The organism is Pontimicrobium aquaticum (assembly GCF_005047595.1).
GTDB lineage: Bacteria > Bacteroidota > Bacteroidia > Flavobacteriales > Flavobacteriaceae > Pontimicrobium > Pontimicrobium aquaticum.
Map to the genome: position 1 here is coordinate 1 of NZ_SUPL01000008.1, position 115,343 is coordinate 115,343.

Consider the following 115,343-nt stretch of genomic DNA (forward strand, 5'->3'; position numbering starts at 1 on the left):
TTCCTGATAGGTTGACAATACACAAAATCCAGTCAATCCTTAATCTAAACGAACAATTTTTTCTGATACGATATTCCGAAAACCGAAGTTGAATGTCAAAAAGTAACTCCGATGGCATACAACTCGTTATATAATAACTTTTATTACATTTATACGGATGAATAGATGGGATAAAACAAGTTTTCTAGTTTTGTTTATCTATTTCAATCTCAAAATCTAATAATTCTTTTGGTTCCAGATTTAAACCTTGCGAGATTTTTAATAAAGTTCTAAAAGTGATATTGGTTTTACCTTTTTCTATTTTACTAAAATCACTAGGATCGATATCACATAGAGCATCCATCTCTTCAAGAGTATAGTTTTTGTTCTCCCGCAGCTCTTTTACCTTTTTGCCGAATGTGCCCAAAAATTTATTTAATTCATCAACATTCATCGCTTAATATTTTAAGTCAAGTTGATATTTATTCAAAAAACTTCTTTGGGGATATATCCCCAATTTGTATTTTTTTCTTATATTAGCTTCCAATAACATATATTTGCGATTCTTCGTATAAAAAATATTTGAAGCTGTCGCTTTGAGTCTCTGTTAGAAAACTGGTAATTTTTGCAACGAGATGATAAGTAGATTGGCTCACGACCTAGGCGTGAGCTCTCTTATCGTTGCACGGTATACCAGTACCCCTAACAGGTAAGTTGAGTTTCACGCTTTTTTGCGTCTATACATTTTAGCATAAACTTCACTTCTCTTAGCATCGTTTTCGTTTTTTTAGAATAGCAAACATGGTTTTAAACTTTAATTAGAATGCAACACACATTTTGTAGAACAAAATTTAAAGTGCCTATTCAACAGTTTCACGAGTTGGAAGTTTCTGTGTTAGACATTCTCTTCAAGAAAAAACCAAAAGGCCCGATATAGGCATTTTTGTTATGGGATTGACGTTACACACCATTTTCGGATTACGCAATTCACTTTTTATCCCATAATCCACGATTCATCATTTTTAGGTATCCGAACCAAGGACGTATTAATAGCTTAATACAACAGTGCAATTTAGCCTTGGAGAGACTCTGTTTTGAATAGGTTGATAACTACTTTAAAACATAACAGAGTTCATCTAAGGTTAAAGAGCACACCATTAACATTTTAACTAATAAAATAAAAACTTGCCTATGATTAAACACTAAAAAACAACAAAACCTCCTAATTAACTTTTGCACGGTTCATAGGAGGCTTGTAATGATTAAACAAATTAATGTTCAACTTAATTCAAAATTATGAAAAATAATTATATAAGTAAGGGTAGGCGTCTCCTATTCTATACTTTTTGTTTTGCACTTACCCCATATTTTACAAACACCTTAAACGCCAAAAATGTTTTGGATTTGCATGTTTCTAATAAATTCAACATTCAACAGAATGAAGTTTATGGAACTATAACAGACACATCAGGAATGCCTATAGTTGGTGTTCACGTATTTTTACAAGGAACCAAACATGGTGTGGTTTCGAATATAGACGGTCAATTTACAATCAAAGCCCAAAAAGATGATATTCTCGTTTTTTCTGCAATTGGTTTTATAAGTAAAACTGTTACCGTAAATGATATTGGAGAGCTCAATATTCAACTTCTGGAAGATGTCACTCAACTCAATGCTGTTACGCTTAATGCGGGATATTATTCTGTAAAAGAAAAGGAGCGTACTGGTAATATTGCAAAAATTAGTGGTGTTACTATAGAGAAACAACCCGTGATTAATCCTATGGCGGCAATGCAGGGACATATGTCAGGTGTAAATATTGTACAAAATACAGGTGTTCCTGGAGGAGGTTATAATATCGATATTCGGGGTAAAAATTTCATAAACGGAATAACCGATCCTTTATTTATTATAGACGGCGTGCCTTTTAGCTCACAATCCTTGGGATCGGTAGATGTTTCTGGTCAGATAAATGGAGGGAATATAAGTCCTTTGAATGCCATAGATCCAGCAAGTATTGAAAGTATTGAAGTATTAAAGGATGCTGACGCTACAGCTATTTATGGGGCTAGAGCGGCAAATGGTGTGGTACTTATTACGACCAAAAGGGGTAAAGTTGGTAAAACCCAATTCAAAGCAAATTTGAGCAGCACAATTGGTCAAGTCTCTAACTTTTTGGAATTGATGAACACCGAACAGTATTTGGAAGTACGAAGAGAAGGAATTACAAATGATGGTTTTGGTCCCTTTCTGGATAATCCGGCATTCGATTTTATTTGGCCGGATATTAAATCTTGGGACAATACACGCTACACCAATTGGCAAAAGGAATTAATTGGAGGAACAGCGTATCGTAATAACGCACATTTATCGGTATCTGGAGGAAGTACCCAAACGAAGTTCTTAATTAGTGGTACATACCAAAAAGAAACAACGGTATTTCCTGGAGACGCCAATTATAAAAAGGCGTCAGTACATAATAATATAAATCATCAATCCAATGATAACCGATTTAAAATAAATTTGTCCACAATTTATACCAACGAGAAAAATTTATTACCCAGGTCAGACTTTACTAACTTGGCATATACTCTAGAGCCCAATGCACCTAGGATATATGATGATGAGGGTAATTTAAACTGGGAGGGTAATACTTGGAATAACCCTTTGGCTTCCCTTGAAGAAATTTATCAAGTAAAAATTAATACCCTAATTACTAATGCAGGAGTGTCCTATAAGGTATTTCCAAATCTGGAAATAAAAACCAATTTAGGTTTCAATACATATGATTTGGAATCCTATAGGACATTACCAAGTGTGGCTAGAAACCCAAGCCTTGGTTTTACACCTCAAAATTATTCATCCATAACTACAAACAACTCTAAAAGACAATCTTGGATTTTAGAACCACAATTGAATTGGAATAAACAATGGGATAATGCAAAACTCGAAATATTATTAGGATCAACGTTTCAAAGAGAGAATACCGAGCAATTTGTCCAAAAGGGAACTGGTTTTCCGAATAATAGTTTAATTCTTAATCTATCAGCAGCAGAAACATTAGAAGTTATAAATGATATGGATAGCGAGTATAGCTATCAAGCATTCTTCGGGCGAGTAAACTTGAATTGGAACGACAAATACATTCTTAATCTTACTGGGCGTAGAGATGGATCCTCCAGATTTGGTCCAGATAGAAAGTTTGGAAATTTTGGAGCGGTTGGAGTTGCTTGGCTTTTTTCAGAAGAGAATATTTTTAACGATAGTCCCATTTTGAGTTTTGGGAAACTACGTGGTAGTTTCGGTACTACTGGAAGTGATAATATTGGTGATTACAAATTTCTTGATACTTATAACGTCACAGGGTTTGATTATGATGGTACGACAATATTGGAACCTACGGGAATTTTTAATCCTCTCTTCGGTTGGGAAGCGAACAAAAAATTAGAAGCTGCTATAGAGCTTGGGTTTTTCAATGATCGCTTGCTCTTGAATACATCTTGGTACCAAAATCGCTCTTCAAATCAGCTTATTGGTATTCCATTGGCTGCGACAACTGGCTTTCCTGAACTAACGGGTAACTTTGATGCTACCGTCGAGAATACTGGTTTTGAGGTGGATTTACGCACCGTAAATATCAAAAAGAAGAATTTTAAATGGACTACAACATTTAACATTACAGTACCAAAAAATAAATTATTGAAATTCGACGGTCTGGAAAATTCCACATTTGCTAATAGATTTGTAATAGGAAAACCTACTACCATAGTAAAGCTCTACAACGCTCTAGGTGTAAATCCAGACACTGGAAAATATGAGTTTGAAGATTATAATAATGATGGTAGTATTAGTAGTTCAGACGACAGGCAATGGGTTGAAGATTTGGCTCCTAAATTTTATGGAGGCCTTGGAAATACTTTAAGCTATAAAAATTTAACCTTTGATTTTTTCTTTCAGTTCAAAAAACAAAAAGCATTTAATGAACTGGCTTTTAGTGCAACTCCAGGATTTAGAGGCAATGCTCCTGTACGATTACTGGATCGTTGGAAACAACCTGGAGACTCAAATCCAATTCAAATGGCCACTGGAGGATTGTCTTTTGGTGAAGACACTGATGGGCTTCAAAGAAGAAGTAATGCAGCTATATCTGATGCTTCCTTTATCAGGCTGAGAAATGTATCATTAAATTATAGAGTTCCCACAATAGACAAGGGGCTTGATATAAATGTGTATTTGCAAGGACAAAACCTGTTGACTTTTACAAAGTACAAAGGTCCAGATCCAGAACAACCTTCAAATACCAGATTACCACAGTTGCGACAAATTTCCCTTGGACTTCAAATAGGGTTTTAATTTAATACTTAAAATTATGAAATATATAGAATACACGAAAAATAAAAGAAGCTCATGGTTTACTATTTCTTTAATAAGAAATAAAATATTAATGAGGTTATCACTATGCTTATTGTTAATTGGGTTAATATCATGTTCAGATTTTGTAGAAGTTGACCCACCAAAAAATATACTGATTTCAGAAACGGTTTTTAATGACCCTGCAACGGTTGAATCTGCCTTGGCAAATGTGTACTTTCAAATGCGTGAACAAGGTATGATTTCAGGAAATTTCGGTTTAACTACCTTAATGGGCATTTATAGTGATGAGTTAGATTATTATGGTTTCGATCAGAATTCATCCGAATTATATCATCATAATGTAACTACTTCTAACCCAAATATTATGGGTTGGTGGAGTAATGCTTATAGTCTAATATACGCTGCCAATGATATTATTGATGGAGTAGAAAATTCAAACACATTAAATCTAGGCGAAAAAGAACGTTTTAAGGGGCAAGCCCTTTTTGTTCGTGCATATGTTCATAGTCTATTGGTTTCTTTATATGGGGATATTCCCTATATAACTACTACCAATTATTTAGAGAACAATTCTGTAAGTCGAGAACCTCTAAATGTTGTATTTGATAATATAATATCGGATCTTAGAAATGCTATAACGCTTTTGGAGAATACAGATGTAATAGGTGAAAAAGTATTGCCAAATGAATATGCGGTGAAAGCCTTATTGGCAAGGATATATTTATACACTGAAAACTGGGAGATGGCAGCGTCACTGTCAACAGAACTCATAGACGCCCATAATTTAGAGTCAGATTTAAATGATGTTTTTCTTAAAGAATCTAGTGAAACACTATGGCAGTTAAAGTCAGGTGATAACCCAAGAAATACTCATGAAGCCAATCAGCTAATTATTCAGTTTATACCAGGACAACAATATGCTTTAACAAATGAATTGTTAGCTGCTTTTGAACCTGGAGATTTACGTTTAGAAAATTGGACGAGCAGTACAACTAGTACAGATGGTACCATTACCTTGCACTTTGCTCATAAATACAAAGCAACTTTAGCTGAAATGGAGCCAAAGGAATATTCCATTGTTTTTCGATTAGCCGAACAATATTTAATACGTGCCGAAGCAAGAGCGAAGCTCGGTAATATTGTTGGCGCTCAACAGGACCTAAATACTATAAGGAATCGGGCAGGTTTGTCAAATACATTGGCTAACACAACTAGCGATTTGTTGGACGCAATTTTACAGGAACGACGAGTAGAATTATTTACAGAGCAAGGCCATCGCTGGTTTGATTTAAAACGAACTGATAATGCAGAATCAGTTTTAAGTTCTGTAAAGCCTAATTGGAAATCTACTGATGTGTTATTTCCAATTCCTGAGGCCGAAATAGAGATTAATCCCAATTTATTACCTCAAAATTCCGGTTACTAAATAGACATAGATACTGTGTTGGCTAATTCTCCCAACTGGGAGAATAGTCGACAAATGAATCTTCTTAAAAAATAATGCTATGAAGAATTTCATGATAATATGGTTTTTGACAATCAACGCTTTTGGGTTTTCTAAGAACTTTAATAATAAAACAACACTTAATGAGGGAGACAAAACGGAAGTATTTTTAACCTCATTTGTAAAAGATGATCAGCTCTTTTTGAATATACCGGATCAGATTTTAGAAAAACCAATGATGTTTGTGAGACATGATCAAAGTTTTGATTATAAATATTTACAGGTTGTTTGGTCGTTATCTAAAGATAAAATCTTGTTAAAAGTCCCAAGGATACAATCAAAAGCGGGGACAATAATTCCTTTGGAGAACAGTCCATCTCTTCAAGAAAATATACTGGCTGTATTTCCGATAGACAAAAAAAGCAATAGTTGGAAAAGTAACTGTATAAACATTACAAATTTAATTTTGAAAGAAGAGATACAGTGGACTCCTAGTTTTAGTGAGATCATAGTGCCGAAACTGTCTTTTATTCAAGATGTAAAGAACTTGAACAACGAGGTTATTATTAAATCGAATAGAGGTTTGGTTAGGAATAATTCTAAGGTGTCAGTGCCTGTATATTTTGGTTTTTATGCTTTGCCCCCAGTAATGGAGGCTAGGCGATTTGATTATCGTATGGGTTTTTTTAACGAAGAAAAAAGTAGCATTAGTTATGATACCAAAAATAGTATAGCAAGTATAACTAGATGGAGGTTAGAGAAAAAGTATAAAAACAAGGACGTTAGCGTACCAATTAATCCCATAACTTTTGTTATTTCCCCTAAAATTCCGAAAAAATGGAGACCCTATGTTAAGTTGGGTATAGAAGAGTGGTTGCCAGCATTTGAATCGGCAGGTTTTAAAAATGCATTAGTTGTCAAAGAAGTTGAGACATTAAATAATTGGGATAATCACAGTTTAAATAACTCAATTGTACGATGGGGAAATAATCGAAATGTTAGAGGTTCAGAAAGTAATAAAGCTTCCACTATTTCTGAATTAGTTGACCTTAGATCAGGTGAAATTTTGAAATCGGATATACTGATTCGCACTTCTTATCAAAGCCTTGCAGACGGTTACTTTATTAGATGTGCTCCATTGGATAAACGTGCTCTTGAATACCCGTTTCCAGATGATCTAATGGGGGAATTAATCCAGTCTTTGGTGGCTCATGAAGCTGGTCACGCCTTTGGTATAATGGATAACAACTATGGAGAGTACAGTTATCCTTTTGAAAAAATGAGAGACAAAGCATGGTTGGAAAATATGGGGCATACCCCGAGTATAATGACCTATGCTAGGCATAATAACATAGTCCAACCGGAGGATAGTATTCCTCCATCATTATTAATACAAAAAGTTGGTCCAACAGATTTTTATAACATTCAATGGGCCTATACATCATTTCCAAATGTAAGCTCATCTCATGAGAAGGAAATTGAATTAGAAAGAATTATAAGATTGCAAGATTCCATTACATGGTATAGATACAATAGTAGTCAAAACGAAATAATTGGGCCGGCATCCACAAATGAGGTCGTCGAGGATAATGACCCAGTAAAAAGTACCAAAATGGCATTAAAGAATTTAAAACGTGTAATTGAACTTCTTCCCAAAGTCAACGCAGACCAAAAGGACAATGCGAGATTGGAACGGCTTTATGAAGAATCCTTAGATCTATGGTATCATCATATGAGACATGTTGTTTCGCTTATAGGGGGATATGATATACACCATAAGTCTATAAGTCAAGGTGGAAGTATATATACTCCAATTGCTCTAGAGCTTCAAGAAGAAGCAATCGATTTTTTGATTTCGAGTGCGTTTAGTCCTCCAAAATGGTTGGTGAATCCAGAGTTTGCCTCAAAAATTAATTACTCAACCTATCCTGATAAGATATTGGAATATCAACAAAAGCTATTGTTGGAACTATTAAGGTCACAAAGGATGAAAAGGTTTGAGCAAATGGAAAAAACGAAGGGATATGAAGGTGTCTCAAAAAAGTATATATCACGATTTCAACTAGGGTTATTTAAAGAATTATATGATAAGGTGATAGTTGTAGATCCAAGAAAACAGGAAATTCAAAGTACTTATATCGATAAGTTGATTTGGATTATTTCAGAGGATCGAGTGAATTTTAACTCTAATAAAAAAATGCATACCTACACTGATTATTCTAGAGGAATTTTTATGAGTCAATTAATGTCTTTAAAAAAGAATATTGAAAAGAAACTGAAAAAAAACAAAGGCGAAGTATCTGTAGGGCATTGGAAATTATGTCTTAATAAATTAAAGAAGGTGTTGTAAGTATTAAGGATTCGGGAGTGTCCAACTCATTTGGACGAACTCAAAAAAATAGGAAGCTGTTGAATATTGCTTGCCTATGTTTTTAATTTTATTTTTTGAATTAGTCAGGAAAAGGTGTCTTTTATTAAGACACCTTTTTGCATTGTCCAGCCAATTGTTTATTGTCTTTCGAACAACGGGATACTCAATCCTTGATCGTCAAACACATCGAATCCGTTATATTTACATGTTATGGATCCTTGTGTTGGACAGTTGGTCCCTCCAGGAACTAACGTGGCACCTAAGATTGCGATTCGGTGTCACTTAAAAGATGTGTTCAACTGACACCGAATTAGCCCCTTTTTGTTTGACTTTTTATAATGCAAAATGATGGTATTTAAAATTAAAAACCCTGTAAATCAAATATTTACAGGGTTTTCGTATTGAGATGATACTCAAAAAGTGGAGTCGCCGAGAATCGAACTCGGGTCCAAACAAGTAACCAAAGAGCTTTCTACACGTTTAGTCTATTCTTGGGTTTTAGTCTGCAAGCTGGTAACAGACCACCTACTTACAACTTAGCTTTTAAATCTCGAAAGTGTACTAAAGCATTACACCATCTTAGTTAATATTTACGATGCCTCTATTAAGAACGCCATTAACTAAGGCTTTCTGGAGACATTTAGCTTGCACACCTTGTGTGCCGTGGCTTGAAACTTACTATAATTCAGTTATTAAGCAGCTAAAGCGTAGTTATTCTCGCCGTTTAAAAGTTTGACCTAGCCTTTAACGTGTTTCAAAGTCATTACACGACGTGCTTACTGTTTCATTAATCTCGCTGTCAAAACCAGTCGACCCCAATATTAATTACTTTTCCAAAATAGGAAAGAGTTGCGAAGTTACAAAAAAAGTTGTGCAACAGCGTAAATCCTCTTATTTTCGTGCAAAATTTATACCAATTTAGTTTATGAAGTTTGCAATCATAAAAGAGCGTAAAAATCCACCAGATAGACGTGTTGTTTTGTCTCCAGAAAAGCTCGCTGAAGCAAGAGAACAGTTTCCACAAGCTGAGTTTATTGTAGAATCTAGTGATATTCGCATTTTTCCTGATGAAGCTTATAAAGCTTTGGGTTTTGAAGTTACAGACGATGTGTCAGATTGTGATGTCATGATTGGTGTAAAAGAAGTGCCAATTGAGAATCTAATTCCGAATAAAAAGTACTTCTACTTTTCGCATACTATAAAAAAACAACCTTATAATCGTAAGTTGCTTCAAGCTATGCTTAGCAAAAATATTGAGATGTATGATCATGAAACCATTATAAAGAAAAACGGAGCACGCCTTATTGGTTTTGGTCGTTATGCAGGATTGGTCGGCGCTTACAATGGTTTTAGAGCTTTAGGGTTGAGAGATAACTTGTTTGATTTGCCAAAAGTAGAAACCCTTGCAGACCTAGATGAGGTCAAAGCAGAATTAGACAAAATAACGTTACCAAATATTAAAATACTACTAACTGGAACAGGCAAAGTAGCTCAAGGCGCAAAAGAAATTCTAGATCATTTAAAGATTAAAGAAATTAGTGATGCCTTGTATTTAACTTCTAAATTAACTGAACCTGTTTACGTTATGGCAGATGTTATGGAGTATGCCAAACGTAAAGATGGTAAAGTTGGTGACAAATACGAATTTTACAAAGATCCTTCAGATTATGAAAGTAATTTTATGCCTTATGCCAAAGAAACGGATGTTTTTATAGCAGGTCATTTTTATGGTAATAATGCACCTTATTTATTTACAAGGGATGATGCTAGGCATCCAGATTTTAATATCAATTTAGTGGCAGATATCTCATGTGATGTAGATGGACCTGTAGCCTCTACTTTAAGGGCATCTACTATAGCAGACCCTTTTTATGGCTACGATCCGCAAACTGAAAGTGAAGTAGCTTTTAACGCAAAGAATGCCATAACGGTCATGGCTGTAGATAATTTACCATGTGAATTGCCAAAGAATGCCAGTGAAGGCTTTGGAGATATGTTTTTAGAACATGTGCTCTCTGCATTTTTTAATAATGATGAAAGAGGTATTTTAAAGCGAGCAAAAATTACTGAAAGAGGAAAGTTAACAGAACGATTTAAATACCTTCAGGATTATGTTGATCAGGAGTAATAGTTAATCGTTTTGAACAAAAAAGCCTATCAAAATTTGATAGGCTTTTGTAATAAAAAATTGAGAATTTATTAGATAACTTTAACGTTTACCGCGTTCATTCCTTTTTTACCTTCTTTTAGTTCAAATTCCACATTATCTCCTTGGTTAACCTCATCGATTAATCCTGAGATGTGTACAAAGTACTCTGTGCCTGAACCTTCTTCTGTAATGAAACCAAAACCTTTGGTATCATTGAAGAATTTTACTGTTCCTGTATTCACTATAAATAATTAATAATTTGTACAAAGATAATGTTAATAAATTAGCTTTTGGCTTTTTAGTACATTAATTTTTTGTAAAGTTTTCTAATTATGGTTAAATTTTTAAAGTTTCATCATGTTTTCATATAGTTATTCCTCGTTGTTATCTTCTTTATTTTCTTTACGTAGTTTAATATAACCTGTTACTAAGCGCATGCCTAATCTTGCAAAGAGTATGATGGCAATAACCATAACGATGTCAAATCCGTTCATTGCATTTTATTTAAGTATCAAATTACGGATTTTGTTTTTATGTTTGAGATAATGTATTTATTGTTTAGTAAGTTCATTGTCAATTAAACTAATAAGTTTTTCTGATAGTGTTTTCATTCCATCTAATTGACCATTCATAACCGTAAACTCATACACAGCCATAACAAAACCGTTTTTGTGTTTGATGCTTTTTAAAATATCCTCAAAATTAGCTCTTGGTAAGGTAGTATTTTCACCAGCTTCACCATTGCTAACGTCATAAGTAAACTTTTTTGTAACCGGATTTAAGTCAATCATTCTAAAAGAGGGCTCATAAAGGAGTAATTCAGAATCAAAGCGAAAATGTTCTTCTTCACCCTTCAATTCTTTATAAAGTGCATCTAAATTGAGTAAGCTGTTTTTAATGGAATCGTTTGAAATTAAAGCTAGGTTGCCAGAGTTGGTTAGCTCTAAAAAGGTGTTATTAATTTGATAGAATTTTTTCCAGGTGTATACATTTACACAGTTATTGCTAAAGTCACTAAGGACTGTTAATGGTTTGCCCTCATAATATTCTAATATAGTGTTAGCCGATTTAATTTGACTATTTCGAGTATCAATAAACGTATTTATATTAGTTATATTAAGAAGTAAGTCATTCTTAATGTTTTTAAGATAATGTAGCTCTTTAATTCTTTCTTTATTTGCCTCGTTATTGTTGTTGATTTGTAAAGCTATAAGGATGCCAATAACCACCAGAATAATTTCGCCAATGGCGTAAAGTAGGTATTTGTTTACTCTGTTTTCTTTTATCATGTTTTGGCGAATTTTACGGAAGAATTTAATCATATTTAAAACTGGAAGTATATAAATTGTTCGCCACTTCCTTGTGCGATACATAATATAAAAATCATTATAGCCCAAACAATGCCAAGAAAAACGGGTGAAGTTTTTTGAGCTACTTCTTTAACCGATGTATTTCTCATAAGCCAATGGCATAAAAATAAGATACCAACAACCGTACATACTTTAATAATGTCAAAGGTTTCTAGAATTTTGACACCATCAGTTTGCATATAAAACATAGATTTTATCATGTTCCAAGCTTTTGGAAAATCTGGTGCTCTAAAAAAGGTCCAGGTAATATTTACGCATGAAAATGTAATAAAAGCTAAGAATATTCCGTTCCATTTGGTTATCTCAAAAGGTAAATGTTTTCGTTGTAAACGCTCTAGAATTAAGTAAGTTCCATGTAAACCACCCCAAACAACAAATGTCCAAGCTGCACCATGCCATAAACCACCTAAAAGCATAGTAACCATTAAAGCAACATACATTCTTGTGATACCATGTCTGTTTCCTCCTAAAGGAATATATAAATAGTCTCTTAACCATGACGATAGTGTAATGTGCCATCTTTTCCAAAGATCAGAAAAACCTAAAGAGGCATAAGGGTACCTGAAGTTGTCTGGCAATATGATGCCTAGCATTAAAGCGATACCAATAGCACAGGTTGAATAGCCAGCAAAATCAAAAAAGATTTGTCCTGAAAAAGCAAGGGTTCCAACCCAAGCATCAATACCATGAATTAGTTGCCCTGAGTCAAATACAGTGTCACTTGTGTCAGCTAACAAACTATCAGCCATTACCACCTTTTGAAACAAGCCAAGTGTTAATAAAAATAATCCCCATAAAAACTGATTAGTTGTTGCTGTTTTTGGTTCATAAAACTGGGTAATCAATTCTTTGGCTCTTACAATTGGTCCTGCAACTAATTGCGGAAAAAATGTAACATAAAGAGCGAAATCTAAAAATGTCCTAGCTCGTTCAGTTTTCTTGTGATACATATCAATGGTATAGGACATTGTTTGGAATGTATAGAACGAAATTCCCATTGGTAGTAAAATTCCCATTGGTTTAGCTTCAAAATTCAACCCAATAGAATTTGCTATTGATACGAAATTTTCTAGTAAGAAATCACCATATTTAAAAAATGCTAAAAAACCAAGATTAATAGACATGCTTAACAAAAGCCATAACTTGCGCTTTCTTTGATTTTCTTCTATTGCAAGTCTTTTTCCAGCTGACCAATCAACTACTGTCGAAATCCATAATAATAGAATTAAAGGAGGGTTCCACATTGCATAAAACAAATAGCTCGCTAATAATAGCATACGTTTTTTGTTTGTCCAATTAAATAGTTTTGAATAATAAAGTGCTAAAACTATAACCAAAAACACTACGAAACTTAATGAATTGAATAACATAATTATTTGGTTTTAGAGTTAATAATTATTCCATCTTCTATAATAATTTTTGCCAACTCTCGCGTGAAGTATTCGGCATCTTCTTTGCTTAAATGTGATTCTTCAGGACATGTCAAATCTTTTAATTGATCATAATCTTCAAAATGATAAGATGGGACATCGCTTTGTTCAACTAGGTCATCCCAAAAATCGACTCTAGGAAACACCATATTTTCACCCATGCGATTACCACCACTTGAGGGACACCTCAATAATATGAGCTTTCCATTTCGTTCTTTAAATTTCTTAAGATCTTCTAAAAAGAAAGCCATAGTACTTTTCTTATCAGGAGGTGGAGCACTTTTACCCAAATAGCTCCAGACCTTTATAATACTATTGGCAAAAGCTGTGTCTTGAACTGTTCTTTTGGTCATAGACATGTTTCTATCTAATCTAACATCTCCAAAGGAATAAAATGGAGGCATTTGAGGGTTGCCAGTTCTGTCTCCTATTTTTACTCGTCGCAAAAGAGATTTTAGGTCAATATCATCTGACCATAATTCTTCATCGGCAGACATAAGCACTAAATTGGTTTGTAATGGTATTGATAACCAAAAGTTTGATCGATCAGCATATGTTCTGTTGTAAAAATGATCGACTTTTGTTTGTATTCTACTCCAAGGGTCAGCACCAGGATAAGTTGTTGAAAAGAACAATCCAGGTGTTACTCCAAGGATTACTGTACCATTAAAACTGGTATTATTAACCAAATCATGAAAAGACGGTAGAGGAGAAGAGCCTGGTGATGCTAATTGAATAGGTTTTTTTCCAGTAGCTTTCTCCCATTCGTCAATCTGAATGTCAAAATAAGCTCTTGAAGATCCAAATATAATCACATCATCTTTGGAAGCTGTTTCAACATTTGCCCTGTGCATTGCCCAAAGTGCTTTGTCGTCGTTTAGGTTTGGGTACTTCCCTTGGGAACGCCAATAAAGCTCCCAAGATGTTAAAGCTATTATTATTAATGTTAGGGCAATTAGAAACGATTGTTTTAACTTCATTTGGTTGGTTATTGAAGTCAATTAAGTGTCTAAAAATAGATCGAGGGTATTTTTTGAATTTAAATATACATATTTATTCTTTAATCACTCTTATACCAACATGTTTACTCGTAATCATACTGTCATCATTAGCATCGTAAAAGTCATAAGCACTATAACCATAAATACCATTTTCATAATATTCAGCAATGTTTCCTCCTAAATCATAAACAATAGCATCACCAACCTTAGTTGGTTTCTTTTTACCTACTTTTTTATAAAGAATAGTTTTTAACTCTTTACTGAGTTTCTCATTTAATATTGGGACTTCGGCTTTTGTAATATCGTAACCAGCCCAATAATTTAAGGTAAGTTCTTTAGCTCCAATTTTATGAGCTTGTTTATGCAAGCTTTTAGCCTCTTTCGTATTAGGTAATCTGTAGGTTTCTCCAGTTTTGTCTGATAACCATTTCACATAATCTTTAGCATCTTGCATACTTACTTCAGCAGGATAATTGTCTATTCCTGCTTCGTAGTTAAAACTTGGTTTAAAGGCTTTAAACTGTGCGTTAGTGACTTCAAAACGACCAATAGATGTAGAGTCTTTCTTAATGAGTAAAGTTTCTGGTATCAAAATACCATTTTTAATTTCACCAAAGAAACCATCAACACTTTTAGCTTCCTGAATTTTTAATAGTTCTGCTAAAGGGCTATCTTCTTTAAAAGCTTTATTTTCAGTAGCTAGTTTGTTGAATAAATATGAGTCAATCCACTGAATTTCCTCCTTCATTTTACGTAATTGATGCGTGATTTTTCCTAAACCATGTGGTTGACCAGGAAACCATAAAAACCTCACAGGCGTATTTCCAGATTGTTGTAGGCCTCTAAAGTATTCCCAACCTTGATCACGTGGTACTGCACGATCTTCGCTACCATGAAAAATAATGGTTGGTGTTTTTATTTTTTCAATTTCGAATAAAGGTGACTTAATAATATAGTTTTCATTGTAGAATTTTCCGTTGGTATCATCCCAAGGAGCTCCACCAAAATAGGTTTGGTCAAAACTTACACCAAAACGACAGGTACCGTAATCTGAGGTCCAATTGACATCACCAGCTCCTGGAGCAGCCACTTTAAACATGTTTGGATATCGAACAGTAAGCATGGTTGTAATAATGGCTCCATTAGACCAACCCATGGTTCCCATTTGGTTTTTGTCAATTTTACCTTCTTTATCAAGCACATCAATCGCTTTTATAATGTCTTCCATTTCTGGTTCATAATAGTTACCCTTGATGCTTTCTACAAATGATAATCCGTGATTTGATGACCCATGATAATTTGGCTTTAAAATAAACATACCTTTTTGTGATAGTAATTGTGGATAAGTACTCCAGCGATCACTAAACAAATCCAAATCTGCTCCTGCTGGACCGCCATGAATAGATAACATTAATGGATAACGTTTGCCTTCTTGATAGTTTTCTGGATAAATTAGTATTCCTGTAACTTCTTCATTGTTATAACCTTTCCAAACTATCACTTCAGATTTTGCTAGTATTTTTTTTGAAAGATTTTTGTTGAGTTTTACAAGTTCTTGTTGATTAGAGAATTTATTACCATTCAAATCAGCGACATGAAAGGTTGGTAAACGTGAAGCAGTAGAGTAGGTGTAGATTACTTTTTTGCCATCATCAGAAATTGTGATAATAGATGTGTGGTCATTTTTTTCATCTAAATCAATGTTAGATTTACTCCAGGAGTTACTGTTTTTCTTATAGTAAGCTAATCTTATATAGGCTTTATTAGCTAGGGTAACAATGGCATCATTTTCAACAACATTAAACCCTCGACCAATACCTAAATCCCACTTTAAATCTACTTTTTTATAGGTATGTGTAGCTAAGGTATAATAATAAAGTTCACTCACACCTGCGCCATTCCATTCAGGGTCAGATGCATAGGTTGACGTAAAATAAAACCCTTTGTTGTTGTCTGTAAATTGAATGTTTCCCATTGGTTGACCAAGATTATGTTTAATCTTAATTACTTTTCCAGAGTCAAGGTTTTTTAAGTAATGAAATGGGTCTTGTTGTGCATCAGCAGCATAACTTCTACTACGCTGCATACTATAAAACAACCACTTTCCATCTTTTGAAATTTGATAGCCACTTAAAGGTTTTTCGTTATTGGTGAGTCGCTTTGTTGACTTGTCTTTGATATTAAATGCATACACGTGGTTTGGTCTCCAGTTCAAAGAATCTTCAACGACAATAACATTATCTTTTTCTTCTTCAAACTTTTGTTCATAGAGTGTTTTTCCATCATGCGATTGAAACAACAAGGTGTTTTCGTTTTGCCATTGTAAATTGGAAATACCATTTTTAAACTCCTTTACTTTTTTCGCTTCTCCACCATAAATGCTTAAGCTCCAAAGCTTGTTACCTTTATCTCTTGAGGACAAAAAATAAATATGTTCACCGTCTTTTGAGAATATCGGACTGGAATCACTATCATCTCCGTTAGTAAGTTGAATAGTCCTAAAAGCATCATCTTTCTTCATATCTAAGCGTGTCAAATAAATATCAGAGATAAACTGATCTTTATCTTTTACAGGCTTACGCTTGGTCCAAACCACCATATTGTTGTTTGGCGAAAAAGATACTGAACCCATGGATTCACGGTTAATAATATCTTCTGGTGTCCATTTACTTGGTTCTGCTTTTTTATCTGTTTGTGCATTTGTTACAAAGCAGAGCAAACATATTAAAAGTATTGAAGTGATATATTTTTTCATTTTTTTAGGTATTGATTTCTAATTATTGGATTTCGCTGGTTTAGAGAATGACGGAGGTACTACTTTTTTGCTGCCTTGTTTGTTAAGCATGTCAAGAACTTCTTTTACGGCACGTTCTAATTGAGGATCTTTGCCTTTTGATAATGCCACAGCATCTTGTCTTACAGCAATATCGGGAGCTACACCTTCATTTTCAGCGACCCATTTGTTATTTATTGGGTCAAAAACAGCGTTGTCAGGAGCTGTTAAAGCACCTCCATCTATTAAACTATAATGCACTGACGATTTTACCAATCCTCCCCAAGTTGTTGATCCAATTAATAGGCCAGCGTTTTGTTGTCTAAATACCCAAGGGAAAAAGTCGCCACCCGAACCCGAAAGTTCATTAATAAGCAGTGCTTTAGGGCCTAAAATTCCTGCTGGAAGTTGCATTGCTTTCCCATTAGGAACTTCATTAGTCAACCCAGCTCTTAGCGTTCTAGTCATTAAATCTACCATGTAATCATCTAATAAACCACCACCATTAAAGCGCTCGTCAATAACTGCTCCTTCTTTATCTTGTTGAGCAAAGAAATAACGATTGAAAGACACAAACCCTGCTCCACTTGTATTTGGCACCCAAACGTAAGCTAAACGCCCATTTGAAAGTTTATCTACCAATCGTCTGTTGTCCTCAACCCAAGCACGTTGTCTCAATCCATTTTCACTTCGAATAGGCTCTACAATTTCTTTCCATGCACCATTAAATTCTGGTTTGTCATTAATGTGTAAAGTGGTTTGTTTATCTAAAGTACCATCTAACAACTGAAATGGATTATCGTTTGCTGTTAAAGGTTGTCCATTAATACCAACAATGTAATGTCCTTCTTTTATGTTTAAACCTGGTTGGTCTAATGGGCTGCTTAATCCTGGATTCCAACTCTCGGTAGTATAAATGCGCGTGATTTGCCAACGGTTACTTTTTGCTTCTAAATCAGCTCCTAAAAGTCCAACTTTAGAGGTGTCAACATCTGGATAATCACCACCAAACACAAAGCTGTGACCAACAGACAACTCACCATTTAATTGATCTAAAATATAGGTTAAATCTGCTCTATGTTTAACGTATGCTACAAGAGGTGCATAACGTTTGTAAACTTCGTTCCAATCACGTCCATGCATATTTGGATCGTAAAAATAATCACGCTCATAGCGCCAAGCTTCTTCAAACATTTGTTTCCATTCAGCAGATTTATCTAACTTCATTTGAAGATCAACTTTTACGTTTTCTCCTTTGCCTTTCGGAGCAGATGCATCTACAATTTGCCATCCTCCCATAACTTGTGCTAAAATCTTTTTTCTATCTGATGACATAGTAAATTGTCCAACACCAGACATAAATTCTTCAGCTTTATTATCATCAAGCTTATATTTTTGAACTGTTAAACCTCTACTGTTAGGAATACGTTCCATTATAAATGCTGTACCTTTTGGACCAGCTATAATATTAGAATAATTTCTGACTGGAATGTCCAAAGCTAAGGTGCGCCTTTCAATATTATCAAAGTCAATTTTTATTGTTGTATCTTCTTTTTTCTCATCAGATTTAGCCTTGCCATCTTCTTTCTTTTCTTCTTTCTTTTCGGATTCTTCTTCATCACTCTTTGGTTTAAAAGGTGAAGCATCATCGCTTTGCAAATTAATTACATAAGCAGCATATTCAGGATTTGCCGTCATAGCACTTGTATTTGCCCAACCTGAACTTAGTGCAACATCAGTACTTGCTAAGAAATAAAGATGTTCTTGGTCGGCATCCCAAGCTGGTGCAAATGCATCGGCAAAAGGATTTGTAATGGATTGTGTTTTTCCTGAATCTAAAGACCAAAGGGTCACTTGTCTAAAATTATTTGAACCTGCTTTTGAATAAGCTAACCATTTTGAATCTGGAGACCAACTTAAACCTAAGCGACCACGCTCTAGATTATTACCACCAACATCAATGGTTTTTATGGAGCCCTCTGAAACGTTAACAACTCTAATTCTAACATCATCATCAGTAAAGGCAATGTGTTTACCATCTGGAGACCAAGTAGGTTCCCATCCTAATTTTGACTCTCCTATAGAAATGCTTCTTGGAGCAGACATACCATCTTGATTGGCAATTAGTAATTCGTATCCTTTACCACTTTTATCTGAAAACCATGCTACTTCATTGCCCTTTGGAGACCAAATTGGCGTTCTGTCTGCAACGCCAGAACTCTCGGTCATATTTCTTGAATCCCCATTTTCAATTGGGACTGTAAAAATTTCACCTCTAGATTCCATAATAGCTCGCTTTCCTGTTGGCGATAATGATACAGATCTAGCAAATCTACTAACATCTTCCCATTTGGTTGCAGCCCAAGGAAAATCACCAACAACATTAATGCTAAGTTGTTTAGTTGTATTTGAGTTAATATCCAAAGTATGTAAATAACCATCACGTTCAAACACAAGCGTATTATTATGACCTGAAAGTGATTTAATATCTGAGCCTTTAAAAGTTGTTACTTGTTTTAACTGAGAGGTTTTTGTGTTAAACGACCAGATATTCATAACGAAATCTCTATCTGAAAGGAAGTAGATATTATCTCCCATCCAAATAGGTTTGATGTCAGTGGTTTTATTATTTGGTAGTAAAGTTTCTTTAGAATTATTGAGATTTAAAATAACTAATGGAGTGTTTTGACCACCTCTGTATGCACGCCATTCTTCATCCCAGCGACTCATTCTATCAATAATCATTAGCTTTCCATCTTTTGAATAAGATCCACTTGTACTCCATTGTTTAGTAATTAGTGTTGAAGGACCACCATTTACAGGAACTGTCCATAAACGATCAAAACCACTAGGAGCTGTGTCTCGACTAGAAGCATACAATATATGTTTGCCATCACTGGTCCAACCACGTACTTGTGCTCCACTTGGATGCCAAGTCAATCTTGTAGCATCACCACCTTCAACTGAAACCACGTAAACAGCATTTGTACCAAAACGGTTTGATGTGAAGGCTATCCATTTTCCATCAGGTGAAAAATATGGATGCTGTTCTACTGCTGAGGTACTTGTTAGCCTTTTTACGTTTGAACCGTTGATATTAGCTATCCAAACATCGCTTCCATAAGTAAAGGTAATTTGTGAGTCGTTAATATCTGGTTGACGTAAAAGTCTAGTGCCTTGAGCAAAACATGATATAGTAAATAATAGGATGAAAACTTTTATTAAATGCTTCATGGTAATTCTTATTAGTTATTTATAATATTTAAATATCGTTTTCAATAAACCCAACAATTACATTTACACCTCCAGTAGCAAAGTTGGATAGATCGTTAACGGTGGCCCGTCCTTCGGGAGAAGCCATAGTTTCTTGCATTTGTTCAGGGCTTGTAAAATACAGTTCAGCCATTCGATAATAATCGGCTTTTTGACCATCTGGAGTTCCTTGTAATTTAGTTATTTCAATTTTAGATACTCCTTTCATGGTTGCAGCAAGTGGTAAGTGTTTTTCTTTGTAGTACTTTTCAAAAGCTTTAGGATCCGCCGGATGTTTGTATAGAACAGTTAGTTTTTGCATGATGTTTGTTTTTTAGTTATTTTAATTTGATTAGTGTAGAAATTAATTTTTAATGATAATGGCAGGCAAGTTTAAGTCTTTAAACTGTTTGTTATATATTGCCATTTCAGTATTTATTATAGCATCACGCTCTTCTTTAAAAGTGTTCCATTGTTTCATTAAATCGTTTAGTCTTTCTTTGGAACCTTGCGTTACCTTAGGTTCGTCAACATCTATAAACCCTTTTAAATGCATTAATTGAGAATTTAATTTATTATTGAAATTGATAACATCTTGAAACGTTTTTTGCTTAGGTTGAATTAAGTTTTCTTCCCAAGTGGTAATACGTTCGACAAGGGTTTTACCTTTATCTAGTAAGTCTTTTGCTGTATCGTTATCTTTTAAAAGTTTTGCATAAATTTTAAGTTGCGATTTCGCAGAACGCATGTTATTTACAGATTCATGAATGTCTCTAATGGTGTTTTCAATTTCCAATAAAACAGTTTGTTGCTCTTTAAAATCTGCAGGGTTAGATTTTACATTTGGATTTGGTAAAATGGTCACTTCAGTTTCAGATTGACCTCCATTTTCAAGAGTTAATCGTAACGTATAATTTCCAGGTGCTACATTAGAACCTGAATAACCACCATGCACAAAAACGTTCTCAACGCCTGGTAGTTGTTCTCTTTGAAAATTCCATGTAAAACGATTGTAACCTTTTTTAGCAGGCAACATTTGTGGAGCAGAAGGGCCACCTTCCCAAGATTTGAACTCTTTGTCCTTCTTACTAGATATAGTTCTTATTACTTTTCCAGCTTCAAGAACTTCAAGTTTCAATTCTAGTGTATCAATATCTTTAGCTAAAAAATAATCAAACGTGACACCACTTTTTGGGTTTTGTCCCACACCAGGAACAAATCGACTTGTGCTTCCTCCAAATATGCGATAAGTGTCTTTTGGTTTAAAAACTTGAATAGCTGAGTTATTGCCTTTTTTGATGTTTTGAATAGCTCCTAAATCATCTAAAATCCAGAAAGAACGTCCAGCAGTTGCTACTACCAAATCATTATCCTGAATGACTAAATCATTAATGGCTACTATTGGTAAATTTAATTGATATTGTTGCCAATTAGCGCCATCATCTAGTGAAATATAAAGTCCAGTTTCAGTGCCAGCGTATAATAAACCTCTTCTTTTTTTGTCTTCTCTAACTACGCGGACGAATCCATGAGGGTCGTTAAATCCATTTACAATTTTTGTCCATGATTGTCCGTAATTATTTGTTTTAAAGACATAAGGCTTTAAGTCCATAGACTTATATCTCATAACCACTATGTAAGCAGTAGCAGGATTGTGAGGAGACACTTCAATGCTATTAATAATGCCATCAGAAATGCCTTTAGGTGTGATATTTGTCCAGTTCTGTCCTCCATCTTTTGTAATGTGAAGTAGGCCATCATCGCTTCCAGCATATAAAACACCTTGTTCGTGTGGAGATTCAACTAACGACATTAAGGTATTATAGTTTTCACCACCAGCCGCTTCATTGGTGTATGGTCCGCCACCAGGACCTTGTTTGTCTTTTTCGTTTTTAGTTAAATCTGGGCTTACCACGTTCCAACTATTACCACCATCTTGGGTTTTAAAAACCACATTTCCTGCATGGTATATAGTGCTTCTATCATGAGGAGAGCTAATGATTGGTGCATTCCAATTATAACGATATTTAAAATCTTTAGGTTGAATACTTAAGCCTAATTCAGGATATTCTTTGATTGGTTTTGAGGTGTTTGCTGAGGTTACAAAACGTTCAATAATTCCTTGATAACAGCCACCATACACATGTTCAGGATTATCAGGGTCGAATGCTAAAAAAGCGCTCTCACAACCAGCTACAGAATGCCAATCTTTCCAATCAATACCTCCATCATTAGTGCGGCTTTTAATAGAGATTGCTGAATTGTCCTGCTGCCCACCATATACATTATAAGGCACAAGGTTATCTGTAATGACACGATAGAATTGTGCTGTTGGTTGGTTTTCTTGTGTGCTCCAGCTTTTTCCTCCATTAAACGATATGTTTGCGCCTCCATCGTTAGAGTTAATCATATTGTTATTGTCATTTGGATTTATCCATAAATGGTGATTATCACCATGAGGCACAGAAATATTACTAAAACTTTTTCCGCCATCAATAGATTTTAATACAGGCGCGTTTAATACATACACTACATTTTCATTTTGAGGGTCGGCAAAAATCTCCATATAATACCAAGAACGCGTAATTGTAACACGATCTGAATTTACTTGTTTCCAAGATTTACCAGCATTATCTGAACGATACACACCAGCTTTTGTTCCTTCGGCTTCAATGACTGCAAAAACTTTTTCAGGATTTGCACGAGATACCGAAATTCCAGATTTACCAAAATCTTCTGGTAAGCCTGCTTTCATTTTATTCCATGTTGTTCCTCCATCAGTCGACTTATATAACCCAGAATCTTTTCCACCAGATTCCATCGTCCAAGGATAGCGACGATGTTGCCACATAGCAGCATAAAGAATTCGTGGATTAGTCATATCCATAGATAGGGATGATGCTCCAGTAGTTTCATTTACATAAAGAATGCGTTCCCAATTATTTCCGCCATCTGTGGTGCGATACACACCTCGCTCTGTTGAAGGACCATATTGTGCACCTTGGGCAGTGATATAAATAACATCTGGATTTGTTGGATGTATAATGACATCAGAAATATGTCTGGAATTGTCTAATCCAATATGCGTCCATGTTTTTCCAGCATCTGTTGACTTGTAAACACCATCTCCCATTGAGGTCATTACGCCTCTTGCGGCATGTTCACCCATTCCAGCAACAACTACGTTTGGGTCGCTCTCAGACACAGCAATTGCTCCAACAGTTCCAGTTTTTAAAAAACCATCAGACACATTGAGCCATGTTATACCACCATCAATAGTTTTCCAGATGCCTCCGCCTGTAGTTCCCATATAATAGGTGTTTGGTTGACCTACGACTCCTGTAGAGGTAACGCTTCGCCCACCGCGAAAGGGTCCAATATTTCGCCATTTTAAATGATGAAATTCTTTGTCATTAACAAATTCTGTAGGTTCTTTTTCTTTTTTCTTACTTCTTTGGGCTTCAGTATGTATAGGTAATAGCAAAAAACTCAGGGCGATGAGTTTTAAAGTTTTCATGTGGTTGGTTGGTTTAAAATGTTATATTCTTGTTATATTCTTAATAATTATTGGTTCTAATAGTTGTTGGTTTTTATTGGCTCCAGATTGAATTTTTAAAACAATATCCATGCCTTTGGTGACTTTACCAAAAGCAGCAAAACCTAAGCCATCATTATGACGTTTTCCACCAAAATCTAATTCAGGTTGATTGTTTATACAAATAAAAAAACTACTAGTTGCAGTATTGGCACTAGATCGTGCCATGGAGATTGTTCCGTTTTTATGAAGAATATTTGTTTTATCAGTAGTTTCTAAAACTATTGGGTTAAAAGATTTTGAATTATCTACAAAGCCACCTTGAATAACTTCAATTTTAATATCTCTTTCGGCTTCATTTTCAGGAGTGCAAACTCTAAAAAAAGTAGAGTTTTCGTAAAGGTTGTTGTCAACATACTTCATAAAATTTGTCACAGTAATAGGAGCTTTATCTGGGTAAAGCTCAATGACTATATCACCCAATGTTGTTTCAATTTTACATTGAATGTTATTTTGGGAGTTTGCATAAAACGACACTAAAAATAGCAAGTATGCTATTTTAAAGAATCTTAATGGACTATTTTTCATGTTTTTGATTTCTATAAAGATAGAAAAAGCACGACAATTTTTATAAATTACTTATATTAAGTATGCACTCTTATGTTTACTAAAAATCCTTTCTTATTTTTTTAAAGGCAATTCTAAGTTGGGCTTCAACTGTTTTTATTGATATATTAAGCCTTTTAGCTATTTCTTTTTGTTTTAAGATTTCTTGTTTGCTAAGCAATAAAATTTCTTTACAACGTTTGGGGAGTTTATCAACCAAAGCTTTTATTCGTTGCTTTTTTTGATTCAAAAGATTATCATCTACTTCAATTTGAGATATAAAACTTTCATATTTTAAATCTTCAAGTAATTTGTCATTCTTTTTTTGCTTTCTATATATGTCACAGTACTTATTATAAGCAGATTTAAACAAATAAGCTTTCAATGAAGTATTTATTGTAATGGATTCTCTTTTTATCCAAAGAGTTACAAATGTGTTTTGTACTATATCCTCAGCTTTAGATTTATCATTTGTAAACTGAGCAATATATGAATAAAGGGGTTCATAGTAGAGTTCAAATACTTTCTTAAAAGATAGGCTATCTCTATTTTGTATTTGTTTCCAAAGAACTTTATCGTTCATAATAGTTATGTAAAGAAGCTAAAAAATGTTGTTTAAAGTTTAAAAGTAAAAAAAAAAGGAATATTTATTTAAGGGTATTCTTACTTTTTTGCGTCAACTAATAAAACCAGAAAGAATTTGGAAGAACATATTATTAAATATTTAACGGGTACAATTTCAAATAAGGAACTTAACGATTTAAAGAATTGGGTACAAGCTCCTGAAAATAAGAAGTTGTTTTTAGATTTTGTAAAAACAAATCAAGAATTAGACCTAGCGTATAGTTTAATAGATACTGATTTAGCTTTTTTACAAGTCAAAAGATTAATAACAAGTAAAGAGTCTAGACCTTTTATAAGAGTTTTAAAATATGCTGCTATTATATTACTGTTTTTTAGTATTGGATTTAGTTTTTATTCATCCTTTGTTAAGGATGAAAATTTAACTAAAAATAATATTGCCTTGAGATTAGGTAATGGAGATTTAAAGGTTATTGATGAAAGAAAAGAAATCGAAATTAGAAATCATAAAGGAGATATTATTGCAAGATATGATGGAGAAGTATTGTTGTATGTTATAGGTGTTAACAAAGATTTCAAAAACACACATCATGAATTAACAGTTTCATATGGTAAGCAATTTACTGTGCAACTATCTGATGGTTCACTGGTTTTTGTCAATTCAGGCAGTAAATTAGAATTTCCAATCGCTTTAAATAATAAAGCGACACGAAATGTTTTTTTAGAAGGAGAAGCGTTTTTTGAAGTTAAAAAAAATAAATTGGCACCTTTTATCGTGCATACTAAAGACATGAATGTACAGGTTTTAGGGACAAAGTTTAATGTGTTAAGTTACCAAAATGACAAGAATACATCAGTTGTTTTAAAGGAAGGAAGTGTTGGAATAACTAAATCTTCTGAGGCTTTCAATAAAAAAAATGGTGTAGTTATTACATCTGGAGAGCAGGTTGTTTTTGAAGATGACACTTTTTTAGTAAATAAGGTTAGTGTAGAAAAGTATGTAGCATGGAAAGATGGGTATTTGTTTTTTAAAAATGACAAGTTTGAAGATATTATTAAAAAATTAGAACGGTATTACAACATTGATATAGAAAATGATTATGTAGAGCTTAACGATATTAGATTTACTGGGAGTTTTACAAAAGAACCTGTAAATGAAGTGTTGGATGTCTTCACAGAGTTATCGCCATTTAAATATCAAGTAAATGGGAATAAAGTAGTAATTAAATCAATTGTTAAGTAAAATAAAAAAATACAAGAGTATGCGAAAAGTAAAAAACTTTAATTACAAGCTGGATTTAAAAGTAGCAGTTGCTTTATTGTTTTTTGCTATAAACTTCGTAAACGCTGATAATAATTTTTTTAAAACTGAGAATGTTAAAATCAGTATAAGCCTTAATAATGAATTTGTCTCAAATGCTTTGTCTGAGATTGAGTTAATAACAAACTTTAAATTCTTTTACAAGAATGAGGACATAGATCTAGAGCGAAGAGTCACATTCAAAGCTGTTGAAGAACCTATTAACTCTGTGTTATTCAGGCTTTTTGAAGATATTGACTTGACCTTTAAGATTGTAAAAGAGAGAATTATCCTTAAGAAGGAAATACCTGTAAAAAACAACAAAATTCAAATACAGGGAAAAATAGCAGATGCAACTACAGGAGCACCAATTACCTATGCTAATATTGAGGTTTTTGGTTCCCTTATAGGGACTTCAAGCAATGAACTTGGAGAATTTATTCTGGAAGTAGATTCGTTGCCAGCTACCATCGTTTTTTCGCATTTAAATTATGAGAAAAAAACAATTGAAATTTCACAGTTTTCTACCATAAATGTACTACTGACACCATTAGTGAACAACTTAAATGAAGTTATGCTTTCTAGTGGTAAAAGAGATGATTATGCCTTTGAATTAGCCGAAAAGGCATTATCCACAATGCGAAAGCTATCTGACAAGAAGAAATACGGAAAGCATTTTATAGACAAAAATCTAAAAACGGAGATGAGTACTCCGAATTTTCAGAAATAATCTACGATGCTATCTACACTTCAGAAGGTATAGAAAAATGGGAGATTATAGAAGGAAGATACGCTTTAAAACCAGAGATGGTTAATAATAGTAATTTTACCCTTTTATCACGTATCCTAAAATCTATACAGCCCGAAACGGACTATTTGATATTTCCGTTGCGATTTAATGTAAGAAACTTTTATGATATAAAGATTATAGATATGCTTTCTTCAGCAGATGGAGATTTAGCAACGTTATGGTTTAAACCTCTAGAAAATGTCATTGCTCCAATATTGGATGCCGAAGTTGTTATAAACACAAAAACCTATGACGTCTTAAAAGTTTTAGGTACTGTAGTTAATGATCATTTAGAGTTCATAAAATTTAAAGAAAAAAATACATTTATTAAAAACTATCAGCTTTCTTATGAAATGGTTTTTAAAAAGACTTCCAATCAGGAATTATTGATTGATTATATAAAAATTGACCATTCCTTTGATTATTATAGGGATGATGCGTTTTTAACCCATGTTATATCTACTTCTGATTTAACATTTTTTGAGCAGTATAAGCCAGATAATTCAAGAAGGATTAGAAACAAGTTTTGGAGAAAAAGTGATTGGGAAGCATTAAACAAAATAGGTTATAATGAAGCTTTTTGGAGAAATAACCCTATTGTAAAACGCACACCAGTAGAAGAAGAGGTTATAACATCTTTCGAAAAAGACAATGCTTTTGAATCTATTTTTTTAAACACCAAGGAACAAATTTCGTTTATGCAAAGTAATTTACGAGGCGATCTTTTTATTGAAAATTTTGATGGATTACTTAGAAAGTATAATAATTATAACCCAGTAGAAAAGGTGTTTTTACATACCGATAAAAATGTGTTTGTTGCTGGCGAAACTGTATGGTATAAAGCTTATGTGGTTTTAGGCGAATACCACCAGTTTTCTTTAGGAAGTAAAGTGTTGCATGTAGATTTAATAGACTCAAATAATAAAATTATTCTCTCCCAAACCCATAAAATAGTGGAAGGTCATGCGCAAGGATATCTTGAATTACCTAGTAATTTGCAAACTGGAGATTACCAACTTAGAGCCTATACTAATTGGATGCGGAATTTTGATCAAGATTTCTTTTTCACAAAAAACATTAAACTATTAAATAAGGATAATGACAAAATAGAAAAATCTAATAGTCAAGAAGCTATCGATTTACAGTTCTTCCCTGAAGGAGGTTATGCAGTAAGTGGAATAAGCGGAAAAATTACTTTTAAGGCTATAGGAAGTGATGGACTTGGAAGAGATGTTAAAGGACAAATAAAGAATTCTAAAGGAAAAACGGTCTTGTCAATAAATAGTATGTATAAAGGGATGGGTTTTTTTAGCTTGAAACCTGAAGCTAATGAAACCTATACAGCTATTTTAGATGATGGTTTAAAGTTTGATTTGCCCCAAATACAAGATAAGGGCTATGTTATGGTTGTAGATAATTTAAATACTAGAAATATAAAAGTAAAGGTGCAAGCAAGTAATGAGTTACGAAACAAGCCATTTTACATTATTGGCACCATGAACAATAATAAACAATATCAAGGTAGATTTAAATTTAATACAGAGTCCGTTATTGATTTTGAAATACCAAAAAGTAAACTTGCTAGTGGTGTCTTAACATTAACCCTTTTTGATGAACAAATGCGACCTTGGTGTGAAAGAGCTATATTTATAAATAATAAAAATGAACTCACTATCGAAGCAGGGTTGAGTAAAAGTGATTTTAATAAAAGAGGCAAGTTTGAGTTAAAAGTGCATATTAAGGATTCTTACGGAGCACCGTTATCTACTAAGTTTTCTGTAGCTGTAACTGATGCTGATAAAGTTGAAAAAGATAATAAGGATGCAAATATTTTAACTCACTTATTGTTGCAGAGTGATATTAAAGGTCATGTCGAGAATTCAGGATATTACTTCAGTGATGATAAAAGATCTACAGCAGCTAAATTAGACTTAGTCATGTTAACTCATGGTTGGCGAAAATTTAACTGGGAAGAGCTTGATAAAATAGATTTTAATTCCCTTAAAGAATTTCCTTTTGAAAGAGGATATACTATTTCCGGAATTGCAACAAATATGCAAGATGTACCTTTAAAAAATAAAGCTTTGAAAATGATTGGCAAGTCTAAAGATGAATTAAAACTATATACAACAACAACAAATAATGATGGAAGTTTTAGAATAGAAAATGTTGATAATTCAGGTTCGGTTGAATTAGCATTTAACGCTTATAATACTAAGGATGAGGCTATAAATACCAAAGTAGTATTAGTAGATAAAAATAAAGAGATAGAGTTACCTGTGCCAAACTTTAAAAACCATAAAGGAGGTTCGTATAATAGCAAAGCAATGCCATTTTTTGTATATGAAGATGCTCAAATATTAGATGAAGTTCTAGTTAATGCTAAAAATAAAATCATTGAAAAACCTAAATATGCATCATCTCTTTATCATGTTGAACCCGATAATACTATATTGGCTGATAATAATAGAAACGGGAATATATTATACCATATTGCGGATGTCTCTGGTATTGATGTTGTTTTTTTGTCGAATCAAGTTGTTATAAGAGGAAACTCTTATGGGCCTTTATGGGTAATTGATGGTATGACGTTAAGAGAACCAAATGCAGATCTTAAAGTTCCAGATTATATTTATGGTATGGATATGTCTAATGTAGAACGTATAGAAATTATTAAAAGTGCTTATAAAGCTGCAGTATATGGTCCAAGTGGGAAATACGGTGTTATTGCAATTTATACTAAAACAGGGAAACTAAAACAAGATAATTCATTTACATCAAAACATTCTATTAATGGATTTTCAAAGTTTAAGGAGTTTTATTCTCCAAAATATGATGTTGACATCAACATGAGTGATTATTCAGATAATAGAACCACACTTTATTGGAACCCTTCGGTTAAAACAGATAAAGACGGTAACGCTACCATTATTTTTTATAATTCAGATATAACCAATTCTATTGAAGTTGATGTTCAGGCGTTAAGTGAATATGGAGCTCCAGGAGCTTATTTGAGTACTTTTAAAGAAAAATAAGTGGTTAGCTTACTTCTTAACCACCGATTTCTTCTTACTCAAATCAACTGTCACTTGATTTGCTAATAAGTCATCAAACGTTTCATGCTTTCTTATTAAATGCGCTTTGTTGTTATACCATAACACTTCGGCAGGTCTAAACCTTGAGTTATAATTACTAGCCATAGTAAAACAATAAGCACCTGCATTTTTAAACGCTAAAATATCGCCTTCATTTATCTCATTAATACGTCTGTTGTTTGCAAAGGTATCTGTTTCGCATATATAACCAACAACCGAGTAAAAACGTTCTCTTCCATCTGGATTAGAAATATTCATTATTTCATGTTGAGAGCCATATAACATTGGTCTAATTAAATGATTAAATCCAGAGTCAACTTGAGCAAACACAGTAGATGTTGTTTGCTTAACCACATTTACTTTTACTAAAAAGAAACCTGCTTCACTTACTAGAAACTTACCAGGTTCAAATGCTAGTGTTAATTCTTTACCATAGCTTTTACAAAATTCATTAAAGCGAGAGGTGAGTTTTTTTCCGAGTTCTTCAATATTTGTTTCAATATCTCCCTTTTTGTAAGGAACTTTAAATCCAGAGCCAAAATCAATAAATTCTAGGTTCTTAAAGTTTTTAGCTGTTTCAAATAATATTTCACTGGCATATAAAAACACATCAATATCTAATATGTCACTTCCAGTATGCATATGAATACCATTAATATGCATTTTGGTGTTTTCTACAATTCTTAAAATATGAGGGATTTGATGAATAGAAATGCCAAATTTAGAATCAATATGCCCAACTGAAATGTTTGTGTTGCCTCCAGCCATCACATGAGGATTTATTCTTATACACACAGGAATATCAGGATGTTTACTTCCAAACTGTTCTAATATCGATAAGTTATCAATATTAATCTGTACACCTAGTTTAGCAACTTCTTCAATTTCTTCAAGTGATACACCATTAGGAGTAAAAATAATGTTTTGCGCTTTAAAACCAGCAACTAAGCCTAATTGCACTTCTTGAATAGATACGGTGTCTAAACCAGACCCTAAATTCTTTAAAAATTTTAAAACCGAAATGTTAGACAAAGCTTTAGCAGCATAATTTATTTTTAAATTCTTTACATTAGTAAACGCCGAGGTTAATCGTTTATACTGCGATTCTATTTTATGTGCATCATATACATAAACAGGGCTTCCAAGCTCTTGAGCGATGTTTAATAGTTGCTCTTTTTTCATGGTGATCTTTATTATTTATGCCTCAAATATATTTTATTAGTTTCAATTATTAATATAACATCATAAAAATATTAACAATTAAACTATTTGTTAATTATTTAACATGTCTAAAATTTCTTATTCATAATACCTCCATTACTAATTAAAATATTAGTGTAATTAATAGCTATTATTTACATTTGCGCATCTTAAATTATTAAGCAAGTTATGAATTTACACGAATATCAAGGAAAAGAATTATTAAACAGTTTTGGCGTACGTATCCAGAGAGGAATTGTTGCGCAAAATGCTGATGAAGCAGTAGCAGCAGCTAAGAAATTAACTGAAGATACTGGAACCGGATGGCACGTTATTAAGGCACAAGTTCACGCAGGTGGTCGTGGAAAAGGTGGTGGTGTAAAATTAGCCAAAAGTCTTGATGATGTTAAAACTATAGCTAGTCAAATTATTGGAATGGATTTGGTAACCCCTCAAACATCTGCCGAAGGAAAGCGTGTTCACCAAGTTTTAGTAGCTGAAGATGTTTATTACCCTGGAGATTCTGAGCCAGAAGAATATTATATGTCTGTTCTTTTAAATAGAGGAAATGGACGAAATATGATTATGTACTCTACTGAAGGAGGTATGGACATTGAAACAGTTGCAGAAGAAACACCACATTTAATTTTTACAGAAGAAATTGATCCTGCTACAGGAATTTTACCATTTCAAGCACGTAAAGTTGCTTTTAATTTAGGTTTATCTGGAACAGCATTTAAGGAGATGACAAGATTTGTAACGTCATTATATACAGCCTATGTTAAATCTGATTCATCATTATTTGAAATCAACCCAGTTTTAAAAACCAGTGATGATAAAATTATGGCAGTTGATGCTAAAGTAACTTTAGATGATAATGCTTTATTTAGACATAAAGATTTAGCAGAATTACGTGATTTACGTGAAGAAAACCCAATTGAAGTTGAAGCAGGTGCATTAGGTCTAAACTATGTTGATTTAGATGGAAATGTTGGTTGTATGGTAAATGGAGCTGGATTAGCCATGGCGACTATGGACTTAATTAAACAAGCAGGTGGAGAGCCAGCAAACTTTTTAGATGTTGGTGGTACTGCAGATGCAGCTAGAGTAGAAGCAGCATTTAGAATTATTCTTAAAGATCCTAATGTTAAGGCTATCTTAATTAATATTTTTGGAGGAATTGTACGTTGTGACCGTGTTGCACAAGGTGTTATTGATGCCTATAAAAATATGGGGAACATTGAGGTGCCTATTATTGTAAGACTTCAAGGAACCAATGCAGATATAGCAAAAGAACTAATAGATAGCTCAGGGTTAGATGTGAAAAGTGCTGTTGAGTTTCAAGAAGCTGCCGACAAAGTACAAGCCGTTTTAGCTTAGTTAACATATACATATATATTTATTAAGAGTAGTGTAACACACTACTCTTTTTTGTTACATAATTTTGTAGTGTATTGAAACGCAGTATGTTAATTGAGTACTAATTAACGTTAAACATTAGTTAATAAACAAATAAATCTGTAACAATTGTTGTTTAAATACTGTCTATAAGACATCAATCAATTTTATTTAATCAATTTAAAACGAACAATTATGAGACAATTAAAAACATTACTGTTAGCTGTAACGTTAACTTTTAGCAGTGTACTTATAGCAAGTACAAATCCAGAAGACCCAACAAGTGAATTTTCAAAGATTACAGTTAATATTGAAAAGTTCCTTAAGAGTCCTAACTTTGATGTAAACCATGAAATGAAAGCAAATGTTACTTTAACATTGAACAAAAACAACGAACTGGTTGTTTTGTGTGTTGACTCTGAGGATGATAAGATGGAAGGTTTTATAAAGAGTAGGTTAAACTACAAAAAAGTAGCCGGATCATACAGTACCCTAAAAGGAAAATTTATTGTACCTGTAAGAATAACTACGAGAGGATAAATCTTTATTTGAATTAGTCAAAAAAACTCCTAAATTATATTTAGGAGTTTTTTTATGTTTTATAGGGTTACAAATTAGCTTTAAATAAGTGAAAAAAATGTAACGAATAACGAATAGTAGATTAATTTAGTATATCAGTTAATTGTTTTTAAATCTCTAAAAATCAATATTTTGTATATAAAAGACATATTAAGTCAAAAAAAACACGATAAAAAGACGTCTTTTTTTCGATGAGATACATTATATCTACGATTATAAAAGGACAATTATGCCTAATTTTATGAAATCAATAATTAATTCTCACTCAGCCATGATAAATCGTGTTGAAAAGTTAAGTTTGCTGTCCGAGATGATAGCATTCGCAAGAATTGATAATAGCTTAAAAGAAATAGAATATAATTTTTTACTTGGAGTTGCTAAGCAATTGGAAATTACGAGAGAAGATTTTGATTACCTATTAGATAATCCCGTTACACATATTCATTTAAAATCCCATAGTGAACGCATCGTTCAGTTTCACAGATTGGTGTTGTTAATGAATTTGGATGAAGAAGTTGCAGAGAAAGATCTCATAAGACTTCATAATTTTGGATTAAGAATGGGATTAGGTCACGAAGCCATTAATAGGGTTTTAGATTTAATGGAAAGTTTTCCTCATAAAATCATCCCTCCTGATTTCTTAATAGACATATTTAAAACTCAGTATAATTAAACAATACACTATAGAGCAACTATACTTTTAATTGATTCAGCTTGGTTTGATAAGCCTTAATTTCATCCCTCACTTTTGCAGCAAGCATAAAGTCTAATTCTTTTGCTGCCTGCTCCATAAGTTTGCGTTTTTCACGAATCTTTTTTTCTAGTTCTGGTTTTGTTAAATACTCACTTTCGGGTTCTGCTGCTTTTTGAGCTTCAAGTTCGTAGTAGTAAGTACTCACAGAGTTTTTGGTAAGTGCGTTATTCAGGCTTTTGTTTAAAGCTTTAGGTGTAATGTTATTGGCTGTGTTGTAAGCAATTTGCTTTTCACGACGATAATTAGTTTCGTCAATGGTTTTTTGCATGCTTTTGGTAATTTTATCGGCATACATAATAGCTTTTCCGTTAAGATGTCTTGCGGCTCTACCAACTGTTTGTGTTAACGACCTTGCCGAACGTAAAAATCCTTCTTTATCTGCGTCAAGTATTGTTACTAGAGATACTTCTGGTAAATCTAGTCCTTCACGTAATAGGTTTACGCCAACTAATACGTCGAATAAGCCTTTACGTAAGTCTTGCATAATTTCAACGCGTTCTAAAGTGTCCACATCACTATGTATATAACGTACACGAATTTGAATTCTAGCTAAATATTTAGTCAATTCTTCAGCCATACGTTTAGTAAGTGTTGTTACTAATATACGTTCATCTTTTTCAACACGTTGTTGTATTTCTTCTATTAAATCGTCTATTTGATTTAAACTCGGTCGCACTTCAATAATTGGATCTAACAATCCTGTTGGACGAATAACCTGCTCAACATACATACCATCTGTTTTTTGTAATTCATAATCGGCTGGAGTAGCACTTACGTAAATCACTTGATTCTGTAAAGCTTCAAATTCTTCAAATTTTAACGGACGGTTATCCATAGCAGCTGGTAATCTAAAACCATATTCTACTAAATTTTCTTTTCTACTTCTGTCTCCTCCATACATAGCATGTACTTGCGAAATAGTAACATGACTTTCATCTACCACCATTAAGTAATCGTCTGGAAAATAATCTAATAAACAGAAGGGTCTTGAACCAGGTTGCCTGCCATCTAAATAACGCGAATAGTTCTCAATACCAGAACAGTAACCCAACTCACGAATCATTTCTAAATCAAATTCGGTACGTTCTTTTAAGCGTTTAGCTTCTAAGTGTTTTCCAATTTCTTTAAAATAATCGTATTGCTTTACTAAATCGTCCTGAATATCCTTTATGGCATTTTGTAATACATCTGGTGAGGTAACAAACATATTGGCTGGATAAATGGTAAGCCTATCATATTTTTCGATGATTTCGTTAGTTTGAATATTGAAGGCTTCAATGTCTTCTATTTCATCACCAAAAAAATGAATTCTGAAAGCATCATCAGCATAACTTGGAAAAATATCTACTGTATCACCTTTTATTCTGAAGTTTCCATGATTGAATTCTCCTTCGGTTCTAGAGTATAAACTTTGTACTAATTGATGCAATAGTGTTGTTCTGGAAATTACTTGATCACGTTCAAGAGTGATAACATTTTTTTGAAACTCCACAGGATTACCAATACCATATAAGCAAGACACAGATGCTACTACCAACACGTCTCTTCTTCCTGAAAGCAAAGAAGAGGTAGTGCTTAATCTCATTTTTTCTATTTCCTCGTTAATAGAAAGATCTTTTTCTATATAAACTCCTGATACTGGAATGTAAGCTTCTGGTTGGTAATAGTCATAATACGACACAAAATATTCTACTGCATTATTTGGGAAGAATTGTTTGAACTCAGAATATAATTGTGCTGCAAGGGTTTTGTTATGAGCCAATACAAGCGTAGGACGTTGGACTTCCTCAACTACATTAGCAACCGTAAATGTTTTTCCTGAGCCTGTTACACCAAGGAGGGTTTGGTATTTTTCGTTAGAATTAATACCATTAGACAATTGTTTTATAGCCTCAGGTTGATCACCAGTTGGACTAAAATCTGATTCAATTTTAAAGCGCATATTACAAATCTAAAGTAATTACCTAACAAGCGCAAAATGCCCACGATATTCTTTTCCGTTAGCTAGTTTTGCCACAAACCAATAATCGCTCGAAGGTAAGAGTTTACCATTAAAAGTGCCATCCCAACCTATACTGTTATTGTCAAAAGATTTGATAAGTTTTCCGTAACGGTTAAAAATAGTAACTGTAGCACCTTGGTTAAATTGTGAATTCACGCCATACAATTGCCATGTGTCGTTAAAACCATCAGCATTTGGCGTAAAGAACTTTGGAAAACCTAATACTGAAATAACTTGTTCTACAATACCGCAACCATTTTTATCGCGAACATATATTGTATGAACCCCAGGGTTTACATTTTCAAAAAAGTTGCTATCCTGATATGGTTCAAGATTTAAGGAGTATTCATAATCGCCTTTGCCAGAAACCAAGACTGTGATTTTATTGTTTGTTGAGGCTTCTTCTATAATAATATCGTCAATTGTTGCAATGTTTGATGGCAACACAGTAATCGTTCTGGAGTTAGAACAGTTATTTTGGTTAGTAACCATGATAGTATAAGTTCCAATACTATTTACATTAATTGTAGGTGTGGTTTCACCTGTATTCCATACATAGGAGTAATTACTATTTTGCGGAATATTAATAGCACCATTATAAAGTGTTATAGTTGCTGGATAACCGTTAGGAATTTCAGGATGTACTGTGGTTACTTTAACAGGCTCTCTGGTGTTTGGTGCTACTGCAATGTTGGTGTATTGTTGTTGATTTGTAGGTCTAATTAAAAACCCAAACAAATCAGAGTATTGACAGGTATTAGGGTTGTTTTCTTGATATTCTTCTGAAGCAAAAATGTACCTAAAGCTAATTCTATCTGCTACTGCTGTAAATTCAAATTCTATAACAGTCGCATTAAGTGTGTTTTGCTCTTGAAGTTCATACTCTAAATCGGCATCACCAATCCAGTTAGGTGCATCATTATCACTTAAAGACTTATTGGGTCCTTGTACATTTGTTAGTCTTCCTGTGCTTAATACAATACCTCTTTGAAACGGAAAATTAGTTCCTGTAGCGTCAAAATAGCCATAGCTTTGGTCTGTATTGTTAAAATCACCACCAATAACGTTGGTCACTATCACATTTTCAATACAATTGCTGTCAATTAAAATATCCTCAATAAGTTGTTGAGGTGTGTAAGTAGTTGCATCTGTTTGAACATTTTGTCCAAACGTGATTCCTGAAATTATAAATAGAATAAATATGCTTAAATACTTCATCAAAACACAGTGGAAAGCAAATATAAACTTTACAAGTTAAAGTTGTGATGAAAGTAAGTTATATAAGATTTTGAGAATGGATTTATCGACGTAATGCAAAATGCCCTTTTACTTGAAACTCGACACCATTTTGTTTTACGTTAGCCACAAACCAATAATCGCTAGCAGGCATATTTAAGCCATTATAAGTACCATCCCAACCATCGGTTTCGGAGGTTAAAAAGGTCATTTGTTTGCCATATCTGTCAAAAATACTAATGGTAGTTCCTGTGAGGTGTTCCACACCAGAAATATGCCACGTGTCAAAATAACCATCATCATTTGGTGTCATAAATTTTGGTGTGTCGATAACCACAATTTCTTTTGAAATGGAAGCACAGCCATTTAAATCGATAATTGTTATGGTATGATATCCTAGTGCTACATTTTCAAACACATTTGAAGTTTGTGGTTCGCCATCATCTAGTACATACATGTAATTTCCTATACCACTAATAGTTACTGTTACATTGTTAGGGTCACTAAAGTCAATAGTTTCAGTGACTTCAATTGTTGCTTGTTCCGATTCTATAACATCAAATGCAGTAGTTGTTGTACAGCCATAAGGTGTGGTTACAGTCACCCAATATTGACCAATTTGCGATATGTCAATTTCAGACGTAGTTTCTCCTGTTGACCATAAATATGTATCTCCAGCAACAATCTCACCAGCTATGACAGTGAGCGGAAAATTATCTAAGCATATGGTTTGCTGCGGAATATCAACTACTGGTTTTCTGTGTACTGTTGTAAAAAAGGATGTGGTATCGTAGCAACCAGTGGTGTTGTTTTCAATACGAACATAGATTTCTTGACCATCCACAGCTTCATAATTTAGATTTGAAATAGCATATTCTCCATTTTGAGCATCACTACTAGTTTCATAATATGTTACAGTAAAAGTAGCAGGATTTTGTGTTCCTAATACAATTGCTGTTTGTTGAGATAAATCGAAGAACAAAGCAAAATCGTAGTCATCGTCGCACGACTCTAAATTTGGAGGCATGTTGGCTATTGGATTTGGATTTACAACTAAATTAAAAGACGATATTGCTATGCAACCAGTTATCGTATTTTCTGCTCTTACATATAAAGTTTGGTTTGACGATGTGTAATTATAGATGTTTCCTATACTATTTTGATTATTTTGCGCATCAATCATATTTAAATGATAGGTGATGGATAAGTTTGCAGTGTTGGAGAATAATAATTGAGTTGCCTCGCTTAAATTATAAGTATCAACATCATTATCACAAATTTCAATTGTAGGAACATTGTTAATGGTAGGAGGTAGGTTTACTTCTATTTCTAATGGAATAGAGACGTAGCAACCAGATATTGTGTTTTCAACTTTTACATAAACCGTTTGCGGATTAGTAATGTTGTTATACGCTTCAGGGTTAGTGATAGTATTGGTATTGGACTCTAAATTGTCTAAACTTTCAAAATATGAAATTGCAATTCCGTTACTTCTTATGTCTAATATTTCAAACTCTGACACTGTAAGATCGAAAGTTGATACACCATCATAATCAGTATCACAAGTTGTTAATGTTGTAGGCATGTTTACCGTTGGCACTTGTATCACGTTTAAACCAAATTCGGCAACAGCATGACAATAGGTGCCATTTTCAATTCTAGCATATATCTGTTGTGGATTTGTAATATTGGTATAAGTTCTATCAATCTCGTTTTGCATTGTTTCAGCATCAATCAATGATGTATAAAACGTAATGTTTAAAGTTTCGGGAATACCTTGTGATATTTCTAATGCTTTTTCATTGAGGTCAAACGTTTCGGTACCATCATTAGAGATGTCGTCACAAACAATAAAATTAGTTGGTGGGTTGAAAAGAGGTACAGCACCTACTTCAATAACAAATGACGATGTTCCATAACAACTTTGATCTGTATTATTTTCAACTCTTACATATATTGTTTGTGGACTGGAAGTGTTGGTGTAAATAGCATTTTTATCAATGATATTTGTTCTGTTAATAGCGTCTAGTTCGGTTTCAAAATAAAGCACTTGCTTGCCAGTTTGACCGTTTAAAATTTCGGCATCTTTTGTATTGAATATAAAATCAGCTCTTTGGTCACCATCAGTTTCACAATTTTGATAATTTGAAATAGCTGTAAATACAGGAAGTGTGTTTACAATTATATTGATTTCGGCAATTGCATAACAATCAGTTATATTACTTTCTACACGTGTGTAAATGGTTTCGTTAGTGGCGTTGTAAGTTGTTGTGTCTGTAATAGCATTACTATTGGTATGTAAATCGTTTAAACTATTGTGAAAACTAATGGTTAAGTCGGTAGTATTAGAAACAATACTAGGTATAATAGCATCTAAGTTTATAATAGAGTAAGCATCTTGATCGTCATCACAAATAATAATCTCTATTGGGCTATTAACTGTTGGAGCAGGAATAACATTTACATCAAAAGAAATAGTACTAAAACACCCACTTATATCATTGGTTACTCTTGCATAAAAGGTTTGGATACTTGTTGTATTTGTATAAAACTGTGGTAAAGCGTTTGAGTTGTTGTCAGCATCAGTTTGCGATAAATAATAGCGAACAGATACATCTGCAAGACCATTGTTTACAAAACTATCCAGCGAGTTTAAATCAATTGGTACAAAACCGTCATCATCAGTGTCGCAATAATCAATAGTAGCTACAGGAACCAAATTTACAGGAGGATTAACAATTAAGTTAATTTGTGATTGGTAACTGCAATTAGCATTCTCAATTTTAATAAATACTGTTTGCGGACTGTTACTAACTACATAAGGAATGCTTTGGTCTATTGGATTGACATTATTATCCATATCGTTTTGCGTTTCGTAAAACGTTATGTTTGTACTATCCAAATTGTTTACTATAGATAATCCGATAGCTTGTAAATCGAACGACTCTATACCATCGCCACTACTGTCATCACAGGTTTCAAAATCCTGTATTAATGTGCCTGTGTTTAGTAAATTGGTGTGAAGCGTAATATTTACAATTGAAAAACATCCTGTTGTATCGTCTTCTATTCTAATATAAACATTTTGGACGTTTGCCGTAATGTTTTCATAATTTGAGGCATTAGCTATAGGGTTAGTACCGTTAGTAGCATCAGCGTTTGAGGTGTGGAATGTTACGGTTACTCCAGTAAGGCCTTGTAATAAATCTGGAATAACTTCGGTAAGATCAAAAAAAGCAAATCCGTCGTCATCGCTATCACAAGCATTTAAAGGTGGTAAATTATGGTTTACAGTAGGTCTATCCATAACAATAACATCTATGGTTGTAGTTGTGGCACAATCTGTATTGGTATTGGCTACCCTTACAAATAATTGTTCCGATTGTTGGGTGTTTACATAAGGGGACGGAATGGCATTTATACCACTGTTAGCATCATTTTGTGTGTAATGATAGGTTACTACTAAGTTAGGGTTGCCCTGAGTAATCTGGTTGTCAGCTTGTGTTAAATCTATTTGTGTAGAGCCATCAGCAATAGCATCATCACATAATTTTATAGGTGTTGGATTAACAATATTTGGTAATGGGTTAACAACTAGGTTAAAGTTAGTATAGGCCATACAACCACTGTCAATATCTTCAACTCTTACAAAAATAGATTGAGGATTTGAGGTGTTTTGAATGGGATTGGTAATAGGATTCACATTGTTTTGAGCATCTATACTACTTAAATGATAAGTAATGTTATATGTTCCTGGATTGATAGCATTGCGTATTTCTGTATTTTTAGTAGTAAGATCAAAAACCTCAACACCATCTTCACTAGCATCATCACATAGTTCAAAATTCGAGATGTTTCCTATGGTTTGTTCAGAGCTTAAAGTAATTTGTACTGTGTCTTCAATAACACAGTTAGTAGTATTTAGAGGTATGGTTATCTCTACTCTATAATTTCCAGAATTGGTAACATTAAGAGTGCTATTTGTTTCGGTTGGTAATAATGTACCATTTTCATACCAAGCATATTGAGCTAAAGGGTTTTGAATGTCTCCATTAATGGTATAATTTTGAGCACAAGTATTAATATCTGGACCAAGATTTACGGTAGGGTTAAAACTATTTCCTTGAATAAATACTGCCGAATCGTAATTTTCATCATCTTGATCGGCAATGACTAATTTAATTCTATAAAGCACATTTGGTGTAATGTTAGCTGAAGCTGTTAGCACTGTTGTTCTACCATTATAATTAGTGTCTCCCATGTTATAACCATCAAAATATTGTTCGTTTTCTGGAGGACAAAAGCCTACAATTTCATCATGAACCGTGTTGGTGTTAACGGGAATATTTGTTCCGGGAATCAATGCAATGTTTGTATAAGGATTTGCTGTTCCAGCTTCCTTAATCAAAAATGCAAACCCATCGGAATAATCGCAAGGGAAGTTTCCAAAGTATTCTTCAGAGGCTAGAATGTAATTAAACTCAATTAGGTTTGATATTGATACAAAGTCAAACTCAATAGATGTTGCATTATGTGTATCGGTAATACCGAGAGCGGTTTCTAAATCAGGATCTGTTCCCCAAGTTAATTCACCTTCATTTAAAATATTGATATTGGTTGTATTTCCTGCTGAATTGGCATTTCCTGTTGAAAGCATAATACCATTCTCGAAAGGAAAGTTAGAATTAGCACGTTCAAAGTAACCAAAACTAGAAAAACCATTAACACTCCCATTTACAGATGATGATATATTGGTTATCTCTACACAGCCTTCTGCTAGATTATTTTCAATTAAAGCTTGAACAGATTGAGAATTATCAACTGAAATTCTTTGTGAATATGCTGAATTGCATAATAGCAAACATAGGAGGGAAGCTAAGTAGGTTATTCTCATTTCTAAGGTTTATTAATAGCAAAAAAAGATTTGGGTTTTTTAAGCTACTTATTGCGATTTAGATTTAGATGGTGAAAATAGAAATAAAATAGATAAAATACAAAATAATATCGATTAAATACAATATTGAATACGAAAAAGACTACAAATCAAAAATAAACTTATACTTTTACTAACGTTTTAATGTAAAGTGGCTTTTAAAAATGCGCCCATCTTGAAGTTTTACACGGAACCAATAATCACTGGATGGTAAATTTAAGCCATTAAAGGTACCATCCCAACCCTCTCCTTGTGGGCTTAGCTCTTTTAATAACTTCCCATAACGATCAAAAATGTATATAATGCTTTCGGCTTGAGAAGGATCTGTAATTCCATAAATTTGCCAAGTATCGTTATAACCATCTCCATTTGGAGTAAAGAATTTTGGAAAACCAATTACAGCAACAGTATCTTCAATAACTCCACAATTGTTTTTATCTCTAATAAAAACAGTGTGAAACCCTGGAGCAACATTTTCAAAAAGATTACTGTCTTGGTAAGGATCACCAATGTTATCTAAGGCAAATTCGTAATCGCCTTCACCAGATACCAAGACCGTAATAGTATTATTTGCTCTGGCATCAGCGACTTCAATATTTTCAATAGTTGCAATATTTGATGGCAAGACTGTAATAGTTCTTACTTTATTACAATTATTGGCATTTGTAACAGTTACGGTATAGGTTCCAGGTTCATTCACCGAAATTTCTTGAGTGGTTTCGCCAGTTGACCACAAGTATGTAAAATCACTAGGAACATTGTTTACTAGTCCAGAAGTTAGTGTAATAAGTTGCGGATAAAAATTTAAGCAATAGATGGTTTCAAACGTATCTTCAATATTTGGTAATTCAAGCACCACTAGTTCTATTTCAGAAATCCCGAAACACGCATTATCGTTTTCAACTCTAGCATAAATGGTCTGATTGTAAGGAATCGTATTTACAAAGTTGTTTCCTAATTCATTTTGTTCTAATAATGAATCTTCATAGGTTAGATAATATTTTACAGTTAGCGTGGTTGGTAAACCATTAAGAATATCGTTGTTAGCTTGTGTTAAATCAAAATTGTAAAAGCCATCTTCGTTTTCATCATCATCACATTGTGTCAATTTAGCATTATTAGCATCAGTTGCAGTAACATCTAAATAAAGTTCGGTTATTGTGTTACAACCAGTAAGGGTATTAAATACCTTAACATATACTGTTTGTGGATTGGTAATGTTGCTGTACGATGTACCATTAATATCATTTTGTTCATTTTGGGCATCTAATAATGATTCGTAAAATTTAGTCGATCTGTTTGTGGCTCCTCCAGTTAAATCGTCATTAGCTTCAGTTAGATTAAACAATGTAAATCCATCAGGATTTCCATCTTCATCGCACTGAAATAAGCTGGTTGGAAAAGCTTCTGGATTTGTAGAATATGTTACATATGCTTCGCCCTCAATAGCACAATCACCATTGTTTGGTTCTATGTATAACTCGTAATGTCCGCCTTGAGTAATGTCTAAAAAATAATCTGTATTTGGTAGCACCACTCCATCTCTAGACCAAGTATAAGTAGCTCCAAGTAAATCATCGGCTTCAAGAGTGTAATCTTCTCCTTCGCATAAATTAAGATTGGTAGTACTTACTTGGTTTCGAATAATGTCTATTTGAGTATTAAATAAAGACTGAATAAAAGGTGGCAATCCTTGTGATGAGTTGTTTGGTGCTAAACTTACAGCATTGTGTTGGTAATTACATGCAGCTCCAATATTATTTGGATTGTTTATGACACCTAAATAAGGCACTCCCTGGGAGTAGGTAGCCGATAATGCTCTATATATTTTACCATTTGGACCTAATTGCAATCCACCTCTGTAAAGTGCTCTATCGTCCACAGTAAATTTACTTGCTTGAATGTCTGCCGCATTTAAATTAAATTGTGAAAGAGCTGAACGATGATTGGCTGGATTATTACTTTCTTGAGGGTTACTTGGGTCGAAAAAATCATTTGAAGAGTGTACATATAGTAACTGGCTGTCTGGTGAAAACTCTACACCATAAGGTTTTTGTGTGGTTGTATTTAAGGTGAGCCTTTTTTGGTTGCTAACGATTCCAGTATTGGTATCGAAGTCGTATATATATAATCCATTTTGAACATTGGCACTAGCTAAAATATTTCCATCAGGTGATAGCTTTAAATACCCTCTTTTGTCATTTACATATAAGTCGTTAAAAGTAGAAACAACCGAGTTTATATTAACACCAGTATTATTAACTTCAAAAGCATGGTACGAGTTTATTGTTCCCTCACTGCCATCAGCTGTTGCAAGCGTCACAACCCAAATAGATTTTGTAATACAATCCTTAAGAACAGCCGTAATTTTTTCGGAGGAATATGCTAGTAAGTTTGTGTTTTTTCTGGTAACTCTACCTAAACCACCTGCTAGGGTCATATCTACAACAGAGTAGTTTAAGCCAAAGTCGTTACCGTCAAGGGCGTTATCAACAGTAAATATGTAATAAATGTTTTCATCGTCAGGTTTTGGTACTATGATGGCAGATTGAGTACTGGAAGAGTCTCCAAATAGCCCAGTACCATTTTGCATTACTTGGTGATTTTTATTAAATACTATTGAACCATCTGTGTAAAAAAGTAAATTCCCATCTTCATCAGAAATTGACGCAGATCCTTCATTAGTGTTTAAGGCTCCTCCACCAAGAGAACTGACTGTGCCATTTGACATATTAAAATTAACACTCGCTCCATAGCCAAAATACCAATTGGCTGCTTGATTTTGAGCACCTAAATTGAAACAAATTATAAGGGATAGGATTAATAATAGTTTTTTCATTTATAAGCTATGTAGCTCATAAATATATTATAAATCCCGTTTCTTTAATAATCTATACGATAAAAATACGAATAAAGCTGTCCAACCTATAACAATAACAATCTCATACCAATGCACTGCATAGTCATATGCTAAGCTTTCTTTATCAGGGAACTTAGACATAGCTATACGTTGAAAAGGTTGTTTTATAAGGTTATACATTGATTTTAACGGAAAGAAATTTTGAATTTTCTCAGCAATGTCAACATTGGCTTTCCAAGTAATCAATCCAAAGATTATCCATTCCAAAATAAAGTCAACAAACAAAAAGGCTAGAGCAAAAGCAGATCGTTTTGCCAGCATTCCTAAGAATAGACAAAAAGAGAAAAAACCAACTAATTTTACAAAGTAACCTAGTAAATATTCAGTCTCTGAAAGTATAATACCAATTTCATTGTAGCTAGAATAATATAATCCTATAAGTAATGATATTAGCGTTAAGAGTATGGTTGCCACCAATGAAAAGAATACAATGGTGTAAAATTTTGATAGGATAAATTCCTTTTTGCTCAACCCATCTATTAAATTCTGTTTGATGGTTTTATTGCTGTATTCGTTACCTATCATACTCACCACTACAATGGCAAAGAAAAATTTAAATTGTGCTGCAAAAAAGGTGGTTATATGCCAAATTATTGGAAAGTTGTAAATTCCTAATTCTCCCAATTCTAAAGTAAAAAAACCAAAAAAGTTGATTTTAATTGACGATAAAATAAGAACTGTAAAGGGCAATATAAATGATATAAATATGAGAATTTTACTCGTTCTGTTGAGTAATAATTTTTGTAATTCTAGTTGTAAAAGACGTACCATGATTTTTTTGATTGATTAGTTGTTGTCGGTTAATTGAAGGAATTGTTCTTCAAGGCTTTCTTTACGTTTCACTAAATGTGATAGCGTAATGCCTTTTTCGAACATTAATTTGTTAAACGTTGATGCTTCCATAGGGTTGTTTAAAAAAGCAGTAATTAACTGATCTTCTATTTTAATTTTTCCGAAGGCTTCATCGTTTTCCAGAATAGTAATTAACTCATCATGTTTGTCTGTTTTTAATTCGAAGAATCCATGGCTAGAAATCATTTCATCAACTCGACCTGAATACAATTTTTCACCTTTACGTAATACAACCACATGCGAACATACTTTTTCAACTTCATCTAAAAGGTGTGAGGCTAACAAAATGGTTGTACCATTATTAGCAATATCTTTTATGATTTGTCTAATTTGGTGTATTCCTTGAGGATCAAGACCGTTTGTAGGTTCGTCAAGAATTAAAATTTCAGGATCGTTTAATAATGCCGAAGCAATAGCCAAACGTTGTTTCATACCTAACGAATAGGTTTTAAACTTACTGTTTTTTCGATCTGTTAAACCAACAATTTCTAGTTTCTCATCTATTTTAGTAAGGTCAACGCCTTTTATTTTGCATACCAACCTAAGATTGTCGTAACCTGACATGTAAGGGTAAAAGTTAGGGTTTTCTATGATGGCTCCAACTCGTTTTAGGGCGTCGTGTGTAGTAATGTTCCCATCAAACCAATGAAAATCTCCCGATGTTTTATTTACAACATTTAAGACAACACCTAAGGTTGTAGATTTGCCGCTTCCGTTAGGTCCAAGAATGCCATAAACATTGCCTTTGTTTATTGTAAAAGAAAGATCCTTAACAGCAGTTAAGTAACCAAATTTCTTAGTAAGGTTATTAATTGTTAAAATAGATTCCAAAATGTATATGATTGATTAGTTATATACGTATGACGATAAAAGACTAAAGTTGTTACAAAGCTTTTATAATGAAATCTAAAACTTTAATTAAAAAGAAGGATTAATTCCAGTTTTCATTAAAGTCAAGGTCTTCGTAATCATCAACATTTAGGTCGTTTCCAAATTCATCAAAATTATCAGAGTCATCAACTTCAAAAGACTTTTCTGGTGCTTCGGTTGGAATTTGCCCATGTACGTACATAAGGTTTGGATAGTCCACACCTTCAGCTACTTCAACAATTTCACCAAGTTCAACTAAAAAGGTCCACATACTAAAAAAATCGTAAACATAGATAAGTTTAGTATTGTCTTTATTTACTATATCTTCTAGTAGGGTTTCATTCATGAGCTTAACAGAATTAGTTCCTTCACTCATATCGAATAATGATATTTCTTCGCCTTGATTCCACTCGTCATCACTTCTGTAAAACGAAGCCATTTCTGTACCATCGAACCCGAAAGATTGTGTGATGGTGTTATGTAAATCCTCTAAAGTATCTGTTTTTCTTATTTCGATATCTCTAAAAATATCGTCTTCAGTATCGTTGTCAAGAAGGACTCTAAATCTATAAATCATGAATTATTTATCTTGGTGCAAATTTATTTAATTTTTTTTATTTACTAAAGCGGTGTAATACAAATGTCATTGTAGTAAGCAATAAAAATGCACCTATTTGATGCGCTACACCTAACCATACTGGAACTTGTAATATTATGGTTAGCACACCTAGTAAAAATTGTAGTCCAACCATTATTAATAGAACATTAACACCATTAGCTTGATCTTTATTTAAATTTAATCTTCTGGTTTTTTTCCAAACCATAAAAATTAAAAGAACAACTACATAAGCTAGCATACGATGTATAAATTGTACACCGCTTTTACCTTCAATAAAATTTTTCAGAAAAGGTGATTGCTCGATGTAAACGGTTTCGTGTATAAATTTGCCTTCGCTCATCATTGGCCAATGATTATGGATGAAGCCAGCATCTAAACCAGCTACAAAAGCACCATAAATAATTTGTAAGATTAACACGGCAAGTACAAATCGTATAAAATTCCGCAATTTTTTTTCTACATTTTTTTTGTTTGGATAGATAATATCTAGAGCCACCCAAAATGTGTAGGCAAAGGTTATAAAGGCAGTAATTAAGTGTGCTGCCAATCTATAATGGCTTACATCTGGTCTATCAACCAAACCGCTTTTTACCATATACCATCCTAAAAAACCTTGAAAACCACCAAGTGTTAAAAGGAGAATTGCCTTTTTTATAGTTGGTTTTGTGAGTTGTTTTCTAATGAGAAAATAGCCAAAAGGAATAATGAATACTAAGCCTATAAAACGTCCGATGACACGATGCAACCATTCCCAGAAATAAATATCTTTAAAGTCCTGAAGTGTAAAGTGATTGTTAAGTTTTTGGTATTCGGGATATTGCTTATAAAGGTCGAAAGCTTCTTGCCATTCAAGGTCATTCATTGGTGGAATAGTGCCAGAAATAAGCTTGTAATTAGAAATTGATAATCCTGAATGTGTGAGTCGCGTTATACCACCAACGACCACCATTACAAAAATTAAAAAACACCCAGTTAGTAACCAGTAAAATACTTTTTTATTGTCCTTTTTCATGTGTTTTTAAACCTAGTTTAGCTCCTTCTTTGAGCATTAAATTATAAGCGGCATCAAATTCATTAGGAATATCGCCTTCTAAAATAGCTTCTTTAATAGCTTCTTTAATGACACCAATTTCTTTTGAAGGCTTTAAATTAAAAGTTTTCATTATTTCTTCACCAGAAACTGGAGGTTGAAAATTCCTTACATGGTCACGTTCTTCAACTTCTACTATTTTTTGCCTAACAATTTTAAAGTTGTTATGATACTTTTTAAAGCGTTTAGGATTTTTTGTAGTAATGTCTGCTTCGCAAAGTGTCATTAAATCATCTACATAATCACCTGCATCAAAAACCAATCTTCTTACTGCCGAATCGGTAATGCCATCTTGTGCTAATACAATAGGACGCGAACTCATTAAGACCATTTTTTGAACAAATTTCATTTTGTCATTTAATGGCATTTTTAGCCTTTTAAATAAATGATATACCATTTTTGAACCTTGAAATTCATGACCATGAAATGTCCATCCCACTTTTTTACTAAACTTTTTTGTTGGTGCTTTACCTATATCGTGTAGCAATGCAGCCCATCGAAGCCAAAGGTTGTCAGTATGCCTTGCAATATTGTCAACTACTTCTAAAGTGTGGTAAAAATTATCTTTATGTCGCTGCCCTTCTACTTCATCTATGCCTTTTAATGCTGTTAGTTCAGGTAAAATAAATTTTAGTAATCCTGTTTTTTCTAACAAAAGAAAACCTGTAGATGGTTGTTTGCTTTCTAATATTTTATGTAGTTCGGTAACTATGCGTTCTTTTGTAATGATTTTTATACGCTCATTATTTCTTGTAATAGCGTTTAGCGATCGCTTCTCTATTGTAAAACTTAATTGTGTTGCAAACCTTATGGCACGAAGCATTCGTAAAGGATCGTCGCTATAAGTGATGTCTGGATCTAAAGGTGTGCGAATTATTTTATCTTCAAGATCTGATACACCATTAAAAGGATCTAATAGTTTACCAAAATGGTTATTGTTTAAACTAAAAGCCAATGCATTGATGGTAAAATCACGACGATTTTGATCATCTTGTAAAGTACCATTTTCTACAATAGGATTTCTACTATCTTCGGAATACGATTCTTTTCTAGCACCAACAAATTCAATTTCTAAATCTTCAAACCTGAGCATTGCCGTACCATAGGTTTTAAATATTTGAACTTTTGGATTATTAGGTAAGTTTTTTGATACTTGTTTTGCAAGTTCAATACCACTGCCAATAGCTACAATATCAATGTCTTTATGTGTACCTCGATTAAGAATGTAATCTCTTACAAAACCTCCAATAACATAAGCATCTAGTTGTAATTCTTTTGCAGATTTAGAGATGATTTTGAAGATAGTATGCTGTAAAGCTTTTTTGTAGCTCATAAATTAAATTTCAATAATCAAATTCAAAATTCCAAGGTAAAATGTTTTGGAATTTAGTGTTTGAAATTTTCTTTTTATTGTCTAATAACTTTTACCATTCCTACGCCACTTAATTTAATAATTGATGAGGCTTTTGAGGATTTTTTTTTGCGATCCAAATTTACAACATAGTCCACACCTTTTAAAATATCAGAGCTTATTTCTGAATAAGATTTTGGAGAAGGCGCATTGCTAATATTTGCAGAGGTCGAAACAATAGGTTTTCTAAGTTTTTTAATGAGCTGATTACAAAATGTATTTCTAACAATTCTAATGGCTAGCGTATTATCTTCGGCTATTAAGTTTTCGGCAACACGCAAGGGCCTGTCATAAATTACTGTGGTTGGTTTATTGGCGTATTTTAAAATATCGTAAGCCACTTCTGGCACTTCTTCAATATATTGGTTGAGCATATTAAAATCGCTTACCAAACAAATCATCGATTTAGATTCTTCACGTTGTTTAAGCTCATAGATGCGTTTTACGGCATCGTAATTTGTAGCATCACAACCAATTCCCCAAATGGTATCGGTAGGATACACAATTAAACCTCCTTGTTTTAAAACCTGAACTGCCTTGTTTACTTCTTCAGTCATTACTAGAATAATTAAAAAACTTTTTGGCAAAGTTAACATTAGTTTTCTACTTTGTTTTAAAACTTTGTATTATTGCTGCATGATTAAGCACTTTCATAAAAAGTATTTGCCACAGCAAGAAAAAGTTGATGTTTTTATAGATACATTTAGCACTTCTGGAAAGCTGTTTGGCAATCAAAAAAGGAATTCAATTAAATTATTTGAACTAGACAGCCAAATAATTAATATAAAGTCTTTTAAGGTTCCAAATATGTTTAACAAAATTGCATATAGGTTTTTAAGAAAAAGTAAAGCACAACGATCTTTTGAGTATGCTATGAAACTGCTTGATTTGGGTATTGGAACACCGCATCCAATAGCTTATTATGAGTTTACTAATGGCATTTTTTTTGGAAAAAGTTTTTATTTGAGCGAACATGTTGATTGTGATTTAACCTATCGTGAATTAAATAGAGATTTGAATTACCCTGACCATGAAAATATTTTAAGAGCATTTACTAAATTTACGTTTACGTTACATGAAAATAACGTGTGTTTTTTAGATCATTCTCCGGGAAATACACTTATAAAAAAAGAGGGTGATAATTATAAGTTTTATTTGGTTGATTTAAACAGAATGCAATTTAAGTCAATGTCTTTTAGTGAGCGAATTCAAAACTTTGCTAGATTAACAGATAAAGAATCTATAATTAAAATTATGAGTGACGAGTATGCAAAATGTATTGATGCAGATTCTAGCATGGTTTTTGAAAAAATGAGACAATATACTTTAGAATTTAGAGAACGTATTAAAAGAAAAAAGCGGTTTAAAAAAATAGTTAAATTTTGATAACTACCGCCTTCCTTTTCTAAGCAACCAAAGTTTTACATAACGCATAAATACCACATAACCTTGTATGTAACCAATGGTTAATCCAACTAAACCATCTCTAAATCCACCTTGGATGATATAGTGTTTAAAAAATCCCCAAAAAGGTTTTATAACAAAATGATAAGGTGTTAATTTTCCTGTCTTTTTATCATAATCTTTAGCTTGCCACCAAGCATAGCGATTCATTTTTTCGATATACGCATCAAAAGTAGTATATGTGTTGTGATATAATTTGTTTTTAAGTAAGCCAATTGCTCCATCAGCAATAATTTCAGCATGCACCTGCTTGTCTTCATACCTGCATAAATCACGCTTAAAAAGTCTAATAACTTTATCGTTACGCCAACCACTAAACTTCACACTTTCACCCATAAAATGGTTGTTTCTTCCTATCCAATAGGCTACATTATTTGAAGGGTTGCTAAGCACTTGTTTTATTTCTTGTTCCAGTTCAGGTGTGACACGTTCATCGGCATCGACCAACAAAATCCATTGATGTGTTGCTTGAGGAATAGCCCAGTTTTTTTGAGAAGCGGAATATTGATACTCTCTTCTTATAACCTTATTGGCTAGTTTTTGAGCTTTTTCAAAGGTACCATCAGTACTAAAACTATCTACTACTAATATTTCATCAGCAAATTTCACTGAATCTATAACAGCTTTAATATTATGAATTTCGTTACCAGTAGGTATTATGGCAGTTAGTTTTTCCATTTTATTTGGTTGGAAGTGTGTATGGTTTATTATAACTTTTAAATGTAAAATGTTTTAAACGTTTTCTCATTTTATATTTTCTTATCAAGTTTAGAGGCTTGTTTTTTAAGTGTTTTCTGTTTTTTTGAAGGCAATTTAAAGTAGCATCTATAATACGTTGGCTTGATTTTCCATCAAAATAAGGATGAAGATTATTTATGTATTTTTCTATATTATAAATTAGTTTTTTTGGGTTTGATAGAGCTTTAGTAAATGCATTTTCTATTTCTTCAGCATTGTTAATATCTATGAGGTAGTTGTGTTTAATGGTGTGCTTGAATGTAACTACAGGTTTTTTTTGTAGTAAAAATTCTTGTATTGCTGAAGTAGTATCGGCAAACATAATATCTGCTTGTTTAAACAAAGGAATTAAATTAGTAGTATTAAAGTAGGTGAAATTCTTGTTGTTTAGTTCTTCCCATTTTTGTTTAATTTCTTGAGGCAATTTTGGATGAAGCACCATTAAGAAATTATATTTTCCAGATTTTGATAGTTTCTTTATTTCGTTAAATACATTGTTATTATAAGCTAAGCTTAATCTTTCAGTAAAGGTTGAAGCTACCATAATAGTTGGTGGCTTATTTTTAATAGTCTTTTCCTGTAGGGGAAATAAAGGGTCAACTTTAGACCAACCAGTTTCAATAACTTCAAAATACTGGTGCTTTTTTGCTAGCTGATTAAATGCTTGAGTGGTATTTGGTCCTTGAGTACAGTATAAGTCAAAAAAACCTCTAAGTCTAAAGTGTGCAAATGAATTATTTTTTGTTGGTCTTTTCTCAGCATTAAATCCGTGAAATACTTGTACTTTTAAAGCATTTATAAAATCTGGAACACTGTCAGTCGCCGCTAAAATAATATGAGGAGAGAAAGCAATAAGATCTGTAATAGTATTTATAACATTTTCTTTCTCATTAAGAGCAGTTTTACCTTCATCAATATCTGCAAACCATTTTACACTATAACCCCTTTTTAAAATTTCTTTTTCTAAAGGGTTGCCAATTGGTATTGAGTAACTGTATGAGATGTAAATAACAAATTTATAATTCATAAATTAGAAGTTATAGAAGACTTAATTTAATTTTTTATTTATCCATGTAAAAACATAATCGATAGTTTTATCTTCGGCCATTTCTAAGCATTGAAAAGTCATAAAAAGCTTTTTCTTGTTTTTGCTAAACAAAAATAATTTAAATACAACCATGAAATGGTATTTATAAGATCTAAAATAAGTTAGTTGTGCATTGTTTTTGTAGTGGTATGAATTGTTTTTTATTTCTAAATGTTCTGAAAGTGACGATACTATAAATTGGGTATTGTTTCTAAACCTATGCTTTATATTAGATTCTAAAACATTGTTGGTTTTAAAAAAGTTTTCTAAGGTTAATCTTCTAACAGGAACAGGAGTATGAAACCTTCTTACATATTTTTTTGTACCTGCTAATTTAGCACTGGTTTGCTGTAGTGTTTTAAAACCGCCTTTCTTTTTTTTCTTCCCTAAAAAAGAAAGCATTTTATGGTAGAATTTTCTTAAGGATTGATTTTCGTAAAAATCCTTCCATTGTCCTCTTATAATGGGTTCTTTGTTAATGAAAAAATCACTTGGTTTGGTTTCTCTCATTAAAAAGGTGTCATCGTTAAAAATTATAAAGTGTTCAGAAAGATTAGGAATTCTATATAACACACTACCTATCGAACAAGAATTAAAACAAGGCAAGTATTTTTCATAACCTTTAAAAATAACCTTGTGATCTACTAAGGTTAAGTTAATCTGTTTTTCTAGAGCTATTTGTTGTAAATCTTCAAAATTTTCAGGCTTCTGGTTATCTGTAACTAAGTATATGTTTTTAATAAAAGAAGCGAATTTGATGATAGACCTAATAGCAATGTCTATTTCACCTATTGAGTTATACCTAACGCTTTCTTTCTTTTTTTTAAAATCAATTTTTGTTTGAGAATATGTGTTGATTTTTTTTTGCCATTCAGTATCACTACCGTCAACCCATGTAATGACAGCATCAATTTGAATATTTAAATTTTGTTTAATCATTTATAGGTGTTTATTTCTAAACAGCAACATTATGCGTTCGTAAAGCGTCGTTTAAAGATGTTTTTTTATTGGTACTTTCTTTACGTTTACCAATAATTAAAGCACATGGAACATTATAATTTCCTGAGGGGAATGATTTAGTGTAACTGCCAGGAATTACTACCGAACGTGCAGGCACACGACCTTTTAACTCTATAGGTTCGTTTCCTGTTACATCTATAATTTTGGTTGAACCAGTTAGCACAACATTTGCACCTAAGACAGCTTCGGTTTCAACATGAACACCTTCAACTACGATACAACGCGACCCAATAAAGGCATTGTCTTCAATAATAACTGGCGAAGCCTGTAAGGGTTCTAAAACACCACCAATGCCAACGCCTCCAGATAAATGTACATGTTTGCCAATTTGGGCACAACTACCAACAGTTGCCCAAGTGTCAACCATAGTGCCTTGGTCCACGTAGGCACCAATATTTACATAACTAGGCATAAGTATAGTACCTGATGAAATATAGGCACCATGTCTTGCAACTGCATGCGGAACTACGCGTATTCCTTTTTCAGCATAGCCAGTTTTTAAGGGTATTTTATCATGAAACTCTAAAGGGCCAGCTTCTATTGTTTCCATTTTTTGAATAGGAAAATATAGTACAACAGCTTTTTTTACCCATTCGTTTACTTGCCAACCATTATTAGTAGGTTCGGCAACTCGTAATTTACCAACATCTAGTAAGTTAATTACCTCTCGAATAGCACTAATAGTCTTCTCTTCATTTAGAAGATTACGATTTTCCCAAGCAGCTTCAATAACCGATTTAATTTGCTCCATAAATTTAAATTTCAACACAAATATAAAGCTATATATCTTTTAAGACCAATTTGCATTTATATTGAACACAAAAACACAGTTTTGTTAAACTCCATGATTTTTATATACCTTTGCTATAGATTGTGATATGGGAAGAATTTTAGCATTAGATTTTGGAAAAAAACGTACTGGCATTGCAGTTACAGATGAATTACAAATAATAGCATCTGGATTGACTACAGTTAATACCAAAGAGCTTATAGAGTTTTTAAAAAACTACACATTAAATGAAAATGTTGAGTTGTTTTTGGTTGGAGAGCCAAAGCAGATGGACTATTCGGAGTCAGAAAGTGAGGCTATTATTAAACCTTTTTTAAAAATCTTGAAAAAAGAATTTCCAAAAATTCCTATTAAAAGAGTTGATGAACGTTTTACATCAAAAATGGCTTTTCAAGTCATGCTAAATAGTGGATTAAAAAAGGAGAAAAGAAAAAATAAAGCATTAATTGATGAAATTAGTGCAACAATAATTTTGCAAAGTTATCTGTATAGTAAATAAGGTATTTTAAAATAAATTGTTTGCTCATCTTTTTTTTGTAGTATATTTATGCAGAAAAAAATCCCTAAAATGAAACATAAATACTTTTTAATTTTTTTACTAGCTGTCTTAAGTTTTAATGATATTAATTCGCAAACTTGTCCTGAGGTTTCTTTTGTCTTAGAACAGCCTACGCAACAAGTGATTTTTGCTTTTGATGATCCTGGACCAAGTTGTGCAAGCAGACCAACAGCTATAGTAATAGATGGTAGTGCCTTTGTTTTAGGCAATTGTGATACTTATTCTTCAAGATATATACTATCATCAGGTAGTGGTGTGTTAGACCCAAATAACTATTCAGTTACTTATGGAGGTTCTACTTGCGATTATAATGGTGGAACACTATTAGGTTTAGATGATTCATTCCATATCAATAAAACACTAAAGCTATTTCCTAACCCTATAACAAGCACTAACGAGTTAACTGTTAGTTTTGCTATTAATGCATCAGCAAAAATTTCGGTTTATACACTTTTAGGAAAAGAAGTTATGCATGAAAAGCTAATAAATGAAAAATCTAAGAAAATTGATATTTCATCCTTATCAAATGGCATGTATTTAATGCAATTAAAACTTAATAATTTAACTGTAACAAAGAAGTTTGTGGTAAATAATTAAGTTATTGTTAATAATGATAATCTAAAACTCCTTTTATAAAGGGGTTTTTTGTTTTAAAACAGATAAGTATTGTATTTTTGCAAAAGTTTATAAAATGTACAAATGATTTTACCAATTATAGCATACGGCGATCCAGTATTACGAAAAAAAGCAAAAGTAATTTCGGCAGATTATCCAAATTTTGATACTCTCATTGCTAATATGTACGAAACTATGTATAATGCATACGGAGTTGGTTTAGCAGCGCCACAAATAGGATTACCTATTCGTGTTTTTTTGGTTGATACATCACCTTTTGCTGAGGATGAAGGGCTTACTGATGAAGAACGTAGCCAATTAAAAGATTTTAAGCAAACATTTATTAATGCAAAAATTCTAGATGAAACTGGCGATGAATGGGCTTTTAATGAAGGCTGTTTAAGCATTCCGCATATTCGAGAAGATGTGTTTAGACAACCAACAATTAAAATTGAATTTCAAGATGAAAATTTTAAAACTCACATTAAAGAATTTGATGGGCTTTTAGCACGAGTTATTCAACATGAGTATGACCATATTGAAGGTGTTTTATTTACCGATAAAATTTCTGCATTAAAAAAACGATTAATAAAAGGTAAACTTTCAAATATTTCTAAAGGAAAAATAAGTATAGATTATAAAATGCGTTTTCCTGACATGAAAAAGAAACGATAATATTTTGATAAATATTTTAAACAATTGATATTTGTTGCCTTTAAAAAACGTAACTATGAGCTTAGACAATATTTTATCTATTGCACAAAAACCAGGACTATTTAAACTAGTAACACAAACTAGAGGAGGCTTTATTGCAGAGTCCTTAATTGATGGTAAAAGAATATCGGCTAACCTTAGAAGTAATGTAAGCTTGCTAAGTGAAATTGCTGTATATACCTTAACAGAAGAGGTGCCGTTAAGGGAAGTGTTAAGAAAGATAAAAGAAAAAGAAAAAGGCGAACAAGCAAGTGTGTCTCATAAAGACAGCAAGGATGCTTTAGAAGAATATTTCTTTGAAGTGTTACCAGAATATGACGAAGATCGAGTTTATGTTAGTGATATAAAAAAAATACTCAAATGGTATAACCTGCTTCAAAAAAATGATTTGTTAAATAATCTTGAGGAGGAAACTACAGACGAAGAAGAATAAAAAAAAGGGAAATGAATATTTCCCTTTTTTGTTGAAACCTTTTAACGTAGTATTAAAAATCCCTCTAAAATATATAGCTAAAAGTTTCGAGACTATTTTATCATTGCTTAACAAAATAGTTAATAGCAGTGTAAATTTAATAGAATTTACATACATATCATGAAATTTGCTTCATTTTTTTATTAACAATTTTTTTAATTAATACTTTTATACTCAATTAAATAATCCAATTTCAAAAGTTACCAAGTGCTATCAATTTATACAAAAGAGTTTAAGTATAATTTAAAACTAGCAACACCAGTTATGTTGGGTATGTTAGGGCATACCTTTGTTAGTTTAATAGATAATATTATGGTTGGTCAATTAGGGTCAGCCGAACTTGCTGCAGTATCTCTGGGTAACAGTTTTATATTTATAGCTATGTCTTTAGGTATTGGATTTTCAACAGCAATAACACCTTTGATAGCTGAAGCAGATTCTGAAAAAAACTTTAAAAAAGGAAAATCGTCTTTTAAGCATGGACTCTTTTTATGCACTGTTTTAAGCTTAGCGCTTTTTGTATTAATTCTTTTAGCAAAGCCATTAATGTATTTAATGAAACAACCTGAAGAGGTTGTAATTCTTGCTATGCCATATTTAGATTTAGTAGCTTTCTCGTTAATACCTTTAATTATTTTTCAAGGGTTTAAACAATTTAGTGATGGTTTGTCTTTAACAAAGTATCCAATGTATGCCACAATTTTAGCAAATGTTGTTAATGTGGTTTTAAATTATATCTTGATTTTTGGAAAATTTGGGTTTCCGCAAATGGGAATTGTTGGAGCAGCTATTGGGACATTAGCCTCAAGAGTTATTATGTTATTGTTCTTGTGGTATATTCTTAAAAATAAAAAGAAGTCAAAAGCATATGTTACTAATATTAGGTTGTTTGTATTAAATAATAGCATGATTAAAAAGATTCTCAATCTAGGGTTTCCAAGTGCAATGCAAATGTTTTTTGAAGTAGCCATTTTTACAGCAGCTATTTGGCTAAGTGGCTTATTAGGAAAAAATCCTCAAGCTGCTAACCAAATAGCACTAAACCTATCGTCTATGACCTTTATGGTGGCTATGGGATTAAGTGTAGCAGCTATGGTTAGAGTTGGAAATCAAAAAGGATTAAGAGACTTTGTAGAACTTAGAAGAATTGCATTCTCCATATTTTTATTAGGACTTGGATTAGCATTTATTTTTGCTGTTCTATTTCTAATATTCCATAATATGCTTCCAAAAATATATGTCGATTTGAATGATGTCAGCAATTTTAGTGATAATACCGAAGTGGTTTCAATTGCGGCAACGCTACTTATAGCTTCGGCTATTTTTCAGTTAAGTGATAGTGCTCAAGTAATTATTCTAGGAGCCTTAAGAGGTTTGCAAGATGTAAAAATACCAACGCTTATTACATTTGTAGCGTATTGGCTTATTGGGTTTCCAATTAGTTTTTTTCTTGGAAAAGAAGAAGCTTACGGAAGTTTTGGAATTTGGCTAGGGCTTTTAGTAGGGTTAACATCAGCTGCAATTTTATTGTATATTAGATTTAATTATTTAACAAAACGCTTAATTTCGCAAGAAGAAAATAATATATAATTTATGGAGCTTCCAAAATTTATTCTAGGTGATAATACCGACTTACCAAACGCTATTTTTGTAATTCATACAGAATTTCCAAGATTTATTATTAATCTTGAAAATGATGAAGTAGAGTGGTTGGAAGATTTTGATCAACATGACGAAAAAGAACTACTAACTGAAACCGAAAATTTAATTGAAGAAGCATCTCAGTTTTACGATAGGGAAGTAAGTAGATATAATGATTAATTAAATGATCGAACAATTATTACAATACGATACCGAGCTTTTTATATATCTTAATAATTTAGGTAGTACTTCTTGGGATGGACTTTGGTTATTTATTACCAACAAGCTAACCTTTATACCACTATATGCCGTTTTATTATATTTAATTTATAAACATTTAGGCTGGAAAACGTTATTGTTATTAGTGTTTATAATAGCGGCTATGATTACGTTTACAGACCAAATTACTAATTTGTTTAAAGATGGATTTCAGCGACCAAGACCATGCAGGGAAACCGACCTTGAAGGACTAATTAGGTATGTAGCACCAAGATGTGGTAAATATGGTTTCTTCTCAGGGCATTCATCAAACTCTATGGCTGCAGCTGTGTTTGCGGGCTTATTGTTGCGCTCGTATTATAAAAATCTAATTTTTATACTGTTATTTTGGAGTGCTATTGTAGCTTATAGCAGAATTTATGTTGGTGTGCATTACCCTTTAGATATTGTTTTCGGACTAGCTTTTGGAGCTTTTGCAGGCTTTATTTTTTACAAATTACAAGCATATCTTAGAAAGCGTTTTATTTCTTAGTAAAAACGTAAAGTTGACTTATCAACCTTTTTTTATGACCTCTTTCTCCTTCGGCTTTTCTATTAAGGTCATAGGTTTCTTTTGCTTCAATTTTATAATCCTTTTGTAAATACTCTAATTGGTCATCTTCTAAAGGCTTTGATAAAATAGCAAATTTAGGTTCTGGAGGAAAATTGTAAGTTGAATCATTAGATACTTTTGGAATTTTAGCACCATATTGCCATATCATTTCTGGAGCTACGCCGCTTAATGAATAAATAGAGATGTTCTTCTTATCTAATTCAGATTTCAAATTTGATATGGAGTTGTAATCTGCCTGATTTTGAACTTTAGATAATGGCAATATTAAAACCAACGCAGCAACCATAAAAGCTATACTTAAATAGAAAACTTGTTTTATTTGTTTTTTTCTTAAACTTATAAGCATCAAAACTCCTATTGTTAGTAAACAAACGGAAGCCAATAAAAACCAAGGTAATATGCTTTTAGTTAAAAAAGAATTGGAAACAAAACCAACTAACGGAAATAGCATACCTATACAAGTAATCAACCCAAAATTAAAATATACAGGAATGGTTTCTTTTTTATCCTTGATATTTTTAAACGTTCTAATTAGATATTCAATATAAAACCCTGTATTTATTGCCATAGGAATTAAAACAGGCATTAAATATCGCGACTTTTTTTCAGGTATTATTGATAGCAAAATAACAGCAAATATGGTCCAAAAAAAGCTGAATCTATAGGCTTTTAAATTACTTACCCGTGATTTCATATAAGGATATAACAATGCTATAAATGCAGGAATAGTCCATAAGCCACTTTGTATAAAGAAACTCCAGTAATAATAAAACGGACGCACATTATAACTTCCCCAATTTCCTGTTTCTTTAGAAGTTATTTCTGTAAATGTTACTGGATCTTCCAATCTTACATATAAATACCACCAACCACCAATAAGCAACGCTATGATAATAAAAGACAAAACGGAAAAGGCTTTCGTTTTAAAATTTTTAAATTGATAACTGCATCCATAGGCTAATAAAAAAGGCAGTAATAAAGCGTATAATGAAATAGGGCCTTTACTTAAAATTGAAAACCCAAAAAAGAGACCAGCAATGAGTGTATGCTTCCAATAATTGGAGTTTTTTTCAAACAGCTGAAACAAATGCAAAATAGCAACAAGCATAAATCCATGAGTAAAAATATCCCAGGGTGCTTCGATAACGATTCCTATAATATAAAATGATGTAATAGTTATTAAGGCATTAATTAATGCATGCACTTTATTGTTTACTAGTTTTAAACTCAATAAATAAGATGCAATTCCTGTAACCCCTACCATGAGTATTCCAGGAAGTCTTAAAGCAACAATGTTTTTAATTCCAAAAAGCAAACCAGATAAAGCAGCTAACCAACTAGGTAACGGTGGTTTTTGGTAGCGTGGTTCACCATTCATAGTGGTTAATAACCAATTACCATCATTTATCATTTCACGAGCTGTAATGAAATTACGAGCTTCCATGATGGTTACATCAATTACATCAATGTTAATGCAAAGCATTAATAAAACAATTATGATAATTGAAATAATAGGATATTGCTCAATTTTATTCAGCATCTTGTTTATGTAAAAGAATTAAGTTTCTAACGTAAATAATTGAACCTAATAAATGACCTGTAAATAGTACTGGGTCTTCTCGAATAATAGCATAGGTTAAAATTAAAATAGAACCAACCAAACTTAACAACCAAAACCCTAAAGGCAACGAAGATGATTTTTTGTATTCAGAATATAACCACTGATATACAAAGCGTAATGTAAACACCACTTGCGAAATAATCCCTAGCCAAAGTAACCATACAGGAATAGCTTCATTTCTAAAAAGTACATCTCTATCAATCACATTATTATTAAAGTAATAAATAGCAATGAGTACTGGAAAGCTATATAAAAACCATCGTAGTAACCAATGAAATTTTTGCCACTCGTTTTGTAGTTGCAAATTACGTATGTAAATAAAATAGGTTAGGGTTTGCCCTAGCATAATAGCAAAATCGTCTCTTAAATAACCATAAATAAATAGCAAGAAAGAGGCAATTAAACTCAATGTCCAAAAAAGCGTTGGTGTAATTACTTTACGTTGTTTTTCCGAAGTAATCCACTGTACTACTAATCTTGAAGAAAATAAGATTTGGGCAATAAACCCAATAGAATATATTAACCAATCACTCATTAGCCTTTTTTACCAACTTCATAATTAATATACTTTCGTTTCATCCATAAATAAGCAAAACAATCGCTTAAAGGACCTAACAACCTGTTCCATAAACCAAATTTTGCTTGTCCAGCAATACGGGGAAAATGTTGTACAGGAATTTGAATTATTTTACCATTTTGCAATAAAATCATTGCGGGTAAAAAGCGGTGTAAACCTTTAAACATTGGGATGCGTTTAGCGTATTCGGTTTTAATGACTTTTAAAGGGCAGCCAGTATCATCCATTCCATCGTGTGTAAATGCACGTCTAATGCCATTGGCTATTTTAGAGGACATATTTTTTACAAATGAATCTTTACGGTTTGCTCTAACACCAGTAACTAAATCGTATTCTCCAATATGCTCTAGCAGTAAATTAAAGTCTTCAGGAGCTGTTTGTAAATCGGAATCTATATAGCCAACCAATTGTGTTTTTGTATGATCAAAACCAGCCTTAATGGCTGCACTTAGTCCTCTGTTTTCTACAAAACTTATATAGTTAAAATTTGAGTTTCTGCTACAAATAGCTTCAATAAGTTCTTGACTTCTATCTTTTGAGCCATCATTTACAAATAAAATACAAGTAGGTAATGATGCTTTCTTAGAATATTCCAGTAGTTCACTTTCTACACGTTCTAGATTATCTTCTTCATTATAAACAGGAACAACGATAGTAAATTGGTAATCCATTCAAATTAATTTTGTGCTACAAAAGTATTCTTTTTTAGAATAAATATTCGGCTTGACGTTTTTTAAATATAAAAAGGTAGTAAATTGCGGTATCAAAAAAAGGTTAATGAAAATTCTTGTTACTGGAGCAGCAGGTTTTATTGGTTCTCATACAGCTGAAAGATTAAGTAAATTAGGTCATGAAGTAATTGGTGTAGATAATTTTAACGATTATTATGACCTTCAATTAAAGCAGATGAATGCAAATTCAATCAAAGAGAAAGGGGTTGAAGTTGTCAATCTTGATTTAAGAAGCGACAACCTTTTTAATACTTTACCTTTAGATATTGACTATATTTTTCATTTTGCAGCACAACCAGGTATTTCTTCAACGTCAACGTTTAACGATTATCTTACAAATAATATTATTGCAACAAAGCAGTTAATAGATTATGCTGAACGTTGCGAAAATTTTAAAATGTTTGTCAACATAGGCACTTCTTCAATTTATGGTTTAGAGGCTACTTTTACTGAAGATGTTGCGCCAAAGCCAGCATCTCATTATGGTGTAACAAAATTAGCTGCAGAACAATTAGTTCTTCAAAAGAGCAGAGAAGAGGTTTTTAAAGCATGTTCGTTGAGATTATATTCAGTTATTGGACCAAGAGAACGACCTGAAAAAATGTACACCAAGTTAATTGCTTGCGGTATTAATAATGAGCCATTTACTTTGTATGAAGGCAGTGATAAGCACTTACGAAGCTTTACTTATGTAGGTGATATTGTTGATGGTATTGTTAGTGTCATTGGAAAACAAGACCTTGTAAATGGAGAGGTAATTAATTTAGGTACAGAAGTAGAACACACAACTCAAGAAGGTATTGAAGCTGTAGAAAAAGTACTGGATAAAGCGATTAAAATTAAAGTAGTTAGCAAAAGAGCAGGAGATCAATCTAGAACCAAGGCAAATATTGATAAGGCAAAAAAATTACTAAATTACAATCCAAAAACAACCTTATTGGAAAGTGTAACGCATCAGGTTAATTGGTATAAAGCAAACTTTTAAGGGAGTTGTTTTTTTAATTTATAAATCAACGTTTTTGCGCTGGAGTCTATTGCTACCATTTTTTGACGGTACACTTCTGGAATATATTTAATTCTTTTTGGTTTTATAAGTACAATAATGGTATCATTTAAATTGTGTATGGAATCTATAGAGGCTTCATTAATAACTTTTATATGGCCATTTGCATAAAACTGACTGGAATATGTTTTTTTGCCCCAATAAAAACGAGGTGTATTGGGTTCTGTTTTCATTAGTTTATCGATAACATATTTATCAGTGTTTAAATCTTTTATTATTTTGGGATTAACAAAGCTTATGTAAGCCGTTGCAATTAAAACCAAAAGAGGAAAAACAGAACCTAACATTATCAATAGTTTTTTGTTTTTAAATTCATGCCAATAATGCACCATTAATAGCGCTAAAGGGATTGTAATTGGTAATGTGTACGTATGCAGTATGTTTTTTGAAATGGTAAAGAACAACGGTGTCCATAGCAACCATAACACAAGAAATGAAACCCATTTGTTTTTTAGTATAGTGCGTCGTTCTTTCCATAGCTTAATAAAAATAAACTGTATCCAAGGAAATGAAAAAACAAATACAAACACCCAAATCATACCAAAGGGTTGTTTGTGTCCACTTCCATATAAATCACCTTTCCAACCAGATACTAAAAAGCGTTTAAAATGCTCGCCAACAATAAAATAATCTAAAAACCCAGGCGATCTGTTTTCTGCCATTAAATACCAAGGTAAGGCAATTGCTATGGTAATTAAAATTCCTGTCAGCCAAGGTATTTTGTTCCAAATATCTTTTATAGATACTTTTTGAATAATTAGCCAAATAAATAATGGAGGTGCAGTTAGCACTAAAACCAAAGGACCTTTAGAGAGTAATCCCAAACCTAAAGCTATAAAAAATAAATAATTCCAAAAATTACGTTTATTATTTTCAATAGATTTCCAAAAAGAAATCATAATTAAGGTGATGGAAAAGCATAATACAGCATCAGTAGAAACAACACCAGCATGTAATAAAAACTCAGGTGTGGTTAACAAGATAAAGGCTGGTAAATAAAAACTCTTTCCAGCTTTTTTTACAAACTTTCCTAGAATAAAAACCAATAATAAGCAAACTAAAAAATAAGGTAATCTAGCTGCTATTTCATTGACACCAAAAACGCTGTAACTAGTAGCCGACATCCAAGTTGATAAGGGCGGTTTTGCCCAAAAAGGCACGCCATAGTCTATTTGTAGCACAACCCATTCTTGGGTTTCATACATTAATCGTGCAATTTCAGCATATCTAGACTCGGTTTTATCTAATAAAGGAATGAGTCCTGTTAAAATAAATCGTAATATGATAATAACGATTATCGAATATAAAATATAAATTGATTGTTGTTTCGTGTTATTGAGCATGATTATTTTCTTGAAGCTATGCAGACTTTATTTATTTTATATAAATCAATCCAAAGTTTAAAAATGTAGGTGAGTTTAACCTTAGAGTCTCCTTCATCAACCCATCTTTTTAATGGTACTTCTAGCATGTGATTGGTAGATTGATCTACTCCAAAATGCACCATTAACCTGTTAAATATTTCTACATCGAATAACCATTTTGAAATAAAGGGATCTTTAAAAGCTACTTTAGAAAGCTCTTTAGTAAATAATTTACAACCGCATTGTGTGTCGTAAACTCTTAAATCTAAAATATGTGATATCACAGTGGCAATTATTCTACCAATTAAAAAACGTAATTTGTTTCTTTTAATAACAGAGCCAACTTTCATGATTCTTGAGCCAAAAATAAACTGGATAGAGTTGTTAAAATATGAAGTTAACGACACACATTCTTCTAATGAAGTGGCTAAATCGGCATCTAAATAGGCGATATACGTAAAGTTGTAATCCTTATTACATTCTTTAAAAGCGGTTCTAATAGCTTCTGCTTTTCCAACATTTTTTTCGCAGTTGATAACTACAATGTTTTTGTGATATACTTCCTTGAAATTAGCTAGAATATTAGCTGTGTTATCAGTTGAGCCATCATTTACAAAGCAAAGTAATACGTTTGAGTGGTTGTCGATAAAATTGAAATAGGCTTCCTTGTCAAGTCCTTTTTCTTCATTATAGCATGGAATTACAATACAGATTTCAAAATGAATATCGGTTAGATAACTCATAAATAGTAGCAAAAATTTAAAGGTGTAAGGTAATCAAAAAAGGTTAGATTAATTTTAGTAAATCTTCCGCAGCTGCAAAAGGGGTTGTTTTGTTTTCTTCTATTAGTTTTAGCTGTTTTTGTAGCTCAGTTTTAATGGTTTTATTATTGTAAAAATCAAATTTTAATTGTTCTTCAATGGTTTGTAATAGCCAAAATTTGTTTTGCTCTTGTCTTTTTTTAAGGAAGAAATTATTTTTAGTTGTGATGTTAATGTACTTCGTTATCATTTTCCAAACGGCTTCTATTCCTTCATTATTCAAGGCACTACACATAGATACAGGAGGTGACCACGATGATTCTTTTTCAGGATATAAGTGCAATGCTCTTGCAAACTCAACTTTAGCTAGTTTTGCACGCTTTACATTATCACCATCTGCTTTGTTAATAACAATAGCATCAGCCATTTCAATAATGCCACGTTTAATGCCTTGTAGTTCGTCGCCTGCTCCAGAGAGTTTTAAAAGCAAAAAGAAATCTACCATACTATGTACAGTCGTTTCACTTTGACCAACACCAACGGTTTCAATAATTATTGTATTAAAACCTGCTGCTTCACAAAGTATAATAGTTTCTCTAGTTTTTCTGGCAACACCACCAAGTGAGTCACCAGATGCCGAAGGTCTAATATAAGCGTTGGATTCTTTTACAAGATCTGCCATACGCGTTTTATCACCTAAAATACTACCTTTAGTAATCGTACTGCTAGGATCCACAGCAAGAACAGCTATTTTTTTGTCTAAACTAATTAAATGCTTTCCAATAGCTTCTATAAATGTGCTCTTACCAACGCCTGGAACACCAGTAACTCCAATTCTTATAGAGTTATTAGCATAAGGTAAACATCCTTTAATAATGGTGTTTGCCTTTTCAAGATGTTTTGGGTTTTTACTTTCAACTAAGGTAATAGCTCTACTTAGAGCAGTAATATTACTATCTAAAATGCCTCGAATTAATTCTTGCTCACTTGGTTGCTTTTTACGATTTAAAATGACTTTAGAAATAGCACTATCATCAGTTATTTCTGGAGCAGGAATGCCATTTTTTTCTTCTAGAGCAGAGGTATGTTTTTGTTTTTTTTGCAAACTATTGTTTTAACGGAACAGCAATTTTTACATTGTCCCAAGCCATAGTTAAAGATAGGTTATCTGTAGAATTATCAAAAGCAATAGTAAACTGTTCTACAAAATTAGGTATTTTTTGAACAGGAACTTCAATGGTTGCAGCGTCAAATTCAGGCTCGCGCATAGGTTCCATAGCGTCATTAACTCCCCAAGGGTATTGTTTTGCATTAAAAATAACTTTCCAGGTTTCTTCTCCTGGAATTGTCCAAAGCGTATATTTTCCAGCAGCTAAATAATCATTTCCAATTTTTAAAGGTTCATTAGTTTCAAAAGTAGTTGCTTCGTTGGCGCCTGTACGCCAAACTTTATTAAATGCTACTAATCCGCCAAAAATATTACGATCTCTTTTGGAGGGTCTGTTGTAAAACACTTCTAATTCTAAATCGTTAAGTTTAAACTCAACGGTATCTTTCGGACTTAAAGGTTTATTAAAAATATCTCCATTGATGTAAGCGTATAAAAATATACCCACAGCAATTAAAAGTAAGACGAAAATAATACCTTTTAAAAATTTATTCATTTGAAATAAAAAATTTGAAATTAATTAGAAGTAGTTTTAACTTGAACGCTAAGTTATTACACTTTGTTTTAATTTCTAAAAAAAATATTAGGCTTTTTGCAACATCTATAATTTTATGTCGTCTTTTAGTTGAATTCGAATTTATTTAAATAAAAAATAATACCAATATTAGTATTATGAAACGATCTAACCAAAACATCAATTAGTGAATACATTAACAATAGATATTATTGAGAGATGTAAACACAACGACCGTAAGGCGCAGTTAAAACTGTATAATCAGTATTGCGATGGTATGTATATAGTGGCTAAAAGATTTTTAAAAGATTCTTTTGAAGCAGAAGATGTAGTACAAGAAGCCTTTATTAAAGCGTTTACTAAACTACATCAATACAAAGCGGAAGTAACATTTGGTGCTTGGTTAAAACGAATCGTCATTAACAAGAGTATCGACTTAATAAAATCTAAAAAGCAACAAATGTTGGAATTAGATGAGGTGCACCTAAAAGTAGTTGATTCTGGTTATGAAGACGAATGGTTGGTTGACGATACCATTACTTTAGATGAAGTAAAAGAAGCAATAAACCAATTACCTGATAAGTATAAATATGTAGTGATGTTGTTTTTAATTGAAGGTTACGACCATCAAGAAATAGCAGAAATTTTAAATATTACTGGTGTTGCATCACGTACACAATTATCAAGAGGTAAAGCAAAGTTAAGAGAACTATTAAAATTATCGCAAAATGGCACAAGACATTAGACAACTGTTTGAAAACGAACAAAAAGTAAGTAAGGATACAATGCCAAAAGGTCACGAAGCTAGGTTTTTACAAAAGCTAGATCGCGAACTTCCTGCGCCACCAAAGCAAAGTGTATTTACCTTTTTAAATATAGCGGCAAGTGTGGTGATTTTAATAGGACTAAGTTTTGGAGCATATAAATTTTTAGATACAAATCCAGACAATCCAATTGGAACAGAAGTTGTTGAAACCGAAAAAGAATCACCTTTAGGGAAATTATCTCCTGAATTAAAAAAAGTAGAAGATTATTATCTGGCAAACATCAATTTAGAATTATCTAAAATTGAGGTTACACCTGAAACTAAAGAACTCTTTGAAGGTTACTTAGAGCGACTTGAAGAACTTAATAAAGAATATGAACTTTTGTCGCAAGAGCTAACAAAATCTGGTCCAACTGAGCAAACCATTAACGCTTCTATTGAAAATTTAAAGTTACGATTAAACTTAATGTATCGTTTAAAAGAAAAATTAAACGAATTAAAAAACGACACTAATCAGCTTGAACAAATACAAGCATAATTATTAAAGATATCAAAAAATGAAATCGACTGTATTAAAGTAATTTTTAAAATTGATTTAATACACCAAGACAACATTTGACAGATAAAACAATTAAAAAACGAACAAATGAAACAGTATAAATATTTAATGTTAGCAGTTATCTTTTTAGGTGCGTTTAGCTTAAATGCGCAACAAAAACTTGAAAAGTTATCAAAAACTGTAAAAGTGAATAAAGATGTTACCTTAAGGTTAGATACAAACCATACCAATCTAGTTATTGATACTTGGGACAAAAACGAAATATCTGTAGAAGCCTTTGTGGAAAGTAATGAATTATCAAAAGACGATTTAAAGGAAATTTTAGAATCTTGGGACGTAGATGTAGATGGTTCTGGAGCAAATGTATCTATTGATAGTAATGGAGGATTTGGAGGCAACTGGAACTTTAATTTTGATTTCAGTGGTTTAGATGTATTGAAAGATATAGACATAAATATACCAGAAATACCAGAGATGCCTGCAATGCCAAAGATGCCAAAAATGCCAAAAATGGATATTGAAATTCCTGATCTTCCAAATATTCCAGATTTACCAGAATTACCAGATGGTGTTCATAATGTTAATTTTGATGTAGAGAAGTATAAAAAAGAAGGAGAACCATATCTAGAAAAGTGGAGTCAAGAATTTGAAGATAAATACGGTAAAGGCTACAAAGAAAAAATGAAAATTTGGGCTAGAGAGTTTTCAAAAGTAGATTGGGATGCATTTTCCAATCGTATGGAAAAATGGGGAGAAGAATTTGGAGAGAAATTTGGAGATAGTTTCGAAAAAGACATGGAAGCATGGGGAAAAGAATATAGCAAACGTTTTGATGGTAAATGGGCTAAAGATATGGAAGCTTGGGGAGAGAAATTTGGAGAGCAATTTGGAAAAGAATGGGAAGAAAAAGGAAAAGTCATTGAAGAGCGTATGAAAGAATTTGAGAAAGAATGGGATGGCAAAGAAGAAGAACTTGAAAAGCGTTTTGAGGACTTAGAAAAGAAAAATAATAAGGTTAAAAAAACAATTAAAATAAAAATGCCTAAAGACACCAAGCTTAAGGTAAATGTGCGCCATGGTGAGCTTAAGTTTGCCGCAGTGATCTATAATCTTAAAGCAGATTTATCACATTCAAGTTTATTAGCAGATCGCATTGATGGAAGTGAAACTTCCATCAATGCATCTTATTCGCCAATATTGGTCAATCATTGGGATGCAGGAGAACTTACTTTAAAATATGTAAAAGATGCTTTATTGAAGAATGTAAAGTCATTGGTGTTATATTCTAACTCATCAAATATCAATATTGATTATTTAGCTGGAAACTCGATTATAGATGGTAGTTTTGGTGATTTAACCATACATAATATTTTAGATTCGTTTAAAAATCTTAATGTGGTTTTAGAGAATAGTGATGCGCATATTAAATTGCCTAAGGCCGATTATAATTTGCAGTATAAAGGCAGTAAAACAAAACTAAAGCATCCTAAGAATACTTCTAAAGAATACATATCCTCTTATTCTATTGGAGACTTAAATAGCAGTCGAACCATTGTGTTAAATGCTAAGTATAGCAATATCTATATGCAATAAAAAACCTAATATCAACGATATTAGGTTTTCTATTTTCTGCATTGTCATTCTGAGCTTGTCGAAGAATCTTTTCACCACCACCAAATAATATTTCCGTCATTCCGAAGCCTTTAGGCTGAAGGAATCTTTTTGCTTTTAAACTGAACAGATTGCTTCGTCATTCCATTTCTCGCAATGACATTATAATTTAATCCTCAGTCAGTACCCAATCACCTTTAGCAATTAAAGGTTCTGCTTGTTTGTATTTAAGGGTTTTACTTTCACCACTCATTACATTTTTAATCGTTACACGATCATTACGCCCAATTTTTGGTCGCTCTCGTACAATAGTTTCAACTACTTGTTGTTGACGTTGTGTGTTTCCAGCAGCTCTAGATTCAGCTGAACGTTCGTCTAAGTTTTGTATCTCTTCTTTTGTGGTTTTTAACTTATCGTTTTTACGACGTGTTTTTGCTTCTTGTATAACGTTAGCAGTTTCTTGTGGAATTTCACCTTTAAATAAGAATGAAATCACATCTTTATTAACTTGGTCAATCATGGCTTTAAATAACTCAAACGACTCAAATTTGTAAATCAATAAGGGATCTTTTTGTTCATGAACAGCCAACTGAACAGATTGTTTTAACTCATCCATTTTACGAAGATGCGTTTTCCAAGCATCATCAATAATGGCTAACGAAATATTCTTTTCAAAATCTGTTACTAATTGCTTTCCACCAGATTCGTAAGCTTTTTCAAGATCGGTAATTACTTGTAGCGTCTTAACACCATCAGTAAATGGCACCACAATACGTTTAAACCTATCACGTTGTGTTTTATATACATTCTCAATCACAGGAAACGCTAAATCTGCATTGCGCTCCATTTTTTCTTTATAATGCTTAAATGCTGCATTATAAATTTTTGATGAAATTTCTTTAGCAGATAAATTTCCAAACTCTTCTTCTGTAATTGGAGCACTCATTGAGAAATAACGAATCAGTTCAAATTCGAAATTTTTAAAATCGTTGGCTTCTTTGTTAGTTTCAGAAATAATTTCAGAAGTATCAAAAATCATATTTGCTAAATCGACACCTAAACGTTCTCCAAATAAAGCATTATAACGACGTTTGTAAACTACTTCACGTTGTGCGTTCATAACATCATCATACTCTAACAGTCGTTTACGAACACCAAAGTTGTTTTCTTCTACTTTTTTCTGCGCACGTTCAATAGATTTTGAAATCATGGAATGTTGAATCACTTCACCTTCCTTTAATCCCATCCTATCCATCATTTTGGCAATACGCTCGCTACCAAATAAACGCATTAAGTTATCTTCTAGCGATACGTAGAATTGCGAACTTCCTGGATCTCCTTGTCGTCCAGCACGACCACGTAACTGTCTGTCAACACGACGTGAATCATGACGCTCTGTACCAACAATAGCTAAACCTCCAGCAGCTTTAACTTCATCACTCAGTTTAATATCTGTACCACGACCTGCCATGTTTGTAGCAATGGTAACTTGTCCTGCATTACCAGCCTCAGCAACAATTTCGGCTTCTTTTTTATGTTGTTTTGCATTCAATACATTATGAGGTATTTTACGAATACTTAACATTTTTCCAAGTAACTCACTTATCTCAACATTGGTAGTACCAATAAGCACTGGACGACCAGCTTGCGATAGTTTAGTAACTTCATCAATTACGGCATTATATTTTTCGCGTTTGGTTTTATATACTAAATCTTCACGGTCGTCACGAGCAATAGGGCGATTGGTTGGAATTTCTACCACATCCAATTTGTAAATCTCCCAGAATTCACCAGCTTCGGTCACCGCAGTACCTGTCATACCAGACAATTTGCGGTACATACGGAAGTAATTTTGTAATGTAACCGTTGCAAAGGTTTGTGTAGCCGCTTCAATTTTTACATTTTCTTTAGCTTCAATGGCTTGGTGCAAACCGTCGGAATAACGACGACCATCCATAATACGACCAGTTTGCTCATCAACAATCATTACTTTGTTGTCCATGACTACATACTGATTGTCTTTTTCAAAAAGCGCATAGGCTTTTAAAAGCTGATTTAAGGTGTGGATACGTTCTGATTTTACACCAAAATCTCTAAATAATTCTTCTTTTAAATTAGCTTCTTCTTCTGATGATAACCCTTGTGATTCAATTTTAGCAATTTCGGTTCCCATTTCTGGCATCACAAAGAAATCTGGATCATCCTTACCTGAAAGATATTCTACACCTTTATCAGATAGTTCAATTTGATTATTTTTTTCATCAATTACATAGTACAATTCAGCATCTACCTTTGGCATTTCTCTGTTATTGTCTTGCATGTAAAAGTTTTCGGTTTTTTGAAGCAATTGTTTTACGCCTTCCTCACTCAAAAACTTAATAAGGGCTTTATTTTTTGGGATACCACGATATACACGAAGTAATTGAAAACCTCCTTCTTTAGTATCGCCAGAAGCAATCAGTTTTTTTGCTTCGGCTAAAACGCCAGTTAAATATTTACGTTGTACACTTACTATATCATCAACTTTAGGCTTTAACTCGTTAAATTCATGTCTATCGCCTTGTGGAATTGGTCCAGAAATAATTAATGGTGTACGAGCATCGTCAATTAATACAGAATCGACCTCATCGACAATGGCATAATGGTGTGGTCGTTGCACTAAATCGTCAGGCGAGTGTGCCATGTTATCACGTAAGTAATCGAAACCAAATTCGTTGTTTGTTCCGTAAGTAATATCGGCATTGTAAGCTTTTTTACGAGCTGCTGAGTTGGGTTGATGATAATCAATACAATCAATACTCATTCCATGGAATTGGAAAATAGGAGCCATCCACGCACTATCACGTTTTGCTAAGTAATCGTTTACCGTTACTAAATGCACACCACGACCTGTTAAGGCATTTAAATATACAGGAAGCGTTGCTACTAAAGTTTTACCTTCACCTGTTTGCATTTCGGCAATTTTACCTTGATGCATTGCAATACCACCTATTAATTGTACATCGTAATGTACCATGTCCCAAGTAATTGGTTTCCCAGCTGCATCCCATGAGTTAGCCCAAATGGCCTGATCTCCATCAAGGGTTACATAGTCGTGCTCACCAGATATTTCTCTGTCAAAAGCACTAGCTGTTACTTTTATTTCGGTGTTATTTACAAAACGTTTTGCGGTTTCTTTTACAACTGCAAATGCTTCAGGAAGAATTTCGTTTAGTATTTCTTCTGTGATATTGTATGAATCGTCTTTTAGTTTATCAATTTCTTGATAAATGTCTTCTTTTCTATCAATGTCCTCAGTAGCATCTGCTTCTTCTTGAAGTTTCGCTATGTTATCTTCAATGCTTTTGCGACCATCTGCTATTTTAGATTTAAACTCTAAGGTTTTTGCTCTAAGTTCATCGTGTGATAAACTTTCTAATTGTGACTCAAAGGATTTTATTTGATTGACGATAGGCATAATTGCCTTAACGTCTTGTTTAGATTTGTCTCCGACAAATACTTTAAGTACTGAATTTAAAATACTCATTATGTTGATTTATTTTTAGTCTGTGACCAATAGGTTGTCAAAGATACTATTTGTTGTTATGTTTAATTAAAAATAGTGTACAAAAAAAGCCTCGTATGAGACTTTTTTAACTATTTTTTATGGTTTGGTTTAATATTCATCCTCGTTCCAAAGATAATCTTCGTCTGTAGGATAATCTGGCCATATTTCTTGAATAGAGTCATAAGAATCGCCTTCGTCCTCAATAGATTGTAAGTTCTCAACTACTTCTAGTGGAGCTCCTGTTCTAATAGAGTAATCGATTAATTCATCTTTAGTTGCTGGCCAAGGTGCATCACTTAAATAAGATGCTAGTTCTAATGTCCAATACATTTATTACAAATTTAAATTTTTGCAAAAATAATTTTTTAACTGAATAAGACAAGAAAAAATCGAATTATTTAATCATTAATTTATATGAACGTTCAATTTTGACTGTAAAGCTTCTGTTTAAATTAGTTTTACAGATTAATACTTCACCGAATTTAAGCTTAGGAATTTTTTTTAGGAATCCATTTAACTTCATCAGCTTGCAAGTCTTTGGACAATTTCCGTGCCAATACAAAAAGATAGTCAGATAGACGGTTTAAATACATTAATGTTTCTGGTTGAAAAGGCTCTAAGTCGTTTAATGCCGCAGCTAAACGTTCGGCTCTTCGGCACACACAACGAGCTATGTGACAGAATGACACAGTTTGATGGCCTCCAGGAAGTATAAAGTGCGTCATTGGTGGTAAGGCATCATTCATACTATCAATTTCTTTTTCTAATAACTCAATATCTTCAGCAGCTATTTTAGGAATGTTTAATCGTTCTTTCCCACTTTTTAATGTCGCTTTTTCAGGATCGGTCGCTAGAATTGCACCAACAGTAAACAATTTGTCCTGAATGTTTGCTAATATATCTTTAGAATGCAAGTCTATATCTTGATCTCTTACTAGCCCAAGATGCGAGTTTAACTCGTCAACTGTACCGTAGCTTTCTATACGAATATGATGTTTTGGTACTTTGGTGCCTCCAAATAATGCTGTTTTACCTTTGTCGCCTGTTTTTGTGTAGATTTTCATTCTATGAGTTTCAATGTTGAAAGTTTCAAAGTTACAAAGATTTACTCTGAAACTTTTTTAAAATCTAAACTCTAATTGTAAAATGCTCTTTTTCTTGTTCTTTTCTAAAAAACACAAATCCCCAAAAAAAGGTATCAATAGTCACAGTTACTTTTGGATGCTGTTTTATGGCTTCCCAAGCTTCAGTCATGCCTTTTGACCAATAAATATCATCAAAAATAAAAATGGTGTTGTTATGAGTTGTAGGAAGTAATGTTTCAAAATAGTTTAAAGTCGCTTCTTTTTGATGATTACCATCAAAGAAGATGAGGTCGTAGGTTTTGGGAGTTAGATTGTTTATAGCATTAGAAAAATTACTTGTTATAAGCTCAATATTCTGTAATTTTTGCCTTTTGAAGTTTTCCTTGGTGAATTTTGAGATGTTTGCACAACCTTCAATTGTTGTAATATATGCTTTTGGATTGGCTAAACTCATGGCGTGTGTGCCAATACCTAATGAAGTTCCAAGTTCTAGAATAGAACTGGAATTAAAATAGTTAACAAGTCTATAAAGTAACTTAGCTCTTTTTAATGTAGTTCCAGAGTGTTTTGCAATATTAGAAACAGTTCTTTTGTTATTTTTTATGACTTTTGAACCTGCTCCGAAATCGGTAATATTAATTTGAGTTCTATTTTTAAGAAGCTCTTTTTTGTAGGCTTTTAGTTTTAAATAATCTTGAAACTTTGTTTTATCATAAAAGCATTTGGTGACTAAATCATAGACAAAAGGCGAGTGGACACCATGTTGGTTGGTGGAGCTCAAAAAAATTTTTAAATATGCTTTTATTTGAAATATCATAAATATACCTAGTGTTATTGCGAGGAGTGAAACGACGTGGCAATCTTGTTAAAAGATTCCTTCACTACGTTCGGAATGACGGTCTAAGATTCTAGTTTTTCGAGTAATTCCAACCATCGGAATTCCTTTTCCTCGATAGTGTTAATAATGGTTTGTAATTTAGCTGATAGTTCATTGATTTTTTCAGTTGAAAGTGTTTCGTCATTAAACTTTGCTTCTAGCTCTTTTTTATCGAATTCTAGAGTTTTAAGTTTACTTTCAATATTTTTTAATTCCTTTTGCTCATTATATGTAAGTTGGTTATTGCTATCTTTTTTCCATTGTTTTTTTTCTGTCTTTTTTTCGGTGGATTCTTTTGGGATGCTGTCTTCATAGGCTCTAAAATCGCTATAATTTCCAGGAAAATCTTCAATTATACCATCACCTCTAAATACAAATAAATGATCTACTATCTTATCCATAAAATAGCGATCGTGAGTGACCACTATTAGGCAACCTGGAAAATCTAATAAGAAATTCTCTAGTACGTTTAGTGTTACAATATCTAAATCGTTTGTAGGTTCATCGAGGATTAAAAAATTTGGGTTTTGTATTAAAACCGTGCATAAATACAGGCGTTTACGTTCTCCACCACTTAGTTTTTCAACAAAATCGTATTGTTTTTTTCTGTCAAATAAAAAGCGTTCCAATAACTGTTGCGCACTTATTTGTCGTCCTTTTTTTAAAGGAATATAATCTCCATATTCTCTAACCACATCAATCACTTTTTGACTTGGTTTAACAGCAATACCATTTTGAGTGTAATAGCCAAATTTAACCGTTTCTCCTAGAATAATTTTACCAGAATCTGGTTTTAATGTATTTGTAATAAGATTTAGAAAGGTAGATTTTCCAGTACCGTTTTTTCCAATAATACCAATACGTTCACCTTTTTGAAAGGTATAATCAAATTTATCAAGCAATATTTTATTTCCAAACGATTTTGATACCTTGTGAAGCTCGATAATTTTACTTCCCAAGCGCTCCATATTTATCTCTAATTGTACAACATGGTCTTTTCGACGTTTGTGGGCACGCTCTTTGATTTCAAAAAAATCGTCAATTCTGGACTTAGATTTTGTGGTTCTAGCTTTTGGTTGCCTGCGCATCCAATCTAACTCCTTTTTGTATAGTTGTTTAGATTTATTAGTTTCAACTGCTTCACGTTCTATACGCGCTTCTTTTTTCTCTAAATAATACGAATAACCTCCTTTATAATTAAATATTTCGCCTTGGTCTAGTTCTATTATTTCATTACACACACGTTCTAAAAAATAACGATCGTGAGTAATCATAAACAGGGTAATGTTTTCTTTAGCAAAAAAAGCTTCTAGCCATTCAATCATTTCTAGATCCAGATGGTTGGTTGGCTCATCTAGAATTAACAAATCGGGTTTATTTATTAAGGCATTTGCCAACGCTAAACGCTTTTTTTGCCCTCCAGAAAGTTGTGCTACTTTTTGATCTAAATCCTCTAGTTTTAACTTGAATAGAATTTGTTTATATTGTGTTTCAAAATCCCAAGCGTTAAAACGTTCCATAGCCTCAAAAGCCTTTTGATACATGTCTTCATCTTCAGGATTTTTTAAGGCTTTATGATAAGTGCTAATGACTTTTAAAATATCATTGCCTGAGTCGAAAATAGATTCTTCTACCGTAAGTTTGTCATTAAGTTCAGGTTCTTGTGCTAGGAAAGATACTTTAAGTCCTTTTCTGTAAGTAATCTTTCCAGAATCTGCTTCATCTTTTCCTGATAAAATATTTAAAATAGTGGTTTTTCCAGAACCATTTTTAGCTACAAAAGCTATTTTTTGATCTTTATGGATGCTAAAAGATACATTTTCGAAAAGGGTGAGCTCACCATAAGATTTTGATATGTTCTCTACTGTAAGATAATTCAAGTCGCTTTTTTATACAAATAACGTATAAAAAACCAAAAAAAGCATGAGCTGTTTTTATTTTGCTATCTAAAAGTTATATTTGTGTGTAAACAAACCGCCTCAATATGAAGAAAATATATGCTATTTGTGCACTTGTTTTAAGTGTATTAGCGTCTTCGTGTGTTTCTCGAAAAGATACGTTATACTTTCAGGATAAAGGTAACACTACTGATTCATCACATTTAATTTCAGAAGTACAAAAACCTTATAGAATTCAAATAAACGATCAATTAAATATTCGCGTAAAAGCTCTTGACCAAGAACTAGTGCAAATGTTTAATCCAGTAGGTGATGCAAATTTAAATGCTGGTAGTGCTGAACGTGCGTATTTTGACGGTTTTACAGTAGATTTACATGGAAATATTAAAATTCCTACTTTGGGAAACATTAGTGTGTTAGGATATACTACTGAGGAAATTGAAAAAATCATAGAAAAGAAATTATTAGAAGAACAGTTTAAAGAAACTGCCAATATTTTTGTAACGGTTAAGCTGTCAGGTTTGCGTTTTACTGTAAATGGCGAAGTTGTGAATCCAGGTACGGTTACCTTATTTCAAGAGCGCGTAAATATATATGAAGCTATTGCTAATGTTGGGGAAATACCAACTACAGGTGATAAAAAAGATGTGATGATAATAAGACAATACCCTCAAGGGCAACAAATACATCATTTAGATTTAACCGATGTTAATGTAATGAAATCGCCATACTATTACATTCAACCTAACGACATAATTTATGTAAAACCTATTAAACAAAAGTCTTGGGGAACTGGAACTACAGGAGTACAATCGCTAACAACAATAGTATCTGTGTTGTCGTTAGTTACTACAACTATTTTATTAATATCACGAAATTAGTAAGCATATGAATGAAGATTTTAATATTAACGAATTACCTTCTAATTTCGATATTAAAAGCTTTGTATTTAAAGTTTTAAACTATTGGCCATTGTTTATAGTTGCTTTAGCCATTGGCTTTAGTGTTGCTTACTACCAAAACGCCAGAAAGCAAAATATTTATAGTTTAGACTCATTAATCTCGGTCGAAAATGACCAAAACCCCTTTTTTACATCAAACACAAGTATTTCCTTTAACTATGGAGGTGTAACCGATAAAGTACAAACAGTAATAACGAGTTTAAAAACGAGAAATCATAACGAAAAAGTAGTAGATTCTTTGCAATATTATAAGCAGTATTTAACGCAAGGAAAATACTGGATGAATGAAGTTTATAATAATGCGCCTTTTAAATTTGAATTAGATAAATCGCGACCGCAAATTTTAGGGAAACTCATATCTATAAAATTTATTAGTAATGACACATTTGAGGTTTCTGTCAATTTTGAATCTGAAAATGGTACAGGTCAAATTTATTCAACAAAAGAAAAGCTAGGTTTGGCCTTACCACAAGAACCGTTTTTTAAAATGTTTAAGGTAGGGGAAGTAATTAGCACACCTTTTTTTAATGGAAAAATTGTATTAAGAGATAATAGTGAAGCATCTATTAATGAGGAATACTTTATTAATTTTTTAAATTTTGATAGTGTTGTTAACAACTATAAAAACAGCTTAAAAGTAGAAACAAGGCCTAAAGGATCGTCTGTTTTAAGCCTTAGTTTACGAGGTACAAATAAATCTAAAATAGTTGATTATTTAAATGCAACGGTTGAAATTTTACAAAAATCGCAATTAGAGCGTAAAAACTTATATGCTACCAATACCATTCAATTTATTAATGATAGGATGGATATTGTTGGAGAAGATTTAAAAAATGTAGAAGATGAGCTAAATAAATTTAGAAGTCAAAATAAGGTTTTTAATATTGATGAAGAAAGCAATCGTGTTTCTGAGCAACTAAAAGAATACGAAGTAATGGAGAATGACTTAAACTCCAAAATTACGTATTTAAACTCTTTACAAACATACTTAGAAACTAAAACTGACTATACAAAAATTGCTGCTCCAACTAGTGTAGGTATTGAAGAAGCCAATATAGTTGGTAGCGTACAACGCATTATAGACCTGTCTATTGCTCGTCAAAAGTTAGAATATACAACTCGTGAAACTTCTGAGCAATTTAAAAACATTGATAGACAAATTGATGCAGAAAAAAATGTGTTGTTAGAAACATTGCGTCAAACCAAAAATATTTTTAGTGACCAGTTAAATACCCTTAAGAGTAGGATGGGGTCATTAGAATCAACTTTAAGCAAGTTGCCAAAAGACCAGCAAGACTTTTTAAAGATCCAACGAAGATTTAATCTTAGTGAAGAAGTGTTTAATGTGTTTCAAACTAAGCGCAGCGAAGCCGAAGTGGTCAAGGCTGCCAATGTATCAGACATTAATGTGATAGATGAAGCTAAAGACATTGGCGGAGGTTTAGTGGGACCTAATAAACGCTTAAATTACCTTATTGCACTATTTACAGGAATTCTAATTCCGTTTATAATCATAATTATAATTGCGTTTTTTGATAACAGTATTCATAATGTTCAGGACATTGAGCGTTTGTCTAAAGTTCCAGTTTTAGGGGTAGTTGGTAAATATAGAAGCGAAGGTAGCTTAGCGGTCTATAATAGTCCAAAATCAGCTATTTCAGAAGCATTTAGGGCGATTCGTTCTAGCTTGAAATTTATTTATAAAACACAAAAAGTTAAAGGCACTAAAACGGTTATGGTAACATCCTCAATTAGTGGAGAGGGAAAAACATTTTGTGCTATAAACATAGCAACGGTTTTTGCTTTAACCAATAAAAAAACGGTTTTAGTAGGTCTCGATTTGCGTAAACCTAAAATATCTAAAGACTTTAATCTTAAAAATGAAGTTGGCGTTGTAGATTATCTAATTGGTTCTAAAAGTATTGATGATGTGGTACAATCAACACATGTAGATAATTTAGACATTATTTTATCAGGATCAATTCCACCTAATCCATCTGAGTTGTTAATGAGTGATAAGATGGATGTTTTTATTGATAAACTTAAAGAAAAATACGATATTATTGTACTGGATACCCCACCTTTAGGACTGGTTACAGACGCCATAGAACTTGTTGAATATGCCGATGCTACTATATACCTTGTAAGGCAAAACTATACTAAAAAAGATATGCTTGCTGTAATAAACGATAAGTATAAAAAAGGAGAGGTTAAAAACATAAGTTTCGTTCTTAACTATTACACACATAAAAAGCGACAGGGCTATGGCTATGGCTATGGTTATGGCTATGGATATCACGATAACGAAAAAGATAAAAATCTTTTGAGTAGGATAACCTCTATTCTTAAACGTAAAACTTAAACTCTTTTGATTACTAAGTCCCAAATAAAGTTAAAAAGAGGTTTCGATGTATTATTAGCACTTATTCTAATTCCAATTATAATTATTCCGTTAATAGTTTTTTTAATAATCGCTGCATTAGAAACAAAGCAATCAGGTTTGTTTAAGCAAAATCGTGTTGGACAACATGGGAAAATATTCAAAATATTTAAAATTAGAACCCTTAAAAAAGGTAAGCATAAACTTGGGCAACTGGATTCGTATGCAGCTTCTTTTGGAAAGTTTCTAAGGAAGTATAAGTTAGACGAACTCCCTCAATTATTCAATGTGTTATTTGGAGATATGAGTTTTGTGGGACCACGACCTGATGTTATAGGTTTTGCTGATGAATTAGTAGGTGAAAATAGAATAATTTTAAAAGTTAAACCAGGTGTAACTGGTCCAGCAACAATTAAGTATAAAGATGAAGAAGTCATATTAGCCTTACAAGATGACCCCGAAAATTACAATAGAACGATTATTTGGGTAGATAAGGTTGAAATCAATAAAAAGTACGTGAAAAATTGGAGTTTTTACTTAGATTTGAAGTATATACTACAATCAATTTTTTAGCTAACTAATGAATTCTAAAGATAAAATAACCATTATTGGGTTGGGATATGTCGGACTACCTTTGGCAGTTGAGTTTGCCAAAAAGTATCATGTTATTGGGTTCGATATTAATGACACTCGCATAGCAGAGTTAAGGCAAGGAAACGATAAAACACTTGAAGTTGAGGACGATGATTTAAAATCTGTGTTAATTCAAGATATAAATGAAGACAAGGGGCTTTACATTACCTCTAACCCTGATGATTTGGTAGTGTCTAATATTTATATAGTCACAGTGCCTACACCAACAGACGATTTACATAAACCAATTCTAACACCTTTGGTTAAAGCAAGTGAAACTGTAGCAAAAGGATTAAATAAAGGCGATATTGTTATTTATGAATCTACAGTATATCCAGGAGTAACTGAAGATATATGTGTGCCTATTCTTGAAACTAATTCAGGATTAAAGTTTAATCAAGATTTCTTTGCAGGCTATTCACCAGAACGTATAAATCCAGGAGATAAAAAACATACTGTTACCAAAATATTAAAAGTTACGTCTGGATCTACGCCAGAAATAGCGAAACAAATTGACGAGTTATATAAAACGGTAATTACTGCAGGAACACATATGGCACCAACTATAAAAGTGGCCGAAGCAGCTAAAGTGATTGAAAACTCTCAAAGAGATATTAATATAGCTTTTGTTAATGAGTTATCTAAAATTTTTAGATTGTTAGATATTGATACTAAAGCAGTATTAGAAGCTGCAGGTACTAAATGGAATTTTATCAACTTTACACCTGGTTTGGTAGGTGGACACTGTATTGGTGTCGATCCTTATTATTTAGCTCAAAAAGCTATTGAATCAGGATATAACCCAGAAATTATTTTAGCAGGACGAAAAATGAACGACAGCATGGGAAGCTACGTTGCCCAAGAAACTGTAAAAATGATGATTAAAAAAGGAGCAACCATTAAAGGAGCAAAAACATTAGTGTTAGGAATTACATTTAAAGAGAATTGTCCAGACATTCGCAACTCAAGAGTCATTGATATTATTCGTGAGTTTGAAGCATATCATGTAAATGTAGATGTATATGATCCTTGGGCTTCAAAAGAAGAAGTAAAACATGAATATAATTTAGAGTTAATGACTTCTACTTCAGAATTAAAAGGTAGCTATGATGCTGTTATTTTAGCGGTTTCACATAAGGAGTTTTTAGAGTTAGATATTCCTTCGTTAAAATCAGATATAGGAGTCATTTTTGATGTAAAATCATTATTACCAAAACAAATTGTTGACGCAAGATTATAATGTACGAACATAAATATCATAGTAAAGATTTAAGTAAATACTCATTTCTTATTACAGGAGGAGGCGGTTTTATAGGCTCAAACATAGTTGAATACCTATTAAAAAATAATGCAAAACTAGTAAGGGTTTTAGACAATTTTTCTAACGGATTTAGAGAAAATCTTGAAGAATTTTATAGTAATCCAGCATTTGAATTGGTTGAGGGTGATATTCGAGATTTGCAAACTTGTAAGGATGCCATGAAAGATATCGATTATGTATCACACCAAGCAGCCTTAGGTTCTGTGCCTCGATCTATAAACGATCCAAACACCACCAACGATGTAAATATTACAGGATTTTTAAATATGATGGTTGCCTTAAAAGATAGCGATACTGTAAAACGCATGGTGTATGCAGCGTCAAGTTCAACCTATGGAGACAGCCTAACATTGCCTAAAGTTGAGGGAAACATAGGGAAGCCATTATCACCTTATGCAGTCACAAAATACGTTAATGAATTATATGCCGATGTCTTTGGGAAAACCTATAATACAGATGTTATTGGCTTACGTTATTTTAATATTTTTGGACCAAAACAAAGTCCAAAAGGTGCTTATGCTGCGGTAATTCCATTATTTATGGAAGCCATTAAAAACAATGAATCAGCAACCATCAATGGTGATGGCGAACAAACAAGAGATTTTACCTTTGTTGAAAACGCAGTTCAAGCCAATATAAAAGGATTTTTTGCACCAAAAGAAGTAGCCAATGAAGTGTTTAATATTGCTTGTGGTGAACGAATAAGTGTGAATTATTTATGGGAACATATTAATAATGCAGCATCTAAAAGCGTTAAAGCTGTGTATGGATCAACAAGACAAGGCGATGTTAGAGATTCGTTGGCAGATATTTCTAAAGCAGAAAAGCTAATGAATTATAAACCTGAATTTACAGTAAGAGAAGGCTTAAAGATTACTTGGGATTGGTTTAACGGTTAGTACCATTACTAAACGAACATAAAGTATTTTTTTAAACTCCCTTTCTTTGCTGCGCAAATTCATCCCCTCTTTTTCCAAAGAGTGGAGCAAGTATATGATATTATTTATAGATAACCAATTTACTTGTTCCTCCCTTGAATTCAAGGGAGGTGTCCTGACCCCTTTAGTCAGGACGGAGGGTTTACTTATTAACTTCTAAACTGATTCTTTATTTCATTAAATACAGAAGCCAAATTTTCAAACACCATTCTGTTTTCAAACCTTATAACTTTAAAGCCCAATGCTTCCAATTCTTCTGTTCTTTTTATGTCATATTGTTTTGCAATGGCATTGTTATGTACCTCTCCATCCAGCTCTATGATAAGTCGTTCTGAAGCGCAGTAGAAATCTACTATGTAGTTTTTGATGCTGTGCTGCTTGGTAAAACGCTTGCCTTCAAATTGTCTAGCTTTTAAATGTTTCCACAAAAAGGCTTCGGCAGGAGTTAGGTTTTGCCTAAGTTGTTTTCTTAAGGTTTTTAGCTCAGGTTTTGTATGTATGCGTTTTTTAGGCATAGATTAAAATTACGCAATTATTTTTATTTTTTTCAAACTCCCCTTTCTTTGCTGTCGCAAATTCATTCCCCTCTTTTTCCAAAGAGGGGAGCAAGTACGAAATAAACTTTAGGTTAATTAACAGGCTAGTTTTTTATAGGTTCAAGTGCTAAATAGTTCTGCCTGTTTTTACTATATTAGCATAAATAAAATACTGTAACCTTTTGACTACACCCAAAGACGCCCCATGGTTATACACAATATCTTCAAAACACAAACTAATAGATCTTAACTTCAAGGAAATTTGGAGGTATCGCGATTTGTTATTGTTGTTTGTGAAACGAGATGTTGTAACACTCTATAAGCAGACCATATTAGGACCTTTATGGTATGTTATACAACCGTTATTTACTTCAGTAATTTTTACTTTAATATTTAATAATTTAGCGAATATTCCAACAGGAAAGGGTGTGCCAGCCTTTTTATTTAACCTAGCAGGTATTACTTTATGGAACTATTTTAAAGAATGTCTCACGGGAACTTCTAATACATTTACAAAAAATCAAAATATTTTTGGGAAAGTATATTTTCCTAGAGTGATTATGCCTATGTCTATAGTGGTGTCTAACTTGTTGAAATTTGGAATACAGTTAGTTGTCTTTATTGGATTTTATATATTTTACGTATTTGCTAATAATGCAACAGTAACTCCAAATTCAAATCTGATATTATTGCCATTAATAATAGTAATGATGGCATTATTAGGCTTAGGATTTGGGATGATAATATCCTCTATGACCACTAAATATAGAGACTTAACATTTTTAGTGCAGTTTGGTGTACAATTATTAATGTATGGTTCAGCAGTGATGTACCCATTATCTTATTTTGAAGAAAAGCTACCAGAATATTCATGGTTAGTAGAGTGTAATCCCATAGCAATCGTTATTGAAACATTTAGGAACATGACGCTAGGTGTTGATGCTTTTTATGTCGATAAGTTTATATATGCGCTTGTTTTTAGTATCTTAATATTTTTATTTGGGCTCATAGTGTTTAACAAAACAGAGAAAAGTTTTATTGATACTGTTTGATGATGAAAGATATTATATTAAAAGCTGAAAATATAAGCAAACAATACCGACTGGGTTTGGTTGGTACAGGTACGATTAGCCATGATTTAAATAGGTGGTGGCATAAAGTACGTGGTAAAGACGATCCATTTTTAAAAGTAGGTGAGGTAAACGACAGAAGTATAAAAGGTGAGAGTGACTATGTATGGGCTTTAAAGGATATTAACTTTGAAGTCAAACATGGCGAAGTTCTTGGAATTATTGGTAAAAATGGCGCTGGCAAATCTACACTGTTAAAAATACTATCCAGAGTCACGAGTCCGACAACTGGAGAAATAAAAACTAAAGGACGCATCGCTTCCTTGTTAGAAGTGGGTACAGGCTTTCACCCTGAAATGACAGGACGTGAAAATATTTACTTAAATGGTGCTATTTTAGGAATGACCAAAGCTGAAATTCGCTCTAAAATAGATGAAATCATAGACTTTTCAGGATGTGAGCGCTATATAGATACACCAGTAAAACGCTACTCTTCTGGAATGACAGTGCGTTTGGCATTTGCGGTAGCTGCGCATTTAGAGCCAGATATTTTGGTGGTTGACGAGGTGTTGGCTGTTGGTGATGCCGAGTTCCAAAAAAAAGCCATTGGCAAAATGCAGGATATCTCTAAAGGTGAAGGTAGAACGGTGTTGTTTGTGAGTCATAATATGGCGGCAGTTAAGAGTTTGTGTACGAGAGCAATAGTGCTTGAGAATGGAGAAACAACATTTAATGGAGGAGTCGAAGCAGCTATTGATTACTATTTGCAGGGATCAAAAAATGATTTTTCAATTATTGATTTTAAAGATAGGAAGGGGAATGGCTTAGTAAAATTAAAAACAGTGAATGTTTTTGGCTTTAATGAGGATTGTAAACCTCAAACAGGTAAACCTTTTACTTTAAGATTTGAGTTAGAAAATAATCATGGTGTCTCCTGTGATGATATAGATTTTGATATTAGAATTGATGATAACATGGGACAAAGAATAAGTTGGTTAAGCACAAGACTATTTTCAAAAACAAATAATGGAAGTTTGCAAAAAATAGATTTTATAATGGATAATTTGCAGCTTAATTATGGTGTTTATTATGTAACTACATATTTAACTGTAAAAAAAATAGAATCAGATTGGATTCAAAATGCTTTTTCTTTTGAGGTCGAGGAAGGGGATTATTATGGTAAAGGCGCATTTGTTTCGAGTATTCAAAGTAAAGCTTTGTTAAATTTTAAAGTGAATACTCATGTTGATTAAAAAGTTAAAAAGACTTGTAAAGGAATATAGGGAAAATAATAAAAAACAAACTTCCTTACTTAAAGAGCTAGAATGGGCTCATGTTTATCATGATAGTATTAGAGGGTTAAAATATATAGAGAGTTTGCCTATTAATATTGGCAGATGGGCAGGGAACTATTCTTTTTTTTATATTTTAAATAGAGTGCTCAAAGATTGTAGGCCAAAGAGAATTTTAGAAATGGGATTGGGTGAATCTTCAAAGTTTATCTCTACATATTTAAATTATTATTTGAAAGAATCAACTCATTTAATAATTGAGCAAGATTGTACTTGGGTAAAAACATTTGAATCTAGTTTTTTGCTGTCAAATAAATCTAAAATCGAAATATGTGAAATTATAGAGGTAAATATTCAGGGTAATAGTGTTAATATATATAGGGATTTAGAACACAAGATTGAAAATAATTACGATTTTTATTTAGTTGATGGCCCTTTCGGAAGTCCTCGGTTTTCAAGATATGATATTGTCTCTATTGCAAAAAAAATAGACACGCACCACCAATTCATTATCTTATTAGATGATTTTGGTAGACAAGGAGAAAGAGATACATTTTATGAATTGTTGTCTGTCTTTAAATCTAGAAAAATTAATGTTTTTCATCAAACTTATATTGGTCAAAAACAGGTGAAGATAATTGTAACCGAAGAATATAAATTTTGTTGTTCATTTTAAGAGATAAGGTGTGTTATTCTCAATTTTAGTTGCGAATTATAATAATGGCCATTTTTTTAAGGATTGTTATAACAGTATCATACAGCAAACTCTTAATAACTGGGAAGTGATAATAGTTGATGATGCTTCTACGGACAATTCTATTGACGTCATTAAAGAGTTGATTAATGATGATAAGCGCTTTAAATTTTATCAAAACAAAAAAAACAAGGGCTGTGGTTTTACTAAAAGACGTTGCGCAGAACTTGCAAATGGAGAGCTGTTAGGCTTTCTTGATCCAGATGACGCTTTGAAACCGAATGCTTTGGAGGTGATGGTTTTAGCTCATAATAAATTTAAGAACGCCTCAATAATTACTTCTAGGTATGAGATTGTTGATTTACAACTTAATTTTTTAAAAGAAGGTGTTGTTGGCAGTAAGATTCCTAGTGGGAAATCATATCTTACTTTTGGGAAAGGTGCCTTAACTGCCTTTGCAACGTTTAAAAATGAAGCTTATAAAAAAACTAATGGAATAGATCCTTTAATGAAAAGAGCCATAGACCAAGATTTATATTATAAATTGGAGGAACAGGGAGAACATATATTTACAGATATGATATTGTACTTATATAGAATTCATGAAAATAGTATTTCTTGTAATGATAATTTATATAAAGCAAATTACTGGCACTTTTATGCTATTAACAAAGCTTATAAGCGTAGAAAAAAGTTAAAATTAGAAATAGATAATTTCTCTAAGAAGTATATGAGTAAATATCGTTCTAATTATTATTTAAGTCGATTTGAGAAACTAAAATTTTCAAAAAAACATCAAGCAAAGTTTTATTTTTTAGGAAAAGCTTTTTTTTCGAATCCATCACATAAATTTATACTTAAATTTAAAAGCTTCCTATTATTAATCATCGGTAGAATATGAATAAAAATTGTTTGATTTCCGTTGTTTTACCAGTTTATAATGTTGAAAAGTATGTTAGAGAAACAATAGACACTATATTAAATCAAACCATTCAAGATTTTGAAATTATTGTTATTGATGATTGTTCTACAGATAATACATTGCCTATTATTAAATCAATTAAAGACGATAGAATAAGAATAATAGAAAAGCTAGCAAATAAAGGTTTGATAGATAGTTTAAATATTGGTTTTAAGGAAGCAAAAGGAAAGTTTATTGCAAGGATGGATGGTGATGATAAGAATGCACCAAACCGATTTGAAAAACAGTTAAAAGTTCTTCAAGATAACCCAGCTATTAAAGCATGTGGTTGTTGGTTACAATGTTTTGGAACAAATACTAAAATTATTAAACATAAAGAATTTCATGATGAAATAGTTGCTCAAATGTTGTTAAGTTGCCCTATGAGTATGGGCTCAGTTATGTTAGATAGAGAAGCTATAATAAAATTTAAATTTGATGAAAATAAACTGCATGTAGAAGATTATGATTTTTGGTCAAGAGTAGCATGGTCAATTAAACTGTATAATATACAAGAGGTTCTTTATTATTATAGAGTTCATGAAACACAGGTATCAAATAAGTATAAATCAATTCAAGTAGAAGAAGATATTAATATAAAATTGTTTTTGTTTAAAAAGTTGAACTATAATACTGAAATTTTTAGTGATGAATTATTAAAGAAAATATTGTTACTAAACCAATATATTACAATAAATGAATTTGGTAAGTTTAATGAATGGATTAAGGAATTAATATTTTTAAATAGTGAAACTAAAATATTTTCTCAAAAGGAGTTTAAAGAGGTTTTAAATACAATAAAGGAAAAGTTATTTTTTTTAATATACTTCACAAAAACATCTATAGGAATTAAAAAAATATGGAGAGTTAAATCTTTATTTAGGCTAGATTTCCAAGATGTACTTTGGATTCTTAATATTAAAGGAAGAGAAATAGGGAAAAAATATTTAAGGGATGAATAAAAGAAATCATTCTTTTCAAATATTTAACATTCTAAAAATATTTAAATATTGGTTAATCAAAAGCGAAATATTATAAAACCCAAAGAGATAGTTTTTAAAATCGATGAGTTTCCACATGTCTCTGAAACTTTTATTGTAGCTCAAGTAGTTACAGCTATTAAACTGGATTATGATGTTCAAATTATTGCAAAAAAAGTTTTAGGTGTTGAAAATAGTTTGCGCTCTAGCTTAGTTGATGAATATGATTTACGAAATAAGATTGTTCTTGAAGACTATAAAATACCACAAAATAAATTTGTACGCTTTTTTAAATGGATTTGCGTTCTAGCTCTCAATATTAAACATATTAAAAACATTTTAAATTTTTATAAAGAGCAACCAAAATTTAGTTTCACATGGCTCTTTCAATGGGTTTTTTTTAAGCAATTTAACAATGCAGCATTTGTTCATATTCAATATGGAACAAATTCTAAACCATTAGATGCTATAAAAAAAGCTGGAGGATTTAAGCCACCTATAATAGTAACTTTCCATGGTCATGATGCCTTTTTTCCAATTAATGGATATATTCCTAATAATGGGTATTACAATAATTTGTTTGAGGTTGCAGATTTAATAACTGCTAACACATCATATTTAGCAAATAAAATATTAGAATTAGGTTGTCCTAAAAATTTACTTTTCACTGTTCCTGTATCTGTGGATACCAACTTTTTTTATCCACCAACAAATAAAAAGAAATTAAAAGGATCTTTAAAACTAATTACAGTTGGACGATTAAATAAAGTTAAAGGACATAAGTATTGCATTGAAGTTGTTCGTCAATTAAATAATCTCGGTTTAGATGTAACTTTAACCATAATTGGAGAAGGTCCAGAAAGGAAGTTTTTAGAGAATCTTATTATAGATTACGGTATTGAGGATAAGGTTTTTCTGATTGGCAAGGAATCACCAATAGGAGTGCGTGAATTATTGTGGCAACATGACGTTTATTTGTTGACAGCTGTTCCTTTGCCAGATTCTAGACGGGAAACTCAGGGATTAGCTACTCTTGAAGCACAAGCTTGTGGTTTACCAGCTGTGGTTTTTGATTCTGGAGGTGTGAAATATACAGTTAAAGACAAATATTCTGGATTTGTTTGTAAGGAGTATGATGTCAAAACTGTAATAGAAAAGATCGTAACTTTAATAAAAGACCCTAATTTAATTAATAAATTGGGTCATAATGCTGTTATATTTGTAAAGAACGAATTTTCCCAAGAAGTAATTAATGAAAGGTGGAAACTTATTTATGAAAGAATTATAAATAATGCGAAGTGATATTTTAATATCAATAATTATTCCTTGTTACAATGATGCAAAATTCATTGAGCAGGCTATTGATTCTGCTATAAATCAAACACACACAAATAAAGAAATAATTGTTGTAGATGATGGTTCTAATAAGGATACTAAAGTTGTTTTAAAAAGTTTAGAGAGTAAAATAGATAAGCTAATTGCGCAAGAGAATTTAGGGCAAAGTACAGCAAGAAATAATGGTATTAAACAAGCTAATGGTAATTATGTATTAGTGTTAGATAGTGACGATTATTTTGAGAATTCTTTTTGCCAAAAAGCCTTGGATATATTCAATAACGACTCAAATATAAAACTGGTAACCTGTTATGCTAATTTAGTGTTTGAAAAAAAGACTAATAATTATATTTATAAACCAAAAGGAGGTACAGTAGAGAGTTTTTTAACTTCAAATAGTGCATTGGGCTCAGCCATGTTTAAAAAGAATGATTGGAATAGTTGTGGAGGTTATGATGAAACCATGAGAAATGGTCTTGAAGATTGGGAGTTCTACATTCGTTTACTTAGCCGAGGAGGAAAAGCAGAAGTTATTAAAGAGCCATTATACAACTACCGAAAAAGAGAAAACACTACCACAGCTAAAGCTAACAAAGCTAAATACGATTTACTTAAATTTATTTTTGCTAAGCATAAAGATTTAAATATTCGTTATTATGACAGTTTTATGAAGCAGTTAGTATCTAAAATTGAGAAAGAGGAAAAAGAAAAGTTTAAAAACAGAGAGCGAATAGAATTTAAAATAGGCGAATTAGTTTTAAAACCATTTAGATGGATAAAAGCAATATTTAGATGAAAACCACCCCAAAAGTGTCTATTATAATGGCTACTTATAATAGGGCGCAATACATCATCGAGTCTTTAGAATCTATTATAAGTCAAACTTATAAAAACTGGGAATGTATTATTGTTGATGATGGTGGTACAGATAATACCGAAGACATTTTAGAGCCACTTTTAAATAAAGATAAAAGATTCAAGTATTTAAAAAGAACGTCAAAGTACCAAAAAGGTTTACCAGGAAGTAGAAACTATGGTTTAGACGAAGCTAAAGGAGATTATATTATATTTTTTGATGATGATGATATTGCGCATCCCCAAAATTTAGAAATCTGTGTACATGAACTATCAACTAAAGACATTTCTTTTTGTAGATACATTCGAAAAACATTTACAGGAGATTTTGATTATAATTTTGATTACTCAAAAGGCTATACCTCCTTTTATATTGATAAACGAGATATAAATAAAATACTGAAAAACGAACTTCAATTTAATTCGTGCGCAGTCATGTGGACTAAGGAGTGTTATAGCACACATAGATATACGGAGCATTTAAAATACGCTGAAGAGTGGGAAGTGTATGCACGTATTTTAACTTCTGCCGATAAGGGCATTTCTATAAATAAAGCTCTTTATTATGGTAGAAAGCATGAGGTGTCTGTAACAGGAGATTTTGGTAATAGAAAAGAAAGTAGTTTAAAATCCTATGCTGATGCAATAGATTTAGTAATCCAAAACTTAAAGCAAAAAGATTTAATAACAGATGAAATATTGTGTTATTTTATTCAAATCTCATTGGATTATAAAAAGTATAACCTATACGAAAGAATTATTAGTACACTTAATTTAACCGCATTTGAAAAACTTAAGTGGAAAATATTTTACACGCAGTTACCATTGCGACTATACTTTTATAGGATTTATAAATATAAACTAAAGAAAGCCTAGATTAATGAACTTTTTAGTAATAGCACAGGATTTAAGAGTTTCGGGTACTAGCGAAGGTATAGTGTCCCGTTCTTTTTTGGCTAAGCTAAGAATGGCTTATCCAAATGCTATTATTGACGTTTTATATTTAAAAATTCACACAGGCGAAGACGAATTAAATTTGCTTCCTGTAGATTCAATCAATTCTCATAAAATTAGCTTAAAAGCACCATTCCATATTAAATGGTTAAATAGAGTTTCAACTAGATTGTTTAAAGTATCGAGTTATGACAATTATATTCATAAATTATTTTCTAAGCATATAGCAAAAGTTGATTATAAAAAGTATAATCATGTGTTTGTACGTAGTTCTGGAGTTAATCATGAAACAATTTTAGCCTTAAAAAACTTGCCTATTCTAAAAAAGGCAATCTTAAATTTTCACGACCCTTATCCTTTTTTTTGGTACCCTGGATCAAATAGAAAGTTAACAGGAACTGAGGCTTGGAGACTTAAAAAAGTAAGATCAATTGTAAAAGGAGCTAAATCTTGTATCAGTCCATCAAAATTATTATCTAATGACTTAGAGCTATTATATGAATCAAATAAAAAATTACTTGTGTTACCGCATCAATATGATGGTTCCGTTTTTAGTTTAAAAGCAAAAATGGAAAGCCATGTAGATAAAAAGAAAGTAACAATATCTTATCATGGTTCTGTACAATTTGGTAGAAATCTCGATGTTTTATTGGATTCTTATAAAGAGTTAGTTAATGAAAATGCTAAGATAAAAGCTAATACCGAAGTTTGTATTAGGTTAAAAACTAATGAGTTTGAAAGGTTCAGAAGTAAATATTTCAATCACGAAAACATTGTTATTTTAGAAAAAACCGATTTTTTAACATCCTCTTACGAGCAAATGTTTGAATCGGATATTATACTAATTTTAGAAAACGGACCTGAGATATCTAATATTTTAGTTGGCAAAGCACCATTTGTAGATACTTTAAAAAAACCAATTCTAATTTTAGCGCCAAAGGTAAGCGAGTTAAGAAGCATTGTGGAAAAAGAAAAATACATTGCTACATATTCCAATAATGTGGAGATTAAGGAAAAACTTCAAAACCTTTTATTAGACAGGTTAAATTCTAATGAAGAATTATCAGTTTTTGGAAATTACTTTAGTGACGATAATTTTAAAAACCAACTTGAACAAATTCTAGAAAATTAGATGTTTTGATTTTTTCAATTTTAATTACAACATATAATCGCCTTAACGAGCTTAAGATTACCCTGCAATCTTTAGAAGATTTTTACATAAGGAATGATGTTGAATTTATTATTTGTGTGGACGGTTCAACTGACGGAACTTATACGTTTTTAAAAGAAAACTATCCAAAAATTAAGTTGATTAATCACTCAAAATCAAAAGGCCTTATTGCTAGTAGAAATGAATTGTTAAGCTTAACAAAAGCAAAATATGCAATTTCACTAGATGATGATGCCAATTTCCTGTCCGATAATGTTTTAGAGAGCATAGAAGCACTGTTTGAAAAACATCCAAAATGCGGACTACAAGCATTTAGTATTTACTGGGATTTAGAAAAGCCCAAAAACACTTTAAAGCATGAAAAAGTAGAGCGTGTTAAAGGATTTGTTGGTTGCGGTCATGTATGGAATATGGAAGCTTGGAATTCGATTCCAAATTATTCAGTTTGGTTTGTTTTTTATGGCGAAGAGGATTTTGCAGCATTTCAATTATTTAAAAAAGATTGGCACATATACTACAATCCGCAAGTTTTAGTACATCATCGAGTAAATATTAAGCAAAGGTCAACACAAAATGATTATGCCACCAGACTTCGTAGGTCGTTAAGATCTGGATGGTATCTATATTTTTTATTCTACCCAGTAAAATTGATACCAAGAAGAGTTTTATATACGTTATGGATTCAGTTAAAAACAAGAGTGTTTAAAGGAAATTTAAAAGCAGCTTTAGCTATAATCAAAGCTATTTTTGATGTATTGCTGAACATACATAAATTAATAAAAAATAGTAATCGATTATCTTCTAAAGAGTTTCAGGAATTCAGTAAATTGCCAAGTACAAAAATTTATTGGAAACCAAATAACTCCAATTCTTAAAAGATGAGTTTTATAATTGCTGAAATAGCGCAAGCGCACGATGGTAGTTTAGGAACTGCACATGCATACATTGATGCATTGGCAAAAACAGGTATTCACGCCATAAAATTCCAAACCCATATAGCTGCTGCCGAAAGTAGCACTTATGAGCCTTTTAGAGTGAAGTTTTCTAAACAAGACGCAACACGTTTTGATTATTGGAAACGTATGGAATTTACTCTTGAACAGTGGAAGGATTTAAAACAACATTGTGATGACGTTGGTTTAGAATTTATGAGTTCGCCTTTTAGTAACGCGGCTGTAGATTTACTTGAAGAAGTAGGCGTAAGTAGTTATAAAATTGGTTCCGGAGAAGTGACAAATTTTTTGTTGCTAGAAAAGATAGCTCAAGCAAAAAAACCTGTTATTCTTTCATCTGGGATGAGTTCTTTTGATGAGTTAGATGAAGCTGTAGATTTTTTAAAATCTAAAAATGTGGCGTATTCCATTTTGCAATGTACCACCTCATATCCTACAAAACCAGAGCAATACGGATTTAATGTTATTAATGAACTTAAGGAACGCTATAATGTTCCTGTGGGTATTTCTGACCATTCAGCTAAAATAGAAACTTGCATCGCCGCAGCTGCTTTAGGGGCTGAAATATTTGAATTTCATGCGGTGTTTAATAGAGAACAATTTGGTCCAGATGCAACATCGTCCTTAACTATCGATGAAATTAAACAAGTGTCTAAATCAATAAAGAATATAGAAAAAGCATTACAGAACCCAGTTTCTAAAGACGATAATAGTGCTTTTAAAGACTTAAAAACCATTTTTGAAAAAACATTAGCTGTTAATAAAGATTTAGATAAAGGGCACATATTAAAGTTTTCAGATTTAGAAGCTAAAAAACCAGCTAAAAAAGGTATAGCTGCCAAGTTTTTTAATGATGTAATAGGTAAGTCTATTAATAAAGATATTAAGCAATGGGAGTTTTTAACCGATGAAGATATCAATGAGTAAAAGAAAAATATGTGTAGTTGTAACTGCAAGACCATCATATAGCAGAATAAAAACTGCTTTAAAAGCTATTCAGGCACATCCTAAACTGGAACTACAGCTTGTTGTTGCAGCATCTGCTTTGTTAGGGCGTTATGGTAATGCAATTAATTATATAGAAGAAGATGGTTTTAAGATTGACGAAAAAGTATTTATTGTATTAGAAGGAGAGAACAAAACTTCTATGGCCAAAACCACTGGCTTAGGTGTTATGGAACTCGCTAATACATTTTATAATTTAAAACCAGATGCTGTAATAACTATTGCTGATCGTTTTGAAACTATAGCAACATCTATTGCTGCTTCATATCAAAACATACCTTTAATTCATATACAAGGTGGAGAGGTTACAGGAAATATTGACGAAAAAGTACGTCATGCAAACACAAAATTAGCTGACATACATTTTGTAGCTTCAGAGGATGCTAAAACTCGTGTGCTAAAAATGGGAGAAGATGAAAATTATGTCTTCAATACTGGTTGTCCTTCTATTGATATTGCTTTTAAGGTCAATAAAAACAGAAGCTTAAATTTTGATCCTATTGAAAAATATGGAGGTGTTGGTAATAAAATAGATTGGAAAGAGGGATATATAGTAGTGATGCAACATCCAGTAACTACTGAATATAAAGAAAGTAGAGAAAATGTTTACAAAACTTTAAAAGCAGTACATGAATTAGGGCTGCCAACTTTTTGGTTTTGGCCAAATGTAGATTCTGGAGCAGATGGAACATCAAAAGGGATACGGTCTTATAGAGAGGAACATCAACCAGATAATATTCATTTTTTTAAAAATATGAAGCCTGAAGATTTTTTACGTTTGTTATGCAATAGTAAATGCTTAGTTGGAAATTCTAGTGTAGGTATTAGAGAATGTGCATTTTTAGGTGTTCCTGTTGTAAACATTGGCACGAGGCAACATGGGAGACAACGTGGTGAAAATGTAATAGATGTTCCTTATGACGAGATAGCTATTAAAGAAGGCGTTTTAAATAGGTTGGAAATGCAAAATAAAATTACTCAAAATAACATTTATGGAAGCGGTAAGTCTGGAGAAAAAATGGCAGACATTTTAGCTAATATTGAATTAAGATTTCATAAAACCATTATGTATTAATGAATGTTTTAGGTATCATACCAGCAAGAGGTGGCTCTAAAGGAGTGAAAAATAAGAATATAAGGCTTGTTGGTGGAAAACCATTAATAACCTACGCTATTGATACCGCAAAAGAAAGTAAACTACTAACAGATTTTATAGTAACTTCTGATGATGAAGCAATATTAGATATTGCTAAATCTAATAAATCGGCATGTTATAAAAGAGATATAAAAAATGCTCAAGATGATTCGCCAATTGAGCTAGTAATATTTGAAGTATTACAATTTTTAAAAGATAAACAATACGATTTAATTGTTCTATTACAACCAACTGCACCAATTAGAACAGGTAAAGATATTGATAATGTTATTTCAATGTTTCTAAAAGATGAAACATTAAACAATGTTGTATCTGTTGTTGAATTAGAAGATATTCATCCGGCGAGAATGTATAATGTTGATGATGAGTTTAACTTAGAACCATTAAACTCAAAAAATGAAAAAGAGCAAAGACAAAAATTGAGTCCTGTTTATTTGAGAAATGGCTGCATTTATGCTACTACTACTAAAGCTTTTTTAAAAGAAAAGACCTTAATTTTAAGTAATAAAAAAGCATATGTAATGCCACATTCAACATGGGTGAATATTGATACTGAAAGAGATGTATTGTTTGCAGAAACGTTAATTAAACTTTGGAAAGCTAATAAATATAGTTGTTAGGGTGAATAAATTAAAAATATACGTCTCAGGAATAGATAAAATAACTAAAAAAGCTTCTAATATATTAACAGAGAAGTTTGATATCGAATATGTTTATTTAGATTCTCAAGATGATATTCACAATGCGTTAAAAAACTGTGATGTATTTTGGTTTAGATTAAACCACAAACTAACTAGAGATATTTTAAAAGATGTTAATTGTAAATATATTCTCTGTGCAGTAACTGGCTTGGATCATATAGATATTGAAGCTTGTAATGACTTTGGAATTGCTGTTGTTAGTCTAAAAAATGAATCTGAATTTCTAAAGGAAGTTAGGGCTACTGCCGAACACACTTTTGGTCTCATGTTAGCATTAATTAGAAGAACAAAATTATCTTTTAATCATGTGGAATCTGGATTATGGAATAGAAATCTATTTCAAGGTACAGAATTATATAAAAAGAAAATTGGCATTTTAGGATTAGGTAGATTAGGAGCGATTGTTGCAAAATATGCAGATGCCTTCGGAATGGAAGTTTATTTCTATGATATTAAACCAAAACAAACGAACTCTAATTTTATTTTCTGCAATTCTGCTGAGGAACTTTGCTCAAAAGTAGATATACTATCAATCCATTTGCCTTATAATAAGAGTACACATTTTATGATAAATAAAAAACTACTCGATAACGTTAGCAAGCCAATTTATTTAGTAAACACCTCAAGAGGAGGCTTGGTTAATGAAGAAGATTTATTAGAAAAGTTGGCTTCAAATAAAATTGCTGGATATGCTACTGATGTAGTATTTGGTGAGCCAGATATTGCTAATAATGTATTGGTTAATTATGCATCTAAAAACGAAAATGTAATTATTACACCACATATTGGTGGATATACGTTTGAGTCCATTGAAAAAACAGAGCTTTTCATTGCCAAAAAATTAGTCGATTTAATTAATGAATAAACTTGGTTTAGTTATAACAGATGGAGTAGGTTTCAGGAATTACATTTTAAGTAATTTTTTAAAAGAAGCCCAAAACCAATTTGAAGAAATAATTATTTTTTCAGGTTTACCTAAATCGTGTTTTAATGACATTAATACAGATAAGTGCGTTATAGAAAACCTTGAAAATTACCGTGAATCTTCAAGAACTTGGATGTTTAGAAAGTTAAAAGAAGTTGCGCATCTTCAAAATCATAAAAAAGGTAATTTTGGTATTCGTACTAATTTGAAAAAAAACTATCCAACGTCCAAAAGTAAAAGAGCCTTGTTAGTAAAACTTATTTTTGCATGGACTAACTTTTTTAACTCTGAAAAGTGGATAAACAGGTACTATAAATCTCAACAAAAAAGCTTTAAAAATAACCAAACAACAAAGCGGTATATCTCATTATTAAAAAAATATAAACCAGGCCTATTATATTTTACGCATCAACGACCACCATATATTGCGCCTTTAATTTATGCTTCAAACAAAGTAAAAATAAAAACGGCAACCTTTATATTTAGTTGGGATAATATTCCATCAAAAGGAAGAATGAGTGGCGATTTTAATTATTATTTCGTCTGGAGTCATTTAATGAAAGAAGAGCTATTAAGTTTTTACGTTAATATAAAACCGGAACAAATTATAGTTGTAGGCACACCACAATTTGAACCTTATGTTTTAGAAAAATATAAGATTGAATTAAATGTTTTTACGAACAAGTTTGATTTGGATGTAACTAAAAAAACAATTTGTTATAGTTGTGGAGATGTGTCAACAAGTAAAAATGACCCATTTTACATAAAAACTATTGCCGAAGCTATATCAAGAAATAAAATTAAGCAACCAGTTAATTTACTTGTTAGAACATCACCTGTTGAAGATGCTACTCGTTTTGCTAGTTTAAAAGATGAGTATCCCTTTATTAAATGGAATTATCCTAAATGGATTTTGTCTAGAAAAAACCATCAAGAAACATGGTCGCAACGTATTCCTACAACAGAAGATATAATTGATTTAAAAGGTTTGTTGGCTTTTTCTGATATTGCAATTAATATGTGTTCTACAATGAGTTTAGATGCTATGTTTTTTGACAAACCTGTTATAAATCCAGTGTTTGGTAACAAAGAAAATGGCTTATATAACGACCAGAAATATTTAAAATACCAACATTATGAGCGTGTTGTTGAGAATAATGCAGTAGCTGTTGTAAAAACAGCCGAAGAGTTAATTGATGAAATTAATACCTTATTAGAAAACCCTCAAGCAAGATTAGAAGCACAAAAAGAATTGCTTAAATTACAAATTAGTTACCCATTAAAAGGTACTGGAGAACGAATTGCAACCAAGATAAACCAATGCATAAAGGAAACTATATAGCTGTTGTTTGTAACTATCAAATAAAGAATAACCGAATTGGTAGTATGGATAGGTTTTTTATTGCATTTAATAAAGCTTGTATTGATAATGGGTATGTTGTGGATTGGTTTTTTCCAAAATCAAAAAAAAATGAGTTATATAATGAAGTGAATTTTTACTCTGATATTGATTCAAACGTAGAGACTCTTTTTTTAAACCACATAAGTAAAACAAAAGCAAGTTATAATTATGTTTTCACTCATTTTATTGAGTTGTTTACACCATTTTACAAAAAAGTTAAGCAAAAATTAGATTGTAAAATAATTGCAGTAGACCATATGTCTAGACCAATTGACGGTTTTACTTTAAAAAAGAAATTGAAAAGAAAAGCTAAATTTTTTATGAATGGAAAATACATTGATAAAATTATAGCTGTAAGCCAATATATTAAATCGCAGAATCTTAAAGATTATAGTTATACTCTAAAGAGTAAAATTGATGTTATTTACAATGGTATAGATATAAAGCTTTACCACAAGACTAGTCAACAGAAATCAAAAAAGTCATCAAAATTTAGGTTTATTGTAGTATCTCATTTGGTTTTCGAAAAAGGCATTCAAGATTTAATATATGCTGCAAGTAAATTAGATAAAGAAATATTAAATAGCATAATTGTTGATGTTTATGGCGAAGGGGTTTATAAACCTAAATTAATGGATTTAGTCACAACTTTAAAATTAGAAGATATTATCAGTTTTAAAGGTAGTGTGGGAAATTTATATACATTATATAATAAGTATGATTTTATGATTCAGCCTACATATATGGAAGCTTTTAGTTTATCTATTCTAGAAAGTTTATGTAGTTATATTCCTGTTATTACAACACTAGTGGGTGGAAATGTTGAAATTATTAAAAATAGTATAAATGGATTCTTGTTTGAACCAAAGAATATTGAAGAACTTAAAGAAATTCTTATTGGTGTTTGTAATAATAAGCTAGAATTGAAAGAATCTAATATATATAAAGAAATCAGAAGCAAATACACTTTAGATATAATGGTCAATAATTATTTAAAACTTATAAAGCGATGCACATAGGTTTTTTAACTCCAGAATATCCACATCCAAGTTTATCTCCATCAGGAGGTTTAGGAACAAGCATAAAAAACTTAGCTGTAAAGTTAGTAGCTTCAGGAGTTAAAGTGACTGTTTTTGTTGTCTTTCAAAATCAAGAAAAAACTTTTGAAGACCATTCCGTAAAAATTAAAAGTATAAAGCTTAAAAAGCACAGATTTTTTGGCTGGTACAAAGAGCGAAAGCGCATTCAACACCTTATTCTAAAAGAAATTAATAAGGAGTCAATAGATATTATTGAAGCACCAGATTGGACAGGTATTTCAGCATTTATGAAGTTTTCTGTTCCGTTAATTATTAGATTAAATGGAAGTGATGGTTATTTCTGTAAATTGGAAAATAGAAAACAGAAATTTAAAAATTTTGTATTCGAAAAAACAGCGTTGAAAAATGCAGATGAAATTGTTTCTGTGAGTACATTTACAGGAATGATGACAAAGAAAATTTTCGGATTAAAAAATGACATCCAAACTATTCATAATAGTATAGACGTTGACCAATTTTTACCAAATAATTCAGAAATTAATAATGGACAAATACTTTATTTTGGTACAATTATTAGAAAAAAAGGCGTTTTAGAATTAGCTAAATCATTTAATCTGGTTGTTGAAAAAAACAACAATGCCAATTTGTTGTTAGTTGGGAAAGACGCCATTGATATATTTACAAAAGTATCAACAATTCAACTGTTCTATGATTTGTTATCACCAAAGGCTAGAGTTTCAGTAACGCATTTACAGGAAGTGCCTTATCATGAAATTAAAAGTTATATCCAACATGCTAATGTTGTTGTGTTACCAAGTTTTGCCGAAGCCTTTCCAATGACTTGGTTAGAAACTCTAGCCATGGAAAAACCTTTGGTTTCCTCAAATATTGGTTGGGCAAACGAATTAATGGTTGGTGATACTACTGGATTTACAGTAAACCCAAGAAATCATGAGGAGTTTGCTTCAAAAATTATTGAGTTATTAGAGAATCCAAAACTATGTAAATCGTTTGGTGAAGCAGGTAGATTAAGAGTTATTGAAAATTTTTCTGCTCAAAAAATAACTAATCAAAATATTGAATTTTATAAATCGGTAATTAACGAATGATTTTTATTTTACATAAAAAAGATAAAGTTATTAGTGTTTTTAATAAAAATACAAAAACCGAGGTTCAAAGTTCAAATACTAATTTAGTTGAGGTTTTTTTCGACCTTTCAAAGCGTTATAAAAACACGCTCATTATTTGGTGTGATGATGATTTAAAAGAATTTATGAACTTAACTGAATTCAGCACGATTTTTCATCATAAGCTAATAATGACTTCATATAGTACTTCTGATAATTATTATATTGATGATCGAATTGGTTATGTGGAATCATCCCCTTTTATAAACGTTAATAAAAAAGTTACTTACCCAACATGGTTAATGAGTAGTTGTATTGGTGGAGTAAATTCTGATGTTTTATCTTGTTACAATCAAAACGATTATATAAGTAAAACATTTAGTTATGTTATAAATTCTATAGCCAAAAGAGGAATGACAGAGGGCTTATTTTGTTATTCTGAACCGAACCTCTTAACAAAAAACACCTTTCAACTAAAAGGCTTTAAACCGTCAAAGTATGAGCTTTTTAAGTTTATTAAAGCACATTATCGGAGTCGATGGGCTTACTTGACTTTTTTTAATAGTTTGGTGTACGAAAAGCAATTATTAGTATTACCGTTTTTGAAATCTTTTTTTACTTCAAAAAAGAGGAGTAAACCAAATTTTGAACATTTAAAAATAGCTGTCAATAAAATAAATAATGAGGATATTAGTATTGATGTTATTATACCATCAATAGGTAGAAAGCAATATTTATATGATGTTTTAAAAGATTTAGCAAATCAAACATTACTACCAAAGAGTGTCATTATCATTGAGCAAAACCCAGATGAAGGAAGTGTATCTGAGTTAGATTATTTGAAAAACCAATCATGGCCTTTTCAAATAAAACATACATTTATTAATAAAACAGGGGCTTGTAATGCCAGAAATATGGCACTACAACAAATAGAGTCAGATTGGATTTTTATGGCTGATGACGATATAAAATTTGAAAAAGATATTTTAGAAATAGCTTTAAAAGAAATGTTCAATTATAGTTTAAAAGCAGCTACTTTAAGTTGCTTGAGGAAAGAAGATAAAAAAAATGAAAGACCCACGCTGCAATGGAATACATTTGGTTCAGGATGTAGTATTATTTCTAAAAGTATAGCTGAGCAAATAGTTTTTGATACTGCTTTTGAACACGGATTTGGTGAAGATGGCGATTATGGAATACAAGTTAGAAATATTGGAGAAGATATAGGTTACATTAGTAAACTAAATTTATTGCATATAAAAGCACCAATAGGAGGTTTTAGAACAAAAATCACACAGCCTTGGCAGAACGATAAAATTCAACCTAAACCATCGCCAACTATTATGTTGTTTAATTTGAAGAATCAATCAAAAAAGCAAATTTTAGGATATAAGACACTTTTGTTTATTAAGTTTTTTAGCAAACAAAAAAACAAGAACATTTTTACCTACTTTTTTAAAATGAAAAAAAGATGGGATAGAAGTACTTATTGGGCTAATAAACTTAAAAATTCTGTTTCATAATGACTTTCTCCTTAATTATATGTACCTATATGCGTACACAACCGTTACTGAATTTATTAAATTCAGTAAATGAGCAAACTCTATATCCTAACGAAATTATTATTGTTGATGGTTCTGCCAATAATGACACAAAGCAACAATTTAATGCAAACCCTTATAAAAACCTTAAATATTTCAAAGTAGAAGACAACCAAAGAGGATTAACAAAACAACGTAATTTTGGAATACAAAAAGTATCCAATGCATCTGAAATTATCTGTTTTTTAGATGATGATGCGGTTTTAGAAAACGACTATTTTGAACAATTACTTAAGGTATATAAAGTATACCCTAACGCTTTAGGAGTTGGAGGCTATATAACCAATGAAGTGATATGGAAAAAATCTGAAAGGCCTACTTCAAAAAAGAATTTTTTTTATGATGGTTGGGAGCGCAACGAACCTTTACGATTTAGAGTGAGACATTTTTTTGGGTTGCAACCCAATACAGCTCCATGTATCTTGCCTGAGTTTTCTCATGGGAGAAGTGTTAGCTTTTTACCACCTACAAGTAAAATTTATCAGGTAGAACAATTTATGGGAGGTGTATCATCTTTTAAAAAGGATGTTTTTAATACCATGAGTTTTTCAACTTATTTTGAGGGCTATGGTTTGTATGAAGATGCCGATTTTACATTGCGATTATCAAAAAAGGGTGAGTTATATGTTAATACTGCTGCACGATTAAGTCATTATCACGATGAATCTGGAAGACCTAACAAATTTAAATATGGTAAAATGGTAGCTAGGAATGGTTGGTATGTTTGGCGTGTTAAATATTCTAACCCTAGTTTTAAATCTAAACTTAAATGGAATTTGACATTTATAGTATTGATGAAGCTTAGATTTTTGAATGTGTTGACTTCAAAAAACAAAATGGAAGCATTAACCGAAGGTTTTGGACGGTTTTTTGGATGGTTATCGTTGATTTTCAATAAACCTAAAATCGAAAGATGAACTTTGTAATTATTTCTCATGTTCTGCATAAAAGCTGTAATGATAGTTTATACGCTTATGCGCCTTATGTGCAGGAAATGAACTTATGGTTAAAGCATGTAGATTGTGTTACAGTTGTGGCGCCTCTAACTAAAGAAAATGAGATGTCTGCAATTGAGATGCCATACGAACATAAACACATTAACACACATGCAATACCTTCTATTCAGTTTACTTCAATAGTAACATCAATAACATCACTGTTCAAGTTGCCAATTATTTTGTATGCCATTTTTAAAGCATGTAAAAAAGGAGACCATATACACTTACGTTGTCCTGGAAATATTGGGCTTTTAGGGTGTCTCGTTCAAATATGTTTTCCAAAAAAATCTAAAACGGCTAAATACGCCGGTAATTGGGATCCGAAATCGAAACAACCTTGGTCTTATAGATTTCAAAAGTGGCTTTTAAACAATGTATTTCTTACCAAAAACATGAAAGTCTTGGTATATGGACGTTGGAATGGAACTTCAAAAAACATAGTGCCTTTTTTTACAGCATCTTATCTGGAAAGTGAAAAAATGGAGGTCCCTATAAAATATTTAGATGGAAAAATCAACGTATTGTTCGTTGGTACCTTAAGCATTGGAAAGCAACCATTATTAACTGTACAGGCGGTTAAAAAGCTTTTGGATTTAGAGTATAAGGTTCATTTGGATATTTATGGCGAAGGGCAGCAGCGCCAAAGCATTGAAGACTATATTTCTGAAAACAATCTATCAAGTCATATAACTTTGCATGGTAATAAAGACAAAGCAACGCTTAAAAAGGCTTATCTAAACGCTCATTTTTTAATATTTATGTCTAGATCTGAAGGCTGGCCAAAAGCCATAGCCGAAGCCATGTTTTGGAAGTGTTTGCCAATAAGTACCAAAGTGTCATGTGTGCCAGAAATGCTGGATTATGGCAATCGCGGAAGTATTGTTTCTCCAAATATTGAATCGATAATTAAAGAGTTTGAATGTTACTTTAACAACAGAGAGGTTTATACAGATAAGGTTGAGAAAGCCTATCTTTGGTCTAGACGTTATACTTTAGATAAATTTGAAGCTGAAATCCCCAAACTTTTAAAGTCCTCATGAAAGTATTACAAATAATAGATTCTTTAGAAGCTGGAGGCGCGGAACGTATGGCGGTCAATATAACCAATGCCTTGTCTTTGCAAGATAATGTAAATTCATATTTGTGCGCCACCAGAAAAGAGGGTATGCTAAAAACCAGTTTAAATGATACTGTTGGTTATCTGTGTTTAAATAAAAGATCAACGCTTGATATTGCTGCTACTAAACGATTATACCAATTTATTAAAAATAATAATATAGAGATTCTTCATGCACATTCCACCTCGTTTTTTATAGTAACCTTAATTAAGCTGTTTAAACCTAATGTTAAAATTGTTTGGCACGATCATTATGGTAATAGTCAATTTTTAGAACAACGAAAATCAAAAATACTCCATGTTTGCTCTAAGTACTTTTCGCATGTTATTTGTGTTACAGATTCACTAAAAGATTGGGCCATGACCCATTTGAAAACTGTAAAAGTGGCCTATGTGCCAAATTTTGTTGTTAAAGATAGCGTTAAGCCATCAACTATTTTAAAAGGTGTAGATGGAAAGCGTGTGTTGCATTTAGCCAATTTAAGATCTCAAAAAGATCACTTTACTTTAATTAAAGCATTCAATGAAGTGATAAAAGAATCCCCTGACTATACATTACATTGTGTTGGTAAAGACTTTGAAAATGACTATTCAGCACAAGTTTTTAAATACGTAGAGGCACTTCAATTAAATACACATGTGTTTTTTTACGGAAGTAAGGAAGATATTTCCAATATATTAAGCCAAAGCGATATATGTGTGTTATCTTCAAAATCTGAAGGATTGCCAATAGCTTTATTAGAATATGGATTGGCAGGAAAACCAACCATAGTAACGGATGTTGGTAACTGTGCTGAGGTTATTGAAAATAATGTGAATGGTCTTGTTGTGCCTAAAGAACACCCAAAAGCATTGGCAGAAGGAATGTTACAAATCATTGGTAATACAGATAAGGCTAGAGAATATGGGAGGCTACTAAAACATACAGTAGAAGAAAATTACTCCCAGGACGTTTTTATAAAGAAGTTAACAACTATTTACAATGCAATACTGAATGAATAGGTTAAGAAAACATAATAATGAACTTTTTTTAATGCTTTTGCATTTAGCATTAGGGATTGTAATTTATACCATACCATTTAGCTCAAAACTGGTAAGTCTTGCAGTGGTGTTTTTATCGATTTTTATAGTATTGGTTGCTAAAAATAAGGTGTTAGCGGTACTTATAGCCTGTGCTTACGTTGCGACAAGCGATGTGTTTTTTAGAATGACTGGCGGATTGGTATTTTATGAGCTTCATAAGTATTTATTGATTGTTTTGGTCCTTATAGGATTTGTGTTCGATCAAGTACGAGTAAAAGGACAAGTGTATTTAATCTATGTTGGGTTATTATTATTGACGATTGTTTTTACATCTTATGACTATACGGATGCCGTTAGAAAAATGATAGCTTTTAACCTTGCGGGACCTGTATCTCTGGGAATAGTGGCATTTTACTTTTATAAGAAGAAAGTCACGATGCAGCAATTAAGTAAAGTATTGTTTTTTGCCCTCTTACCTGTCATTTCGTTAGTGGTGTATCTGTTTTTATATTCACCGAGTGTTAAAGATGTTGTAACAAATACAGAGTCTAATTTTGCGACTTCAGGAGGATTTGGCCCTAATCAAGTAGCCACTATTCTAGGGGTAGGTATGTTTATTCTGTTTGCAAGATTATTGTTTAATAAGTTTAAGGGAATTCAATCAGTTTTGGAGTTGCTACTTCTTGGGTTTATAAGTTTTAGAGGCATAGTGACATTTTCACGTGGTGGTATATTTACTGCTATAGCAGCAATGATAATACTAATTATATTAACATATTTGAGAGGCAAAAGAACATTTCGCTCTAAGGTGTTAATAGTACTGTTTTGGACGATCACCCTAGCAGCATTGGTCTGGTTATTGGCAGCCAACAGAACATCTGGTCTCATAGAGAATAGGTATGCCAATAAAAATGCAATGGGTGTTGAAAAGGAAGATGTGTCTACAGGTCGAAAAGTTCTATTTTTAACAGAACTGGATGCATTTATCGAAAGCCCTATTGTAGGTATAGGTGTTGGTAAAAACAAAGCGTATCGCTTTGATAAAACAGGTAAGGTGGCAGCTTCGCATAATGAGATTAGCCGCTTACTGGCAGAACATGGTGCTTTAGGAATTTTGGCCTTATCTATATTGGTTTTTTTACCGCTTTTACTTAGAATAGAGAATAGTAAAAATATCTACTTTTACTCTTTTTTTATTATGTGGTTTTTAACGATCAATCACTCTGCTATGCGAATAGCCTTTCCTTCGTTTATTTATGGATTATGCTTGTTAGATGTTACCTTTCCTAAGAAAGTAAATGTGAAAACTCAATCTAGTTAACTTTTATGATATTATATATTGGAAATAATTTAAAGTCTAAGTTAACAAACCAAACCACGTTAACGCTACTGAGTAACTTGCTGAGAGATGAAGGTTATTTAGTGAAGATTTCTTCGTCAATAAATAATCCGTTTTTAAGATTAATATCAATGCTTTGGGCTATTATTACCTATCGTAGAAAAACTGATTATGTACTGATAGATACTTACAGCACAAAAAATTTCTACTATGCATTGGTCACCAGTCAGTTGTGTAGAATACTAAAGCTAAAATACATCCCTATACTTCATGGAGGGAATTTACCTTATAGATTAGACAAATCACAGAAACTAAGTAAACTCATCTTTATGAATTCATATATTAATGTTGCTGTTTCAAAATATTTAGAACATGAATTTGATAAAAGAGGGTACAAATCTGTTTTCATTCCAAATGTTTTAGAAATTGAAAATTATACGTTTCAAAAAAGGGAGATTTCTACTCCTAAGCTGCTATATGTACGAGCGTTTGCAAGTATTTATAATCCAGAAATGGCAATTAAGGTGTTATATGAAGTTAAAAAAGAATATCCTGACGCACTATTATGTATGGTTGGACCTGAAAAAGACAATTCATTTAATTCTTGTAAAGCTTTGGCTAAAAAGTTTGGTATTGAAAACAGCATAGAATTTACGGGAATGTTGCCAAAAAAAGAATGGCATGAAAAGTCTAAAGATTATAATATTTTTATAAATACAACAAATATTGATAATGCACCTGTTAGTGTTATAGAAGCCATGGCTTTAGGTTTGCCAATAGTGTCAACAAATGTTGGTGGTTTGCCTTTTTTAATAGAGAATAATAACACAGGAATTCTTGTAAACAAAAACGATATAAAAGCCATGGCAAATGCTATAAGCTCTCTTTGTAAAAACCAAGAAACAGTCAATTATTTAACAATGAACGCAAGAAAACAGGTTAATGAATATGATTGGAGTAAAGTTAAAACTTTGTGGCATAATATATTGCAATAGTATGTTGCACAAAAACTATTTTACTTAGTATATTTAACACGTTAAAAAATACAATGTCAAAACATAAGGGAATCCATTTCGAAGTTTCTGAACGTAAGGTACTTTTACGTGTTTTTGATATACTTATTGTATTACTAGCGCTTGAATTAATAGGATACTATTTTCAGTTTGATTACTTTTTAGTAACTAAAGAGCAATGGTTGTGGTCCCTTATTTTAGGATGTTATTTAACAGTTTTTGGTACTATTTTCGAGTTGTATGATCTTAAGCAATCCAGTAAGCTGGATTCCACATTCAAGAACATTGTAATTACAGTATCGGTTACTGTTTTATTTTATCTCTTTACACCAATAATAACACCAGTATTACCAGATCATCGTATTGAGATTCTATACTTTTACCTTGCTATTATTATAGCTGTTTTTATTTGGCGTTATGCTTATGTAACCTTTATTACGTCTCCAAGGTTTTACAAAAAAGTAATTGTGCTTGGAGAGGTGTCAAACATTGAAAACCTTGTTAATGCTTTTACAACTTCTGATCCTAATTATAGAATTATTGGTTACATAAATAGTAATATCTCTAGTAATGAAAGTGTAAAGTTTAAAGGGTTAAAAGAATTTAGCGCTGGTAACCTTCAAAAAACCATACGAGAAGAAGGAGTATCTGAAATAGTGATAGCCATAAATGATTCAGAAACTATTACACCATATATTTATAACGAATTAACTCATCTTCTTGATAAAGGGCTTACCATTAGAGAATATACTCAAGTTTTTGAAGAAATTACAAAGCGTGTTCCAGTACAGTTTGTTGGTAAAGACTTCTATAAATATTTTCCATTTAGCAGAAGTAATCAAAACAAATTATACCTGCTTTACCATCGATTGATGGATATTGTTTGTTCGGTTTTAGGGATTTTATTCGGAATAATTCTTTTACCCTTTATAGTTATTGGTAATTTAATAGGAAACACAGGAAAGCTATTTTACATACAAACTCGCGTTGGTAAAAACGGCAGGCCATTTAAAATTTATAAGTTTAGAACCATGATACAAGATGCCGAAAAAGATGGTATGAAATGGGCAGATAAAAATGACATTAGAGTTACTGTATTTGGACGGTTTTTAAGGCGATCACGTTTAGATGAGATTCCTCAATTTTTAAATGTATTAAAAGGTGATATGAGTATTATTGGTCCTAGACCAGAACGCCCTTTATTTGTTAAGGAGCTTTCAAAAGTGATTCCGTTTTATGAAACGCGGCATACCATAAAACCAGGTTTATCTGGTTGGGCGCAAGTAAATACGCGTTATGGTTCGTCTATTGAAGATAGTTTGGTAAAATTACAATACGATTTATATTATATTAAGCATCGAAGCTTCTTTTTAGATGTAAATATTATTGTAAAAACCTTGAGTACCATGGTGTATTATCGAGGACAATAATCTACCTATTTTTAGTTGTAAAATTTCAGAAGAAAAACATATCGTATTATTAACGCTATAAAAAGCGGAATTAATCCAATTGCAAATACTTGCACACCAATTATCCAATGTAGTGTTAAAAGACAAAATAGGATTACTAAAAACTTTAAGTATTTCTTAAACCAATCATTAGGTGTCTTTTTTAATACTTGTCTAATAGCTAATAAATTTAAAGGTACAGCCCACAATAAGTTATAGTTGTTTGCAGTAGCTGTATGGTCTGTAGCAAACCAAAGTAGTAATAAAAATACACCTATTAAACCAGTAACTGAGAATAAACCAATATCTAACTTCTTGTTTCTAACACCTTTTTTATAATCTTTATAGGTAAGCCATATAATAAGCATTCCTAGAAGTCCAAAAATCATTAAAGGACTCATTAAAAATAAACTAGAAATAGGTCTGTCTCTTTTTTCATAAAGCGAACGCGATTGTTTTACAAGAGGTTTGTTGGAATTTGCAAACGTAGCTTTTTCAAAAAAGGCATAAATGTATTTTGGTAAAAACATATGCTCTTCTGGAGTGGCAGTTTTATCTATAACGGAACCTAAAGCCACATCAATACCTAGACTTCCCCAAGAATTTTTATTAACATGTTCATGTATTAAGGCTCTAAATGTTTTAGGATTAAAATTATCAGGTTGATTAAAAATTATGGACTCATCGAGCGACATCTTTAATACGTCTTTCATTTTGGTAGCACAATTATCATAAAAGAAATCGTAGAGATAATATATGTTTTCAGGCTTTGCATTATTAAGTAAAAAATTAAAAACTTGTTGTTTCTGTGCTTGAGTTAAGTCTAAAATTTGTTCGTCAATCGATCTGTTTTGCGAAATATAGAATTGAAAAAAATTATCATAAGAATTATGGGACAACTTATAGTTTAGCTTGCCTTGAGCGAATTTTAAGTAAAAGTTTGGTGTGTCAAAGTCAAACGTTCCATAATTAAATACTTCGTCTATTTGTCTTCCTTTATCTCGAACTCTAAAACCATTATGTCCAAAAGCATCCATTAATAATGTTCCAGGACCAACAGTAAGCACACTTATTTCAGCTTGATCTGAAAGTTTTAATTGCGCATTCGCTACGGTAGAACAAAGAAGAAATAGTAAAAGTAGCTTTATCCTCATTATCTAAAAATACTAAAATCTAGTTTCACTGAAAATACATTTGAATACAAAGCAGCACTTTGGTCGCCTATATCTGTAAAGGCGTAATCAATTTGAATACCTCTATATTTAAAACCAACACCAAAATTTGGCTGGAAACTTAATTGTTCAGTATTATCTATTTGAGTTTCATTTTGAAAATTTCCTAAGCCTGCACGTAAAAACACTATATCAGTATAGCCAAATTCAAAACCTAAAGCTGGATTAATACTAGCGAACGAGGTTGATATAATATCGTTGTTTTCTGCAAATCTAATATTTAAATCTAGTTCGGTTCTAAGTGTATAATCGTAATTAAACTCAAATAATTTAGACATGCCTATTTGCATTTTAGGTAGCGTGATTTCAGTCCCTTCAGGAGCTTCTTGATTTTCTCCTGGAATAGCATTTTGTATGTCTGCTAGTTTATCCTCATCAATTGCCCAAGCATTAAATGTGGTTGTAATATCTCTTATCATGACTCCAAATTGCCAATCGTTACGTTGAAACTGTACACCTAAATCGAGTCCGAATCCCCAAGAAGAGGCAAAGTCTCCAATAACACGACGAATTACTTTCGCATTCACTCCATAGTTTAAACCTTCAACAGGTAATTGTCGCGCATAAGAAAAAGTAAACCCATAATCGGCAGCCGAAAATAAGTTAATGTTATCGTAATTTACATTGCCTTGTTCATCAATAAGTTGTGTGGTGTCCAGAATATCATCAACTCCAAAGCGAATTATAGAAATACCAACAGCACTTCTATCATCTAGAGGTTTTGCAAAGGCTATGTAGTTGTAATTAGCAATGTTTGCAAAGTAGCTTGAATGCATTAATGCTATTTGGTTGTCTTCTAAATGAACCAAACCAGCAGGATTCCAATAGCCAGAATTTACATCATTTGATGTGGCTACCACAGCATTACTCATACCAAGTGCAGCAGCATCTACACCAATATTCATAAACTCATTTGAGTATTTTCTTGCTGTTTGTGCCGAAACAAGGCTTACACATAAAATAAATAGCGATGCTAAATATGTTTTCAAAAGGCAATTTCTTTTATGCAAAGATGCACAATATTTTTCAACCTTTTAAACTCTAAATTAGATTAGATATTGTTCTTTTTTTAGAGTTGAACCCAAATAGTTTATTATTTTTACTTCACTAAATGTTTTGAGTTTGATTAAGCACATTCCTAATTTTATAACACTTTTAAATCTTTTTTGCGGAAGTATTGCTGTAATTTTTGCAGTTAATGGTTCTTTAGTTACTGCATCGTTCTTTGCATTTCTTGGTATTTTCTTTGATTTTTTTGATGGCTTAGTGGCTAGAAAACTCAATGCACAGAGTGGCTTAGGATTGCAATTGGACTCTTTAGCTGATATGGTCACTAGCGGATTAGTACCTGGAATTGTGATGTTTCAGTTATTAAGTTTGTCAAGTGGTGATTTAAATTGGTTTGAAAACACAAATGAATGGACTAATTCTATGCAATGGATAGGTTTTAAAATTCAATTACTTCCTTTAATGGGATTGTTAATAACATTGGCATCTGCCTATCGTTTGGCAAACTTTAACATAGACGATAACCAAACCGATAGTTTTATTGGCTTGCCAACACCAGCAAATACCTTACTTATCTTATCGTTTCCGTTAATTATGGAATTTCAAAATAACGATATAATGAATTCCATGATTTTAAATAAGTGGTTTTTAATAGCTGTAACACTTGTGAGTTGTTATTTGCTAAACGCTAATATTAAATTGTTGGCTTTAAAATTTAAAACATGGAATTTTCAAGACAATGCAGCAAGATATACACTTATACTATTTGCTGTTGTATTGTTAATTGTATTGCAATTTGCTGCCATTCCATTAATTATAATTGTCTATATTATTTTATCTCTTTTTAACAAGAACTAAACTATGGCCTCAGGATTTTTTGCACTACTTGACGATATTTCGGTGCTTATGGACGATGTAGTCACCATGAGTAAAATTACTACCAAAAAAACCGCAGGAATTTTAGGAGACGACTTAGCAGTTAATGCCGAAAAAGCCTCAGGATTTGTATCGTCTAGAGAGTTACCTGTATTATGGGCAATTACCAAAGGATCGTTTTTAAATAAGTTGATTATTCTACCAATTGCCTTTTTGTTAAGTGCTTTTTTGCCTTGGGTAGTCACTGTTATTTTATTACTAGGAGCTATTTATTTAGCCTTTGAAGGTGCTGAAAAAATCTACGAATACTTTGTACCACATAAGCATGAAGCTCATACTGTAAAATCTGAAGGTTTATCGAAAGCAGATATTTTAAACCTAGAGAAAAAGAAAATAAAATCGGCTATTATCACCGATTTTATATTGTCTGTTGAAATTGTCATTATTGCACTAGGAACAGTTATAGAAAAACCATTATTAACTCAAATACTAGTAGTGACTATAGTAGCCATTATCGCTACGGTAGGAGTGTATGGTATTGTAGCCTTAATTGTAAGAATGGATGATTTAGGATTGAGATTGGTACAAATGAGTAATGGTAATAAAAACGGATTACATTTTATTGGTAAACTATTAGTTAATGCTTTGCCATTAATAATTAAATCATTGTCTGTTATAGGTACAATTGCATTGCTACTAGTTGCTGGTGGTATTTTTGTTCATAATATTGAATATTTTCATCACTTTCTTGAAACGTGGCCAAGTATTTTAAGAGATTTTGTAATTGGCTTAGGTGTTGGGATTTTGGCACTTATTGTGTTTAAGTTGGTTAAGGGTTTTGTTAAATATTTAAAGAAGGATAAATAACTTATTGTTTTTTGTCTTGTTCGACAAGACAAGAAAACTAAATTTTTAAAAAAAAGGTAAAAAAGTCAATTTCATTTTTGAAAAATGAAAATATTCCAAAGATTGCAGATAATATTTCTAAGATGTTCCAAACCATTTTCAAATTTAATAAAGAAAGACTTTAATACATTTAAATTTATTGAGTAGTTTTTCACAATTTATACTTTTCTAAAATAAAAAATTAATACTACTCTTAGATTCTTCGTTACTCAAAATGACAAAAAAGAGAAGGGAGAAATGATCAAACTCACAAATAAACGAATCAACGCTTTTAGAATTCCAATTTCTTCTTACGCAACTCAAAGTTCTGACCTAAATACACTTTACGTACCATTTCATCGGCAGCGAGTTCTTCAGGTTTTCCAGCTTTAAGAATGCTTCCTTCAAACATTAAATAGGTTC

At 32.1% G+C, this 115,343-nt stretch carries 96 protein-coding genes and 1 other RNA gene (1 of these 97 running past the window's edge); 53 read left to right on the forward strand and 44 right to left on the reverse strand.

The window, feature by feature from the left end; translation table 11 throughout:
- Positions 1-184: 184 nt before the first annotated feature.
- On the reverse strand, positions 185-433 hold the full coding sequence (locus tag E5167_RS13390; protein ID WP_136844672.1) for a helix-turn-helix domain-containing protein: 249 nt from the start codon (positions 431-433) through the stop codon (positions 185-187).
- Positions 434-1,275: 842 nt separating this feature from the next.
- Here E5167_RS13390 and E5167_RS13395 point away from each other — a divergent pair.
- The 3 genes from E5167_RS13395 (at position 1,276) to E5167_RS13405 (ending at position 8,147) form a co-directional block, all read left to right on the forward strand.
- Positions 1,276-4,332, forward strand: coding sequence for a SusC/RagA family TonB-linked outer membrane protein (locus tag E5167_RS13395; RefSeq protein ID WP_136844673.1), 3,057 nt, complete (start codon positions 1,276-1,278; stop codon positions 4,330-4,332).
- 16 nt (positions 4,333-4,348) lie between these two features.
- Positions 4,349-5,779: a RagB/SusD family nutrient uptake outer membrane protein gene (locus E5167_RS13400; protein ID WP_136844674.1), complete on the forward strand. Its 1,431-nt coding sequence runs from the start codon at positions 4,349-4,351 to the stop codon at positions 5,777-5,779.
- Positions 5,780-5,858: 79 nt separating this feature from the next.
- Positions 5,859-8,147 (forward strand): zinc-dependent metalloprotease, encoded by a 2,289-nt coding sequence (locus E5167_RS13405; protein WP_136844675.1) that lies wholly within the window; start codon positions 5,859-5,861, stop codon positions 8,145-8,147.
- Positions 8,148-8,586: 439 nt separating this feature from the next.
- Here the strand turns inward: E5167_RS13405 and ssrA are convergent.
- Positions 8,587-8,985: a transfer-messenger RNA gene (gene ssrA / locus E5167_RS13410) on the reverse strand.
- Between the two features lie 108 nt (positions 8,986-9,093).
- On the opposite strand from ssrA, the gene E5167_RS13415 reads away from it, so the two are divergent.
- The gene (locus tag E5167_RS13415; RefSeq protein WP_136844676.1) at positions 9,094-10,296 is read left to right on the forward strand and encodes an NAD(P)-dependent oxidoreductase; all 1,203 of its coding nucleotides are present in this window, start codon (positions 9,094-9,096) and stop codon (positions 10,294-10,296) included.
- 71 nt (positions 10,297-10,367) lie between these two features.
- Here E5167_RS13415 and E5167_RS13420 read toward each other — a convergent pair whose 3' ends face one another.
- The 11 genes from E5167_RS13420 to E5167_RS13465 form a co-directional block, all read right to left on the reverse strand.
- Positions 10,368-10,559: a cold-shock protein gene (locus E5167_RS13420; RefSeq protein ID WP_136844677.1), complete on the reverse strand. Its 192-nt coding sequence runs from the start codon at positions 10,557-10,559 to the stop codon at positions 10,368-10,370.
- A 129-nt stretch (positions 10,560-10,688) separates the two neighbouring features.
- On the reverse strand, positions 10,689-10,811 hold the full coding sequence (locus E5167_RS15570; RefSeq protein WP_262709589.1) for a hypothetical protein: 123 nt from the start codon (positions 10,809-10,811) through the stop codon (positions 10,689-10,691).
- 57 nt (positions 10,812-10,868) lie between these two features.
- On the reverse strand, positions 10,869-11,606 hold the full coding sequence (locus E5167_RS13425; RefSeq protein ID WP_136844678.1) for a DUF6090 family protein: 738 nt from the start codon (positions 11,604-11,606) through the stop codon (positions 10,869-10,871).
- A 35-nt stretch (positions 11,607-11,641) separates the two neighbouring features.
- On the reverse strand, positions 11,642-13,057 hold the full coding sequence (locus E5167_RS13430; RefSeq protein WP_136844679.1) for an MBOAT family O-acyltransferase: 1,416 nt from the start codon (positions 13,055-13,057) through the stop codon (positions 11,642-11,644).
- A gap of 2 nt (positions 13,058-13,059) precedes the next feature.
- Positions 13,060-14,097: a hypothetical protein gene (locus tag E5167_RS13435; RefSeq protein WP_136844680.1), complete on the reverse strand. Its 1,038-nt coding sequence runs from the start codon at positions 14,095-14,097 to the stop codon at positions 13,060-13,062.
- Between the two features lie 73 nt (positions 14,098-14,170).
- Positions 14,171-16,873 (reverse strand): S9 family peptidase, encoded by a 2,703-nt coding sequence (locus E5167_RS13440; RefSeq protein ID WP_136844681.1) that lies wholly within the window; start codon positions 16,871-16,873, stop codon positions 14,171-14,173.
- Between the two features lie 18 nt (positions 16,874-16,891).
- Complete coding sequence (locus E5167_RS13445; RefSeq protein ID WP_136844682.1) at positions 16,892-20,125, reverse strand: S41 family peptidase; 3,234 nt, start codon at positions 20,123-20,125, stop codon at positions 16,892-16,894.
- A gap of 28 nt (positions 20,126-20,153) precedes the next feature.
- On the reverse strand, positions 20,154-20,465 hold the full coding sequence (locus E5167_RS13450) for an EthD family reductase (RefSeq protein ID WP_136844683.1): 312 nt from the start codon (positions 20,463-20,465) through the stop codon (positions 20,154-20,156).
- Between the two features lie 42 nt (positions 20,466-20,507).
- Complete coding sequence (locus tag E5167_RS13455) at positions 20,508-23,660, reverse strand: VPS10 domain-containing protein (RefSeq protein ID WP_136844684.1); 3,153 nt, start codon at positions 23,658-23,660, stop codon at positions 20,508-20,510.
- Positions 23,661-23,681: 21 nt separating this feature from the next.
- Positions 23,682-24,266 (reverse strand): peptidylprolyl isomerase, encoded by a 585-nt coding sequence (locus tag E5167_RS13460; protein ID WP_136844685.1) that lies wholly within the window; start codon positions 24,264-24,266, stop codon positions 23,682-23,684.
- Positions 24,267-24,345: 79 nt separating this feature from the next.
- Positions 24,346-24,867: an RNA polymerase sigma factor gene (locus tag E5167_RS13465; protein WP_136844686.1), complete on the reverse strand. Its 522-nt coding sequence runs from the start codon at positions 24,865-24,867 to the stop codon at positions 24,346-24,348.
- Positions 24,868-24,984: 117 nt separating this feature from the next.
- Here E5167_RS13465 and E5167_RS13470 point away from each other — a divergent pair, with 117 nt between their 5' ends.
- The 3 genes from E5167_RS13470 to E5167_RS13480 all read left to right on the forward strand — a co-directional run bounded on the left by E5167_RS13470 (position 24,985) and on the right by E5167_RS13480 (position 29,991).
- Positions 24,985-26,109 (forward strand): FecR family protein, encoded by a 1,125-nt coding sequence (locus E5167_RS13470; RefSeq protein ID WP_136844687.1) that lies wholly within the window; start codon positions 24,985-24,987, stop codon positions 26,107-26,109.
- A 19-nt stretch (positions 26,110-26,128) separates the two neighbouring features.
- Complete coding sequence (locus E5167_RS13475; protein WP_136844688.1) at positions 26,129-26,896, forward strand: carboxypeptidase-like regulatory domain-containing protein; 768 nt, start codon at positions 26,129-26,131, stop codon at positions 26,894-26,896.
- A 203-nt stretch (positions 26,897-27,099) separates the two neighbouring features.
- Positions 27,100-29,991: an MG2 domain-containing protein gene (locus E5167_RS13480; RefSeq protein WP_169301433.1), complete on the forward strand. Its 2,892-nt coding sequence runs from the start codon at positions 27,100-27,102 to the stop codon at positions 29,989-29,991.
- Positions 29,992-30,000: 9 nt separating this feature from the next.
- Here the strand turns inward: E5167_RS13480 and lysA are convergent, their stop codons facing one another.
- A complete protein-coding gene (lysA, locus tag E5167_RS13485) occupies positions 30,001-31,233 on the reverse strand; it encodes a diaminopimelate decarboxylase (RefSeq protein WP_136844690.1) in 1,233 nt (410 codons plus the stop codon).
- Between the two features lie 207 nt (positions 31,234-31,440).
- Here lysA and sucC point away from each other — a divergent pair, with 207 nt between their 5' ends.
- The 3 genes from sucC (at position 31,441) to E5167_RS13500 (ending at position 33,901) form a co-directional block, all read left to right on the forward strand.
- A complete protein-coding gene (gene sucC, locus E5167_RS13490) occupies positions 31,441-32,631 on the forward strand; it encodes an ADP-forming succinate--CoA ligase subunit beta (RefSeq protein WP_136844691.1) in 1,191 nt (396 codons plus the stop codon).
- A 213-nt stretch (positions 32,632-32,844) separates the two neighbouring features.
- On the forward strand, positions 32,845-33,189 hold the full coding sequence (locus tag E5167_RS13495; protein ID WP_136844692.1) for a hypothetical protein: 345 nt from the start codon (positions 32,845-32,847) through the stop codon (positions 33,187-33,189).
- Between the two features lie 310 nt (positions 33,190-33,499).
- Positions 33,500-33,901, forward strand: coding sequence for a TerB family tellurite resistance protein (locus E5167_RS13500; protein WP_136844794.1), 402 nt, complete (start codon positions 33,500-33,502; stop codon positions 33,899-33,901).
- A gap of 19 nt (positions 33,902-33,920) precedes the next feature.
- Here the strand turns inward: E5167_RS13500 and uvrB are convergent, their stop codons facing one another.
- From uvrB to E5167_RS13550, 10 genes are all read right to left on the reverse strand, one after another.
- Positions 33,921-35,924 (reverse strand): excinuclease ABC subunit UvrB, encoded by a 2,004-nt coding sequence (gene uvrB, locus E5167_RS13505; protein ID WP_136844693.1) that lies wholly within the window; start codon positions 35,922-35,924, stop codon positions 33,921-33,923.
- A gap of 18 nt (positions 35,925-35,942) precedes the next feature.
- Positions 35,943-37,202: a T9SS type B sorting domain-containing protein gene (locus tag E5167_RS13510; RefSeq protein WP_136844694.1), complete on the reverse strand. Its 1,260-nt coding sequence runs from the start codon at positions 37,200-37,202 to the stop codon at positions 35,943-35,945.
- 82 nt (positions 37,203-37,284) lie between these two features.
- The gene (locus tag E5167_RS13515) at positions 37,285-42,114 is read right to left on the reverse strand and encodes a T9SS type B sorting domain-containing protein (RefSeq protein ID WP_136844695.1); all 4,830 of its coding nucleotides are present in this window, start codon (positions 42,112-42,114) and stop codon (positions 37,285-37,287) included.
- A gap of 172 nt (positions 42,115-42,286) precedes the next feature.
- The gene (locus tag E5167_RS13520) at positions 42,287-44,992 is read right to left on the reverse strand and encodes a T9SS type B sorting domain-containing protein (RefSeq protein ID WP_136844696.1); all 2,706 of its coding nucleotides are present in this window, start codon (positions 44,990-44,992) and stop codon (positions 42,287-42,289) included.
- Positions 44,993-45,019: 27 nt separating this feature from the next.
- Positions 45,020-45,844, reverse strand: a complete 825-nt coding sequence (locus E5167_RS13525; protein WP_136844697.1) for an ABC transporter permease subunit — start codon at positions 45,842-45,844, stop codon at positions 45,020-45,022.
- Positions 45,845-45,859: 15 nt separating this feature from the next.
- Positions 45,860-46,756 carry an ABC transporter ATP-binding protein gene (locus tag E5167_RS13530; RefSeq protein WP_136844698.1) on the reverse strand — a complete coding sequence of 299 codons (897 nt, stop codon included), beginning with the start codon at positions 46,754-46,756 and terminating at the stop codon, positions 45,860-45,862.
- Positions 46,757-46,856: 100 nt separating this feature from the next.
- Positions 46,857-47,372 carry an IS1096 element passenger TnpR family protein gene (locus E5167_RS13535; protein WP_136844699.1) on the reverse strand — a complete coding sequence of 172 codons (516 nt, stop codon included), beginning with the start codon at positions 47,370-47,372 and terminating at the stop codon, positions 46,857-46,859.
- 37 nt (positions 47,373-47,409) lie between these two features.
- Positions 47,410-48,426 carry a COX15/CtaA family protein gene (locus E5167_RS13540; protein ID WP_136844700.1) on the reverse strand — a complete coding sequence of 339 codons (1,017 nt, stop codon included), beginning with the start codon at positions 48,424-48,426 and terminating at the stop codon, positions 47,410-47,412.
- Positions 48,410-49,837, reverse strand: a complete 1,428-nt coding sequence (locus E5167_RS13545; protein ID WP_136844701.1) for a CCA tRNA nucleotidyltransferase — start codon at positions 49,835-49,837, stop codon at positions 48,410-48,412. Before E5167_RS13545 ends, E5167_RS13540 begins: the two co-directional genes overlap by 17 nt.
- 74 nt (positions 49,838-49,911) lie before the next feature.
- The gene (locus tag E5167_RS13550) at positions 49,912-50,472 is read right to left on the reverse strand and encodes an L-threonylcarbamoyladenylate synthase (RefSeq protein ID WP_136844702.1); all 561 of its coding nucleotides are present in this window, start codon (positions 50,470-50,472) and stop codon (positions 49,912-49,914) included.
- A 79-nt stretch (positions 50,473-50,551) separates the two neighbouring features.
- Between E5167_RS13550 and E5167_RS13555 the strand changes: the two genes are divergently transcribed.
- Positions 50,552-51,301, forward strand: a complete 750-nt coding sequence (locus E5167_RS13555; RefSeq protein ID WP_136844703.1) for a lipopolysaccharide kinase InaA family protein — start codon at positions 50,552-50,554, stop codon at positions 51,299-51,301.
- A gap of 3 nt (positions 51,302-51,304) precedes the next feature.
- On the opposite strand, the gene E5167_RS13560 is transcribed toward E5167_RS13555, so the two are convergent.
- Genes E5167_RS13560 through E5167_RS13575 form a run of 4 tightly spaced genes read right to left on the reverse strand, consistent with a single transcriptional unit; the run spans position 51,305 to position 54,975 of the window.
- A complete protein-coding gene (locus E5167_RS13560) occupies positions 51,305-52,057 on the reverse strand; it encodes a glycosyltransferase family 2 protein (RefSeq protein WP_136844704.1) in 753 nt (250 codons plus the stop codon).
- A 1-nt stretch (position 52,058) separates the two neighbouring features.
- Positions 52,059-53,144 (reverse strand): UDP-N-acetylglucosamine 2-epimerase, encoded by a 1,086-nt coding sequence (locus E5167_RS13565; RefSeq protein WP_136844705.1) that lies wholly within the window; start codon positions 53,142-53,144, stop codon positions 52,059-52,061.
- Between the two features lie 21 nt (positions 53,145-53,165).
- On the reverse strand, positions 53,166-54,143 hold the full coding sequence (locus tag E5167_RS13570) for a Stealth CR1 domain-containing protein (RefSeq protein ID WP_136844706.1): 978 nt from the start codon (positions 54,141-54,143) through the stop codon (positions 53,166-53,168).
- Positions 54,144-54,159: 16 nt separating this feature from the next.
- Positions 54,160-54,975, reverse strand: coding sequence for a 2,3,4,5-tetrahydropyridine-2,6-dicarboxylate N-succinyltransferase (locus tag E5167_RS13575; protein WP_136844707.1), 816 nt, complete (start codon positions 54,973-54,975; stop codon positions 54,160-54,162).
- A 127-nt stretch (positions 54,976-55,102) separates the two neighbouring features.
- Between E5167_RS13575 and ruvX the strand changes: the two genes are divergently transcribed.
- The 7 genes from ruvX (at position 55,103) to E5167_RS13610 (ending at position 59,766) form a co-directional block, all read left to right on the forward strand.
- Positions 55,103-55,513 carry a Holliday junction resolvase RuvX gene (gene ruvX / locus E5167_RS13580; protein ID WP_136844708.1) on the forward strand — a complete coding sequence of 137 codons (411 nt, stop codon included), beginning with the start codon at positions 55,103-55,105 and terminating at the stop codon, positions 55,511-55,513.
- Between the two features lie 69 nt (positions 55,514-55,582).
- Complete coding sequence (locus E5167_RS13585) at positions 55,583-56,170, forward strand: T9SS type A sorting domain-containing protein (protein ID WP_169301434.1); 588 nt, start codon at positions 55,583-55,585, stop codon at positions 56,168-56,170.
- Between the two features lie 102 nt (positions 56,171-56,272).
- Positions 56,273-56,863 carry a peptide deformylase gene (gene def, locus E5167_RS13590; RefSeq protein ID WP_136844710.1) on the forward strand — a complete coding sequence of 197 codons (591 nt, stop codon included), beginning with the start codon at positions 56,273-56,275 and terminating at the stop codon, positions 56,861-56,863.
- Positions 56,864-56,918: 55 nt separating this feature from the next.
- Positions 56,919-57,335, forward strand: a complete 417-nt coding sequence (locus tag E5167_RS13595) for a DUF5606 family protein (protein WP_136844711.1) — start codon at positions 56,919-56,921, stop codon at positions 57,333-57,335.
- 303 nt (positions 57,336-57,638) lie between these two features.
- Complete coding sequence (locus tag E5167_RS13600; protein WP_136844795.1) at positions 57,639-58,964, forward strand: MATE family efflux transporter; 1,326 nt, start codon at positions 57,639-57,641, stop codon at positions 58,962-58,964.
- Between the two features lie 3 nt (positions 58,965-58,967).
- Positions 58,968-59,195 carry a hypothetical protein gene (locus E5167_RS13605; RefSeq protein WP_136844712.1) on the forward strand — a complete coding sequence of 76 codons (228 nt, stop codon included), beginning with the start codon at positions 58,968-58,970 and terminating at the stop codon, positions 59,193-59,195.
- Positions 59,196-59,199: 4 nt separating this feature from the next.
- Positions 59,200-59,766, forward strand: coding sequence for a phosphatase PAP2 family protein (locus tag E5167_RS13610; protein WP_136844713.1), 567 nt, complete (start codon positions 59,200-59,202; stop codon positions 59,764-59,766).
- On the opposite strand, the gene E5167_RS13615 is transcribed toward E5167_RS13610, so the two are convergent.
- Genes E5167_RS13615 through E5167_RS13625 form a run of 3 tightly spaced genes read right to left on the reverse strand, consistent with a single transcriptional unit; the run spans position 59,756 to position 62,716 of the window.
- Positions 59,756-61,387, reverse strand: coding sequence for an ArnT family glycosyltransferase (locus tag E5167_RS13615; RefSeq protein ID WP_136844714.1), 1,632 nt, complete (start codon positions 61,385-61,387; stop codon positions 59,756-59,758). The two genes, E5167_RS13610 and E5167_RS13615, sit on opposite strands and share 11 nt — an antisense overlap.
- The gene (locus E5167_RS13620; protein WP_136844715.1) at positions 61,377-62,003 is read right to left on the reverse strand and encodes a lipid-A-disaccharide synthase N-terminal domain-containing protein; all 627 of its coding nucleotides are present in this window, start codon (positions 62,001-62,003) and stop codon (positions 61,377-61,379) included. The genes E5167_RS13615 and E5167_RS13620 overlap by 11 nt, the downstream gene beginning before the upstream one ends.
- Positions 62,003-62,716 carry a glycosyltransferase family 2 protein gene (locus E5167_RS13625; protein ID WP_136844716.1) on the reverse strand — a complete coding sequence of 238 codons (714 nt, stop codon included), beginning with the start codon at positions 62,714-62,716 and terminating at the stop codon, positions 62,003-62,005. The genes E5167_RS13620 and E5167_RS13625 overlap by 1 nt, the downstream gene beginning before the upstream one ends.
- Positions 62,717-62,822: 106 nt before the next feature.
- Here E5167_RS13625 and E5167_RS13630 point away from each other — a divergent pair, with 106 nt between their 5' ends.
- A complete protein-coding gene (locus tag E5167_RS13630; protein WP_136844717.1) occupies positions 62,823-63,761 on the forward strand; it encodes an NAD-dependent epimerase/dehydratase family protein in 939 nt (312 codons plus the stop codon).
- Here E5167_RS13630 and E5167_RS13635 read toward each other — a convergent pair.
- From E5167_RS13635 to E5167_RS13650, 4 genes are read right to left on the reverse strand one after another with little or no spacing between them, the layout of a single operon-like run.
- Positions 63,758-65,182: an ArnT family glycosyltransferase gene (locus tag E5167_RS13635; protein WP_136844718.1), complete on the reverse strand. Its 1,425-nt coding sequence runs from the start codon at positions 65,180-65,182 to the stop codon at positions 63,758-63,760. The genes E5167_RS13630 and E5167_RS13635 overlap by 4 nt on opposite strands.
- 2 nt (positions 65,183-65,184) lie before the next feature.
- A complete protein-coding gene (locus tag E5167_RS13640; RefSeq protein WP_136844719.1) occupies positions 65,185-65,946 on the reverse strand; it encodes a glycosyltransferase in 762 nt (253 codons plus the stop codon).
- A 43-nt stretch (positions 65,947-65,989) separates the two neighbouring features.
- Positions 65,990-67,069: a methylmalonyl Co-A mutase-associated GTPase MeaB gene (gene meaB, locus E5167_RS13645; protein ID WP_136844720.1), complete on the reverse strand. Its 1,080-nt coding sequence runs from the start codon at positions 67,067-67,069 to the stop codon at positions 65,990-65,992.
- 1 nt (position 67,070) lies between these two features.
- Positions 67,071-67,628 carry a DUF2911 domain-containing protein gene (locus E5167_RS13650; RefSeq protein WP_136844721.1) on the reverse strand — a complete coding sequence of 186 codons (558 nt, stop codon included), beginning with the start codon at positions 67,626-67,628 and terminating at the stop codon, positions 67,071-67,073.
- A gap of 205 nt (positions 67,629-67,833) precedes the next feature.
- On the opposite strand from E5167_RS13650, the gene E5167_RS13655 reads away from it, so the two are divergent.
- The 3 genes from E5167_RS13655 to E5167_RS13665 all read left to right on the forward strand — a co-directional run bounded on the left by E5167_RS13655 (position 67,834) and on the right by E5167_RS13665 (position 70,564).
- Positions 67,834-68,391, forward strand: coding sequence for an RNA polymerase sigma factor (locus tag E5167_RS13655; RefSeq protein WP_136844722.1), 558 nt, complete (start codon positions 67,834-67,836; stop codon positions 68,389-68,391).
- Complete coding sequence (locus tag E5167_RS13660) at positions 68,375-68,950, forward strand: hypothetical protein (protein ID WP_136844723.1); 576 nt, start codon at positions 68,375-68,377, stop codon at positions 68,948-68,950. The genes E5167_RS13655 and E5167_RS13660 overlap by 17 nt, the downstream gene beginning before the upstream one ends.
- A gap of 108 nt (positions 68,951-69,058) precedes the next feature.
- Entirely contained in the window at positions 69,059-70,564 is a 1,506-nt protein-coding gene (locus tag E5167_RS13665; protein WP_136844724.1) for a hypothetical protein, read from the forward strand.
- A 187-nt stretch (positions 70,565-70,751) separates the two neighbouring features.
- On the opposite strand, the gene secA is transcribed toward E5167_RS13665, so the two are convergent.
- From secA to E5167_RS13690, 5 genes are all read right to left on the reverse strand, one after another.
- On the reverse strand, positions 70,752-74,108 hold the full coding sequence (gene secA, locus E5167_RS13670; protein ID WP_136844725.1) for a preprotein translocase subunit SecA: 3,357 nt from the start codon (positions 74,106-74,108) through the stop codon (positions 70,752-70,754).
- A 129-nt stretch (positions 74,109-74,237) separates the two neighbouring features.
- Positions 74,238-74,459 carry a DUF2795 domain-containing protein gene (locus E5167_RS13675; protein WP_136844726.1) on the reverse strand — a complete coding sequence of 74 codons (222 nt, stop codon included), beginning with the start codon at positions 74,457-74,459 and terminating at the stop codon, positions 74,238-74,240.
- Positions 74,460-74,617: 158 nt separating this feature from the next.
- Positions 74,618-75,193, reverse strand: a complete 576-nt coding sequence (locus E5167_RS13680; RefSeq protein WP_136844727.1) for a cob(I)yrinic acid a,c-diamide adenosyltransferase — start codon at positions 75,191-75,193, stop codon at positions 74,618-74,620.
- A 64-nt stretch (positions 75,194-75,257) separates the two neighbouring features.
- Positions 75,258-76,031 (reverse strand): O-methyltransferase, encoded by a 774-nt coding sequence (locus E5167_RS13685; RefSeq protein WP_136844728.1) that lies wholly within the window; start codon positions 76,029-76,031, stop codon positions 75,258-75,260.
- Positions 76,032-76,114: 83 nt separating this feature from the next.
- Entirely contained in the window at positions 76,115-77,971 is a 1,857-nt protein-coding gene (locus E5167_RS13690; protein ID WP_136844729.1) for an ABC-F family ATP-binding cassette domain-containing protein, read from the reverse strand.
- A 104-nt stretch (positions 77,972-78,075) separates the two neighbouring features.
- On the opposite strand from E5167_RS13690, the gene E5167_RS13695 reads away from it, so the two are divergent.
- Genes E5167_RS13695 through E5167_RS13715 form a run of 5 tightly spaced genes read left to right on the forward strand, consistent with a single transcriptional unit; the run spans position 78,076 to position 84,184 of the window.
- The gene (locus tag E5167_RS13695) at positions 78,076-78,870 is read left to right on the forward strand and encodes a polysaccharide biosynthesis/export family protein (protein WP_136844730.1); all 795 of its coding nucleotides are present in this window, start codon (positions 78,076-78,078) and stop codon (positions 78,868-78,870) included.
- 7 nt (positions 78,871-78,877) lie between these two features.
- On the forward strand, positions 78,878-81,313 hold the full coding sequence (locus E5167_RS13700) for an exopolysaccharide transport family protein (RefSeq protein ID WP_136844731.1): 2,436 nt from the start codon (positions 78,878-78,880) through the stop codon (positions 81,311-81,313).
- Between the two features lie 6 nt (positions 81,314-81,319).
- Complete coding sequence (locus tag E5167_RS13705; protein ID WP_239022006.1) at positions 81,320-81,904, forward strand: sugar transferase; 585 nt, start codon at positions 81,320-81,322, stop codon at positions 81,902-81,904.
- A gap of 7 nt (positions 81,905-81,911) precedes the next feature.
- Positions 81,912-83,204: a nucleotide sugar dehydrogenase gene (locus E5167_RS13710; RefSeq protein ID WP_136844732.1), complete on the forward strand. Its 1,293-nt coding sequence runs from the start codon at positions 81,912-81,914 to the stop codon at positions 83,202-83,204.
- The gene (locus E5167_RS13715) at positions 83,204-84,184 is read left to right on the forward strand and encodes an SDR family oxidoreductase (RefSeq protein WP_136844733.1); all 981 of its coding nucleotides are present in this window, start codon (positions 83,204-83,206) and stop codon (positions 84,182-84,184) included. The genes E5167_RS13710 and E5167_RS13715 overlap by 1 nt, the downstream gene beginning before the upstream one ends.
- Before the next feature lie 188 nt (positions 84,185-84,372).
- Here E5167_RS13715 and E5167_RS13720 read toward each other — a convergent pair whose 3' ends face one another.
- Positions 84,373-84,738: an endonuclease domain-containing protein gene (locus tag E5167_RS13720; RefSeq protein ID WP_136844734.1), complete on the reverse strand. Its 366-nt coding sequence runs from the start codon at positions 84,736-84,738 to the stop codon at positions 84,373-84,375.
- Between the two features lie 203 nt (positions 84,739-84,941).
- On the opposite strand from E5167_RS13720, the gene E5167_RS13725 reads away from it, so the two are divergent.
- Genes E5167_RS13725 through E5167_RS13840 form a run of 24 tightly spaced genes read left to right on the forward strand, consistent with a single transcriptional unit; the run spans position 84,942 to position 110,901 of the window.
- The gene (locus tag E5167_RS13725; protein ID WP_136844735.1) at positions 84,942-85,811 is read left to right on the forward strand and encodes an ABC transporter permease; all 870 of its coding nucleotides are present in this window, start codon (positions 84,942-84,944) and stop codon (positions 85,809-85,811) included.
- A 2-nt stretch (positions 85,812-85,813) separates the two neighbouring features.
- Entirely contained in the window at positions 85,814-87,082 is a 1,269-nt protein-coding gene (locus E5167_RS13730; RefSeq protein WP_169301435.1) for an ABC transporter ATP-binding protein, read from the forward strand.
- Entirely contained in the window at positions 87,072-87,797 is a 726-nt protein-coding gene (locus E5167_RS13735) for a hypothetical protein (protein WP_136844737.1), read from the forward strand. The genes E5167_RS13730 and E5167_RS13735 overlap by 11 nt, the downstream gene beginning before the upstream one ends.
- Positions 87,798-87,807: 10 nt before the next feature.
- Positions 87,808-88,716, forward strand: coding sequence for a glycosyltransferase family 2 protein (locus E5167_RS13740; RefSeq protein ID WP_136844738.1), 909 nt, complete (start codon positions 87,808-87,810; stop codon positions 88,714-88,716).
- The gene (locus tag E5167_RS13745) at positions 88,713-89,738 is read left to right on the forward strand and encodes a glycosyltransferase family 2 protein (RefSeq protein ID WP_136844739.1); all 1,026 of its coding nucleotides are present in this window, start codon (positions 88,713-88,715) and stop codon (positions 89,736-89,738) included. The genes E5167_RS13740 and E5167_RS13745 overlap by 4 nt, the downstream gene beginning before the upstream one ends.
- 48 nt (positions 89,739-89,786) lie before the next feature.
- On the forward strand, positions 89,787-91,058 hold the full coding sequence (locus tag E5167_RS13750) for a glycosyltransferase family 4 protein (protein ID WP_169301436.1): 1,272 nt from the start codon (positions 89,787-89,789) through the stop codon (positions 91,056-91,058).
- Positions 91,048-91,887: a glycosyltransferase gene (locus tag E5167_RS13755; RefSeq protein ID WP_136844740.1), complete on the forward strand. Its 840-nt coding sequence runs from the start codon at positions 91,048-91,050 to the stop codon at positions 91,885-91,887. Before E5167_RS13750 ends, E5167_RS13755 begins: the two co-directional genes overlap by 11 nt.
- Positions 91,884-92,822: a glycosyltransferase family 2 protein gene (locus E5167_RS13760; protein ID WP_136844741.1), complete on the forward strand. Its 939-nt coding sequence runs from the start codon at positions 91,884-91,886 to the stop codon at positions 92,820-92,822. The genes E5167_RS13755 and E5167_RS13760 overlap by 4 nt, the downstream gene beginning before the upstream one ends.
- Positions 92,823-92,826: 4 nt before the next feature.
- Entirely contained in the window at positions 92,827-94,032 is a 1,206-nt protein-coding gene (locus E5167_RS13765; RefSeq protein ID WP_136844742.1) for a glycosyltransferase family protein, read from the forward strand.
- A 5-nt stretch (positions 94,033-94,037) separates the two neighbouring features.
- Positions 94,038-94,946 (forward strand): glycosyltransferase family 2 protein, encoded by a 909-nt coding sequence (locus tag E5167_RS13770; protein ID WP_136844743.1) that lies wholly within the window; start codon positions 94,038-94,040, stop codon positions 94,944-94,946.
- Between the two features lie 3 nt (positions 94,947-94,949).
- Positions 94,950-95,951 carry an N-acetylneuraminate synthase family protein gene (locus E5167_RS13775; RefSeq protein ID WP_136844744.1) on the forward strand — a complete coding sequence of 334 codons (1,002 nt, stop codon included), beginning with the start codon at positions 94,950-94,952 and terminating at the stop codon, positions 95,949-95,951.
- Positions 95,944-97,104, forward strand: a complete 1,161-nt coding sequence (gene neuC / locus E5167_RS13780) for a UDP-N-acetylglucosamine 2-epimerase (RefSeq protein WP_136844745.1) — start codon at positions 95,944-95,946, stop codon at positions 97,102-97,104. Before E5167_RS13775 ends, neuC begins: the two co-directional genes overlap by 8 nt.
- Positions 97,104-97,805 carry an acylneuraminate cytidylyltransferase family protein gene (locus tag E5167_RS13785; protein WP_136844746.1) on the forward strand — a complete coding sequence of 234 codons (702 nt, stop codon included), beginning with the start codon at positions 97,104-97,106 and terminating at the stop codon, positions 97,803-97,805. Before neuC ends, E5167_RS13785 begins: the two co-directional genes overlap by 1 nt.
- A gap of 1 nt (position 97,806) precedes the next feature.
- Positions 97,807-98,751 (forward strand): NAD(P)-dependent oxidoreductase, encoded by a 945-nt coding sequence (locus tag E5167_RS13790; protein WP_169301437.1) that lies wholly within the window; start codon positions 97,807-97,809, stop codon positions 98,749-98,751.
- The gene (locus tag E5167_RS13795; protein ID WP_136844748.1) at positions 98,744-100,153 is read left to right on the forward strand and encodes a glycosyltransferase family protein; all 1,410 of its coding nucleotides are present in this window, start codon (positions 98,744-98,746) and stop codon (positions 100,151-100,153) included. The genes E5167_RS13790 and E5167_RS13795 overlap by 8 nt, the downstream gene beginning before the upstream one ends.
- Positions 100,132-101,232, forward strand: a complete 1,101-nt coding sequence (locus E5167_RS13800) for a glycosyltransferase family 4 protein (protein WP_136844749.1) — start codon at positions 100,132-100,134, stop codon at positions 101,230-101,232. The genes E5167_RS13795 and E5167_RS13800 overlap by 22 nt, the downstream gene beginning before the upstream one ends.
- On the forward strand, positions 101,223-102,362 hold the full coding sequence (locus tag E5167_RS13805) for a glycosyltransferase family 4 protein (protein ID WP_136844750.1): 1,140 nt from the start codon (positions 101,223-101,225) through the stop codon (positions 102,360-102,362). Before E5167_RS13800 ends, E5167_RS13805 begins: the two co-directional genes overlap by 10 nt.
- Positions 102,359-103,903, forward strand: coding sequence for a glycosyltransferase family 2 protein (locus E5167_RS13810; RefSeq protein ID WP_136844751.1), 1,545 nt, complete (start codon positions 102,359-102,361; stop codon positions 103,901-103,903). The genes E5167_RS13805 and E5167_RS13810 overlap by 4 nt, the downstream gene beginning before the upstream one ends.
- The gene (locus E5167_RS13815) at positions 103,903-104,898 is read left to right on the forward strand and encodes a glycosyltransferase family 2 protein (RefSeq protein ID WP_136844752.1); all 996 of its coding nucleotides are present in this window, start codon (positions 103,903-103,905) and stop codon (positions 104,896-104,898) included. The genes E5167_RS13810 and E5167_RS13815 overlap by 1 nt, the downstream gene beginning before the upstream one ends.
- Positions 104,895-106,019, forward strand: coding sequence for a glycosyltransferase family 4 protein (locus E5167_RS13820; protein WP_136844753.1), 1,125 nt, complete (start codon positions 104,895-104,897; stop codon positions 106,017-106,019). Before E5167_RS13815 ends, E5167_RS13820 begins: the two co-directional genes overlap by 4 nt.
- Entirely contained in the window at positions 106,016-107,098 is a 1,083-nt protein-coding gene (locus E5167_RS13825) for a glycosyltransferase (RefSeq protein WP_136844754.1), read from the forward strand. Before E5167_RS13820 ends, E5167_RS13825 begins: the two co-directional genes overlap by 4 nt.
- Complete coding sequence (locus E5167_RS13830; protein ID WP_136844755.1) at positions 107,091-108,440, forward strand: O-antigen ligase family protein; 1,350 nt, start codon at positions 107,091-107,093, stop codon at positions 108,438-108,440. Before E5167_RS13825 ends, E5167_RS13830 begins: the two co-directional genes overlap by 8 nt.
- Positions 108,441-108,445: 5 nt before the next feature.
- On the forward strand, positions 108,446-109,453 hold the full coding sequence (locus tag E5167_RS13835; RefSeq protein WP_136844756.1) for a glycosyltransferase family 4 protein: 1,008 nt from the start codon (positions 108,446-108,448) through the stop codon (positions 109,451-109,453).
- Between the two features lie 53 nt (positions 109,454-109,506).
- The gene (locus tag E5167_RS13840) at positions 109,507-110,901 is read left to right on the forward strand and encodes a sugar transferase (protein WP_136844757.1); all 1,395 of its coding nucleotides are present in this window, start codon (positions 109,507-109,509) and stop codon (positions 110,899-110,901) included.
- Between the two features lie 11 nt (positions 110,902-110,912).
- On the opposite strand, the gene E5167_RS13845 is transcribed toward E5167_RS13840, so the two are convergent.
- Both E5167_RS13845 and E5167_RS13850 read right to left on the reverse strand, forming a co-directional pair.
- Positions 110,913-112,073 carry a lipoprotein N-acyltransferase Lnb domain-containing protein gene (locus E5167_RS13845; protein WP_136844758.1) on the reverse strand — a complete coding sequence of 387 codons (1,161 nt, stop codon included), beginning with the start codon at positions 112,071-112,073 and terminating at the stop codon, positions 110,913-110,915.
- Complete coding sequence (locus E5167_RS13850; protein ID WP_449421245.1) at positions 112,073-113,140, reverse strand: putative type IX sorting system protein PorV2; 1,068 nt, start codon at positions 113,138-113,140, stop codon at positions 112,073-112,075. The genes E5167_RS13845 and E5167_RS13850 overlap by 1 nt, the downstream gene beginning before the upstream one ends.
- A gap of 133 nt (positions 113,141-113,273) precedes the next feature.
- Here E5167_RS13850 and E5167_RS13855 point away from each other — a divergent pair, with 133 nt between their 5' ends.
- Both E5167_RS13855 and E5167_RS13860 read left to right on the forward strand, forming a co-directional pair.
- Positions 113,274-114,017, forward strand: a complete 744-nt coding sequence (locus tag E5167_RS13855) for a CDP-alcohol phosphatidyltransferase family protein (RefSeq protein WP_136844759.1) — start codon at positions 113,274-113,276, stop codon at positions 114,015-114,017.
- A gap of 3 nt (positions 114,018-114,020) precedes the next feature.
- Positions 114,021-114,902: a DUF808 domain-containing protein gene (locus E5167_RS13860; RefSeq protein ID WP_136844760.1), complete on the forward strand. Its 882-nt coding sequence runs from the start codon at positions 114,021-114,023 to the stop codon at positions 114,900-114,902.
- A gap of 310 nt (positions 114,903-115,212) precedes the next feature.
- On the opposite strand, the gene lptB is transcribed toward E5167_RS13860, so the two are convergent.
- A protein-coding gene (gene lptB / locus E5167_RS13865) for an LPS export ABC transporter ATP-binding protein (RefSeq protein ID WP_136844761.1) crosses the window boundary here: on the reverse strand, positions 115,213-115,343 show its final stretch. It continues 610 nt past the right edge of the window; the window shows 131 of its 741 coding nt (coding positions 611-741); its start codon lies off the right edge, out of view; its stop codon occupies positions 115,213-115,215.

Bases quoted from the DNA above. Each gene is read 5' to 3' on its own strand.
- E5167_RS13570 (WP_136844706.1), bottom strand. From the start codon at position 54,143: ATGATTAAACAAAATTTAAATATTCAAATTGATGCTGTCATTACATGG.
- E5167_RS13660 (WP_136844723.1), top strand. From the start codon at position 68,375: ATGGCACAAGACATTAGACAACTGTTTGAAAACGAACAAAAAGTAAGT.
- secA (WP_136844725.1), bottom strand. From the start codon at position 74,108: ATGAGTATTTTAAATTCAGTACTTAAAGTATTTGTCGGAGACAAATCT.
- E5167_RS13835 (WP_136844756.1), top strand. From the start codon at position 108,446: ATGATATTATATATTGGAAATAATTTAAAGTCTAAGTTAACAAACCAA.
- E5167_RS13825 (WP_136844754.1), top strand. From the start codon at position 106,016: ATGAAAGTATTACAAATAATAGATTCTTTAGAAGCTGGAGGCGCGGAA.
- E5167_RS13760 (WP_136844741.1), top strand. From the start codon at position 91,884: ATGAAAACCACCCCAAAAGTGTCTATTATAATGGCTACTTATAATAGG.
- E5167_RS13555 (WP_136844703.1), top strand. From the start codon at position 50,552: ATGATTAAGCACTTTCATAAAAAGTATTTGCCACAGCAAGAAAAAGTT.
- E5167_RS13745 (WP_136844739.1), top strand. From the start codon at position 88,713: ATGAATAAAAATTGTTTGATTTCCGTTGTTTTACCAGTTTATAATGTT.
- E5167_RS13540 (WP_136844700.1), bottom strand. From the start codon at position 48,426: ATGAAAAAGGACAATAAAAAAGTATTTTACTGGTTACTAACTGGGTGT.
- E5167_RS13845 (WP_136844758.1), bottom strand. From the start codon at position 112,073: ATGAGGATAAAGCTACTTTTACTATTTCTTCTTTGTTCTACCGTAGCG.
- E5167_RS13620 (WP_136844715.1), bottom strand. From the start codon at position 62,003: ATGAGTGATTGGTTAATATATTCTATTGGGTTTATTGCCCAAATCTTA.
- E5167_RS13415 (WP_136844676.1), top strand. From the start codon at position 9,094: ATGAAGTTTGCAATCATAAAAGAGCGTAAAAATCCACCAGATAGACGT.
- E5167_RS13430 (WP_136844679.1), bottom strand. From the start codon at position 13,057: ATGTTATTCAATTCATTAAGTTTCGTAGTGTTTTTGGTTATAGTTTTA.
- E5167_RS13630 (WP_136844717.1), top strand. From the start codon at position 62,823: ATGAAAATTCTTGTTACTGGAGCAGCAGGTTTTATTGGTTCTCATACA.
- E5167_RS13785 (WP_136844746.1), top strand. From the start codon at position 97,104: ATGAATGTTTTAGGTATCATACCAGCAAGAGGTGGCTCTAAAGGAGTG.
- E5167_RS13765 (WP_136844742.1), top strand. From the start codon at position 92,827: ATGAACTTTTTAGTAATAGCACAGGATTTAAGAGTTTCGGGTACTAGC.
- E5167_RS13520 (WP_136844696.1), bottom strand. From the start codon at position 44,992: ATGAAAAAACTATTATTAATCCTATCCCTTATAATTTGTTTCAATTTA.
- E5167_RS13610 (WP_136844713.1), top strand. From the start codon at position 59,200: ATGATCGAACAATTATTACAATACGATACCGAGCTTTTTATATATCTT.
- E5167_RS15570 (WP_262709589.1), bottom strand. From the start codon at position 10,811: ATGAACGGATTTGACATCGTTATGGTTATTGCCATCATACTCTTTGCA.
- neuC (WP_136844745.1), top strand. From the start codon at position 95,944: ATGAGTAAAAGAAAAATATGTGTAGTTGTAACTGCAAGACCATCATAT.
- E5167_RS13440 (WP_136844681.1), bottom strand. From the start codon at position 16,873: ATGAAAAAATATATCACTTCAATACTTTTAATATGTTTGCTCTGCTTT.
- E5167_RS13550 (WP_136844702.1), bottom strand. From the start codon at position 50,472: ATGACTGAAGAAGTAAACAAGGCAGTTCAGGTTTTAAAACAAGGAGGT.
- E5167_RS13625 (WP_136844716.1), bottom strand. From the start codon at position 62,716: ATGGATTACCAATTTACTATCGTTGTTCCTGTTTATAATGAAGAAGAT.
- E5167_RS13800 (WP_136844749.1), top strand. From the start codon at position 100,132: ATGCATAAAGGAAACTATATAGCTGTTGTTTGTAACTATCAAATAAAG.
- E5167_RS13615 (WP_136844714.1), bottom strand. From the start codon at position 61,387: ATGCTGAATAAAATTGAGCAATATCCTATTATTTCAATTATCATAATT.
- E5167_RS13560 (WP_136844704.1), bottom strand. From the start codon at position 52,057: ATGGAAAAACTAACTGCCATAATACCTACTGGTAACGAAATTCATAAT.
- E5167_RS13715 (WP_136844733.1), top strand. From the start codon at position 83,204: ATGTACGAACATAAATATCATAGTAAAGATTTAAGTAAATACTCATTT.
- E5167_RS13720 (WP_136844734.1), bottom strand. From the start codon at position 84,738: ATGCCTAAAAAACGCATACATACAAAACCTGAGCTAAAAACCTTAAGA.
- lysA (WP_136844690.1), bottom strand. From the start codon at position 31,233: ATGAAAAAAGAGCAACTATTAAACATCGCTCAAGAGCTTGGAAGCCCT.
- E5167_RS13585 (WP_169301434.1), top strand. From the start codon at position 55,583: ATGAAACATAAATACTTTTTAATTTTTTTACTAGCTGTCTTAAGTTTT.
- E5167_RS13445 (WP_136844682.1), bottom strand. From the start codon at position 20,125: ATGAAGCATTTAATAAAAGTTTTCATCCTATTATTTACTATATCATGT.
- E5167_RS13390 (WP_136844672.1), bottom strand. From the start codon at position 433: ATGAATGTTGATGAATTAAATAAATTTTTGGGCACATTCGGCAAAAAG.
- E5167_RS13495 (WP_136844692.1), top strand. From the start codon at position 32,845: ATGAGACAATTAAAAACATTACTGTTAGCTGTAACGTTAACTTTTAGC.
- E5167_RS13700 (WP_136844731.1), top strand. From the start codon at position 78,878: ATGAATGAAGATTTTAATATTAACGAATTACCTTCTAATTTCGATATT.
- E5167_RS13805 (WP_136844750.1), top strand. From the start codon at position 101,223: ATGCACATAGGTTTTTTAACTCCAGAATATCCACATCCAAGTTTATCT.
- E5167_RS13635 (WP_136844718.1), bottom strand. From the start codon at position 65,182: ATGCTCAATAACACGAAACAACAATCAATTTATATTTTATATTCGATA.
- E5167_RS13605 (WP_136844712.1), top strand. From the start codon at position 58,968: ATGGAGCTTCCAAAATTTATTCTAGGTGATAATACCGACTTACCAAAC.
- E5167_RS13525 (WP_136844697.1), bottom strand. From the start codon at position 45,844: ATGGTACGTCTTTTACAACTAGAATTACAAAAATTATTACTCAACAGA.
- uvrB (WP_136844693.1), bottom strand. From the start codon at position 35,924: ATGCGCTTTAAAATTGAATCAGATTTTAGTCCAACTGGTGATCAACCT.
- E5167_RS13425 (WP_136844678.1), bottom strand. From the start codon at position 11,606: ATGATAAAAGAAAACAGAGTAAACAAATACCTACTTTACGCCATTGGC.
- E5167_RS13730 (WP_169301435.1), top strand. From the start codon at position 85,814: ATGAAAGATATTATATTAAAAGCTGAAAATATAAGCAAACAATACCGA.
- E5167_RS13775 (WP_136844744.1), top strand. From the start codon at position 94,950: ATGAGTTTTATAATTGCTGAAATAGCGCAAGCGCACGATGGTAGTTTA.
- E5167_RS13455 (WP_136844684.1), bottom strand. From the start codon at position 23,660: ATGAAAACTTTAAAACTCATCGCCCTGAGTTTTTTGCTATTACCTATA.
- E5167_RS13460 (WP_136844685.1), bottom strand. From the start codon at position 24,266: ATGAAAAATAGTCCATTAAGATTCTTTAAAATAGCATACTTGCTATTT.
- E5167_RS13515 (WP_136844695.1), bottom strand. From the start codon at position 42,114: ATGAGAATAACCTACTTAGCTTCCCTCCTATGTTTGCTATTATGCAAT.
- E5167_RS13650 (WP_136844721.1), bottom strand. From the start codon at position 67,628: ATGAATAAATTTTTAAAAGGTATTATTTTCGTCTTACTTTTAATTGCT.
- E5167_RS13500 (WP_136844794.1), top strand. From the start codon at position 33,500: ATGATAAATCGTGTTGAAAAGTTAAGTTTGCTGTCCGAGATGATAGCA.
- E5167_RS13640 (WP_136844719.1), bottom strand. From the start codon at position 65,946: ATGAGTTATCTAACCGATATTCATTTTGAAATCTGTATTGTAATTCCA.
- ruvX (WP_136844708.1), top strand. From the start codon at position 55,103: ATGGGAAGAATTTTAGCATTAGATTTTGGAAAAAAACGTACTGGCATT.
- E5167_RS13815 (WP_136844752.1), top strand. From the start codon at position 103,903: ATGACTTTCTCCTTAATTATATGTACCTATATGCGTACACAACCGTTA.
- E5167_RS13860 (WP_136844760.1), top strand. From the start codon at position 114,021: ATGGCCTCAGGATTTTTTGCACTACTTGACGATATTTCGGTGCTTATG.
- def (WP_136844710.1), top strand. From the start codon at position 56,273: ATGATTTTACCAATTATAGCATACGGCGATCCAGTATTACGAAAAAAA.
- E5167_RS13450 (WP_136844683.1), bottom strand. From the start codon at position 20,465: ATGCAAAAACTAACTGTTCTATACAAACATCCGGCGGATCCTAAAGCT.
- E5167_RS13435 (WP_136844680.1), bottom strand. From the start codon at position 14,097: ATGAAGTTAAAACAATCGTTTCTAATTGCCCTAACATTAATAATAATA.
- sucC (WP_136844691.1), top strand. From the start codon at position 31,441: ATGAATTTACACGAATATCAAGGAAAAGAATTATTAAACAGTTTTGGC.
- E5167_RS13595 (WP_136844711.1), top strand. From the start codon at position 56,919: ATGAGCTTAGACAATATTTTATCTATTGCACAAAAACCAGGACTATTT.
- E5167_RS13735 (WP_136844737.1), top strand. From the start codon at position 87,072: ATGTTGATTAAAAAGTTAAAAAGACTTGTAAAGGAATATAGGGAAAAT.
- E5167_RS13575 (WP_136844707.1), bottom strand. From the start codon at position 54,975: ATGGAGCAAATTAAATCGGTTATTGAAGCTGCTTGGGAAAATCGTAAT.
- E5167_RS13400 (WP_136844674.1), top strand. From the start codon at position 4,349: ATGAAATATATAGAATACACGAAAAATAAAAGAAGCTCATGGTTTACT.
- E5167_RS13405 (WP_136844675.1), top strand. From the start codon at position 5,859: ATGAAGAATTTCATGATAATATGGTTTTTGACAATCAACGCTTTTGGG.
- E5167_RS13545 (WP_136844701.1), bottom strand. From the start codon at position 49,837: ATGAGCTACAAAAAAGCTTTACAGCATACTATCTTCAAAATCATCTCT.
- E5167_RS13695 (WP_136844730.1), top strand. From the start codon at position 78,076: ATGAAGAAAATATATGCTATTTGTGCACTTGTTTTAAGTGTATTAGCG.
- E5167_RS13600 (WP_136844795.1), top strand. From the start codon at position 57,639: ATGTTGGGTATGTTAGGGCATACCTTTGTTAGTTTAATAGATAATATT.
- E5167_RS13675 (WP_136844726.1), bottom strand. From the start codon at position 74,459: ATGTATTGGACATTAGAACTAGCATCTTATTTAAGTGATGCACCTTGG.
- E5167_RS13820 (WP_136844753.1), top strand. From the start codon at position 104,895: ATGAACTTTGTAATTATTTCTCATGTTCTGCATAAAAGCTGTAATGAT.
- E5167_RS13810 (WP_136844751.1), top strand. From the start codon at position 102,359: ATGATTTTTATTTTACATAAAAAAGATAAAGTTATTAGTGTTTTTAAT.
- E5167_RS13830 (WP_136844755.1), top strand. From the start codon at position 107,091: ATGAATAGGTTAAGAAAACATAATAATGAACTTTTTTTAATGCTTTTG.
- E5167_RS13840 (WP_136844757.1), top strand. From the start codon at position 109,507: ATGTCAAAACATAAGGGAATCCATTTCGAAGTTTCTGAACGTAAGGTA.
- E5167_RS13565 (WP_136844705.1), bottom strand. From the start codon at position 53,144: ATGAATTATAAATTTGTTATTTACATCTCATACAGTTACTCAATACCA.
- E5167_RS13710 (WP_136844732.1), top strand. From the start codon at position 81,912: ATGAATTCTAAAGATAAAATAACCATTATTGGGTTGGGATATGTCGGA.
- E5167_RS13480 (WP_169301433.1), top strand. From the start codon at position 27,100: ATGCTTTCTTCAGCAGATGGAGATTTAGCAACGTTATGGTTTAAACCT.
- E5167_RS13510 (WP_136844694.1), bottom strand. From the start codon at position 37,202: ATGAAGTATTTAAGCATATTTATTCTATTTATAATTTCAGGAATCACG.
- E5167_RS13535 (WP_136844699.1), bottom strand. From the start codon at position 47,372: ATGATTTATAGATTTAGAGTCCTTCTTGACAACGATACTGAAGACGAT.
- E5167_RS13465 (WP_136844686.1), bottom strand. From the start codon at position 24,867: ATGAACGATAAAGTTCTTTGGAAACAAATACAAAATAGAGATAGCCTA.
- E5167_RS13685 (WP_136844728.1), bottom strand. From the start codon at position 76,031: ATGATATTTCAAATAAAAGCATATTTAAAAATTTTTTTGAGCTCCACC.
- E5167_RS13795 (WP_136844748.1), top strand. From the start codon at position 98,744: ATGAATAAACTTGGTTTAGTTATAACAGATGGAGTAGGTTTCAGGAAT.
- E5167_RS13475 (WP_136844688.1), top strand. From the start codon at position 26,129: ATGCGAAAAGTAAAAAACTTTAATTACAAGCTGGATTTAAAAGTAGCA.
- E5167_RS13680 (WP_136844727.1), bottom strand. From the start codon at position 75,193: ATGAAAATCTACACAAAAACAGGCGACAAAGGTAAAACAGCATTATTT.
- E5167_RS13755 (WP_136844740.1), top strand. From the start codon at position 91,048: ATGCGAAGTGATATTTTAATATCAATAATTATTCCTTGTTACAATGAT.
- E5167_RS13665 (WP_136844724.1), top strand. From the start codon at position 69,059: ATGAAACAGTATAAATATTTAATGTTAGCAGTTATCTTTTTAGGTGCG.
- E5167_RS13395 (WP_136844673.1), top strand. From the start codon at position 1,276: ATGAAAAATAATTATATAAGTAAGGGTAGGCGTCTCCTATTCTATACT.